At 71.8% G+C, this 115,343-nt stretch carries 93 protein-coding genes, 3 pseudogenes and 1 riboswitch (1 of these 97 running past the window's edge); of the genes and pseudogenes, 70 read left to right on the top strand and 26 right to left on the bottom strand.

What is annotated here, in order from left to right; all coding sequences use genetic code 11:
* Window positions 1-96 carry the end of a thiamine-phosphate kinase gene (locus tag ACP4J0_RS21000; protein WP_426522072.1) on the top strand. 873 nt of this gene lie to the left of the window's left edge, so 96 of the gene's 969 nt are visible here — the last part of the coding sequence; its start codon lies off the left edge, out of view; the stop codon is at window positions 94-96.
* On the top strand, window positions 93-896 hold the full coding sequence (gene thiD, locus ACP4J0_RS20995) for a bifunctional hydroxymethylpyrimidine kinase/phosphomethylpyrimidine kinase (RefSeq protein WP_426600199.1): 804 nt from the start codon (window positions 93-95) through the stop codon (window positions 894-896). The genes ACP4J0_RS21000 and thiD overlap by 4 nt, the downstream gene beginning before the upstream one ends.
* Window positions 897-1,106: 210 nt before the next feature.
* On the opposite strand, the gene rpmB is transcribed toward thiD, so the two are convergent.
* Window positions 1,107-1,292, bottom strand: coding sequence for a 50S ribosomal protein L28 (gene rpmB / locus ACP4J0_RS20990; RefSeq protein ID WP_013000438.1), 186 nt, complete (start codon window positions 1,290-1,292; stop codon window positions 1,107-1,109).
* Window positions 1,293-1,562: 270 nt separating this feature from the next.
* Between rpmB and ACP4J0_RS20985 the strand changes: the two genes are divergently transcribed.
* From ACP4J0_RS20985 to mutM, 9 genes are all read left to right on the top strand, one after another.
* Complete coding sequence (locus tag ACP4J0_RS20985; RefSeq protein ID WP_426600198.1) at window positions 1,563-3,254, top strand: DAK2 domain-containing protein; 1,692 nt, start codon at window positions 1,563-1,565, stop codon at window positions 3,252-3,254.
* 146 nt (window positions 3,255-3,400) lie between these two features.
* A complete protein-coding gene (recG, locus tag ACP4J0_RS20980) occupies window positions 3,401-5,632 on the top strand; it encodes an ATP-dependent DNA helicase RecG (RefSeq protein ID WP_426600197.1) in 2,232 nt (743 codons plus the stop codon).
* 63 nt (window positions 5,633-5,695) lie between these two features.
* Complete coding sequence (gene rsmD / locus ACP4J0_RS20975) at window positions 5,696-6,283, top strand: 16S rRNA (guanine(966)-N(2))-methyltransferase RsmD (protein WP_426600196.1); 588 nt, start codon at window positions 5,696-5,698, stop codon at window positions 6,281-6,283.
* Window positions 6,284-6,309: 26 nt separating this feature from the next.
* Window positions 6,310-6,789: a pantetheine-phosphate adenylyltransferase gene (coaD, locus tag ACP4J0_RS20970; protein ID WP_426600217.1), complete on the top strand. Its 480-nt coding sequence runs from the start codon at window positions 6,310-6,312 to the stop codon at window positions 6,787-6,789.
* Between the two features lie 143 nt (window positions 6,790-6,932).
* Window positions 6,933-8,033 carry a cell division initiation protein gene (locus tag ACP4J0_RS20965; RefSeq protein WP_426600195.1) on the top strand — a complete coding sequence of 367 codons (1,101 nt, stop codon included), beginning with the start codon at window positions 6,933-6,935 and terminating at the stop codon, window positions 8,031-8,033.
* Window positions 8,034-8,177: 144 nt separating this feature from the next.
* Window positions 8,178-8,822, top strand: coding sequence for a YceD family protein (locus tag ACP4J0_RS20960; protein WP_426600194.1), 645 nt, complete (start codon window positions 8,178-8,180; stop codon window positions 8,820-8,822).
* A gap of 2 nt (window positions 8,823-8,824) precedes the next feature.
* Window positions 8,825-8,998 (top strand): 50S ribosomal protein L32, encoded by a 174-nt coding sequence (gene rpmF / locus ACP4J0_RS20955; RefSeq protein ID WP_003951102.1) that lies wholly within the window; start codon window positions 8,825-8,827, stop codon window positions 8,996-8,998.
* Between the two features lie 7 nt (window positions 8,999-9,005).
* On the top strand, window positions 9,006-9,848 hold the full coding sequence (gene rnc / locus ACP4J0_RS20950) for a ribonuclease III (protein ID WP_426600193.1): 843 nt from the start codon (window positions 9,006-9,008) through the stop codon (window positions 9,846-9,848).
* A gap of 88 nt (window positions 9,849-9,936) precedes the next feature.
* Entirely contained in the window at window positions 9,937-10,797 is an 861-nt protein-coding gene (gene mutM / locus ACP4J0_RS20945) for a bifunctional DNA-formamidopyrimidine glycosylase/DNA-(apurinic or apyrimidinic site) lyase (protein ID WP_426600192.1), read from the top strand.
* On the opposite strand, the gene ACP4J0_RS20940 is transcribed toward mutM, so the two are convergent.
* Both ACP4J0_RS20940 and ACP4J0_RS20935 read right to left on the bottom strand, forming a co-directional pair.
* Entirely contained in the window at window positions 10,787-11,191 is a 405-nt protein-coding gene (locus ACP4J0_RS20940) for a winged helix-turn-helix transcriptional regulator (RefSeq protein WP_426600191.1), read from the bottom strand. The genes mutM and ACP4J0_RS20940 overlap by 11 nt on opposite strands.
* 95 nt (window positions 11,192-11,286) lie before the next feature.
* Window positions 11,287-12,480 carry a CAP domain-containing protein gene (locus ACP4J0_RS20935; protein ID WP_426600190.1) on the bottom strand — a complete coding sequence of 398 codons (1,194 nt, stop codon included), beginning with the start codon at window positions 12,478-12,480 and terminating at the stop codon, window positions 11,287-11,289.
* Between the two features lie 195 nt (window positions 12,481-12,675).
* Between ACP4J0_RS20935 and ACP4J0_RS20930 the strand changes: the two genes are divergently transcribed.
* The 4 genes from ACP4J0_RS20930 (at window position 12,676) to ACP4J0_RS20915 (ending at window position 18,979) form a co-directional block, all read left to right on the top strand.
* A complete protein-coding gene (locus ACP4J0_RS20930) occupies window positions 12,676-12,957 on the top strand; it encodes an acylphosphatase (protein ID WP_426522060.1) in 282 nt (93 codons plus the stop codon).
* A 378-nt stretch (window positions 12,958-13,335) separates the two neighbouring features.
* Window positions 13,336-13,548, top strand: coding sequence for a hypothetical protein (locus tag ACP4J0_RS20925; protein ID WP_003973418.1), 213 nt, complete (start codon window positions 13,336-13,338; stop codon window positions 13,546-13,548).
* A gap of 264 nt (window positions 13,549-13,812) precedes the next feature.
* Entirely contained in the window at window positions 13,813-17,367 is a 3,555-nt protein-coding gene (smc, locus tag ACP4J0_RS20920) for a chromosome segregation protein SMC (protein ID WP_426600189.1), read from the top strand.
* A gap of 193 nt (window positions 17,368-17,560) precedes the next feature.
* Window positions 17,561-18,979 (top strand): sugar porter family MFS transporter, encoded by a 1,419-nt coding sequence (locus ACP4J0_RS20915; RefSeq protein WP_426600188.1) that lies wholly within the window; start codon window positions 17,561-17,563, stop codon window positions 18,977-18,979.
* Between the two features lie 135 nt (window positions 18,980-19,114).
* On the opposite strand, the gene ACP4J0_RS20910 is transcribed toward ACP4J0_RS20915, so the two are convergent.
* Window positions 19,115-19,501: a hypothetical protein gene (locus ACP4J0_RS20910; protein ID WP_426600187.1), complete on the bottom strand. Its 387-nt coding sequence runs from the start codon at window positions 19,499-19,501 to the stop codon at window positions 19,115-19,117.
* Window positions 19,502-19,688: 187 nt separating this feature from the next.
* Window positions 19,689-21,143 carry a cytosine permease gene (locus tag ACP4J0_RS20905; protein ID WP_426600186.1) on the bottom strand — a complete coding sequence of 485 codons (1,455 nt, stop codon included), beginning with the start codon at window positions 21,141-21,143 and terminating at the stop codon, window positions 19,689-19,691.
* A 176-nt stretch (window positions 21,144-21,319) separates the two neighbouring features.
* Between ACP4J0_RS20905 and ftsY the strand changes: the two genes are divergently transcribed.
* Window positions 21,320-22,534: a signal recognition particle-docking protein FtsY gene (gene ftsY, locus ACP4J0_RS20900; protein ID WP_426600185.1), complete on the top strand. Its 1,215-nt coding sequence runs from the start codon at window positions 21,320-21,322 to the stop codon at window positions 22,532-22,534.
* 484 nt (window positions 22,535-23,018) lie between these two features.
* Here ftsY and ACP4J0_RS20895 read toward each other — a convergent pair whose 3' ends face one another.
* Window positions 23,019-23,690 carry a bifunctional DNA primase/polymerase gene (locus ACP4J0_RS20895; protein WP_426600184.1) on the bottom strand — a complete coding sequence of 224 codons (672 nt, stop codon included), beginning with the start codon at window positions 23,688-23,690 and terminating at the stop codon, window positions 23,019-23,021.
* A gap of 443 nt (window positions 23,691-24,133) precedes the next feature.
* On the opposite strand from ACP4J0_RS20895, the gene ACP4J0_RS20890 reads away from it, so the two are divergent.
* The 6 genes from ACP4J0_RS20890 to ftsH all read left to right on the top strand — a co-directional run bounded on the left by ACP4J0_RS20890 (window position 24,134) and on the right by ftsH (window position 34,021).
* Window positions 24,134-25,627: a hypothetical protein gene (locus tag ACP4J0_RS20890; RefSeq protein ID WP_426600183.1), complete on the top strand. Its 1,494-nt coding sequence runs from the start codon at window positions 24,134-24,136 to the stop codon at window positions 25,625-25,627.
* 400 nt (window positions 25,628-26,027) lie between these two features.
* A complete protein-coding gene (locus ACP4J0_RS20885) occupies window positions 26,028-27,374 on the top strand; it encodes an ammonium transporter (RefSeq protein WP_426600182.1) in 1,347 nt (448 codons plus the stop codon).
* Window positions 27,371-27,709 carry a P-II family nitrogen regulator gene (locus tag ACP4J0_RS20880; protein ID WP_142192909.1) on the top strand — a complete coding sequence of 113 codons (339 nt, stop codon included), beginning with the start codon at window positions 27,371-27,373 and terminating at the stop codon, window positions 27,707-27,709. Before ACP4J0_RS20885 ends, ACP4J0_RS20880 begins: the two co-directional genes overlap by 4 nt.
* A gap of 26 nt (window positions 27,710-27,735) precedes the next feature.
* Complete coding sequence (locus ACP4J0_RS20875) at window positions 27,736-30,237, top strand: [protein-PII] uridylyltransferase (protein ID WP_426600181.1); 2,502 nt, start codon at window positions 27,736-27,738, stop codon at window positions 30,235-30,237.
* A 171-nt stretch (window positions 30,238-30,408) separates the two neighbouring features.
* On the top strand, window positions 30,409-31,959 hold the full coding sequence (gene ffh / locus ACP4J0_RS20870; RefSeq protein WP_426600180.1) for a signal recognition particle protein: 1,551 nt from the start codon (window positions 30,409-30,411) through the stop codon (window positions 31,957-31,959).
* Window positions 31,960-32,074: 115 nt separating this feature from the next.
* Entirely contained in the window at window positions 32,075-34,021 is a 1,947-nt protein-coding gene (gene ftsH / locus ACP4J0_RS20865; protein ID WP_426600179.1) for an ATP-dependent zinc metalloprotease FtsH, read from the top strand.
* An 88-nt stretch (window positions 34,022-34,109) separates the two neighbouring features.
* On the opposite strand, the gene ACP4J0_RS20860 is transcribed toward ftsH, so the two are convergent.
* Together ACP4J0_RS20860 and ACP4J0_RS20855 are read right to left on the bottom strand one after the other, a co-directional pair.
* Window positions 34,110-34,706: a hypothetical protein gene (locus tag ACP4J0_RS20860; protein ID WP_426600178.1), complete on the bottom strand. Its 597-nt coding sequence runs from the start codon at window positions 34,704-34,706 to the stop codon at window positions 34,110-34,112.
* Between the two features lie 210 nt (window positions 34,707-34,916).
* Window positions 34,917-35,786, bottom strand: coding sequence for an SAM-dependent methyltransferase (locus tag ACP4J0_RS20855; RefSeq protein ID WP_426600177.1), 870 nt, complete (start codon window positions 35,784-35,786; stop codon window positions 34,917-34,919).
* Between the two features lie 671 nt (window positions 35,787-36,457).
* On the opposite strand from ACP4J0_RS20855, the gene ACP4J0_RS20850 reads away from it, so the two are divergent.
* The 17 genes and pseudogenes from ACP4J0_RS20850 (at window position 36,458) to ACP4J0_RS20770 (ending at window position 50,402) form a co-directional block, all read left to right on the top strand.
* A complete protein-coding gene (locus ACP4J0_RS20850) occupies window positions 36,458-37,054 on the top strand; it encodes a hypothetical protein (protein ID WP_279561947.1) in 597 nt (198 codons plus the stop codon).
* A 211-nt stretch (window positions 37,055-37,265) separates the two neighbouring features.
* Window positions 37,266-37,685: a 30S ribosomal protein S16 gene (gene rpsP, locus ACP4J0_RS20845; RefSeq protein WP_426522046.1), complete on the top strand. Its 420-nt coding sequence runs from the start codon at window positions 37,266-37,268 to the stop codon at window positions 37,683-37,685.
* A 2-nt stretch (window positions 37,686-37,687) separates the two neighbouring features.
* On the top strand, window positions 37,688-37,927 hold the full coding sequence (locus tag ACP4J0_RS20840; RefSeq protein WP_426600176.1) for an RNA-binding protein: 240 nt from the start codon (window positions 37,688-37,690) through the stop codon (window positions 37,925-37,927).
* A gap of 200 nt (window positions 37,928-38,127) precedes the next feature.
* Entirely contained in the window at window positions 38,128-38,718 is a 591-nt protein-coding gene (gene rimM, locus ACP4J0_RS20835; protein WP_426600175.1) for a ribosome maturation factor RimM, read from the top strand.
* Complete coding sequence (gene trmD / locus ACP4J0_RS20830) at window positions 38,718-39,551, top strand: tRNA (guanosine(37)-N1)-methyltransferase TrmD (protein WP_426600174.1); 834 nt, start codon at window positions 38,718-38,720, stop codon at window positions 39,549-39,551. Before rimM ends, trmD begins: the two co-directional genes overlap by 1 nt.
* A gap of 136 nt (window positions 39,552-39,687) precedes the next feature.
* Window positions 39,688-40,038 carry a 50S ribosomal protein L19 gene (gene rplS / locus ACP4J0_RS20825; RefSeq protein WP_003973398.1) on the top strand — a complete coding sequence of 117 codons (351 nt, stop codon included), beginning with the start codon at window positions 39,688-39,690 and terminating at the stop codon, window positions 40,036-40,038.
* Window positions 40,039-40,083: 45 nt separating this feature from the next.
* Window positions 40,084-40,800: pseudogene (gene lepB / locus ACP4J0_RS20820) on the top strand (signal peptidase I); the annotation flags it as partial.
* 127 nt (window positions 40,801-40,927) lie between these two features.
* Window positions 40,928-42,010 (top strand): annotated as a pseudogene (gene lepB / locus ACP4J0_RS20815) (signal peptidase I); the annotation flags it as partial.
* Window positions 41,901-42,902: a signal peptidase I gene (gene lepB / locus ACP4J0_RS20810; RefSeq protein ID WP_426600173.1), complete on the top strand. Its 1,002-nt coding sequence runs from the start codon at window positions 41,901-41,903 to the stop codon at window positions 42,900-42,902. The pseudogene lepB (ACP4J0_RS20815) and the gene lepB (ACP4J0_RS20810), both read left to right, overlap by 110 nt.
* Window positions 42,903-43,146: 244 nt before the next feature.
* The gene (lepB, locus tag ACP4J0_RS20805) at window positions 43,147-43,923 is read left to right on the top strand and encodes a signal peptidase I (protein WP_426600172.1); all 777 of its coding nucleotides are present in this window, start codon (window positions 43,147-43,149) and stop codon (window positions 43,921-43,923) included.
* Entirely contained in the window at window positions 43,913-44,437 is a 525-nt protein-coding gene (locus ACP4J0_RS20800) for an NUDIX hydrolase (protein ID WP_426522040.1), read from the top strand. The genes lepB (ACP4J0_RS20805) and ACP4J0_RS20800 overlap by 11 nt, the downstream gene beginning before the upstream one ends.
* 56 nt (window positions 44,438-44,493) lie before the next feature.
* Window positions 44,494-44,802 (top strand): DUF2469 domain-containing protein, encoded by a 309-nt coding sequence (locus tag ACP4J0_RS20795; RefSeq protein ID WP_003965949.1) that lies wholly within the window; start codon window positions 44,494-44,496, stop codon window positions 44,800-44,802.
* A gap of 127 nt (window positions 44,803-44,929) precedes the next feature.
* Window positions 44,930-45,292, top strand: a complete 363-nt coding sequence (locus ACP4J0_RS20790) for a YraN family protein (RefSeq protein ID WP_426600171.1) — start codon at window positions 44,930-44,932, stop codon at window positions 45,290-45,292.
* On the top strand, window positions 45,292-46,917 hold the full coding sequence (locus ACP4J0_RS20785) for a YifB family Mg chelatase-like AAA ATPase (protein ID WP_426600170.1): 1,626 nt from the start codon (window positions 45,292-45,294) through the stop codon (window positions 46,915-46,917). Before ACP4J0_RS20790 ends, ACP4J0_RS20785 begins: the two co-directional genes overlap by 1 nt.
* Before the next feature lie 420 nt (window positions 46,918-47,337).
* Window positions 47,338-48,612: a DNA-processing protein DprA gene (dprA, locus tag ACP4J0_RS20780; protein WP_426600169.1), complete on the top strand. Its 1,275-nt coding sequence runs from the start codon at window positions 47,338-47,340 to the stop codon at window positions 48,610-48,612.
* Window positions 48,613-48,873: 261 nt separating this feature from the next.
* Window positions 48,874-49,716 (top strand): RNA polymerase sigma factor WhiG, encoded by an 843-nt coding sequence (gene whiG, locus ACP4J0_RS20775; protein ID WP_426522037.1) that lies wholly within the window; start codon window positions 48,874-48,876, stop codon window positions 49,714-49,716.
* A 128-nt stretch (window positions 49,717-49,844) separates the two neighbouring features.
* Entirely contained in the window at window positions 49,845-50,402 is a 558-nt protein-coding gene (locus ACP4J0_RS20770) for a TetR/AcrR family transcriptional regulator (RefSeq protein ID WP_426600216.1), read from the top strand.
* A gap of 158 nt (window positions 50,403-50,560) precedes the next feature.
* Here ACP4J0_RS20770 and ACP4J0_RS20765 read toward each other — a convergent pair whose 3' ends face one another.
* Complete coding sequence (locus ACP4J0_RS20765; protein WP_426600168.1) at window positions 50,561-51,109, bottom strand: murein hydrolase activator EnvC family protein; 549 nt, start codon at window positions 51,107-51,109, stop codon at window positions 50,561-50,563.
* A gap of 459 nt (window positions 51,110-51,568) precedes the next feature.
* On the opposite strand from ACP4J0_RS20765, the gene rpsB reads away from it, so the two are divergent.
* From rpsB to ACP4J0_RS20715, 10 genes are all read left to right on the top strand, one after another.
* Window positions 51,569-52,495 carry a 30S ribosomal protein S2 gene (rpsB, locus tag ACP4J0_RS20760; protein WP_426600167.1) on the top strand — a complete coding sequence of 309 codons (927 nt, stop codon included), beginning with the start codon at window positions 51,569-51,571 and terminating at the stop codon, window positions 52,493-52,495.
* A 156-nt stretch (window positions 52,496-52,651) separates the two neighbouring features.
* On the top strand, window positions 52,652-53,488 hold the full coding sequence (tsf, locus tag ACP4J0_RS20755; RefSeq protein WP_426600166.1) for a translation elongation factor Ts: 837 nt from the start codon (window positions 52,652-52,654) through the stop codon (window positions 53,486-53,488).
* Window positions 53,489-53,694: 206 nt separating this feature from the next.
* Complete coding sequence (gene pyrH, locus ACP4J0_RS20750) at window positions 53,695-54,453, top strand: UMP kinase (RefSeq protein WP_398133148.1); 759 nt, start codon at window positions 53,695-53,697, stop codon at window positions 54,451-54,453.
* Between the two features lie 181 nt (window positions 54,454-54,634).
* Complete coding sequence (frr, locus tag ACP4J0_RS20745) at window positions 54,635-55,192, top strand: ribosome recycling factor (protein WP_345588792.1); 558 nt, start codon at window positions 54,635-54,637, stop codon at window positions 55,190-55,192.
* Entirely contained in the window at window positions 55,192-56,355 is a 1,164-nt protein-coding gene (locus tag ACP4J0_RS20740; protein WP_426600165.1) for a phosphatidate cytidylyltransferase, read from the top strand. Before frr ends, ACP4J0_RS20740 begins: the two co-directional genes overlap by 1 nt.
* A gap of 166 nt (window positions 56,356-56,521) precedes the next feature.
* Window positions 56,522-57,634: a 23S rRNA (adenine(2503)-C(2))-methyltransferase RlmN gene (rlmN, locus tag ACP4J0_RS20735; RefSeq protein WP_426522031.1), complete on the top strand. Its 1,113-nt coding sequence runs from the start codon at window positions 56,522-56,524 to the stop codon at window positions 57,632-57,634.
* A 77-nt stretch (window positions 57,635-57,711) separates the two neighbouring features.
* Window positions 57,712-57,817, top strand: a riboswitch (TPP riboswitch).
* Window positions 57,818-57,896: 79 nt separating this feature from the next.
* Complete coding sequence (locus tag ACP4J0_RS20730; protein ID WP_426600164.1) at window positions 57,897-58,985, top strand: thiamine ABC transporter substrate-binding protein; 1,089 nt, start codon at window positions 57,897-57,899, stop codon at window positions 58,983-58,985.
* Window positions 58,986-59,029: 44 nt separating this feature from the next.
* Window positions 59,030-60,631: an ABC transporter permease gene (locus tag ACP4J0_RS20725; protein ID WP_426600163.1), complete on the top strand. Its 1,602-nt coding sequence runs from the start codon at window positions 59,030-59,032 to the stop codon at window positions 60,629-60,631.
* A gap of 19 nt (window positions 60,632-60,650) precedes the next feature.
* On the top strand, window positions 60,651-61,667 hold the full coding sequence (locus ACP4J0_RS20720) for an ABC transporter ATP-binding protein (RefSeq protein ID WP_426600162.1): 1,017 nt from the start codon (window positions 60,651-60,653) through the stop codon (window positions 61,665-61,667).
* A gap of 28 nt (window positions 61,668-61,695) precedes the next feature.
* Complete coding sequence (locus ACP4J0_RS20715) at window positions 61,696-62,496, top strand: maleylpyruvate isomerase family mycothiol-dependent enzyme (RefSeq protein WP_426600161.1); 801 nt, start codon at window positions 61,696-61,698, stop codon at window positions 62,494-62,496.
* Window positions 62,497-62,561: 65 nt separating this feature from the next.
* Here the strand turns inward: ACP4J0_RS20715 and ACP4J0_RS20710 are convergent, their stop codons facing one another.
* The 6 genes from ACP4J0_RS20710 to ACP4J0_RS20685 all read right to left on the bottom strand — a co-directional run bounded on the left by ACP4J0_RS20710 (window position 62,562) and on the right by ACP4J0_RS20685 (window position 68,665).
* Window positions 62,562-63,272: an LAETG motif-containing sortase-dependent surface protein gene (locus tag ACP4J0_RS20710; protein WP_426600160.1), complete on the bottom strand. Its 711-nt coding sequence runs from the start codon at window positions 63,270-63,272 to the stop codon at window positions 62,562-62,564.
* A gap of 238 nt (window positions 63,273-63,510) precedes the next feature.
* Window positions 63,511-63,918, bottom strand: coding sequence for a VOC family protein (locus tag ACP4J0_RS20705; RefSeq protein ID WP_426522026.1), 408 nt, complete (start codon window positions 63,916-63,918; stop codon window positions 63,511-63,513).
* Window positions 63,919-64,100: 182 nt separating this feature from the next.
* On the bottom strand, window positions 64,101-65,609 hold the full coding sequence (locus tag ACP4J0_RS20700) for a hypothetical protein (RefSeq protein ID WP_426600159.1): 1,509 nt from the start codon (window positions 65,607-65,609) through the stop codon (window positions 64,101-64,103).
* Window positions 65,591-66,367 (bottom strand): ABC transporter ATP-binding protein, encoded by a 777-nt coding sequence (locus tag ACP4J0_RS20695; protein ID WP_426600158.1) that lies wholly within the window; start codon window positions 66,365-66,367, stop codon window positions 65,591-65,593. Before ACP4J0_RS20695 ends, ACP4J0_RS20700 begins: the two co-directional genes overlap by 19 nt.
* Before the next feature lie 406 nt (window positions 66,368-66,773).
* A complete protein-coding gene (locus tag ACP4J0_RS20690; protein ID WP_426600157.1) occupies window positions 66,774-68,147 on the bottom strand; it encodes an aspartate aminotransferase family protein in 1,374 nt (457 codons plus the stop codon).
* 2 nt (window positions 68,148-68,149) lie between these two features.
* Complete coding sequence (locus ACP4J0_RS20685) at window positions 68,150-68,665, bottom strand: Lrp/AsnC family transcriptional regulator (protein ID WP_351398245.1); 516 nt, start codon at window positions 68,663-68,665, stop codon at window positions 68,150-68,152.
* A gap of 210 nt (window positions 68,666-68,875) precedes the next feature.
* On the opposite strand from ACP4J0_RS20685, the gene ACP4J0_RS20680 reads away from it, so the two are divergent.
* The 3 genes from ACP4J0_RS20680 (at window position 68,876) to ACP4J0_RS20670 (ending at window position 72,270) form a co-directional block, all read left to right on the top strand.
* Window positions 68,876-70,315, top strand: coding sequence for a gamma-aminobutyraldehyde dehydrogenase (locus ACP4J0_RS20680; protein ID WP_426600156.1), 1,440 nt, complete (start codon window positions 68,876-68,878; stop codon window positions 70,313-70,315).
* Between the two features lie 193 nt (window positions 70,316-70,508).
* The gene (locus ACP4J0_RS20675) at window positions 70,509-71,699 is read left to right on the top strand and encodes an ABC transporter substrate-binding protein (protein ID WP_426600155.1); all 1,191 of its coding nucleotides are present in this window, start codon (window positions 70,509-70,511) and stop codon (window positions 71,697-71,699) included.
* Between the two features lie 16 nt (window positions 71,700-71,715).
* The gene (locus ACP4J0_RS20670; protein ID WP_426600215.1) at window positions 71,716-72,270 is read left to right on the top strand and encodes an HXXEE domain-containing protein; all 555 of its coding nucleotides are present in this window, start codon (window positions 71,716-71,718) and stop codon (window positions 72,268-72,270) included.
* On the opposite strand, the gene ACP4J0_RS20665 is transcribed toward ACP4J0_RS20670, so the two are convergent.
* The 3 genes from ACP4J0_RS20665 to ACP4J0_RS20655 form a co-directional block, all read right to left on the bottom strand.
* Window positions 72,248-73,408, bottom strand: coding sequence for a serine hydrolase domain-containing protein (locus ACP4J0_RS20665; RefSeq protein ID WP_426600154.1), 1,161 nt, complete (start codon window positions 73,406-73,408; stop codon window positions 72,248-72,250). The two genes, ACP4J0_RS20670 and ACP4J0_RS20665, sit on opposite strands and share 23 nt — an antisense overlap.
* Before the next feature lie 149 nt (window positions 73,409-73,557).
* Window positions 73,558-74,277, bottom strand: a complete 720-nt coding sequence (locus ACP4J0_RS20660; RefSeq protein WP_426600153.1) for a glycerophosphodiester phosphodiesterase — start codon at window positions 74,275-74,277, stop codon at window positions 73,558-73,560.
* A 14-nt stretch (window positions 74,278-74,291) separates the two neighbouring features.
* Window positions 74,292-75,353, bottom strand: coding sequence for an adenosine deaminase (locus ACP4J0_RS20655; protein ID WP_426600152.1), 1,062 nt, complete (start codon window positions 75,351-75,353; stop codon window positions 74,292-74,294).
* Between the two features lie 157 nt (window positions 75,354-75,510).
* Here ACP4J0_RS20655 and ACP4J0_RS20650 point away from each other — a divergent pair, with 157 nt between their 5' ends.
* The gene (locus ACP4J0_RS20650; protein WP_426600151.1) at window positions 75,511-76,230 is read left to right on the top strand and encodes a DUF4190 domain-containing protein; all 720 of its coding nucleotides are present in this window, start codon (window positions 75,511-75,513) and stop codon (window positions 76,228-76,230) included.
* 253 nt (window positions 76,231-76,483) lie between these two features.
* Here the strand turns inward: ACP4J0_RS20650 and ACP4J0_RS20645 are convergent, their stop codons facing one another.
* Window positions 76,484-77,113: an NADAR family protein gene (locus ACP4J0_RS20645; RefSeq protein WP_426600150.1), complete on the bottom strand. Its 630-nt coding sequence runs from the start codon at window positions 77,111-77,113 to the stop codon at window positions 76,484-76,486.
* Window positions 77,114-77,315: 202 nt separating this feature from the next.
* On the opposite strand from ACP4J0_RS20645, the gene ACP4J0_RS20640 reads away from it, so the two are divergent.
* Genes ACP4J0_RS20640 through ACP4J0_RS20615 form a run of 6 tightly spaced genes read left to right on the top strand, consistent with a single transcriptional unit; the run spans window position 77,316 to window position 84,531 of the window.
* Window positions 77,316-78,851: a gamma-aminobutyraldehyde dehydrogenase gene (locus ACP4J0_RS20640; protein WP_426600149.1), complete on the top strand. Its 1,536-nt coding sequence runs from the start codon at window positions 77,316-77,318 to the stop codon at window positions 78,849-78,851.
* 55 nt (window positions 78,852-78,906) lie between these two features.
* Entirely contained in the window at window positions 78,907-80,154 is a 1,248-nt protein-coding gene (locus tag ACP4J0_RS20635; protein ID WP_426600148.1) for a polyamine ABC transporter substrate-binding protein, read from the top strand.
* Between the two features lie 5 nt (window positions 80,155-80,159).
* A complete protein-coding gene (locus ACP4J0_RS20630) occupies window positions 80,160-81,338 on the top strand; it encodes an ABC transporter ATP-binding protein (RefSeq protein ID WP_426600147.1) in 1,179 nt (392 codons plus the stop codon).
* Entirely contained in the window at window positions 81,338-82,267 is a 930-nt protein-coding gene (locus tag ACP4J0_RS20625) for an ABC transporter permease (RefSeq protein WP_426600146.1), read from the top strand. Before ACP4J0_RS20630 ends, ACP4J0_RS20625 begins: the two co-directional genes overlap by 1 nt.
* The gene (locus ACP4J0_RS20620) at window positions 82,268-83,068 is read left to right on the top strand and encodes an ABC transporter permease (protein ID WP_426600145.1); all 801 of its coding nucleotides are present in this window, start codon (window positions 82,268-82,270) and stop codon (window positions 83,066-83,068) included.
* A gap of 35 nt (window positions 83,069-83,103) precedes the next feature.
* Complete coding sequence (locus ACP4J0_RS20615) at window positions 83,104-84,531, top strand: NAD(P)/FAD-dependent oxidoreductase (protein ID WP_426600144.1); 1,428 nt, start codon at window positions 83,104-83,106, stop codon at window positions 84,529-84,531.
* Window positions 84,532-84,767: 236 nt separating this feature from the next.
* Here the strand turns inward: ACP4J0_RS20615 and ACP4J0_RS20610 are convergent, their stop codons facing one another.
* Both ACP4J0_RS20610 and gabT read right to left on the bottom strand, forming a co-directional pair.
* Window positions 84,768-85,448, bottom strand: coding sequence for a phosphatase PAP2 family protein (locus tag ACP4J0_RS20610; protein ID WP_426600143.1), 681 nt, complete (start codon window positions 85,446-85,448; stop codon window positions 84,768-84,770).
* A 500-nt stretch (window positions 85,449-85,948) separates the two neighbouring features.
* On the bottom strand, window positions 85,949-87,283 hold the full coding sequence (gabT, locus tag ACP4J0_RS20605) for a 4-aminobutyrate--2-oxoglutarate transaminase (protein ID WP_426600142.1): 1,335 nt from the start codon (window positions 87,281-87,283) through the stop codon (window positions 85,949-85,951).
* A 257-nt stretch (window positions 87,284-87,540) separates the two neighbouring features.
* On the opposite strand from gabT, the gene ACP4J0_RS20600 reads away from it, so the two are divergent.
* Window positions 87,541-89,958: an ATP/GTP-binding protein gene (locus tag ACP4J0_RS20600; RefSeq protein ID WP_426600141.1), complete on the top strand. Its 2,418-nt coding sequence runs from the start codon at window positions 87,541-87,543 to the stop codon at window positions 89,956-89,958.
* 173 nt (window positions 89,959-90,131) lie between these two features.
* Entirely contained in the window at window positions 90,132-91,805 is a 1,674-nt protein-coding gene (locus tag ACP4J0_RS20595; protein ID WP_426600140.1) for a PucR family transcriptional regulator, read from the top strand.
* Window positions 91,806-91,994: 189 nt separating this feature from the next.
* Here the strand turns inward: ACP4J0_RS20595 and ACP4J0_RS20590 are convergent, their stop codons facing one another.
* Window positions 91,995-93,773 (bottom strand): SpoIIE family protein phosphatase, encoded by a 1,779-nt coding sequence (locus ACP4J0_RS20590; protein WP_426600139.1) that lies wholly within the window; start codon window positions 93,771-93,773, stop codon window positions 91,995-91,997.
* 238 nt (window positions 93,774-94,011) lie between these two features.
* On the opposite strand from ACP4J0_RS20590, the gene ACP4J0_RS20585 reads away from it, so the two are divergent.
* A complete protein-coding gene (locus ACP4J0_RS20585) occupies window positions 94,012-95,457 on the top strand; it encodes an aldehyde dehydrogenase family protein (protein ID WP_426600138.1) in 1,446 nt (481 codons plus the stop codon).
* Between the two features lie 460 nt (window positions 95,458-95,917).
* Here ACP4J0_RS20585 and ACP4J0_RS20580 read toward each other — a convergent pair whose 3' ends face one another.
* Window positions 95,918-98,794, bottom strand: a complete 2,877-nt coding sequence (locus tag ACP4J0_RS20580; protein WP_426600137.1) for a glycoside hydrolase family 3 C-terminal domain-containing protein — start codon at window positions 98,792-98,794, stop codon at window positions 95,918-95,920.
* Window positions 98,795-99,185: 391 nt separating this feature from the next.
* Between ACP4J0_RS20580 and ACP4J0_RS20575 the strand changes: the two genes are divergently transcribed.
* From ACP4J0_RS20575 to ACP4J0_RS20545, 7 genes are all read left to right on the top strand, one after another.
* Window positions 99,186-100,874 carry an extracellular solute-binding protein gene (locus ACP4J0_RS20575; protein ID WP_426600136.1) on the top strand — a complete coding sequence of 563 codons (1,689 nt, stop codon included), beginning with the start codon at window positions 99,186-99,188 and terminating at the stop codon, window positions 100,872-100,874.
* Window positions 100,875-100,900: 26 nt separating this feature from the next.
* The gene (locus ACP4J0_RS20570) at window positions 100,901-101,938 is read left to right on the top strand and encodes an ABC transporter permease (RefSeq protein ID WP_426600135.1); all 1,038 of its coding nucleotides are present in this window, start codon (window positions 100,901-100,903) and stop codon (window positions 101,936-101,938) included.
* A 14-nt stretch (window positions 101,939-101,952) separates the two neighbouring features.
* The gene (locus ACP4J0_RS20565; protein WP_426600214.1) at window positions 101,953-102,888 is read left to right on the top strand and encodes a carbohydrate ABC transporter permease; all 936 of its coding nucleotides are present in this window, start codon (window positions 101,953-101,955) and stop codon (window positions 102,886-102,888) included.
* Between the two features lie 164 nt (window positions 102,889-103,052).
* Window positions 103,053-105,287 (top strand): WD40/YVTN/BNR-like repeat-containing protein, encoded by a 2,235-nt coding sequence (locus ACP4J0_RS20560; RefSeq protein WP_426600134.1) that lies wholly within the window; start codon window positions 103,053-103,055, stop codon window positions 105,285-105,287.
* Entirely contained in the window at window positions 105,287-107,263 is a 1,977-nt protein-coding gene (locus ACP4J0_RS20555) for a beta-galactosidase (RefSeq protein ID WP_426600133.1), read from the top strand. Before ACP4J0_RS20560 ends, ACP4J0_RS20555 begins: the two co-directional genes overlap by 1 nt.
* Entirely contained in the window at window positions 107,260-109,512 is a 2,253-nt protein-coding gene (locus ACP4J0_RS20550; RefSeq protein ID WP_426600132.1) for a glycosyl hydrolase family 95 catalytic domain-containing protein, read from the top strand. The genes ACP4J0_RS20555 and ACP4J0_RS20550 overlap by 4 nt, the downstream gene beginning before the upstream one ends.
* A gap of 38 nt (window positions 109,513-109,550) precedes the next feature.
* Window positions 109,551-110,258 carry a glycoside hydrolase family 12 protein gene (locus ACP4J0_RS20545; RefSeq protein WP_426600130.1) on the top strand — a complete coding sequence of 236 codons (708 nt, stop codon included), beginning with the start codon at window positions 109,551-109,553 and terminating at the stop codon, window positions 110,256-110,258.
* 37 nt (window positions 110,259-110,295) lie between these two features.
* On the opposite strand, the gene ACP4J0_RS20540 is transcribed toward ACP4J0_RS20545, so the two are convergent.
* The 3 genes and pseudogenes from ACP4J0_RS20540 to ACP4J0_RS20530 all read right to left on the bottom strand — a co-directional run bounded on the left by ACP4J0_RS20540 (window position 110,296) and on the right by ACP4J0_RS20530 (window position 112,829).
* Window positions 110,296-111,483 carry a sulfotransferase family protein gene (locus ACP4J0_RS20540; protein ID WP_426600129.1) on the bottom strand — a complete coding sequence of 396 codons (1,188 nt, stop codon included), beginning with the start codon at window positions 111,481-111,483 and terminating at the stop codon, window positions 110,296-110,298.
* A 91-nt stretch (window positions 111,484-111,574) separates the two neighbouring features.
* A pseudogene (locus ACP4J0_RS20535) lies at window positions 111,575-111,727 on the bottom strand (hypothetical protein); the annotation flags it as partial.
* Window positions 111,728-111,815: 88 nt separating this feature from the next.
* Entirely contained in the window at window positions 111,816-112,829 is a 1,014-nt protein-coding gene (locus ACP4J0_RS20530) for a LacI family DNA-binding transcriptional regulator (RefSeq protein WP_426600128.1), read from the bottom strand.
* Between the two features lie 365 nt (window positions 112,830-113,194).
* Between ACP4J0_RS20530 and ACP4J0_RS20525 the strand changes: the two genes are divergently transcribed.
* Complete coding sequence (locus ACP4J0_RS20525; RefSeq protein ID WP_426600127.1) at window positions 113,195-115,150, top strand: acyl-CoA dehydrogenase family protein; 1,956 nt, start codon at window positions 113,195-113,197, stop codon at window positions 115,148-115,150.
* Window positions 115,151-115,343: the final 193 nt, after the last annotated feature.

The raw sequence follows: 115,343 nt of genomic DNA, 5'->3' as shown, positions 1-115,343 counted from the left end.
CTCAACCCCTCCGCACTGCCCCAGGTGACCGTCGACGGGGCGCCCTGGACCAGCAAGGGCGGCTGGGACCACTTCGGTGAGGACGTGGAGTCATGAGCCTGCCCCTGGTCCTCACCGTCGCCGGCTCCGACTCCGGCGGCGGCGCCGGCATCCAGGCCGACCTGAAGACGATGCTCGCTCTCGGCACGCACGGCATGAGCGTGCTCACGGCGGTGACCGCGCAGAACTCGCTCGGCGTCCAGGGCGCCTGGGAGCTGCCCGTGGAGGCGGTACGGGCCCAGTACCGCAGCGTCGTGGACGACATCGGCGTCCAGGCGGTCAAGACCGGGATGCTCTCCTCCGCCGATCTCGTCGAGACGGTCGCCGAGTTGATCGGCGGCACCGACGCCCCGGCCGTCGTCGATCCGGTCGGCGTCTCCAAGCACGGGGACGCGCTGCTCGCCGCCTCCGCCCTGGACTCCGTACGCACCAAACTGCTGCCGGTGGCGACCGTCGCCACCCCGAACCTCGACGAGGTCGCCCAACTCACCGGCGTACGGGTCGAGTCGGACACCGACCTGCGCCGGGCCGCGGCCGCCGTGCTGGAGTACGGTCCCCGCTGGGTGCTGATCAAGGGCGGGCATCTGCGCGGCGACGCCGTGGATCTGCTCACCGACGGCTCTCAAGAGCACTGGCTGCGCGCACCGCGCCTCGACAACCGGCACACGCACGGCACGGGCTGCACCCTCGCGTCGGCCGTCGCGTGCGGGCTGGCGAAGGGGCAGTCGGTGCCGGACGCGGTCGCGGCGGCCAAGGAGTACGTCACCGGGGCGATCGGGGCCGGATTCGCGCTCGGCGCCGGCATCGGGCCGGTGGACCACGGCTGGGCGCTCGGGCGGGGCACCGGCTCGGCGTGATGCCGGGGCCGCCTCCTGAGCGAGCTCACCGGAGTACGGGGCGCAGGCCTGCCGGTGGAAGCGGTCGGCGGCCTGCCGGTGGAAGCAGCCGCGCGCGGGAGGGGACTGCCCGCCGGGAGAGGTTCCGGGCACGGCAGAAAGCCGGCCCACCCGGAGGTGGACCGGCTTTCTGCAGCGGACCAGGCCGTGGCCGCGCGCTCAGCTGACGCGTCAGCGCGAGACCTTGCCGGCCTTGATGCACGAGGTGCAAGCGTTCACGCGCTTCGGCGTCCCGCCGACCACGGTACGCACACGCTGGATGTTCGGGTTCCAGCGACGGGACGTACGGCGGTGCGAGTGCGAGATGTTGTTGCCGAAGCTCGGCCCCTTGCCACAGACGTCGCAGTTGGCAGCCACGGGTCACTCCAAAGACTTCAGATGCACTTACGGTTGACCCCGGCATGCCGGGATCAAGGTTCCGGAGCCGCGAACGGTCCGGGATCTGAGTGGCGGTGCCAGGGGGGAGAGAGCCCGATCGGGATCGGGCAACCGGAGCAGCATACAACGGCTGCTCCCGTACAACGAAACTACCACGGCAGCTCAGAGGCCCGCCCCCGGCCCTCTTCCGGCGGACACCCCTGCAAGGTCTACGCTGCCTGCCACATCCAGCAGCTCAGGGAGGCGCAGGTGGCGCAGGTGCCGCAGAGGTTCTTCGACGCTCTGGCGGTGCGCACCTGGTGCGGTCTGTCGCTGCGCGCCCTGGGGCGGGCGCGCGAGGAGATCGACGCGATCAACGTCTATCCGGTCGCGGACGGGGACACCGGCACGAACCTGTACCTGACCGTCGAGTCGGCCGTCGCCGCCGTGGAGGCCGTGTTCGCGGCGCACGAGGTGGACGCCGGGGAGCCGGACGAGGGCGACGGTCCTTCGCTGGCCGACAGCGTGGGTGCCATGGCGCACGGCGCGCTGATCGGCGCACGCGGCAACTCGGGGACGATCCTCGCGCAGCTGCTGCGCGGCATGGCCCAGGTGCTCACCGCCGGGGGTGAACCCGCTCACATCGACGGTCCGGGCCTGCGGCGGGCCCTGCGCCACGCGGCCGAATCCGCCCGGCAGGCCGTGGCCCACCCGGTCGAGGGCACCGTTCTGACCGTCGCCTCCGCCGCCGCCGACGCCGCCGAAGGGGCGGAGGGCGACTGCGCGGCGGTGGCCCGCGCGGCCTACGCGGGGGCCCGCGAGGCGCTCGCCGCGACCCCGGGGCAGCTGCCCGTCCTGGAGCGCGCCGGTGTGGTCGACGCCGGCGGGCACGGCCTTGTCACGGTGCTCGCGGCCCTGGTGGAGACCTTCACGGGCCGGGCGCCGGGAGTGGAGGCGAGCGTCGTGCCGCACGCGCGCGTGCCGCACGACGGCGCGGACCTCACGGGGGAGTGCGCCGCGGAGGAGGGCGACGGGAACGGCCCCGCCTTCGAGGTGATCTACCTCCTGGAGGCCGGGGACGCCGCCGTGGCACGGCTGCGGCAGCGGCTCGACGCCCTCGGGGACTCGCTCGTCGTGGTCGGCGGCGACGGACTGTGGAACGTCCACGTGCACGTCGACGACGCGGGCGCCGCCGTGGAGGCGGGCGTCGAGGCCGGGCGGCCGTACCGGATCCGCATCACCCACTTCGGGCACGGCGCCGCACACACCACCGGTACCGGGCGCCCGCCCCGGGAACGGGCCCAGCGCGCCGTGGTGGCCGTCGTGCCCGGGGAGGGCCTGGCCGGGCTGTACGCCGAGGCCGGCGCGACCACCGTGCTCGCACGCCCCGGGGAGCCCCCCGCCAGCGGCGAACTCGTCCAGGCCGTACGCCGGGCACACGCGCGCGAGGTCGTGCTGCTGCCCAACGACGCCGAACTGCGCCACACCGCGGCCGCCGCGGCCGAGCAGGCCCGCACCGAAGGCGTCCGCGTCGCCCTCATCCCGACCCGCTCCGCGGTCCAGGGCATCGCCGCGCTCGCCGTGCACGAACCCGAGCGGCGCTTCGACGAGGACGTGGTGGCGATGACCTCGGCGGCCGGCGCCACCCGCCACGCCGAGGTCGCCGTCGCCGAACGACAGTCCTGGACCACGGCCGGCATCTGCCAGGCCGGTGACGTGCTCGGCCTCGTCGACGGAGACGTGGCCGTGATCGGCGGGGACGTCACGGAGGTCGCCGCTACCGTCCTGGACCGCATGCTCGCGGCCGGCGGCGAGCTGGTGACCCTCGTCCTCGGCGACGGGGCCCCCGAGACCGTCGCCGCCCACCTGGAGGCCCGCGTCCGCGAGGCGTACCTCGCCGTCGACACGGTGGTCTACCGGGGCGGGCGGCAGGGTGCGCTGCTGCTGATCGGCGTGGAGTAGCCCGGAGTGCCCGGAGTGCCCGGAGTACCCGGAGTATCGAGAGTGCCGGGAGTACCCGGAAAGCCCCGAGTGCCCCAGGGCGCCCCCGGCGTTTCTCGGGGCTTCCCCCGGGAGGTGCGGGGCCATTGTCAGTGGCGTGGTGTGCAATGGATCTCGTGCCCGCACTGCAAGAACCCCTGAAGAAGGTGCTCGGCCCCGCCACCGCGAAGGTGATGGCCGAGCATCTCGGCCTGCACACCGTCGGCGACCTCCTCCACCACTACCCCCGGAGATACGAGGAGCGCGGTCAGCTCACCCACCTCGCCGACCTGCCCATGGACGAGCACGTCACGGTGGTGGCCCAGGTCGCCGACGCCCGCCTGCACACCTTCGCCTCCTCCAAGGCGCCGCGCGGCAAGGGGCAGCGGCTCGAAGTGACCATCACGGACGGCAGCGGCCGCCTCCAGCTGGTCTTCTTCGGCCACGGCGTCCACAAGCCCCACAAGGAGCTGCTGCCGGGCACCCGCGCGATGTTCGCGGGCAAGGTCTCCGTCTTCAACCGCCGACTGCAACTGGCCCACCCGGCGTACGAGTTGCTGCGCGGCGGGGACGACGACGGGGCCGAGAGCGTCGAGTCCTGGGCGGGCGCCCTCATTCCCCTCTATCCGGCCACCGCCAAGCTGGAGTCCTGGAAGATCGGCAAGGCGATCCAGACCGTGCTGCCCAGCGCGCAGGAGGCCGTCGACCCCCTCCCCGGCTCCCTGCGCGAGGGCCGCGGCCTGGTCTCGCTCCCCGAGGCCCTCCTGAAGATCCACCGCCCGCACACCAAGGCGGACATCGAGGAGGCCCGCGCCCGCCTGAAGTGGGACGAGGCCTTCGTCCTCCAGGTCGCCCTCGCCCGCCGCCGCCACGCCGAGACCCAACTCCCCGCGGTCCCCAGGAAACCGAGCCCGGACGGCCTGCTGACGGCCTTCGACGACCGCCTCCCCTTCACCCTCACCGACGGCCAGCAGAAGGTCTCCCGGGAGATCTTCGACGACCTGGCCACCGACCACCCGATGCACCGGCTGCTCCAGGGAGAGGTCGGATCGGGAAAGACGATGGTGGCCCTGCGCGCCATGCTCGCCGTCGTCGACGCGGGCGGGCAGGCCGTGATGCTGGCGCCCACCGAGGTGCTCGCCCAGCAGCACCACCGGTCGGTCGTCGAGATGATGGGGGAGCTCGCCGAGGGAGGGATGCTCGGCGGCGCCGAACACGCCACCAAGGTGGTGCTGCTCACGGGCTCCATGGGCGCCGCCGCCCGCCGGCACGCCCTGCTCGACCTGGCCACCGGTGAGGCCGGCATCGTCATCGGCACGCACGCGCTGATCGAGGACAAGGTGCAGTTCCACGACCTCGGCCTGGTCGTCGTCGACGAACAGCACCGCTTCGGCGTCGAGCAGCGCGACGCCCTGCGCGGCAAGGGCAAGCAGCCGCCGCACCTGCTCGTCATGACCGCCACGCCGATCCCGCGCACCGTCGCCATGACCGTCTTCGGCGACCTGGAGACCTCCGTGCTGGACCAGCTCCCGGCCGGCCGGTCCCCGATCGCCAGCCATGTCGTCCCGGCCGCCGACAAGCCGCACTTCCTCGCCCGGGCCTGGGAGCGGGTCCGCGAGGAGGTGTCGAACGGCCACCAGGCGTACGTCGTCTGCCCGCGCATCGGCGACGAGGACGACGACCCGAAGAACCCGAAGAACCCGAAGAAGAAGTCCAAGCAGCCCCCCGAGGGCGACGCGGAGAGGCGGCCCCCGCTCGCCGTCCTCGACGTCGCCGAGCAGCTGGCCAAAGGCCCGCTCCAGGGCCTGAAGGTCGAAGTCCTGCACGGCCGTATGCAGCCCGACGACAAGGACGCGGTCATGCGCCGCTTCGCCGCCGGGGAGACCGACGTCCTGGTCGCCACGACCGTCATCGAGGTCGGCGTCAACGTCCCCAACGCCACCGCGATGGTGATCATGGACGCCGACCGCTTCGGCGTCTCCCAGCTCCACCAGCTGCGCGGCCGCGTCGGCCGGGGCTCTGCCCCCGGCCTGTGCCTGCTGGTCACCGAGATGCCCGAGGCGAGCCCGGCCCGGCAGCGCCTGGGCGCCGTCGCCGGCACCCTCGACGGCTTCGAGCTCTCCCGCATCGACCTCGAACAGCGCCGCGAGGGCGACGTCCTCGGCCAGGCCCAGTCCGGCGCCCGCACCTCGCTGCGCGTGCTCGCCGTCATCGAGGACGAGGAGATCATCGCCGAGGCGCGGGAGGAGGCGGCCGCGGTCGTGGCGGCAGACCCGGAGCTGACCGGCCTGCCCGGTCTGCGGACGGCCCTGGACGCCCTCCTGGACGAGGAGAGGGAGCAGTACCTGGAGAAGGGCTGAGAGACTGGGCACGGACACCGTCCGTCCACCCGAGCACGCCGAGTACCGACAAGGACCCCAGAGATGACCCGCGTGATCGCCGGCAAGGCCGGCGGACGCCGCCTCACCGTCCCGCCAGGGACCGGAACCCGCCCCACCTCCGACCGCGCGCGCGAGGGACTCTTCTCCACCTGGCAGTCCCTGCTCGGCGGCCCGCTGGACGGTGAGCGGGTCCTCGACCTGTACGCCGGCTCCGGCGCCGTCGGTCTGGAGGCGCTGTCCCGGGGAGCCGGGCACGTCCTGCTCGTCGAGGCCGACGCCCGCGCCGCCCGTACGGTCCGGGAGAACGTGAAGGCGCTCGGCCTGCCCGGTGCCGAGGTCCGGGCGGGCAGGGCGGAACAGATCATCCGCACTCCTGCCCCGGCCGAGCCGTACGACATCGCCTTCCTGGACCCCCCGTACGCCGTCTCGGACGACGATCTCCGGGAGATCCTGCTCACACTCCGCACGGAGGGGTGGCTCACCGGGGAAGCGCTCGTCACCGTGGAGCGCAGCACCAGGGGCGGCGAGTTCCGCTGGCCGCACGGCTTCGTCGCGATCCGGGCCCGTCGCTACGGCGAGGGAACGTTTTGGTACGGTCACGCCGCCTCTACGTGCGAAGACGCACGATGACCGGACCGGAGAGCGAGGGAACTCAAGTGCGCCGCGCCGTCTGTCCCGGGTCGTTCGACCCGATCACCAACGGACATCTCGACATCATCGCCCGGGCCTCCAGCCTCTACGACGAGGTGTACGTCGCCGTGATGATCAACCAGGCCAAGAAGGGCCTGTTCGAGATCGAGGAGCGGATCGACCTCATCCGCCAGGTCACCGCCGAGTACGGGAACGTGCGCGTGGAGTCCTTCCACGGCCTCCTCGTCGACTTCTGCAAGCAGCGCGAGATCCCGGCCATCGTCAAGGGTCTGCGCGCGGTGAGCGACTTCGACTACGAGCTCCAGATGGCCCAGATGAACAACGGCCTCTCGGGTGTCGAGACCCTGTTCATCCCCACCAACCCCACCTACAGCTTCCTGTCGTCCTCCCTGGTCAAAGAGGTCGCGGCCTGGGGCGGCGACGTCTCCCACCTCGTACCCCCGCTGGTCCTGGAAACCCTCTCCGAGCGCCTGAAGCAGGACTGAGCCCGCCCCGCCCCCGCCCCCGCGCACGCCCCGCGCAGCTCACGGAGGCTGACAAACCGTCACCCGGTGTCCCCCGGACACCCCGGGGTCGTACAGTCGTCCCGTCCGTCTCCAACACAGCTGTAGAGAGTGGCGAGCACACGGTGGACGTGCAGAAGAAGCTCGACGAGATCACCGCGATGGTCTCCGGCGCCCGCGCCATGCCCATGTCGGCCTCGTGCGTGGTCAACCGCGCCGAGCTGCTCTCGATGCTCGAGGAGCTGCGCGCCGAGCTGCCCGGTTCCCTCGCCCAGGCCCAGGAGCTGATCGGCGACCGGGAGCAGCTGGTCGCGCAGGCCCGCGAGGAGGCCGACCGCATCATCGAGGGCGCGCGCGCCGAGCGCGGCTCCCTGATCTCCGACACCGAGGTCGCCCGCCGCTCCCAGGCCGAGGCCGACCGGATCCTCGCCGAGGCACGCCAGGAGGCCGAGGAGGTCCGCGCCGAGGCCGACGACTACGTCGACTCCAAGCTCGCCAACTTCGAGGTCGTCCTCACCAAGACCCTCGGCTCCGTGGGCCGGGGCCGCGAGAAACTCCTCGGTACCGGACCCGGCCTCGACGAGAACGGCTACGAGGACGAGGACGCCCCCGAACGCAGCCACGACCCGGAGACCCTGCGCCGCGACGCCGACACCTACGTCGACGCGAAGCTCGGCGCCTTCGAGGCCGTACTGGCGAAGACCCTGGACGCGGTCGGCCGGGGCCGGCAGAAGCTGCACGGCCGCATCGCCACCGACGACCTCGGCGCCCTCGCGGACGACATGACCACCGTCCAGCACTCCAGCGACGCGGACTACCTCGCCGGCCTCGCGGCCCTCTCCGACGCCCCCGCCGAGCAGCCCCGGCAGCGGGAGTACGGCGAACAGCCGGCGGCGGCACAGGTACCGGCACAGGCCGTTCCGGAGATGCCGTCGCAGCAGCCGGCGTACGGCTACGCCCAGCAGCAGCCCGACCCCTACGCCGGCTACCAGCAGACCTACGGCGGCCAACAGGACCCGTACGGCTACCAGCAGCAGCCGGCGGATCCGTACACCTACCAGTACGACCCCCAGCAGCACGCGTACGACGACGGAGGCCAGGGCTACGCCCAGCAGCCCCAGCAGCCCTCCCAGCCCCCGCAGGCCCTCGACGAGACCAGCCTCTTCGACACCAGCATGATCAGCGCCGAGCAGCTGAGGGCCTACGAACAGGGGCGCGGCCTCTAGCCCGCAGACCGGCCTCACGACCGGATTGGGCCGTGAGCGAATGGTCCAGTATCCTGGCTCTTCGGTCGCGTGTACGTCCGCGATCGGCGCTGCCCGGGAACACCGATGGGCAGTCCCCCCAAGCTACGAAGACCGAAAGCAGGAATGGTTCTGAACGCGCGCCTCGACCACCGCAACCCCCTCGTGTTCGACACACACGAGCTGGGACGGCGGCCCGGTGCGCTGCAGCGCCTGACCCGCACGGTCGACGCTCCCCGGGACTTCGGTATCCAGGGAGTCATCGGAGTGCCGGAAGGCGCCCCGGTGGAACTCGATCTCCGGCTCGAGTCGGTCATGGAAGGGGTGCTCGTCACAGGCACCGCCCGTGCCAAGGCCGAGGGGGAGTGCGTAAGGTGTCTGGAGCCGCTCGAGCAGCAGCTCGCTGCGGACTTCCAGGAGATGTTCTCGTACCCTGACGCCGACGACCGGGGCCGCCCTGCGGCGGAACCGGGCGACGACGCCGAGGACGACGAGGACAGGCTCTTCGTCGAGGACGGACTGATCGGCCTCGAACCCGTGCTGCGCGACGCGGTGGTGCTCGCACTGCCGATGCAGCCGGTGTGCCAGGAAGACTGCCCGGGTCTGTGCTCCGAGTGTGGAGCACGCCTGGCGGACGACCCGGACCACCATCACGACGCCGTCGACATTCGTTGGGCGGCTTTGCAGGGACTCGCCGGTTCACTCGGAGACGGCGAGAAGGACGAGATGAGCGGCGCCGAACCTGGCGTCGACGAGAAGCAGGAGAAGTAGCCGTGGCTGTTCCGAAGCGGAAGATGTCGCGCAGCAACACGCGCCACCGCCGGTCGCAGTGGAAGGCTGCGGTCCCCACCCTGGTTGCGTGCGAGCGCTGCCACGAGCCCAAGCAGCAGCACATCGCGTGCCCGTCTTGCGGCACTTACAACAAGCGCCAGGTCCTCGAGGTCTGAGCGGCTGGTGAGAGGCACTGTGTCAGTCCCCAAGAAGGCGGAAGACGCCAAGGCGGACCCACCCGCCAAGAAGAAGGCGGACACCCAGGCCTCGTCCCACACGCTTCTGGAAGGGCGGCTCGGCTATCAGCTCGAGTCCGCCCTTCTGGTGCGTGCACTGACCCACCGTTCCTACGCGTACGAGAACGGCGGTCTGCCGACGAACGAGCGGCTGGAGTTCCTCGGTGACTCCGTCCTCGGCCTCGTCGTCACGGACACGCTGTACCGCACCCACCCCGACCTGCCCGAAGGCCAGCTGGCCAAGTTGCGGGCCGCGGTGGTCAACTCGCGTGCGCTGGCGGAGGTGGGCCGTGGGCTCGACCTCGGCTCCTTCATCCGGCTCGGCCGCGGTGAAGAGGGCACGGGGGGCCGGGACAAGGCATCCATCCTCGCCGACACCCTCGAAGCGGTGATCGGCGCGGTCTATCTCGACCAGGGCCTCGACGCGGCCTCCGAACTGGTGCACCGCCTGTTCGACCCGCTGATCGAGAAGTCCTCGAACCTCGGCGCCGGCCTGGACTGGAAGACCAGCCTCCAGGAACTCACCGCGACCGAAGGGCTCGGTGTCCCCGAGTACCTGGTCACGGAGACCGGCCCGGACCACGAGAAGACCTTCACTGCTGCCGCCCGCGTCGGAGGCGTCTCGTACGGCACCGGCACCGGCCGCAGCAAGAAGGAGGCGGAGCAGCAGGCCGCGGAATCCGCGTGGCGGTCGATCAAGACCGCGGCGGACGAGCGCGCCAAGGCGACGGCGGACCAGCCGTCCACCGAAGTCGACGAGGCCGCCGACACCTCGTCGGCCTCCGCCTGACGCACCCGTTCCTCCGCACGTCCCGAACGCCCGCCCCACTCCCGGGGCGGGCGTTCGGTTCGTCCACCGGCCCACCCGAGGGGATGCCATGCCCGAGTTGCCCGAGGTCGAGGTCGTCCGGCGCGGCCTGGAGCGCTGGGTCGCCCACCGCACCGTCGCCGACGCCGAGGTGCTGCACCCGCGCGCGGTACGCCGGCACATCGCCGGCCCCGACGACTTCGCCCACCGCCTGAAGGACCACCGCATCGGCACGCCCAGCCGCCGCGGCAAGTACCTGTGGCTGCCGCTGGAGGACACCGGTCAGGCGGTCCTCGCGCACCTCGGTATGAGCGGCCAGCTGCTGGTCCAGCCGCACGAGGCACCGGCCGAGAAGCACCTGCGCGTCCGCGTCCGCTTCACCGACGCCCTCGGCACCGAACTCCGCTTCGTCGACCAGCGCACCTTCGGCGGCCTCTCCCTGCACGACACCACCCCCGACGGCCTGCCCGACGTCATCGCGCACATCGCCCGCGACCCCCTCGACCCGCTCTTCGACGACGAGGCCTTCCACCTCGCCCTGCGCCGCAAGCGCACCACGATCAAACGGGCCCTGCTCGACCAGTCACTGATCAGCGGCGTCGGCAACATCTACGCCGACGAGGCCCTGTGGCGCTCCCGCCTCCACTACGAACGCCCCACCGCGACCTTCACCCGCCCCCGCACCGCCGAACTCCTCGGCCACGTCCGCGATGTGATGAACGCCGCCCTCGCCGTCGGCGGCACCAGCTTCGACAGCCTCTACGTCAACGTCAACGGCGAGTCCGGCTACTTCGACCGCTCGCTCGACGCGTACGGCCGTGAGGGCCTGCCCTGCCGCCGCTGCGCCACGCCGATGCGCCGCCGGCCGTGGATGAACCGCTCCAGCTACTTCTGCCCGAAGTGCCAGCGGCCGCCGAGGATCACGCCGTAGGCGTCCGCTGCGCGTCGTACCGCTCACGCGACGCCAGCACCTCGTCCATCCGTCCCTCCAGGCACTGGATGAGCGCGATCAGCCGCCCGGCCACCTCGCGCCCCAGTGCCGTGAGTTCGTAGTCCACGCGGGGCGGGTTGACGGGCTGGGCCTCGCGGTGCACCAGGCCGTCGCGCTCCAGCGCGTGCAGGGTCTGGGCCAGCATCTTCTCGCTGACACCGTCGACACGGCGCCGGAGTTCGTTGAACCGGAAAGAGCCCTCGTACAGCGCGCCGAGCGTCAGCGCACCCCAGCGCCCCGTGACGTGCTCCAGGGTGCCGCGCGAGGGACAGGCCTTGGAGAACACGTCGTACGGGAGGTCCTGCTCCTCCGTGCGCTCCTGCGTGGTCGACATACGTCCAGCGTACGTGAGCTCAGCGCGGTGCCACAGACGGCGCTGAGCCGCTGACAGCGCTCCCGGGGCTTCGGCCGCCGCCGGCCGCGGCTGTCTCAGTAGCCGAAGTTCTGGGTCCACCACGGGCCGCCGGAGCCGAAGTGGACGCCGACGCCCAGGGTCTGGAACTCGCAGTTCAGGATGTTGGCCTTGTGGCCGGGGCTGTCCATCCAGGCGTCCATCACGGCCTGGGCGTCGGCCTGTCCGCGGGCTATGTTCTCGCCCCCGAGATTGCTTATGCCGGCCGCCGCGGCCCGGTCCCAGGGTGTCGCGCCGCTGGGGTCGGTGTGGTCGAAGAAGCCCTGCTGGGCCATGGCCTCGCTGAAGTCCTCGGCCAGTTCACGCAGCGCGCTGTTCGCGGCCACCGGGCTGCAGCCCACCTTGGCCCGCTCGTCGTTGACGAGCTTGAGTACCTGAGCCTGGGCGACGGCCTGCTCCGACGCGGCGGCGGGGGCGCCGGGCCGGTCGGGCTCCTCGGTGGCCGGGCGCGAGGGTGCGGGCTTCGGCTTCGAGCCGGGAGTCCTCTCGGGCTGCCGCGTCTTCGACGGAGCCTCGGCGGGGGCGCCGGGCTTCGACGCCGGTGCCGAAGGGGAGGACGAGGGCGACGAGGGGGAGGAGGGCTCGGGCGAGGAGTCCTTCGAGGAGCCGGAGGACTCCGAGGAGCCGGAGGGCGAGGAGGACCGGTCGGTGCCGGGGCTCGTGGAGGTGTCGCCGTCGCGGCCGGTCTCGGCGCTGCCGGAGGTGCCGCCCTGCTGGGACGGAGTGTTCGTCGGGGCGTCCTGGGACCGCACCCGGTCGCCCCCGCCGCTGCCGCCGCCGATCCGGTAGTTGTCGAGGCCGGGCACCGCGCCCGTGGCCACCGCCACCGTGCCGATGGCGACCGCCGCGGAGACACCGAGCAGACCGGTGCGGACCGGAGTGGCAGCCTTCTTCCGGCGGCGGCGCCTGCCGGCGGGAGGCGGACCGTCGTCGGGGGTGAACCCGTCGCTGGGGAAGGCGACCGTACGGCCGGCCTGCGGGTGGGCTTCGCCGTCCGGACCGTCCGGCGCGAACAGGTAGGCGTCGCTCTTCGCACGGACCTCGGCGTACGCCTCGGGGTTCAGGTAGGGCGCGATGCCCATCGTGGGGCGGCCGTCCGCGTCCCGGGCCTGCGGGTCACGGTCCCGTCCCGTCGTGCCGTCCGTCTGATGGTCCCCCGCGGCGCGGCCCGTGGCGGCGCGGCCGGCGGCGGAGCGTCGGTGGCGTCCCATGTCCTGGCCTTCCTCGTCCTCGCGCTGGACGTGTCCTTGCGGTCGACGTGTCCTCGCGGTCGACGTGTCCTCATGATCAACACGGAACTCACACGTTCGGGTGAGTTTCAGGTGCGTTTCATTGGGTGGGGACGGTACCGCATGGCGCAAGGGGGTGAAGTGTCCGGCGAGACATTGACTGGTTAGGTTGCAGTCATGAGTGAGGATGTACGGCTGGTCGCGTGGGTGCGCGGACAGGTCCAGGGCGTGGGTTTCCGCTGGTTCACGCGGGCCAGGGCGCTGGAGCTCGGCGACATGAGTGGTTTTGCTCTCAATCTGGCCGACGGGCGCGTCCAGGTGGTCGCGGAGGGGCCGCGCGAGCGCTGCGAGGGGCTGCTCGACTGGCTGCGCGGTGACGACACGCCCGGACGCGTAGACGGCGTGACCGAGATCTGGGACACACCCCGTGGCGGCTACGAGGGCTTCGCCATCCGCTGACGCGAGGCCGCGCGGAGACCTCCGTTCCGGGTGTCACCGTCTCCGGGGAGGTGTCCGCGGCGGAAAACGAGCAGGTGGTTGCCAAGGGCGGCCTGTCATGGCAGGCTCCGCACGCAGGATGATCGCCACGCCCCGAGGGGCCCGCAGGAGTCGCCGCGTCGCCGTTCCGAGGCCGCGTGCCCCCGGGTACCCGCCGATACGGGGCGTGATCGTGTTGACCGTCAAACTTTTTGGTGAGACGCTGAAAGCCCCGCGCACCTTAGCTGTTTGGCATGGTTGAACGGCAGAGAAAACTCCAAAGTGCCAAGCACCGCGGGTGCGATTCCCTCACGACCCACACCGCTTCGGTCGGTCACTCATTGTGGAGGACCATCCATCATGGCAAAGGCGCTTCTCGGTTACGTCGGCGGCTCCGACCCTCGACTCCTCGCCGAGATGCGACGGCTCCAGCAGCGCGTCCAGGATCTGGAATCCGAGCTCGGACGGATCCAGGCGGAGAACGACGCGTTGGCGGCTGCCGCTTCTCACGACAGGATCATGGAGAGCATGGAGAGCGTTGACGCACACCAGGCGGAGCCTGCGCTCACCTGATCACTGCATCACTCCACTACGGCACAGCAGTGGTTCGGCTTGCCCGTAAAACCGCTCAGGTGTCAGAGTCTGCAAGGGACGCTTCGGCGTCCCTTCTTTCTTGCCCCCGCCTTCGCCCGCCTCCGCCGTCCGGCCGTCTTTTTCTCCCCCGCGCATCCTTTCACCCTCTTCAACGTCTGATGTGCCCTGGACGTTCACTGGTGAAACCGCGGCGGTTCACCCGTTCATGGAGTGAGACACCCGTGAAAGGTAGAGTCCGACGGCGTGCACCTGAAGGCCCTGACCCTCCGCGGGTTCAAGTCGTTCGCCTCGGCGACCACGCTCCGGTTCGAGCCGGGCATCACCTGCGTCGTCGGTCCGAACGGCTCGGGCAAGTCCAACGTCGTCGACGCGCTCAGCTGGGTCATGGGCGAACAGGGCGCCAAGTCACTGCGCGGCGGCAAGATGGAGGACGTCATCTTCGCCGGCACCACCGGCCGCCCGCCGCTCGGCCGGGCCGAGGTGTCGCTGACCATCGACAACTCCGACGGGGCGCTGCCCATCGAGTACGCCGAGGTCACCATCACGCGGATCATGTTCCGCAACGGCGGCAGCGAGTACCAGCTCAACGGCGACACCTGCCGCCTCCTCGACATCCAGGAACTGCTCTCCGACTCCGGCATCGGCCGTGAGATGCACGTCATCGTCGGTCAGGGCCAGCTCGACTCCGTCCTGCACGCCGACCCGATGGGGCGCCGCGCCTTCATCGAGGAGGCATCGGGCGTCCTCAAACACCGCAAGCGCAAGGAGAAGGCGCTCAGGAAACTGGACGCGATGCAGGCGAATCTCGCGCGCGTGCAGGACCTCACCGGCGAGCTGCGGCGCCAGCTCAAGCCGCTCGGCCGGCAGGCGGCGGTGGCGCGACGGGCCGCCGTCATCCAGGCCGACCTCCGGGACGCGCGGCTCAGGCTCCTCGCCGACGACCTCGTACGGCTGCGCGAGGCGCTCCAGGCCGAGATCGCCGACGAGGCCGCGCTCAAGGAACGCAAGGACGCCGCCGAGCAGGAGCTGGGCAGGGCGCTGCGCCGCGAGGCGGACTTGGAGGACGAGGTGCGCAGGCTCACTCCGCGCCTCCAGCGCGCCCAGCAGACCTGGTACGAGCTGTCCCAGCTCGCCGAACGGGTGCGCGGCACCATCTCGCTGGCCGACGCACGCGTGAAGAGCGCCACCTCCGTTCCCCCCGAGGAGCGGCGCGGGCGCGATCCGGAGGAACTGGAGCGCGAGGCCGCCCGCGTCCGCGAGCAGGAGGCCGAACTCGAAGCGGCCCTGGAGGCGGCCGAGCACGCGCTGGAGGACACGGTCGCCCACCGCGCCGACCTCGAACGCGCACTGGCCCTGGAGGAACGCCGCCTCAAGGACGTCGCCCGATCCATCGCCGACCGCCGCGAGGGGCTGGCCCGGCTCAGCGGCCAGGTCGGCACCGCCCGCTCCCGCGCCGCCTCGGCCCAGGCCGAGATCGAGCGGCTGGCCGAAGCACGGGACGAGTCCCGGGAGAGGGCCGCCGCCGCCCAGGAGGAGTACGAGGCGCTCCAGGCCGAGGTCGACGGGCTCGACGCCGGTGACCAGGAACTCGCCGAGCGGCACGAGGCCGCCAAGCGTGGGCTGGCCGAGGCGGAGGCAGCCCTGAGCGCCGCCCGCGAGGCGGCCACCGCGGCGGAACGCGAGCGCGCGGCGACGCACGCCCGCCGTGAGGCTCTCGCCCTCGGACTGCGCCGCAAGGACGGTACCGGCGCGCTGCTCGCCGCCAAGGACCGGCTCACCGGCCTGCTCGGCCCGGCCGCCGGGCTCCTCACCGTGACGCCCGGCCACGAGGTCGCCCTGGCCACCGCCTTCGGCGCCGCCGCCGACGCCCTCACGGTGACCTCCCCGGCAGCCGCCGCCGACGCCATCCGCCTGCTGCGCAAGCAGGACGCCGGCCGGGCCGCCCTGCTGCTCGCCGGCGCCCCCGACGACATGGCGCGGGAGCCGTGTGGCGAGGGACCGCCGTACGCCGCCGACCTGGTCCGCGGACCGGCCGACCTGATGCCCGCCGTACGCCGGCTGCTGCGCGGGATGGTCGTCGTCGCCACCCTGGAGGACGCCGAGGACCTCGTCTACGCGCATCCGGAGCTGACCGCCGTCACCGCCGAGGGCGACCTGCTGGGCGCCCACTTCGCGCAGGGCGGGTCCGCCGGGGCGCCCAGCCTGCTGGAGGTGCAGGCCTCCGTGGACCAGGCCGCCGCCGAGCTGGAGGAACTGGGCGTGCGGTGCGAGCGGCTCGCCGAGGCGCAGGCCGCCGCCGGCGAGCGGCGCCGGGAGTGCGCCGCGCTCGTCGAGGAACTGGGGGAACGGCGCCGGGCCGCCGACCGGGAGAAGTCCGCCGTGGCCCAGCAGCTGGGCCGGCTCGCGGGGCAGGCGCGGGGCGCCGCCGGGGAGGCCGAGCGGTCCGCCGCCGCGGCGGCCCGGGCGCAGGAGGCGCTGGACAAGGCGCTGATGGACGTCGAGGAGCTGGCGGAGCGGCTCGCCGTGGCGGAGGAGATGCCGGTCGAGGAGGAGCCCGACACCTCCGCACGCGACCGGCTCGCCGCCGACGGCGCCAACGCCCGCCAGACCGAGATGGAGGCCCGCCTCCAGGTCCGTACCCACGAGGAGCGGGTCAAGGGCCTCGCCGGGAGGGCCGACTCCCTGGACCGTGCCGCCCGCGCGGAACGCGAGGCACGCGCGCGTGCCGAGCAGCGGCGGGCCCGGTTGCGGCACGAGGCGGCCGTCGCCGAGGCGGTCGCCGCCGGCGCCCGGCAGCTGCTCGCGCACGTGGAGGTCTCCCTGACCCGCGCCGACGAGGAGCGCACCGCCGCCGAGGCCGCCAAGACCCGGCGCGAACAGGAGCTGACCGCCGCGCGCACCGCCGGGCGCGACCTCAAGGCGGAGCTCGACAAGTTGACGGATTCAGTTCACCGGGGCGAGGTACTCGGCGCCGAGAAGCGGCTGCGCATCGAGCAGCTGGAGACCAAGGCGCTGGAGGAACTCGGTGTGGAACCGGCGGGGCTCACGGCCGAGTACGGCCCCCATCAGATGGTGCCGCCCTCGCCCCCCGCCGACGGCGAGGTGCTCCCCGAGGACCCCGACCACCCGCGCAACCGTCCGCGGCCCTTCGTCCGCGCCGAGCAGGAGAAGCGCCTGAAGGCCGCCGAACGCGCCTACCAGCAGCTCGGCAAGGTCAATCCGCTGGCCCTGGAGGAGTTCGCGGCGCTGGAGGAACGGCACCAGTTCCTCAGTGAGCAGCTCGAGGACCTGAAGAAGACCCGTGCCGACCTGCTCCAGGTCGTCAAGGAGGTCGACGAACGCGTCGAGCAGGTCTTCACCGAGGCCTTCCGGGACACGGCCCGGGAGTTCGAGGGCGTCTTCGGCAGGCTGTTCCCGGGCGGCGAGGGGCGGCTGATCCTGACCGACCCCGACAACATGCTCACCACGGGCGTGGACGTCGAGGCCCGGCCGCCGGGCAAGAAGGTCAAGCGGCTCTCGCTGCTCTCGGGCGGGGAGCGCTCGCTGACCGCCGTGGCGATGCTCGTTTCGATCTTCAAGGCGCGGCCCAGCCCGTTCTACGTCATGGACGAGGTCGAGGCGGCGCTCGACGACACCAATCTCCAGCGGCTGATCAGGATCATGCAGGAGCTGCAGGAGGCGTCGCAGCTGATCGTCATCACGCACCAGAAGCGCACGATGGAAGTCGCCGACGCGCTGTATGGCGTGTCCATGCAGGGCGACGGTGTGTCGAAGGTCATCAGCCAGCGGTTGCGCTAGCTCCGAGCACGTTAGCTTCAACTCTTGAACACGTAACCCCTCCCTGCATCGCCAAACTCACAGCTCTCTTCCTATTGACTTCGATACTTGAAGGCATAGTCTCTGCAACGTTGCTTTTACCTTCAGGTTCCTTTTATCGGTATCTCGAAGGCGAACCACCCCGGCAGCGTTGCCGGTAGCCCGAGGAGTACACGTGGCCAGCACATCGCAGGCACCCAAATCAGGAGCCAGGACGGCTCACCCCGATCATCTCGGGCACGTCATCTTCATCGCGGCGGCCGCCGCGATGGGCGGTTTCCTGTTCGGTTACGACAGTTCCGTGATCAACGGTGCCGTCGAGGCCATCCGGGACCGCTACGACGTCGGCTCCGCGCTACTGGCCCAGGTCATCGCCATCGCGCTGATCGGCTGTGCCATCGGTGCCGCGACCGCCGGCCGCATCGCCGACCGCATCGGACGTATCCGCTGCATGCAGATCGCGGCGGTCCTCTTCACCGTCAGCGCCATCGGCTCCGCACTGCCCTTCGCGCTGTGGGACCTCGCCATGTGGCGCGTCGTCGGCGGCTTCGCCATCGGCATGGCCTCGGTGATCGGCCCCGCATACATCGCGGAGGTCTCCCCGCCTGCCTACCGAGGCCGGCTCGGTTCCTTCCAGCAGGCCGCGATCGTCGTCGGTATCGCGGTGTCGCAGCTGGTCAACTGGGGTCTGCTGAACGCCGCCGGCGGTGACCAGCGCGGTGAGCTGATGGGCCTGGAGGCCTGGCAGGTCATGCTCGGCGTCATGGTCATCCCGGCCGTCCTCTACGGCCTGCTCTCCTTCGCCATCCCCGAGTCGCCGCGCTTCCTGATCTCCGTCGGCAAGCACGAGCGCGCCAGGCAGATCCTCGAAGAGGTCGAGGGCAAGGAAGTGAACCTCGACGCCCGCGTCGCCGAGATCGAGCACGCCATGCACCGCGAGGAGAAGTCCTCCTTCAAGGATCTGCTCGGCGGCAGCTTCTTCTTCAAGCCGATCGTCTGGATCGGTATCGGCCTGTCGGTCTTCCAGCAGTTCGTCGGCATCAACGTCGCGTTCTACTACTCCTCGACGCTGTGGCAGTCGGTCGGCGTCGACCCGACGCAGTCCTTCTTCTACTCCTTCACGACGTCGATCATCAACATCGTCGGCACCGTGATCGCGATGATCTTCGTGGACCGCATCGGCCGCAAGCCGCTCGCCCTCATCGGCTCGGTCGGCATGGTGATCGGCCTGGCACTGGAGGCCTGGGCGTTCTCCTTCGACCTGGTCGACGGCAAGCTCCCGGCCACCCAGGGCTGGGTCGCCCTGATCGCCGCCCACCTGTTCGTCCTCTTCTTCGCCCTGTCCTGGGGCGTGGTCGTCTGGGTCTTCCTCGGCGAGATGTTCCCGAACCGGCTCCGCGCCGCCGCGCTGGGCGTGGCCGCTTCCGCGCAGTGGATCGCCAACTGGGCCATCACCGCGAGCTTCCCGTCGCTGGCCGAGTGGAACCTCTCCGGCACCTACGTGATCTACACGATCTTCGCCGCGCTCTCCATCCCCTTCGTCCTGAAGCTCGTGAACGAGACGAAGGGCAAGGCCCTGGAGGAGATGGGCTGACCGCCCCACCCCCGCACTCGGGGAGAAGGGCCAAGTCCCCGCTGCCCCTCTCCTCGTACCGTCCGCCGCCCCCGGTCCCGGCTCACCGCCCGGACCGGGGGCGGCGGTGTCGTACGTGCGCGTCCGGCGGCCGGCTCACCAGATGATGACTCCGCCGCCGATCTCCAGGGCCTGCCGGGCGGACTCGTCGATGATGCGCAGCCGGTCCTCGATCTGACCGCGGTGTTCCCGCACCGACCGAGGGTGGTCGGTGCCGGCCGCTATCCGGTCGAGATGGGACCGCAGCAGGGCGACCTCGCGCAACAGGTCCGGTACCTGCCTGTGCTCCACGTCCAGATCCCGTTCGGCCAGGACCGGCAGGAGGCGGGCGCCCAGCGAGCGAACCAGGTCCGACCCCCACACCGTGGTGCGCCAGGACTCGAAGCCGCCGGAGTTGTAGGCGTCCTCGTCAGGGAAACGCCTGGAACCGTCCGGTTGCCGACGAAGACCTTCACCAGCAGGCTCATGGACGCGGGTGACCACCCCGGGACGGGGCGGGTAACGGGTTATCGCCGTCGAGGGCGGCGGGCCACGGGCCACGGGCGGCGGGCCACGGGCGGCGGGGCCACGGGCGGCGGGGGTACGGAGCGCGACGCCCCTCGCCCCACCCGGTGCCGCTCGAGAAGCAGTCCTCGGTGCCGGGTGGAGAAGGGGGCGTCGGCCGTGTACGTCAGACGGTCGCTGCCTCGGGCCGCTCGGTCCGGTCCGAGGCAGCCGACGCGGGGACGACCACGGCGGGCTTCGGCAGCACCGCGTACAGCAGGCCGGAGATCAGCACCGTGGCCACCCAGCCGAGGCCGTACTCGCCGATGACGTTGTTCGCGGCGAGGGGACCGGTGAACCAGTCGGACGTCGTGAACATCAGGCCCGCGACCAGCCCCACCGCCCAGGCGGCGACGGCGGCGGGGGAGAAGCCTCCGCGGTACCAGTAGGCGCTGGTGCGGCCGGTGTCGGCGAGGGCCTCGCCGTCGTACTCCCTGCGGCGCAGCATGTCCACGCCGAAGACGCCGACCCAGGCGGAGAAGGCGACCGCGAGCAGCGACAGGAAGGCGATGAAGGAGCCCATGAAGCTGGTCGCCACCAGCATCAGCACCCCGCCGAAGACCAGCGAGATCACGGCGTTGACCGAGACCGCCCAGTGCCGGGGGACCTTGATGCCCAGCGTCTGCGCGGTGAAGCCGGCCGAGTACATCGACATCGAGTTGATCAGCAGCATGCCGATCAGCGCGATGAGCAGGTAGGGCACCGCGATCCAGGTCGGCAGGATCTCGCCGAGGAAGGAGACCGGGTCGGCGGCCGAGGCCAGGTCGGGCGTGGAGACGGCCATGACCATGCCCATCAGGACCATGGGCAGTACGACGATGCCGGCGCCGCCGATGGTCACGCCCACGATCCCCTTCGAGGAGGCCGTGCGCGGCAGGTACCGGGTGAAGTCCGGGGCGGACGGGATCCAGCTGACGCCGCCGGCCGCGATCAGGCCGACGCCGGTGATCATCGCGGCGACCGAACCGGCGGACCGGTCGAAGACCGCGGACCAGTCGGTGTCGACGACCAGGTAGGCGAGGACCAGCACCGAGAAGGCGCCGAAGAGGTACGCCGCGTACTTGTTGCACTTCTGCACGGCGTTGATGCCCAGCCCGGAGATCGCGAACGTGGCCACGACGAAGGCGAGCAGCGTCACCATGTCGAGCACGCCGTTGGCGCGGATGCCGAACACGATGTCCAGCACGGTGAGCAGCGCGTAGGCGCCGGTCACCGCGTTGATCGTCTCCCATCCCCAGCGGGCGATCCAGATCAGCGAACCCGGGAGCAGATTGCCCCGCTGCCCGAAGACGGCCCGGGACAGCGCCATGCCGGGAGCGCCCCCGCGCTTGCCCGCGATGCCGATCAGTCCGACGAGTCCGTACGACACGACCGGTGCGGCGCCCGCGACGACGAGGGCCTGCCAGAAGTTGAGCCGGTATGCCACGACCAGGCTCGCGCCCATCGTGAGCAGCAGCACGCTGATGTTGGCGCCGACCCAGGTCGGGAAAAGCTCACGGGTCCGGGCGGTGCGCTCGTGATCGGGCACCTGCTCGATGCCACGGGTTTCCAGGGCGCCTTCGGTCTCGGCGGTCTTGCTCATGTGGGGGGTCCGTGCCTCGATCGTGGGAGAAGAGGGGGCGGTCGGGACTCTACGCGCGTTGACGTGGCCTCCTCCATCGTACTTTGATCCGACTCCTTCCTTCCAGTGGCCTTTGTCCTTTGGAGGAAGTCACAAGGGGCGGTCTCCGGGGACCCATGACTGATACTGGACGGGTTATGGAAATCGTCATCCTTGCTGTAGTCATCGCCGTCGTCGTGATCGGCGCGCTCGGCGGGCTGATCGTGGGCAGCCGCCGCAAGAAGCAGCTGCCTCCGCCGCCCCCCGCCGCGCCCGACATCACCGCCCCTCCGGCCGAACCCCACGTCGGCGAAGAGGCCGAGACGCCGCGCGACGAAACGCGCCGGACGATAGAGGAGGTCGACCTCCCGGACGGCGGCACCGCTCCCGCCACCGTCGAGGAGCCGCCCGTCGTCGAAGAGCTCGAGATCCCGCAGATCGAGGTTCCCGAGCCCACCGCCGGCCGTCTGGTCCGGCTCCGTGCCCGCCTCTCCCGCTCGCAGAACGCCCTCGGCAAGGGCCTGCTCACCCTGCTCTCCCGGGAGCATCTCGACGAGGACACCTGGGAGGAGATCGAGGACACGCTGCTCACCGCCGACGTCGGCGTGCAGCCCACCCAGGAGCTGGTCGAGCGGTTGCGTGAGCGTGTGAAGGTGCTCGGCACCCGCACGCCCGAGGAACTGCGCGGCCTCCTGCGCGAAGAGCTGATCACCCTCCTCGGGCCCGAGATGGACCGCGAGGTCAAGACGGAGCCCGCGTCGAGCAAGCCCGGCATCGTGATGGTCGTCGGGGTCAACGGCACCGGCAAGACCACCACCACGGGCAAGCTCGCCCGCGTGCTGGTCGCCGACGGCCGCAGCGTCGTCCTCGGCGCCGCCGACACCTTCCGTGCCGCCGCCGCCGACCAGCTGCAGACCTGGGGCGAACGGGTCGGCGCGCACACCGTGCGCGGCCCGGAGGGCGGCGACCCCGCCTCCGTCGCCTTCGACGCGGTCAAGGAGGGCAAGGAGATGGGCTCGGACGTCGTGCTCATCGACACCGCCGGCCGCCTGCACACCAAGACCGGTCTCATGGACGAGCTCGGCAAGGTCAAGCGCGTCGTGGAGAAGCACGCGCCGCTGGACGAGGTGTTGCTCGTCCTCGATGCCACCACCGGCCAGAACGGCCTGATCCAGGCGCGGGTCTTCGCCGAGGTCGTCGACATCAGCGGCATCGTGCTCACCAAGCTGGACGGCACGGCCAAGGGCGGCATCGTGGTCGCCGTGCAGCGTGAGCTGGGCGTGCCGGTCAAGCTGATCGGGCTCGGCGAGGGCGCGGACGACCTGGCGCCGTTCGAGCCCGGGGCGTTCGTGGATGCCCTTATCGGCGACTGACTCCTCCCTCCCTGAAGCCTCCCTGGAGGGAGGGATGGGATTCCTGGCTCGGGCGGCCTCCTGGAGCGTGTCCCAGGAGGCCGCGCGCCCTTGGCGCCGTCCGGGCCGGGCCCGGCCCGGACGGGCACGACGCCTGCGGGACCCGTGTCCCGAGGGTGCACCCGGCACCGGGTGTTTCGAGGGCGGAGCGTTCGGCGGCGGATCGTGCCGCCTGCCGGGCCGCGGTGCGCCCCGCCCCCAGCCAGAGCACCTCACCGTCAGAGCACCTCACCGTCAGAGCGTGCCGCCGTCAGAGCGTGCCGCGCACGCGCGCGGGAAGCGCCCGCCCGTTTGCTGCCGGGCGGCCCGCCCTTCGACGTGCGGATGGTGGTGCCGGTGGTGCCGATGACGGGCGATGCCGGCGGTGCCGATGACGGCGATGCCGAGGATGCCGGTGGCGCCGATGACGACGATGCCGGCGGTGCCCGCGACCGCGGCCGGAGGCCTACGCCCGCGACCGATGGGCCACGTACGCCAGTGTTCCCAGCAGCAGCCGTGCCGCCGGCGGCCTGGTCGCCGAGTCGAGGGCCGGCGGACGCAGCCAGCGCACCGGTCCCAGGCCGCCGCGGTCGGAGGGCGGGGCCGTGATGTACGTACCGGGGCCGAGGCCTCGCAGGTCCAGGGCGGAAGGGTCGTCCCAGCCCATGCGGTAGAGCAGCCGGGGCAGTTCGGCGGCGGCGCCGGGAGCGACGAAGAAGTGGGAGCGGCCCTGCGGGGTCACCGTGACCGGGCCGAGCGGCAGGCCCATGCGCTCCAGCCTGGCCAGTGCCCGCAGCCCGGCCGGCTCGGCCACCTCGATGACGTCGAAGAACCGTCCGACCGGCAGCATCACCGCGGCCCCGGGGAACTGGCCCCAGGCCTCGCCGGCCTCGTCCAGCGTCGCACCGGCGGGCACCTCCGGCGCGAAGCCCAGCGGATGCGCGCCGGGCTCCGGGCAGTCGCGCCGACCGCACGAGCAGACGCCCGCGGCGGCCCGGGCGCCCGGCACCACGGACCAGCCCCACAGTCCGGTGAACTCGGCCACGACGGTGCACTCCGACGCGCGGCCTCGGCGACGTGCGCCGGACCGGATGTCCCGCATACCCCGACTGCCGCCGATGCCGATCGTGAAGCCCATGCCCCCTCCAACGGGTCGACGCAACGGCGGTTACGCAGCGGACGTGAAACGTGACTCTCTGCTTCCAACTCCCCAGTCCGGCGCGGTTCACGCAGCGTTCGGAGGCACTCCGGGTGGTGTGCCCGACCGTGCGCGCCCCGGCGTGCACCGTTGCACCGACTCCCGGTTGGCCTGTGTCAAGTGAATCGTGCGCAGACCACTGGGAGTTCATCCGAAGGGGTGGCGAATGGTGGCGATTCCGCAATCGCCATGGCTGGACCGTGATCACCGGATTACTTTGTGTGCATGGAGCCTTGGGGCACATGCCCTTGTGGGTATGCCGGAGGCAATGCGGCTTTCCGTTCGGAGGGTGGCATCCGCCGGACGGACGACCGTAACCACCGGCATTCTGATAGGGCTTGGCGCACTCAGCGACAGGTGGTCTCAGAGATGGGGGCGTTCCAGTGAGCGGCAACGGCGGAAGCGGTACGAGCGCGGCAAGCGCGTCGCCTGCTGACAAGCGCCCCAACGAGCTGCTCACCTCCTGGTTCGCCCGCAGCGGCTGGTCCAAGGGTGAACTGGCCCGCCAGGTCAACCGCCGGGCACGCCAGTTGGGCGCCGGTCACATCTCCACGGACACCTCACGCGTGCGCCGATGGCTCGACGGCGAGAATCCGCGCGAGCCGATCCCGCGGATCCTGTCCGAGCTGTTCTCCGAGCGCTTCGGCGTCGTCGTCTCCGTCGAGGACCTGGGCCTGCGCTCCACCCGCCCGACGCCCTCCGCGACCGGCGTCGACCTGCCCTGGACGGGCCCGCAGACCGTGGCCCTGCTCAGCGAGTTCTCGCGCAGCGACCTCATGCTCGCCCGGCGCGGCTTCCTCGGCAGCTCGCTCGCCCTCTCCGCGGGCCCGTCCCTCATCGAGCCCATGCAGCGCTGGCTCGTCCCCGCGCCGCCGGCCACCGCTTCCGGACACGAGCCCGCGCCTGCCACGCGCGCGCGTGGCCGCCTGTCCAGGCCGGAGCTGGACCTGCTGGAGTCCACCGCCGTGATGTTCCGCCGCTGGGACGCCCAGTGCGGTGGCGGCCTGCGCCGCAAGGCCGTGGTCGGCCAGCTGCACGAGGTGACCGACCTCCTGCAGGAACCCCAGACGGACGCCACCCGGTCCAGACTGTTCAAGGTCGCCGCCGAACTCGCCGAGCTGGCCGGCTGGATGTCGTACGACGTGGGACTGCAGCCCACCGCGCAGAAGTACTTCGTCCTCGCCCTGCACGCCGCCAAGGAGGCCGGTGACCGGCCGCTCGGCTCGTACATCCTCTCCAGCATGAGCCGTCAGATGATCCACCTCGGCCGGCCCGACGACGCCCTGGAACTGATCCACCTCGCGCAGTACGGCAGCCGGGACTGCGCCAGCCCCCGCACCCAGTCGATGCTGTACGCGATGGAGGCCCGCGCCTACGCCAACATGGGACAGCCCGGCCGCTGCAAACGGGCCGTGCGCATGGCCGAGGACACCTACACCGAGGCCGACGAGTGGGACGAGCCGGACCCCGACTGGATCCGCTTCTTCTCCGAGGCCGAGCTGCACGGGGAGAACAGCCACTCCTTCCGCGATCTCGCCTACGTCGCCGGCCGCAGCCCCGCCTACGCGTCCCTGGCCGAGCCGCTGATGCGCCGCGCGGTGGAGCTGTTCGCCAAGGACGACGAGCACCAGCGCTCGTACGCGCTGAACCTGATCGGCATGGCCACCGTGCACCTGCTGCGCCGCGAGCCCGAGGAGAGCACCGTCCTGGCCGTCGAAGCGATGAGAATCGCCAAGAAGGTCCGCTCCGAACGCGTCAACACCCGCATCCGCAAGACCGTCGACACGGCTGTACGCGATTTCGGCGACCTCGGCGAGGTCGTCGACCTCACCGAACGGCTCGCCGTCGAGCTGCCCGAGACCGCCGAAGCGGTCTGACCTCCCCCACCAGCCCCGGCCGCGGCCGGCCCTCCCGAACTGCCCGACTCGGCTCCCCCATGCCAGGTCACTCGGAGGCCCGCCGCGGCCGGGCCCCTTTGCGCGCCTGAGCCGGCGCCGCTCTCGCGGAGGTGGTCGCTCGCCGTGGGGGCTGCTCAAGTGGGGGTTGCGGCTGCCGTCGGGAAGGGCGGGTGACGGTAGCGGTGACGCGGTTCGCGAACCGGCTGTTCATCCACGCGTAACACGCACAGCGCCTTCGTCACGGCGGCGAAACAGCGAGGGGCGCCCACCGAAACCGCGCTGCGCCAATCTCATGGCGCATAACCGGCCCACCCCTCACAGCCCGCCGCCCGCTCAGGCTTCGCCCGCACGGGGCCGTACCAACGACGAGGAGACGCCGATGGCTCCAGCCATCACGCTCGCCGCAGAGACGGAGCTCTCTGCCGCCAACACGGGCTTCATGCTCATCTGCTCCGCCCTGGTGATGCTCATGACCCCGGCCCTGGCCTTCTTCTACGGAGGCATGGTCCGCGTCAAGAGCACCCTGAACATGCTGATGATGAGCTTCATCAGCCTCGGCATCGTCACCGTCCTGTGGGTGCTGTACGGCTTCTCCATGGCGTTCGGCACCGACACCGGCAGCCTCGTCGGCTGGAACTCCGACTGGGTCGGCCTCAGCAACATCGGCCTGACCGAGCTCTGGGACGGCTACACCATCCCCGTCTTCGTCTTCCTGGTCTTCCAGCTGATGTTCGCCGTCCTCACGCCCGCCCTGATCAGCGGCGCCCTCGCGGACCGCGTGAAGTTCACGGCCTGGGCGCTGTTCATCGCCCTGTGGGCCACGATCGTCTACTTCCCGGTCGCCCACTGGGTGTGGGGCGCCGGCGGCTGGGCCTTCGAACTCGGCGTGATCGACTTCGCCGGCGGCACGGCCGTGCACATCAACGCCGGCGCCGCCGCGCTCGGCGTGATCCTCGTCATCGGCAAGCGGGTCGGCTTCAAGAAGGACCCGATGCGCCCGCACAGCCTGCCCCTGGTCATGCTCGGCGCCGGCCTGCTCTGGTTCGGCTGGTTCGGCTTCAACGCCGGCTCCTGGCTCGGCAACGACGACGGCGTCGGCGCTCTGATGTTCGTCAACACCCAGGTCGCCACCGGCGCCGCCGTCCTCGGCTGGCTCGCCTACGAGAAGATCCGGCACGGCGCCTTCACCACGCTGGGCGCCGCCTCCGGCGCCGTCTCCGGCCTGGTCGCCATCACCCCGGCGGGCGGCGCCGTCTCCCCGCTCGGCGCCATCGCCGTCGGCCTGATCGCGGGTGTGCTGTGCGCCATGGCGGTCGGCCTGAAGTACAAGTTCGGCTACGACGACTCCCTCGACGTCGTCGGCGTCCACCTCGTCGGCGGCATCCTCGGCTCCCTCCTCGTCGGCCTCTTCGCCACCGGCAAGGGCCAGTCCGAGGCCCAGGGCCTCTTCTACGGCGGCGGCCTGGACCAGTTCTGGAAGCAGTGCGCCGGCGTCTTCGGCGTGTTCGCCTACTCCCTGGTCGTCTCCGCCCTCCTCGCCCTCGTCCTGCACAGGACGATCGGCATGCGGGTGCCGGAGGACGACGAGGTGGCCGGCATCGACCAGGCCGAGCACGCCGAGACCGCATACGACTTCAGCGGCGCCGGCGGCGGTGCCGCCCGGACGACCGCCCCGCCGGCCGCCTCCGCGGCCGCGTCGGCCCAGAGCAAGAAGGTGGACGCATGAAGCTCATCACCGCCGTCGTCAAGCCGCACCGGCTCGACGAGATCAAGGAGGCCCTGCAGGCCTTCGGGGTCCACGGCCTGACCGTCACCGAGGCCAGCGGCTACGGCCGCCAGCGCGGCCACACCGAGGTCTACCGGGGCGCCGAGTACACCGTCGACCTGGTACCCAAGATCCGCATCGAGGTGCTGGTCGAGGACGACGACGCCGAGCAGCTGATCGACGTCGTGGTCAAGGCGGCCCGCACCGGCAAGATCGGCGACGGCAAGGTCTGGTCGGTCCCGGTCGACACTGCCGTACGGGTCCGGACCGGCGAGCGCGGCCCCGACGCGCTCTGACACGACGGACGAACAGGAGTCGCCGGGTGACGAGCACGGACGTGACGGAAGAAGCAGAGGACTCGGGACCCAGCGGCTACGCGGCGGCCCGGCTGCGCCTCCTCACCGAGGGGACGCGGTCCGGGCCGCCGCGCCGTACGGCCCTCGCCGAACTGACGGACGGCTGGCTGTCGGGCCTCTTCGGCGCGGCGGGCGGCCCGCCCAGGGGCGTCTGCCTGATCGCCGTCGGCGGCTACGGCCGCGGCGAGCTGTCCCCGCGCAGCGACCTGGACCTGCTCCTGCTGCACGACGGCGGCGACGACAAGGCGGTCGCCGCACTCGCCGACCGCCTCTGGTACCCCGTCTGGGACCTCGGCCTCGCCCTCGACCACTCCGTACGCACACCGGCCGAAGCCCGGAAGACGGCCGGCGAGGACCTCAAGGTCCAGCTCGGCCTCCTGGACGCCCGCCACCTCGCCGGAGACCAGGGACTGACCACCTCACTGCGCACCACCGTCCTCGCCGACTGGCGCAACCAGGCACCCAGACGCCTCCCCGAGCTCCAGGAACTCTGCGCCGAGCGCGCCGAACGCCAGGGCGAGCTGCAGTTCCTGCTCGAACCCGACCTCAAGGAGGCCAGGGGCGGCCTCCGCGACGCCACCGCCCTGCGCGCCGTCGCCGCCTCCTGGCTGGCCGACGCCCCGCGCGAGGGCCTCGCCGACGCCCGGCGCCGACTGCTCGACGTACGGGACGCGCTCCACCTGGCGACGGGCCGGGCGACCGACCGGCTGGCGTTGCAGGAGCAGGACCAGGTGGCGGCGGAACTCGGTCTGCTGGACGCCGACACGCTGCTGCGGCAGGTGTACGAGGCGGCGCGCGTCATCTCGTACGCCGGGGACGTCACCTGGCGCGAGGTGGGGCGCGTACTGCGCTCGCGCTCCGTGCGGCCGAGACTGCGCAGAATGGCAAGGGAGCGGAGCGACTTCCTCAGAAGGGCGGTGGCGGGCGACGGGAGGGCGCTGGGCGGCGGCAGACCGGTCGCCGAGCGCTCCCCGCTCGCCGAGGGCGTCGTCGAGCAGGACGGCGAGGTGGTGCTCGCCCGCACCGCGCGCCCCGAGCGCGACCCCGTGCTCCCGCTGCGGGCCGCGGCCGCCGCCGCGCAGGCCGGGCTTCCGCTCTCCCTGCACGCCGTACGGCGTCTGGCGGCCACCGTGCGCCCGCTGCCCACGCCCTGGCCCGCCGAAGCGCGGGAGCAGCTGGTGACGCTGCTGGGTTCGGGCCGGCCCACGGTACAGGTCTGGGAGGCGCTGGAGGCCGAGGGGCTGATCACCCGGCTGCTGCCAGACTGGGAGCGGGTGCGCTGCCGCCCGCAGCGCAACGCCGTGCACGTGTGGACCGTCGACCGGCACCTGATCGAGACCGCGGTCCACGCCGCCGGGTTCGCCCGCCGGGTCCACCGGCCCGACCTGCTCCTGGTCGCCGCGCTGCTGCACGACATCGGCAAGGGCTGGCCCGGTGACCACTCCGTGGCCGGGGAGACCATCACCCGGGACGTGGCCGCCCGGATCGGCTTCGACCGCGCGGACGCGGCCGTCCTCGCCACCCTCGTACGCCACCACCTGCTGCTCGTCGAGACGGCCACCCGGCGCGACCTCGACGACCCGGCCACCGTGCGGGCGGTCGCCGAGGCGGTCGGCACAGAGGGCACCCTGGAGCTGCTGCACGCCCTGACCGAGGCCGACGCGCTGGCCACCGGACCGGCAGCCTGGTCGTCCTGGCGCGGCTCCCTCGTCGCGGACCTGGTCAAACGCGTCTCGGCGGTCCTGGCCGGGCATCCGCCCGCGGAGCCCGAGGCCGACGCGCCCACCGCCGAGCAGGAACGGCTCGCCGTCGAGGCCTTCCGCACGGGCGGGCCGGTGCTCGCCCTGCGCGCCCAGACCGAGCCGCCGGCCGGTCCGGAGCCGAGCGCCGACCCGGAGCCGCTCGGTGTGGAGCTGCTGATCGCCGTACCCGACCAGCCGGGCGTGCTCCCCGCGGTCGCCGGGGTCCTGGCCATGCACCGGCTGACCGTCCGCACCGCGGAGCTGCGGTCCCTTCCGCTGCCGGACGGCGTGGACGGCTCCGTGCTGCTGCTGGACTGGCGGGTCGCCGCCGAGTACGGCTCCCTGCCCCAGGCCACCCGGCTCCGTGCCGACCTGGTCAGGGCGCTGGACGGCACCCTGGACATCGCCGGCCGGCTCGCCGAGCGGGACGCCGCCTACCCACGGCGCAGGGGCGTGGAGCCGCCGCCGCCCCGCGTGACGGTCGCGCCGGCCGCGTCCCGGCTGGCCACGGTGATCGAGGTCCGCGCCCAGGACGCCCCCGGGCTGCTCTTCCGCATCGGGCGGGCGCTGGAGGGGGCGGGGGTACGGGTGCGGAGCGCGCATGTGTCGACCTTGGGGGCGAACGCGGTGGACGCGTTCTATGTGACGCGGGGCGGGGGCGCGCCGTTGCCGGGGGAGGAGGCGGCGTCCGTGGCCCGGGAGCTGGAGGAGTCGCTGGAGGCGTGACCACATGGTCGCGTCGTGACGGTCGCGTCGTGCCTCGACCGGATGTGCTCCCCGCACACGCGGGGAGCCAGTCCTGTCCGCTCTCCGCAGCGGGCAGGGACGATTTGCTTGCCGGGCCGGATACCCTGGAGGGCGACCCACACCAACGCCGACGCGAGGACCTACGCCGCCGTGTTCGATACTCTCTCCGACCGCCTGTCAGCCACCTTCAAATCCCTCCGGGGTAAAGGACGGCTGTCCGAGGCGGACATCGACGCCACGGCCCGCGAGATCCGCATCGCGCTCCTCGAGGCCGACGTGGCCCTGCCCGTCGTGCGTGCCTTCATCAAGAAGGTCAAGGAGCGCTCTCTGGGTGCCGAGGTCTCCAAGGCCCTCAATCCCGCCCAGCAGGTCCTCAAGATCGTCAACGAGGAGCTGGTCGGCATCCTCGGCGGCGAGACCCGCCGCCTGCGCTTCGCCAAGCAGCCGCCGACCGTGATCATGCTGGCCGGTCTGCAGGGCGCCGGTAAGACCACCCTCGCGGGCAAGCTCGGCCACTGGCTCAAGGAGCAGGGCCACTCGCCGCTGCTCGTGGCCTGTGACCTCCAGCGCCCCAACGCCGTCAACCAGCTCAGCGTCGTCGCCGAGCGCGCCGGTGTCGCGGTCTACGCCCCCGAGCCGGGCAACGGCGTCGGTGACCCGGTCAAGGTCGCCAAGGACTCCATCGAGTTCGCCAAGACCAAGGTCCACGACCTGGTCATCGTCGACACGGCCGGCCGCCTGGGTATCGACCAGGAGCTGATGCAGCAGGCCGCGGACATCCGCGACGCGGTTCACCCCGATGAGATTCTTTTCGTCGTCGACGCCATGATCGGGCAGGACGCGGTCAACACCGCCGAGGCGTTCCGCGACGGTGTCGGCTTCGACGGCGTGGTGCTGTCCAAGCTCGACGGTGACGCCCGTGGTGGTGCGGCCCTGTCGATCGCCTCGGTGACCGGCAAGCCGATCATGTTCGCGTCCAACGGCGAGAAGCTCACGGACTTCGACGCCTTCCACCCTGACCGGATGGCCTCCCGCATCCTCGACATGGGTGACCTGCTCACCCTGATCGAGCAGGCGGAGAAGACGTTCAGCCAGGAAGAGGCCGAGAAGATGGCCTCCAAGCTGGCGTCCAAGAAGGGCCAGGACTTCACCCTGGACGACTTCCTGGCCCAGATGGAGCAGGTCCGCAAGATGGGCAGCATCAGCAAGCTGCTCGGCATGCTGCCCGGCATGGGCCAGATGAAGGACCAGATCAACAACCTCGACGAGCGCGACGTCGACCGCACGGCCGCCATCATCAAGTCGATGACCCCGGCCGAGCGCCAGGAGCCGACGATCATCAACGGCTCGCGCCGCGCCCGTATCGCCAAGGGCTCCGGGGTCGACGTCAGTGCGGTCAAGTCGCTCGTGGAGCGGTTCTTCGAGGCCCGCAAGATGATGTCCCGCATGGCCCAGGGCGGCGGCATGCCCGGAATGCCGGGGATGCCGGGCATGGGCGGCGGTCCCGGCCGGCAGAAGAAGCAGCAGAAGAAGGCCAAGGGTAAGCAGCGCTCCGGAAACCCGATGAAGCGCAAGCAGCAGGAGCAGGAGGAGGCCGCCCGCCGCGCCGCGGCCGCGCAGAACGGCGGCGCCTTCGGGCTGCCGCAGCAGGGCGGCCAGGACTTCGAGCTGCCGGACGAGTTCAAGAAGTTCATGGGCTGACGGCTCGTTCGGTCCGCGTATTCCGTACGGCGCTGGGGGCGCCCCTCACCGGAGGGGCGCCCCCAGCGCCGTACACCCACATGCCCGGACGGCTTTCCTGTCGTAACGTCCGGATATGACCAACCCGTCCCCGCCGCGCAAGGCCCCCGAGCCGCCCTGGCGCACCGAGGGCACGCCCGACGAGCCGCCCAAGCCGCCGTCCGGCGGAAGGAGGATGCGTGGCGGCCGGTGGAACCTGGTCCTGGCAGCGCTGATCGTCTTCCTCGTCGCCAACCTCGTGCTCTCCTTCTTCAACGAGGGCGACGAGCCGACCATCTCCTACACGGAGTTCAGCAAGCAGGTCGAGGCGGGCAACGTCAGCAAGATCTACGCCAAGGGCGACGCGATCCAGGGCCAGCTGAAGAAGGCCCGGGACAATCCCGAGGGCGACGGGACCTACACCAAGTTCATGACCGAGCGGCCGACCTTCGCGGACGACCGGCTCTGGAACGAGCTGACCGAGCACGACGTCACCGTCACGGCCGAACCGGTCGTCCAGCAGCGCAGTCTCCTGGTCAATCTGCTGATCTCGCTGGCCCCGATGCTGCTCCTGGTGGTGCTGTGGGTCGTCATCGCACGACGCATGAGGGGCGCCCTGGGCGGCGGGGCGGGCGGCATGCTCGGCCGCAAGGCGCCGCCCAAGCCGGTCGAGCTGGAGGCCGGCGAGCCGCGCACCACCTTCGCCGACGTGGCCGGTATCGACGAGGTGGAGGGCGAGCTCAGCGACGTCGTGGACTTCCTGAAGAACCCCGACGCCTACCGCCGCATGGGCGCCAAGATGCCCCGCGGCGTCCTCCTGTCCGGCCCGCCCGGCACCGGAAAGACCCTCCTCGCGCGCGCGGTCGCCGGCGAGGCGGGCGTGCCGTTCTTCTCGGCGTCCGCGTCCGAGTTCATCGAGATGATCGTGGGCGTGGGCGCCTCCCGGGTGCGGGAGCTTTTCGCCGAGGCCCGGAAGGTGGCGCCGTCGATCATCTTCATCGACGAGATCGACACCATCGGCCGGGCCCGCGGCGGCGGCTCCGGCATGGGCGGCCACGACGAGCGCGAGCAGACCCTGAACCAGATCCTCACCGAGATGGACGGCTTCTCGGGCGCCGAGGGCGTGATCGTCATCGCCGCCACCAACCGCGCCGACATCCTGGACCCGGCCCTGACCCGCCCCGGCCGCTTCGACCGGGTGGTCAGCGTCTCGCCGCCGGACCGGGGCGGCCGGAAGGCGATCCTGGAGATCCACACCCGCGAGATCCCGCTCGCCCCCGACGTCGACCTCGCCCAGGTCGCCCGCACGACCCCGGGCATGACCGGCGCCGAACTCGCCAACCTCGCCAACGAGGCCGCGCTGCTCGCGGTCAAACGCAAGCAGGACCGGGTGACGCAGGCGAACCTCTCCGAGGCACTGGAGAAGGTCCAGCTGGGAGCCGAACGCCCGCTGGTGATGCCCGAGGAGGAGCGCCGGCGCACCGCCTACCACGAGAGCGGGCACGCCCTGCTGGGCATGCTGCAGCCGGGCGCCGACCCCGTTCGCAAGATCACGATCGTCCCGCGCGGACGGGCACTCGGGGTGACACTGTCGACGCCGGACGCGGACAAGTACGCGTACACGGAGGAGTACCTGCGCGGGCGGATCATCGGTGCGCTGGGTGGCATGGCGGCCGAGCAGGTGGTGTACGACGTGATCACGACCGGTTCGGAGAGCGACCTCGAACAGGTCACCCGCATCGCGCGCGGCATGGTCGGCCGCTGGGGCATGAGTGAACAGGTCGGCCGGCTCTCCGCCCTGCCCGGCGACGCCCAGCAGGCCTACGGGCTCGCCGCCGCGCCGGGGACCCTCGACGCCATCGACGGGGAGATGCGACGGGTCGTCGACGAGTGCTACGCGGAGGCCGTCCGCAAGCTGCGCGACCACCGCGGGCAGCTCGACGCGCTGGCCGAGGCGCTGCTGGCGAACGAGACGCTGGACGAGGCGGACGCGTACCGCATCGCCGGGATCACCCGCCCGGCGAAGGGCGACGCGGAGGCGTGACCGCGCCCTCCGAGGGCCCCTTGCCCCTCGCCCCTTGTCCCTTGCCCCTTGTCCCTTGTCCCTCGTCGTGCGTTCCCGTTCCCTGGCGTCAGGACCGCGGGAACTTCCAGACGTAGGGCACGCCGTCCTCCTCCTCCCAGTGCACCTCCACGCTCGTGGCGTCCGCGGGAACCAGGTACGTAGCGCAGAAGACGTGGCTCTCGCCCTGCTCCCAGCTCTCCACGCCGTACGGGTCCTCGCAGCCCGGGGCGTCGTCGGAGGCGCCGACGAGGACGCCGCCGCGTTGCCCGTCGGCGAAGACCGTGGTGCGGTCGTGCACGCCGGAGCCCCCGGTGAGGGCCGGGCCGCTCCTGTGCGTGTACCTGACGTGCGCGACGGCCAGCACCTTGCCCTTGGCGTCCGCCGCGTCCGCCACCGCCTTCGCGGCCTCCGCCTCGGTGCCGACGTCGACCTTCCGCGCCACGACGTCGTAGGTGACCTCGCCGGGGTCCTCCGTGACCTTCCCCGTCGCGCTCTCGTCCGTCGCCATGTCGCCGCCCGAGGCCGTCGGGGAGGGAGAGGCCGACGCGTCGGGGCTCTCCGGACTCTTGGCGTCGGTGTCGTCACCGCCCCCGCAGGCGGTGAGGGCCAGGGCGAGGACGGCGACGGGCGCGGCGAGACGCAGCGCGGTCTTGTGGTGCGGCACTACAGGCTCCTGTACGCAGACGTGTCTGTCCCCCCGAACGGTGGATCAGATTAGGCCCGTGATCCACCGGGGGACACGACGGAATCCTCGCCCGGCTTCTTCACGCCATTCACACCCGTATCAGGAGACGCCCCGCCGGGGAAGTTCCTCAGAGGCCGCGCAGGAGGCCGTGTCTCCTCGGAGGCCGCGCGGATGCGACCGGAACGGGTGTCAGGGAAGCCGGGCGATCAGATACCGGAACACGTTCGGCATCCACACGGTCCCGTCCGGCCGCCGGTACGGATGCAGGGCCTCCGACAACTCCTTGTCGACCTGTTCCTGGTCGGTCGCCGCGATCGCCGCGTCGAACAGCCCGGTCGACAGCAGCCCCCGCACCGCGCTGCCCGCGTCGGCGTATCCGAAGGGGCACGCCACCCGACCGGAGCCGTCCGGCCTGAGCCCGGCCCGCTGGGCGACCTCCTCCAGGTCGTCACGCAGGGCGGGGCGCCAGCTGCCCGCGTTGCGCAGCGGGTCCGCGAGTTTGGTGGCCACCCGCAGCACCGACGTCGTGGCGCACCGCTCCGGCGGGCCCCACCCGGCCAGCACCACGGCCGCGCCGTGCCCGGCGAGTGGTGTCGCCTGGGCGAGCAGCTCACCCAGTCCCTCCGCGTCGCCCGCCAGGCATCCGATGGGCTCGAAGGCGGTCACCAGGGTGAACGCCGGGGCCGACGGGTCCTTCGCGTCCCGGGGCGTGCCGTCGACGACGCGTGCCACGCGCGCACGCGCGCGTGTGTCTCGCGCGCCGGCCACCTCGGGAAGCAGCCGCTGCCGTGCCAGGGCCAGGCGTTCCGGGGACCGGGAGTCGACACCGGTCACCGCGGCGCCGCGCGCGGCGGCCATCAGCAGGGCCAGCCCGGAACCACAGCCCAGCCCCAGCATTCTGGTGTCGCCGCCCACGTCCAGTCGCTCGTAGACGGCCTCGTAGAGCGGTACGAGCATCCGCTCCTGGATCTCGGACCAGTCACGCGCGCGTGCACCGGGGTCCACACGAGGCGTCACCCCCGCGTGGGACGAGTGCTGCCGCACGAGCGTAGGTGTCATAGGAAAGCGCCCCAATCGCCGAGTGTTGCCGCTGTGCCCGATTCCGTGGCCCCCGTGCAGTGCGCTCGCACTTCCCCCGTATGCCAGGAAACTCCGGGCTCGCCGCGGCGTCCAGTGGTAGCGGGGGCCGGTTTGCCCGGACCCGGCCTCAGTGGCGAGATTTCACTTCCCGGCAACATGGGCCTGGCCGCGCGGTACTCCCGGTAGCTCCCTCCCGACTCCTTCGTCGGATGGCCTGATCGTGCCGCTCGGTGATGACAGCGGGTGGCGGTGGTGCCGACGAGGCGGTTCCGGCCAAGGTCGACGGGCCCGGCGGCCGCCTCGCGGGTGCGGGAACCGACAGGGGGCGGGGCGGTGCCGCACGCCGACGGCGCACCCGGTAACGTCGCGCCCGTCGATGTGCCCAATCGGGTGGTGTGCTTCCGGCGCGACGGCGGCCGAAACGCCCCTTGCGCACCCCCGAGCCCCACGCCCCCCGGCGCATGGACGGGGTCTACGCGCCGGCGCGTACGACGGACTACGCACCAGCTTGGTATGAGCTGCGAGGCTTCTCCGCAGATCAGCGCACCCGCCCTCGTCGGGACGCATCAGCGGCAACTGACGGGTACGTGCAAATTATTTGGGATGCCCCGGAATAGGAACACAGCGGCACTCCGGCTCGTTGCCATTACGTGAGCACGACACCACCTGTTCTCGCCGCAGAGCTGGCGCAGGCGTGGGCCGACATTCAGCGGCACCACACCGAGCTGCCCGATCTTGCCGCGCCCGAGTCCCTGATCGGAGAGTCGTCGTCCGCCTGCGGGCACGAGCTCTCCTTCGAGCGACTGCTCCATGAGGCAGTCCACGGCATCGCCGCCGCGCGTGGAGTACGCGACACCTCCCGCGCGGGGCGCTACCACAACCGACGATTCCTTGCGATCGCCGAGGAACTGGGCCTCGACCACCCCGAAGAGCCGCATCCCAGCAGCGGCTTCTCGCTGGTCACGCTCACCCCCGAGGCGAAGCGCCGCTACCGCCCGACGATGGAGCGCCTCCAGCGCGCACTGAAGGCCCACACCGCCGCGACGGCGACCGACTCGGTCCGCAGTTTCCGCGGTCCGGCCGCCCGGCACGGCTCTTCCGGGGGTGGGGTGCGCGTGAAGGCGGTCTGCGACTGCGGGCGCAACGTACGGGTCGTCCCGTCCGTCCTGGCACAGGCTCCGATCATGTGCGGCGGCTGCGGCAAGCCGTTCCGGATCCCGGAGGTGGTCGGCGCGGCGGCGAGCTGACGGCCCGGCTGCCCGTGGCAGCCGGATGCGGGTGCAGTGCCCTCGGTCCGGCGGGTCTGCCCGCGTGTGGCACAATGGCTAGCTGTACTCGACAGTCGCACAGGACCCCTCTCTCCTCCGGCTGACGCGTCCATCGGGCACTCGGGTACCGCAACCCCACGCGGCTCTCCCGCCGTGCCCAATCACGTCAAATCCAGGAGAACTCACTCCAGTGGCAGTCAAGATCAAGCTGAAGCGTCTGGGCAAGATCCGTTCGCCTCACTACCGCATCGTCGTCGCCGACTCCCGTACCCGCCGTGACGGCCGGGCCATCGAGGAGATCGGCAAGTACCACCCGACGTACAACCCGTCGGTGATGGAGGTCGACGCCGAGCGTGTCGCCTACTGGCTGCGCGTCGGCGCCCAGCCGACCGAGCCCGTGCTCGCCATCCTGAAGAAGACCGGCGACTGGCAGAAGTTCAAGGGCGAGCCCGCCCCGGCGCCGCTGCTGCAGCCGGCCGAGAAGGCGGCCCGTCCGTCCTTCGAGGCGATCGGTGGCGACGACGAGGGCAAGGGTGAGGCGATCACCCAGAAGAAGAAGGCCGACAAGAAGGACGAGGCTGCCGCTGCGTCCGAGTCGACCGAGGCCTGAGCATGCTCGAGGAGGCTCTCGAGCACCTCGTGAAGGGCATCGTCGACAATCCTGACGATGTGCAGGTCGCCTCGCGCAACCTGCGTCGCGGGAGTGTGATCGAGGTCCGGGTCCACCCCGACGACCTCGGCAAGGTGATCGGCCGCAACGGCCGCACCGCACGCGCCCTGCGCACCGTCGTGGGCGCCATCGGCGGCCGCGGTGTCCGCGTCGACCTCGTCGACGTGGACCACGTCCGCTGACGCCAAACGCAGCACCGGCTCGGGCCGGGGAGGGCCACTGGGCCGTCCCCGGCCCGTAGTCGTACGGCCGTGACCGTAGTCGTATACGCCGCGACCGGCGTAGCCGCACCACGCCGCGACCGGAGTGGTCGTGTGCGCCGTGACCGGCGTCGTACGAGCCGTGACCGGCTCGTCGCAGTACCGACAGGAGATCAAGCACAGTGCAGCTGGTAGTCGCGCGCATCGGCCGCGCCCACGGAATCAAGGGCGAGGTGACCGTCGAGGTCCGCACCGACGAGCCGGAGCTGCGGCTCGGACCCGGTGCCGTACTGACCACCGACCCCGCATCCGTCGGGCCCCTCACCATCGAGACCGGCCGGGTCCACAGCGGCCGCCTCCTGCTCCGCTTCGCCGGCGTCCACGACCGCACCGGAGCCGAGGCGCTGCGCAACACCCTCCTGATCGCCGACGTCGACCCGGACGAGCGCCCCGAGGACGAGGACGAGTACTACGACCACCAGCTGATCGACCTCGACGTGGTGACCAAGGACGGCGAGGAGGTGGGCCGGATCACCGAGATCTCCCACCTGCCCACGCAGGACCTGTTCGTGGTGGAGCGCCCCGACGGCAACGAGGTCTACGTGCCGTTCGTCTCGGAGATCGTCACCGAGATCGACCTGGACGAGCAGCGAGCGGTCATCGACCCGCCCCCCGGCCTGATCGACGACCGCGCCGAGATCGCGTCCGCGCGGGACGCCTCGGCGGACGCCCCCGCGGATTCCCCGGCGGATTCCCCGGAGGAAGAGGCGTAATGCGGCTCGACGTCGTCACGATCTTCCCCGAGTACCTGGAACCGCTGAACGTCTCCCTGGTCGGCAAGGCACGCGCGCGTGGACAACTCGACGTCCACGTGCACGACCTGCGCTCCTGGACCTACGACCGGCACAACACCGTCGACGACACGCCCTACGGCGGCGGCCCCGGCATGGTCATGAAGACCGAGCCGTGGGGCGACGCGCTGGACTCCGTCCTGGCCGACGGCTACGAGGCGGGCTCCGGCGCGCCCGCCCTCATCGTGCCCACGCCCAGCGGCCGGCCCTTCACCCAGGAACTCGCCGTCCACCTCTCCGAGCGGCCCTGGCTGATCTTCACGCCCGCCCGCTACGAGGGCATCGACCGCCGCGTCATCGACGAGTACGCCACCCGGATGCCCGTGTACGAGGTGTCCATCGGCGACTACGTCCTGGCGGGCGGCGAGGCGGCCGTACTCGTCGTCACCGAGGCCGTGGCGCGGCTGCTGCCCGGCGTCCTCGGCAACGCCGAGTCCCACCGGGACGACTCCTTCGCCCCCGGCGCCATGGCCAACCTGCTGGAGGGCCCCGTCCACACCAAGCCGCCGCAGTGGCGCGGCCGCGGCATCCCCGACGTGCTGCTCAGCGGCCACCACGGGAAGATCGCCCGCTGGCGCCGCGACGAGGCCCTGCGGCGCACGACGGCCAACCGGCCCGACCTGATCGAACGGTGCGCCCCCGAGGCCTTCGACAAGAAGGACCGCGAGATGCTCTCCATCCTGGGCTGGGAGCCCGATCCGGGCGGGGAACCGTACGGCCGATTTTGGCGCAGGACGCCGGGCGTGGAAGAATAGGGCGCTGTTGTGCGTCCGTCCGGAGCGCGCCCCTGCCACAGGGGGACACGACGCCCGTCCCGACCCGCACGGCCCAGATTCCGAAACACCTAGTTTCCGTTGATGACCTGTGGCATCAGCGAAGAAAGCAGACGAAATGTCTCACCTGCTCGACTCCGTCGACGCCGCGTCGCTGCGCAGCGACGTCCCGGCCTTCCGCCCCGGCGACACCGTCAACGTCCACGTCCGCGTCATCGAGGGCAACCGCTCCCGTGTGCAGCAGTTCAAGGGCGTAGTCATCCGCCGCCAGGGTGCCGGCGTGCGCGAGACCTTCACGGTCCGCAAGGTCTCCTTCTCCGTCGGCGTCGAGCGCACCTTCCCGGTGCACACCCCGATCGTGGAGAAGATCGAGCTCGTCACCCGCGGTGACGTGCGCCGCGCCAAGCTGTACTACCTGCGCGAGCTGCGCGGCAAGGCCGCGAAGATCAAGGAGAAGCGCGACAGCTGAGCGCCTTCCGGGGTCCACACCGGGGCCGGATAACATCTGGCCCCGATGGACACCGAAGCACAGCCCACGGAGCGCGACCGCTCCTCCCGCCCCTCCGAATCCGAGCAAGCCTCGGACCCGGAGGGCCCGGAGGAACGGTCGCGTTCCGCGTTCGCGGGGCGGATCACGGACTGGGTGCCGGGCGGCCGGTTCACCGTCACCCTCCTGACGCTGCTGCTGTCCCTGCTGCTGCTCACCACCTTCGTGCTGCAGCCGTTCCAGATCCCCAGCGGATCCATGGAGCGCGGATTGAGGATCGGTGACCGGGTTCTCGTGAACAAGTTGGCGTACCGTTTCGATGGCCGTCCGCAGCGGGGCGACGTCGTCGTCTTCGACGGCACCGGGCTCTTCGGGCACGGCGACTACATCAAACGCGTTGTCGGTGTGGGCGGGGACCACGTGGTGTGCTGCGACAGGGAGGGGATGGTCCAGGTGAACGGCCAGTCGGTCGACGAGTCGGCGTTCCTGTACCCCGGCGACCGCCCGTCCACGGTGCCCTTCGACATCGTCGTCCCCGACGGCACCCTCTTCGTCCTCGGCGACCACCGCGCCGACTCCAGCGACTCCCGCGACCATCTGGGCTCGCCGGGCGGCGGCATGGTCCCGGTGGACGCGGTGATAGGCCGCGCCGACTGGATCGTCTGGCCCTTCGGCCACGCCACCCACCTCGACCGTCCCGACGCCTACGCGCGCGTGCCGGACGCCGGTGCGGGTGCGGGGTCGGGTTCGGGTTCGGGTGAGGAGGGGGGCCAGGTCACCGCGGACCAGTCGGTCATCGGGGAGGAGACGCCGACCGCGGCCGGCGGGCCGGTCACTGACCCACGTCTGCCCGAGCACGCCAAGGGCGCCGATGGGTAGCCGGGGCAAACCGCGCGGGTCACCCAGCAGCCCCACGGAGAACCTGTTGCCCACCGGCTCCCGGCGCGCCGGCGCGCCGTCCGGCGGCCGGTCCCGCGCCGAGCGGCGCAAGCTGCAGCGCAAGGTCAAACGGCGCCGCAGACGCGGCGCGGTGAAGGAGGTACCCCTTCTCGTCGGCGTCGCCATCCTCATAGCGCTGGTACTGAAGACCTTCCTCGTCCAGGCCTTCGTGATCCCGTCGGGCTCTATGGAGCAGACCATCCAGATCGGTGACCGGGTCCTGGTGGACAAGCTCACCCCGTGGTTCGGCTCCAAGCCGAAGCGCGGGGACGTCGTCGTCTTCCGTGACCCCGGCGGCTGGCTCCAGGGCGAGCAGACCACCAAGAAGGACGACCCCGTCGTCGTCAAGCAGGTCAAGGAAGGCCTCGCGTTCATCGGTCTGCTGCCGTCCGACGACGAGAAGGACCTCATCAAGCGGGTCGTCGGAGTGGGCGGGGACCGGGTCAAGTGCTGTGACACCCAGGGCCGGGTCACCGTCAACGGCGTTCCCCTGAACGAGGACTACCTGTATCCCGGCGACAAGCCGTCCGAGACTCCGTTCGACGTCACGGTCCCCGAGGGACGGCTGTGGGTGATGGGTGATCACCGGTCCAACTCCGCCGACTCCCGCTTCCACCAGGGGACGGACTTCGGCACGGTCTCCGAGGACGAGGTGGTCGGGCGGGCCATGGTGATCGCCTGGCCGTTCGGCCACTGGACCACCCTGGACGAACCGAAAACGTATGCGTCCGTGTCCGACTCGGCCTCCGGCTCGACCGCCGCTCCCCGGCTGTCGCATAGGGTTGCCCCCTACGATCCGAACACGATGATTCAACTCCCGACCCCTGCGGAACTCCCGCTCGTTATGGGAGTGGTGGGCCTGCTCCGTGTACAGGGCGGGCGGCGTCAGAAAGTAAGGAGTTGGCGTGGGGGATGTGGCGGTTGGCGCACGGTCCGGACACGACGGCGAGGAGAACCACGGACGCCCCGTGGAGACAGCCGGCCCGGCCGCGGACGGCGCCCCGGCCTCCGGGCGCGACTCCGGGACCGAGGGGACCGAGGACGGCAGGGTGACGGACGAACAGAGCGGGACCCAGGACGAGGGAGTGGGCGGGACGCCCCCGGCGACGGCCTCCGCAGCCAAGAAACCGCGCTCCTTCTGGAAGGAACTGCCGATCCTGATCGGTATCGCGCTGGTGCTCGCGCTGCTGATCAAGACGTTCCTGGTCCAGGCGTTCTCGATCCCGTCCGCCTCGATGCAGAACACGCTCACGATCGGTGACCGGGTCCTGGTCGACAAGCTGACCCCCTGGTTCGGCTCTGAGCCCGAGCGGGGCGAGGTCGTCGTCTTCCACGACCCGGACGACTGGCTGGCGGGCGAGCCGACGCCCGACCCGAACGCGCTGCAGACGGTCCTCAGCTGGATCGGCCTGATGCCGTCCGCGGACGAGAAGGACCTGATCAAGCGCGTCATCGGGGTCGGCGGCGACACCGTCGAGTGCAGCAAGACCGGCCCGCTCAAGGTCAACGGCGTGGCGCTGGACGAGCCGTACGTCTACCCGAACAACACGCCGTGCAGCGTCGACGAACAGGGCGGCCAGTTCAAGGTCGAGGTCCCCGAGGGCTCCATCTGGGTCATGGGCGACCACCGGCAGAACTCCCGGGACTCCCGTTACAACCAGTCGGACGAGCACGGCGGCATGGTCCCGGTGAAGGAGGTGGTCGGCCGCGCCATCGTGATCGCCTGGCCGATGAACCGCTGGGACACCCTGCCGGTCCCCGACACCTTCGACCAGGAAGGCCTGCAGGCCCGGTCGTCGGCCGCCGCCGCGCTGTCGGTCGCTCCCCAGGGACTGGCCCTCGCCGGAGTCGTCCCGGTCGTCTGGTGGCGCCGCAGGCGCATCGCGTCCGCCGCCGAGTCCCGCTGAGCGCCTCGGGGCGCACGCCCGCCGCTCGAGGGCGGCATGTGGCGAGGCAGCCTGCCGGTCCCTGATGGTCCTTCCGGCCCCTCCCGGCCCCTCCCGGACTCTCGGGAGGGGCCGCCTCGTTCGGCCCACCCGGGAGCGGCCGGGGGCTGGCCCGTGCGGCCTCTCTTGGGGCCGGCGGCTGGTCCGTCAGGCCTCCCCGGGAGGGGCTGCCCCGTTCGGGTACCGCCGGGTAAGGTGCGGATCCATGGGTGGCGAGAGCACGACACGTACGTCCCCGCCTGGCGGCGGCGCGAACAAGCGCCCGGCGGGCAGCCGGACCGGGCAGCGGCTGTCCAACCTTGCCGTGGCGCTGGGCCTGGTGCTGTTCCTCGGAGGCTTCGCCTGGGCAGCGGTGGTCTACCGGCCCTACACCGTGCCGACCAACTCGATGACACCGTCGATCGACGCGGGTGACCGGGTGCTGGCGCAGCGCATCGACGGCGGTGACGTCCGCCGCGGCGACGTCGTCGTCTTCAAGGACAAGGCCTGGGCCAACGCCCCGATGGTCAAGCGCGTGGTCGCGGTCGGCGGGGACACCGTCTCCTGCTGCCAGGAAGGCAGGCTGAAGGTCAACGGCAAGGCCGTCGACGAGCCGTACCTGCCCGCCGGTATGCCGGCCGAAAACAGCGGCTTCCCGACGGTGACCGTTCCCGAGGGCCGCCTGTTCCTCCTCGGTGACGAGCGCGACACCTCCGTGGACTCCACCGCCCACCTCACCGACGCCGCCGGCGGCACCGTCTCGCGCGATGCCGTGGACGCCCGCGTCGATGCCGTGGTCTGGCCCGTGAACGGCATGCTGGAGCGGCCGACCGGCTTCGAGACGCTGGGGGACCTCTCCTCACCGGGCCCGCTGCGGACGGTCGTCGCGCTGGTGATCGCCGGGGCCGTGCTGATCCTCGGCGGCGCGGCCTACGGCCCCGTCGCCGCACGGGCCGCCGCCTCGCGCGCCCGAACCGGAACGGGGACCACCGGTGCCCGCTGAACCGACGCGAGCGGGGCAGGACTCCTACGCGGGCGGGTTGCGCAGGGTCGCCAGGGTGGTCCTGCTCGACCCCGACGACCGCATCCTGCTGCTGCACGGGCACGAACCGGACGATCCGGCCGACGACTGGTGGTTCACCCCGGGCGGCGGTGTGGAGGGCGACGAGACCCGTGAGGAGGCCGCGCGGCGGGAACTCGTCGAGGAGACCGGCATCACCGACATCGAGCTCGGCCCGGTGCTGTGGCGGCGCCGGTGCTCCTTCCCCTTCGCCGGCCGTCGCTGGGACCAGGACGAGTGGTACTACCTGGCCCGCACGACCCAGACCGCGACCAGGGCCGTGGGCCTCACCGAGCTGGAGCGGCGCAGTGTCGCCGGAGCACGCTGGTGGACCTGTCGGGAACTGACCCGGGCACATGAGACGGTGTACCCGACCAGACTCGCCGAGCTGCTGCGCACGCTGCTCGACGAAGGCCCCCCGGCCGGACCGGTGACCCTGGACACCGAAATCGTCTAGGGGCGCACGGGACTGGCGCACAATGGTGGGACCGCACGGCTGAAGGGGAACATGCCATGAGCGCCGAGGACCTCGAGAAGTACGAGACCGAGATGGAGCTCAAGCTCTACCGGGAGTACCGGGACGTCGTCGGCCTGTTCAAATACGTGATCGAGACCGAGCGGCGCTTCTACCTCACCAACGACTACGAGATGCAGGTGCACTCGGTCCAGGGTGAGGTGTTTTTCGAGGTGTCGATGGCCGATGCCTGGGTGTGGGACATGTACCGGCCGGCCCGGTTCGTGAAGCAGGTGCGCGTGTTGACGTTCAAGGACGTGAACATCGAGGAGCTGAACAAGAGCGACCTGGAGCTTCCCGGCGGCTGACTCCGCTCCGTGACCGGCAGGCCGCACTCGTGTGGGTGACGAGGTTGTCCACAGCCGTCTGACCGTCCACCAAGATCCAAAAGCTCGCTGAGCTGCCCTCATCGTTGGCGCCGGAGGTGGTGCCGACATGAACGCACGAGGTGCGATGGGCAAGTACGGTGAGACACTCGCGGCCCGCCGGCTGGCCGACGCAGGGATGGCGGTCCTGGAGCGCAACTGGCGCTGCGGCAGGACCGGTGAGGTCGACATCGTCGCCCGGGACGGGGAAGTCCTGGTCGTCTGCGAGGTCAAGACCCGCAGGGGTGGCTCCTTCGAGCACCCGATGGCCGCGGTGACCCCGGAAAAGGCGGAGCGGCTGCGACGGCTCGCCGAGCGCTGGATCCAGACCCACGGAGGAGCCCCGCCCGGCGGCGTCCGCATCGACCTGGTCGGTGTACTCCTGCCGCAGCGCGGCGCCCCCGTGGTCGAGCATGCGCGGGGGGTGGCGTGATGGGGTTCGCGCGTACGTGCTCCGTGGCGCTCGTCGGCGTCGAGGGCGTGGTGGTCGAGGTCCAGGCCGACCTCGAACCGGGCGTGGCGGCGTTCACTCTGGTCGGGCTGCCGGACAAGAGCCTGACCGAGAGCCGGGACCGGGTGCGGGCCGCAGTGGTCAACTCGGGCGCCGAGTGGCCGCAGAAGAAGCTGACGGTGGGGCTCAGTCCGGCCTCGGTGCCGAAGAGCGGCAGCGGATTCGACCTGGCGGTCGCCGCGGCCGTCCTCGGCGCCGCCGAGCGCGTCGATCCCCGTGTGCTCGCCGACATCGTGATGATCGGGGAGCTGGGCCTGGACGGACGGGTGCGGCCGGTGCGCGGCATCCTGCCGGCGGTACTGGCCGCGGCGGAGGCCGGCTACGAACAGGTGGTCGTCCCCGAGTGCGCCGCTGCCGAGGCGTCCCTGGTGCCCGGCGTGTCGGTGCTCGGCGTGCGCAGCCTGCGCCAGCTGATCGCCCTCCTCGCGGACGAGCCCGTGCCGGAGGAGGAACCGGACCAGCGGGGCCGGCCCGACCCGCTCCTCGCCGGCCTGCGGATGCCCGGCACGGGCGCCGCCACCGGAATGCACGCCACGGGAGCGGCGCAGCACGACCACGGGCACGACCTCGCCGACGTCGTGGGCCAGGAATCGGCGCGCACGGCGGTGGAGGTCGCCGCGGCCGGCGGCCACCACCTGTTCCTGGAAGGGCCGCCCGGCGCCGGTAAGACGATGCTCGCCGAACGACTGCCCGCCATCCTGCCCCGGCTGTGCCGGGCGGAATCACTCGAGGTCACCGCGGTGCACTCGGTCGCGGGCCTGCTGCCACCGGGCAAGCCACTGATCGACGTGGCCCCCTACTGCGCGCCGCACCACTCCGCCACGATGCAGGCCCTCGTCGGGGGCGGACCCGGCATCGGACGGCCGGGAGCCGTGTCGCTGGCGCACCGAGGAGTCCTTTTCCTGGACGAAACACCGGAATTCAGCAGCCATGCGCTGGATGCTCTGCGCCAGCCGCTGGAGTCCGGGCACGTCGTCATCGCGCGCAGCGCGGGCGTGGTGCGGTTCCCGGCACGGTTCCTGATGGTGCTGGCCGCAAATCCCTGCCCGTGCGGGCGGTACTCGCAGAAGGACGAGTTCTGCGAATGCCCGCCCTCGGCGATCCGCCGCTACCAGGCCAGGCTGTCCGGCCCGCTGCTCGACCGGGTCGACCTCCGGGTCGAGGTGGACCGGGTCACGCGCAGTCAGCTGGCGGGGGACGGCCCCCGGGGTGACGCCACCGCGACGGTCGCCGACCGGGTGCGTGCGGCCCGGGACCGGGCGGCCGTACGTCTCGAGGGCACCCCGTGGCGTTCCAACAGCGAGGTTCCCGGAAGGGAGCTGCGCAGCCGCTGGTACCCGGCGCCCGGCGCACTGGAGGACGCGGAACGCTGCCTGGAGCGGGGTGTGCTCACCGCCCGTGGCCTCGACCGGGTCCTCCGCGTCGCCTGGACCGTCGCGGACCTCGTCGGCCACGACCGCCCCGACGCGCAGGACGTCGCTCTGGCGCTGCAACTGCGCACGGGGGTGCCGAGGGGAGTCCCCATGGCCCTTGGGGCGCTGGCGTGACCGGGGAAAGCGCTGTGGCTGGAGAGGGTGCCGTGACAGAGCTGGAGAGGGTGCCGTGACAGAGGAGAGGGCCGTGGAGGGGAGGGTGCTGTGACCGATGAGGGCGCTGTGACTGGAGGGAGTGCCGTGGCTGGGAACGGTGTCGGGGCTGGGGCTGGGGCTGGGGCTGGGGCTGGGCGCGGTGCTGGGGCCTGGGACCGGGCTGTTGCCCAGGACGGTGCTCGAGCGGCGGATGACGCGATGATCGGGGGTGTCGCCGCGTCGAGGGGCGAGGTCATGAACAGGGAGAACACCGTACGGCGGGATGACTGCGCTGTTCGGGGAGGCTCCGGACGAAGTGGTGACGCCGCTGTTCGGGGCGGCTCCGGGCGAAGCGGTGACGCCGTGGCCCAGGGTGGCACTCCGGCCAGAGGCGACGCATTGGGCTCGTGCGACGACCGGGTCCGCGGCGAAGGCCCGGTCCGGGGTGGCGGCTCGGCCCGTGACGACGGCCCGCATGCCGTCCAAGCGGCCGGGGAGGGCAGGGACGACGACGCCGCGTGCGGCACCCAGGCCGGTGATGAGCTGCTCGGCCGGGTCTTCCTGACCCGGGTCATCGAGCCCGGAGACGAGACCGCCGGTCGGTGGGTGCGGGAGCGCGGTGTCGCGGACGTGGTGCGGCGGCTGCGCGAGGGCGGGCGTGCCCTGCCGGGGGTGAGCGCGAAACGGTGGGCCGGGCTGTGTGCCCGAGCAGGCCGGGCCGAGCCGCGCCGGGACCTCACCGCCGCCCGGGCGGCAGGGGTGAGGTTCGTTGCCCCCGGGACGGCCGAGTGGCCGCGTCAGCTGGACGACCTCGGGGACGCCAGGCCTCTTGGACTGTGGGTGCGCGGCGGGCCCAGCCTGCGTATGTGGGCGCTCAGGTCGGTGGCCGTCGTCGGCGCCCGCGCCTGCACCGAGTACGGCGCCCACATGGCGGCCACCCTCGCCGCCGGGCTCGCCGAACGCGGCTGGGTCGTGGTGTCCGGCGGCGCCTACGGGGTCGACGGAGCCGCCCACCGGGGTGCTCTCGGCGCGGGCGGCGCCACCGCCGCCGTCCTCGCCTGCGGCGTCGACCGCCCTTACCCGCCCGGGCACACCGGGCTGATCACCAGGATCGCGGAACAGGGACTGGTCATCGGTGAGCTGCCGCCGGGCGATCATCCGACGCCGAGCAGGTTCGTCCTGCGCAATCGTGTGATCGCCGCACTCACCAGGGGCACCGTGGTCGTCGAGGCCGCCTACCGCAGCGGGTCGCTGGTCACGGCACGGGCGGCCCAGCGCCTGGGCCGGCACACGATGGGTGTGCCGGGGCCGGCCACCAGCGCGCTCTCGGCGGGTGTGCACGAACTGCTGCGTGGCGACGCGGTGCTCGTCAGCGACGCCGCCGAGGTCGTCGAACTGGTGGGTGACATGGGCGAGCTGCCCCCGGACCGGCGTGGGCCGGTACTCCCCACCGACCTGCTGGAACCTCGCACCCGCCAGGTGCTGGCCGGGCTCCCCGCGCGTGGAACGGCGGCAGCGGCCGACGTGGCGCGCCGCGCCCAGACCACACAGGACGACGCGATCGCGAGACTGTACGAGCTTCGAGCACTTGGTTACGTCGAACGACACGGCGACGGCTGGATGTTGACACGCCAGATGATGATCTCGGTCCGTGAAGGCCGCGATCCGTACTGACCCAGGGTGTTCGGCCGTCCGGGGGAACCCCGACGCCCTTGTGAACAGTGGCAGTTGAGGTATTCGAGTGATCACGCGCAACGATCGCCGTCCCCCCTGTAGAGCGTTCAGCGGAACGTATCTGCGTACGACCCCACCCTGCTCTTCGCGCACCGCGACAGTCCAGTCACGCTACGCTCACGAGGACCCCCATGTAGACAGCAGACCGGCGGCCTCACCCAGGCACACACCACATCACGGCAGAACGGCACAAGGCGACGAATGCCCCAGCACACCTCCGGGTCCGACCGGGCGGCGATCCCCCCAGCCGCCCGCGACGGTGGCAGCGTGCGACCGCCCGCCCCCTCGACGCTCGACGAGCTGTGGCGGTCGTACAAGGCGACGGGTGACGAGCGGCTGCGGGAACAGCTGATCCTGCACTACTCGCCCCTGGTGAAATATGTGGCGGGCAGGGTGAGCGTGGGACTGCCACCCAATGTCGAGCAGGCGGACTTCGTCTCCTCGGGTGTGTTCGGGCTGATCGACGCGATCGAGAAGTTCGACGTCGACCGGGAGATCAAATTCGAGACGTACGCGATCACCCGGATCCGGGGCGCGATGATCGACGAGCTGCGGGCACTGGACTGGATCCCGCGGTCGGTCCGGCAGAAGGCGCGGAACGTGGAACGCGCGTACGCGACGCTGGAGGCACGGCTGCGCCGCACCCCGTCGGAGAGCGAGGTGGCCGGCGAGATGGGGATCGCGGTGGAGGACCTCCACGCGGTGTTCAGCCAGTTGTCGCTGGCCAACGTGGTGGCGCTGGAGGAGTTGCTGCATGCCGGCGGCGAGGGCGGGGACCGGCTGAGCCTCATGGACACGCTGGAGGACACCGCCGCCGACAATCCGGTGGAGGTCGCCGAGGACCGGGAGCTGCGGCGGTTCCTGGCACGTGCGATCAACACGCTGCCCGAGCGGGAGAAGACCGTCGTCACGCTGTACTACTACGAGGGGCTCACGCTCGCCGAGATCGGGAACGTGCTGGGCGTGACGGAGAGCCGGGTCAGCCAGATTCACACCAAGTCGGTGTTGCAACTGCGGGCGAAGCTGGCGGGGTTCGGTCGCTGACCTGGTCTTATGGCACGCGACCGGCTCCGCCTGTGACACTGTCGGCGGTCGCGCGTCCGGGTGGCTGACTCCCGTACGGCGTGGCACGTCCGTAAAGTGGTGACGTGCCAAGGATTCGAGCGGCCTCCGTGGCCGAGCACCGGTCGATGCAGCGTGCCTCCCTGCTGGACGCGGCACGCTCCCTGCTGTCCGACGGCGGAACGGAGGCGCTGACCTTCCCCGCCCTCGCCGAACGGACGGGTCTCGCCCGGTCGTCCGTCTACGAGTACTTCCGGTCGCGGGCGGCGGTCGTCGAGGAGCTGTGTGCCGTCGACTTCCCGGTCTGGGCCGCGGAGGTCGAGGCGGCGATGGAGCGCGAGGAGACCCCCGAGGCCAAGGTCGAGGCGTATGTGCGCAAGCAGCTCGACCTGGTCGGGGACCGACGGCACCGGGCCGTCGTGGCCATCTCCGCGAGCGAGCTCGACGCCGGCGCGCGGGAGAAGATCCGGGCGGCGCACGGCGGGTTGATCGCGATGATCGTCGAGGCGCTGGGGGAGATGGGGCACGGGCAGCCGCGGCTGGCGGCGATGTTGCTCCAAGGCGTCGTGGACTCGGCGGTGCGGCGGATCGAGCTGGGGGCGGCGGAGGAGCCGACGGCGATTACGGAGGCGGCGGTTTCCATGGCGTTGCGGGGTGTGCGGGGCTGACCGCCCGGGGCCGAGCTGACCGGCCGGGGCCGAGCTGACCGGCCGGGTGGAGCTGATCGGCTGGGAGTGGGGCTGACCGGCAGGACTGACCGAGGATCCTCGGCGTTCCCTGGGCCCGGGCCGGCGCCCTGGCTGCGAGCCGGTTGCGCGGCCCGACGCTACGGGGTGTCTGCCTGGGAGCGGACCCCGGCGCCCACCCGCGGCCGCGTGGGCAGGGGAACTCCCAGAACCGGCAGCAGTCTCGACGGACCCCGCGCGAGCAGCCACGGAGGGAGCACCGACAGCGGGTTCAGATAGACGTCGCCCCGCAGCAGGCCCCAGTGCAGACAGGCCGCGCAGTGGGAGCCCGTCGGCTCCACCGTGCCGAGCACCTCACCCGCCGCGACCTCGTCGCCCTTCTGCACCGTCGCCTCGACCGGCTCGTACGTCGTCCGCAGGGGCGGGGCGCCCGTCCCCGTCAGTTCCAGTGAGACGACGCCTCTTCCCGCCACCCGCCCCGCGAACGACACCTTGCCCGCCGCCACCGCCCGAACCGGGGCCGCGTCCACCGCGGCGAGGTCCACGCCGCGGTGGCCCGGGCCGTACGGGGTGGCCGGGGGCTCCCAGCCCCGTAGAACCGCGGGCCGGAAACCGACCGGCCAGTGGCGGGCCACCGCCGGTACCGTCGGATCCGGACCCGCCCCGGCGTCCGCGGCGGTCACCGTCATCGCCCACCCCGTTGCCGACACCGGCGACACTGCTGCCGCCGGCGACACCGGCGACACCGGCGACACCGGCGACACCGGCGACACCGGCGACACCGACGACACCGCCGGCGCCGGTCGCGGCGGTCCCGGGACCATGACGGCCAGCAGCACCACCCACATACACGCACTCGCACATCGTCTCGCTCGCATGCGAGAACCGTCCCGCACCAGGGCCGATCGCCGTCCGGCCCTGTGGACCGTTGCCGCTTGTGGACAGCCGCGTCACCCGGTACCCCGCGGGTCCCGTACACTTCTGATGGCGATCCGGGTCACCGGGTCGACTTCGCACGCCCCGACACGAGGCCCGTCAAGGCTCGTGTCAGCGCCCCTCGGTCCCTTGCGGCAGGCGCGTCACGGGCGTCAGGCGCGGGAGCCGTCCGGCTTCCGCGGCACAACCGAGAAACTCGAGGAGATACGGCCATGGCCGTCGTCACGATGCGGGAGCTGCTGGAAAGCGGCGTCCACTTCGGTCACCAGACCCGTCGTTGGAACCCGAAGATGAAGCGCTTCATCTTCACGGAGCGTAACGGCATCTACATCATCGACCTGCTCCAGTCGCTGTCGTACATCGACCGCGCCTACGAGTTCGTCAAGGAGACCGTCGCCCACGGCGGCACGGTCATGTTCGTCGGCACGAAGAAGCAGGCGCAGGAGGCCATCGCCGAGCAGGCCACCCGCGTCGGCATGCCCTACGTCAACCAGCGCTGGCTGGGCGGCATGCTCACCAACTTCTCGACCGTCTACAAGCGCCTGCAGCGCCTGAAGGAGCTCGAGCAGATCGACTTCGAGGACGTGGCCGCCTCCGGCCTCACCAAGAAGGAGCTGCTGGTCCTCTCCCGCGAGAAGGCCAAGCTGGAGAAGACCCTCGGCGGTATCCGCGAGATGTCCAAGGTGCCCAGCGCCGTCTGGATCGTGGACACCAAGAAGGAGCACATCGCGGTCGGCGAGGCCCGGAAGCTCAACATCCCGGTCGTCGCCATCCTCGACACCAACTGCGACCCCGACGAGGTCGACTACAAGATCCCGGGCAACGACGACGCGATCCGCTCCGTCACCCTGCTCACCCGCGTGATCGCCGACGCCGTCGCCGAGGGCCTCATCGCCCGCTCCGGCGCCGCTGCCGCCGACAAGGGTGACAAGGCCGCCGGCGAGCCGCTCGCCGCGTGGGAGCGCGACCTGCTCGAGGGCGAGAAGGCCGAGAAGAAGGCCGACGACGAGTCCGCCGAGAAGCCCGCCGAGGCTCCGGCCGCCGAGGCCGCCCCCGCCGCCGAGGCGCCGGCTGCCGAGGCCCCCGCCGCCGAGGCGCCCGCCACCGAGGCTCCGGCCGCCGAGGGCGAGCAGGCCTGACCGTCCCGTCGGCGTCGACGGCGGGAGCGGTGACATCGAAACCGCTCCCGCCGTTCACCCGTAGGTCGGTGGAAGGTCATGGGCCTGCAGCTCCATGTAGGTCCGTGATCCCGCAGATCTTCGATCTTCCAGACTTCCAGAAAGATTCACAGACTCATGGCGAACTACACCGCCGCCGACGTCAAGAAGCTTCGTGAGCTCACCGGCGCCGGCATGATGGACTGCAAGAAGGCGCTGGACGAGGCCGAGGGCAACGTCGAGAAGGCCGTCGAGGCGCTCCGCATCAAGGGTCAGAAGGGCGTCGCCAAGCGCGAGGGCCGCTCTGCCGAGAACGGCGCCGTCGTCTCGATCATCGCCGACGACAACACCTCGGGCGTCCTCGTCGAGCTGAAGTGCGAGACGGACTTCGTCGCCAAGGGCGACAAGTTCCAGAACGTCGCCAAGGCCATCGCCGAGCACGTCGCCAAGGCCGCCCCGGCCGACCTCGAGGCGCTGCTCGCCTCCGAGATCGAGCCCGGCAAGACCGTGCAGGCCTTCGTGGACGAGGCCAACGCCAACCTCGGCGAGAAGATCGTCCTGGACCGCTTCGCGCAGTTCTCCGGCGGCTTCGTGACCGCGTACATGCACCGCACGATGCCCGACCTGCCGCCGCAGATCGGTGTCCTCGTCGAGCTGGACAAGCCGAACGCCGAGCTGGCGAAGGGCGTCGCCCAGCACATCGCCGCCTTCGCGCCGAAGTACCTCTCCAAGGAGGACGTCCCGGCCGAGGTCGTCGAGACCGAGCGCCGCGTCGCCGAGGAGACCACCCGCGCCGAGGGCAAGCCCGAGGCCGCCCTGCCGAAGATCGTCGAGGGTCGCCTCAACGGCTTCTTCAAGGACGCCACGCTGCTGGGCCAGCCCTACGCGCTCGACAACAAGAAGTCCGTCCAGAAGGTTCTGGACGAGGCCGGCGTCACCCTGAAGCGCTTCTCGCGCATCAAGGTCGGCATCTGAGTCCGTACCGCGACGGACGCGCGACCCCGGTAGGGTCGACAGCAGTCGCCGACGCCGTTCGCCTACGCCGTTGCGTACGCGCGCGTGGCGGCGGGCGACAGCAGATCTGACGAGGAGGCCATTGCCGCGTATGGGATGCGAAACACGCCCCCACCGGCAGTGGCCTTCTTCGTGTGTGTGACCCACGTAAAAGAGGCGAGATCTCCATGACCACCAAGGCCGAGAAGAGCGACGACGGCAAAGTACGCGGCCGCTTCATGCTGAAGCTGTCCGGAGAGGCCTTCTCCGGCGGTGGGGGCCTGGGCGTCGACCCCGACGTGGTGCACGCCATCGCCCGCGAGATCGCGGCCGTCGTACGGGACGGCGCGCAGGTCGCGATCGTCATCGGCGGGGGCAACTTCTTCCGTGGCGCCGAGCTGCAGGTGCGCGGCATGGACCGCGCCCGCTCCGACTACATGGGCATGCTCGGCACCGTGATGAACTGCCTGGCCCTCCAGGACTTCCTGGAGAAGGAGGGCGTCGACTGCCGCGTGCAGACCGCCATCACCATGGGCCAGGTCGCCGAGCCGTACATCCCGCTGCGCGCCGTGCGCCACCTGGAGAAGGGCCGCGTGGTCATCTTCGGCGCCGGTATGGGCATGCCCTACTTCTCCACCGACACCACCGCCGCCCAGCGCGCCCTCGAGATCGACGCCGAGGCCCTGCTCATGGGCAAGAACGGTGTGGACGGGGTCTACGACTCCGACCCGAAGACCAACCCCGACGCCGTCAAGTTCGACGCGCTGGGTTACGGCGAGGTCATCACCCGGGACCTGAAGGTCGCCGACGCGACGGCCGTCACGCTCTGCCGCGACAACAGCCTCCCGATCGTGGTCTTCGAGCTTCTGAAGGAGGGCAATATCGCCCGCGCCGTCAAGGGTGAGAAGATCGGCACGCTTGTGGGTGACCAAGGCAGCCGGGACTGACCGGAGTACCACCCCCTGTCCGCGGACGCCACCTGTCCGGGGGACGGACGGGACGGGGCCGGGCCGGGGGATGGACAATGTCCCGCCGGTCGGGAACCGTGCAGGAAGAACGCGACGCAGCCGGCCGCACCCCCGACAGGGAACCGCAGCCGGGCCTACTCAAGACACGCAGGAGCAAGTGGTGATCGAAGAGACCCTCCTCGAGGCCGAGGAGAAGATGGAGAAGGCCGTCGTGGTCGCCAAGGAGGACTTCGCCGCGATCCGCACCGGCCGTGCGCACCCGGCGATGTTCAACAAGATCGTGGCCGACTACTACGGCGCGCTGACGCCGATCAACCAGCTGGCCTCGTTCTCCGTGCCGGAGCCGCGCATGGCCGTGGTGACCCCCTTCGACAAGAGCGCCCTGCGCAACATCGAACAGGCGATCCGCGACTCCGACCTGGGCGTCAACCCCAGCAACGACGGCAACATCATCCGGGTGGTGTTCCCCGAGCTCACCGAGGAGCGCCGCCGCGACTACATCAAGGTCGCCAAGAGCAAGGCCGAGGACGCCAAGGTCTCCATCCGCTCCGTGCGCCGCAAGGCCAAGGACACCATCGACAAGATGGTCAAGGACGGCGAGGTCGGCGAGGACGAGGGCCGCCGTGCGGAGAAGGAGCTCGACGACACCACCGCCAAGTACGTCGCCCAGGTGGACGAGCTCCTCAAGCACAAGGAAGCCGAGCTGCTCGAGGTCTGATGAACGACTCTTCCTGGGGAGCGCCGCCACAAGCCGGGTACTGGGGGCCGTCCGACCAGGGACCTGTCCAGGGCGCTGCCCCGGCGGGTCCCGCGTACGATGCGCACTACGCGCAGCAGACTCGCCCCATGCCCATCGTGCCCGACGTACCCGAACACGGCGGAGACCAGGATGACGAACAAGGGGCCGCTCGGCTGAGCGGCCCCTTGTTCCGAGACGAGCCGTTCCGCGACGATCCGTATCGCGGCGAGAATCCGTCGGCGCAGCCGTATGCGGCGGTGCCGCAGAATCCGGAGCCCATGCCCGACGCCCCCCAGCCGGCGCAGCACCGGCCCCAGCCGCAGAAGAAGAGCGCGGGGCGCGACCTGGGTGCCGCGATAGGGGTCGGCCTCGGGCTCGGCGCGGTGATCGTCGCCTCGCTGTTCGTCGTCAAGGCCGTCTTCGTCGGCGTGGTCGCGGTCGCCGTCGTGGTGGGCCTGTGGGAGCTGACCAAGCGGCTCCAGGAGCGCAAGGGCATCAAGGCGCCCCTCGTGCCGCTCGCGGTCGGTGGCGCGGCGATGGTGGTCGCCGGGTATGTGCGGGGCGCCGAAGGCGCGTGGGTCGCCATGGCGCTCACCGCCCTCGCGGTCCTCGTGTGGCGGATGACCGAGCCGCCGGAGGGGTACCTCAAGGACGTCACCGCGGGCCTCTTCGCGGCGTTCTACGTGCCCTTCCTGGCGACGTTCGTCACGATGATGCTCATGGCCGACGACGGCGCGCGGCGCGTGCTGGTCTTCCTGGTGCTGACGGTCGTCAGCGACACCGGCGCCTATGCCGTCGGCTGGCGCTTCGGCAGGACCAAGCTCGCCCCGCGCATCAGCCCCGGCAAGACCCGGGAGGGCCTGCTCGGAGCGGTGGCGTTCGCGATGGCGGCCGGCGCGCTGTGCATGCAGTTCGTGATCGACGGCGGCACCTGGTGGCAGGGTCTGCTGCTCGGCCTCGCGGTCGCCGTCAGCGCCACGCTGGGCGACCTCGGCGAGTCCATGATCAAGCGGGACCTCGGCATCAAGGACATGGGCACGCTGCTCCCGGGCCACGGCGGCATCATGGACCGCCTGGACTCGCTGCTGCCCACGGCGCCGGTGGTGTGGCTGCTGCTGGTGATCTTCGTCGGATCGGGTTGACACGCTTCAGGTAGTCTGGAAGGGCCCGCGCTGCTGCGGGCCCTTTCGTGTGTCCCCGCCGACGCGGGGACAGTCCGGTGAGGTCTCCTGGCTTCGGCATGGCTGCCGTCGTCCCCGCGTGAGCGGGGATTCGCCGAGGCCTGTCGTTTTGAGGAGTTGTCCGACCGTGGCCCGTCCAGCCCCAGGTGAGCTCACCTTCGCCGCACCCCGCGGAGCGAAGCGGCCACCGCGGCACCTCGCCGACCTCACGCCCGCCGAGCGCAAGGAGGCCGTCGCCGCGATCGGCGAGAAGCCGTTCCGCGCCAAGCAGCTCTCGCAGCACTACTTCGCGCGGTACGCGCACGACCCCGAGCAGTGGACCGACATCCCGGCCGGCTCGCGCCAGGGGCTCCAGGAGGCCCTGCTGCCCGAGCTGATGACGGTCGTGCGGCATCTGTCGACCGACCAGGGCACCACGCGCAAGACGCTGTGGAAGCTGTTCGACGGGACGCTCGTCGAGTCCGTCCTCATGCGCTACCCGGACCGGGTGACCATGTGCATCAGTTCCCAGGCGGGCTGCGGCATGAACTGCCCGTTCTGCGCCACGGGGCAGGCGGGCCTGGACCGGAACCTGTCCACCGCCGAGATCGTGCACCAGATCGTGGACGGCATGCGGGCGCTGCGGGACGGCGAGGTCCCGGGGGGACCGGCCCGGCTCAGCAACATCGTGTTCATGGGCATGGGCGAGCCCCTCGCCAACTACAACCGCGTCGTCGGTTCCATCCGCCGCCTCACCGACCCCGAGCCCGACGGACTGGGCCTCTCCCAGCGCGGCATCACCGTCTCCACGGTCGGTCTCGTCCCGGCCATCCACCGCTTCACCGGCGAGGGCTTCAAGTGCCGCCTCGCCATCTCGCTGCACGCGCCCGACGACGAGCTGCGGGACACCCTCGTCCCCGTCAACACGCGCTGGAAGGTGCGTGAGGTGCTGGACGCCGGGTTCGAGTACGCGGCCACGTCCGGGCGCCGGCTGTCGATCGAGTACGCGCTGATCCGGGACATCAACGACCAGGCGTGGCGCGGCGACCGGCTCGGGCGGCTGCTCAAGGGCAGGCCCGTGCACGTCAACCTCATCCCGCTCAACCCGACGCCCGGCTCGAAGTGGACCGCGTCGCGGCCCGAGGACGAGAAGGCGTTCGTGGAGGCGATCGCGGCGCACGGTGTGCCGGTGACGATCCGGGACACCCGTGGTCAGGAGATCGACGGGGCGTGTGGTCAGCTCGCCGCGAGCGAGCGGTAACCTGACCGGCGTCGTACATCGTCGTACGACGTTTCATGCAGAAGTCCGTACAGAAGTTCAAACGGAAGTACATCTTCATATTCCGACAGGGGAGCGCCACAGCGCTGAGAGTGCGGCACCGGCCGCAGACCCTCCGAACCTGGCCCAGGTCATTCTGGGTAGGGAGATCGGTCACCACTCGAGCTGTTGCGCCCTGCCCGGGACCCTCGCCAGGGGTTCCGGGCGGGGCCGCGTCTTCTCCTGGTCACCCAGGAGGAATTCAGTGAGCATCACCAGGAAGGCCACCGCCCTGGCCCTCGGGCTCGGCATGGCCGGCGGTCTGGCCGCCTGCGGATCGTCGGCCGACGACGACGGCCGGGGATCCGGCGACTCCAGGACCGTGACCCTCGTCAGCCACGACTCGTGGGCCGCGTCGAAGGACGTCATCGCCGCCTTCGAGAAGAGCTCGGGCTACAAGGTCCGGGTCCTGGAGGACGGGGACGCCGGGCAGGCCGTCAACAAGGCCATCCTCACCAAGGACAACCCGCAGGGCGACGTCTTCTTCGGCGTCGACAACACGCTGCTGTCCCGGGCGCTCGACAACGGGCTGTTCCAGCCGTACGAGGCGAAGGGGTCCGACCTCGTCCTCCCCGAGTACCGGACCGACCAGGACAAGCACCGGGTCACGCCCGTCGACACCGGGGACGTCTGCGTCAACTTCGACAAGGCGTACTTCAGCGAGCACGGGCTGACGCCGCCGGACTCCTTCGACGACCTGATCAAGCCCGAGTACAAGGACCTGCTCGTCACCGAGAACGCGGGCAGTTCCTCGCCCGGGCTCGGCTTCCTCCTCGGCACCGCCGCGAAGTACGGCGACGAGGGATGGCAGGACTACTGGAAGAAGCTGAAGGCGAACGGCGTCAAGGTCGTCGACAGCTGGGAGCAGGCGTACAACGAGGAGTTCTCCGGTTCGTCCGGCGGCAAGAAGGCCAAGGGCGACCGTCCGCTCGTCGTCTCCTACGCCTCGTCCCCGCCCGCCGAGGTCATCTACGCCGACCCGCAGCCGGCCACCGCGCCGACGGGCGTCGCCACCGGCACCTGCTTCCGCCAGGTCGAGTACGCGGGTCTGCTGAGCAACGCCGGGAACCCCGAGGGCGGCAAGGCACTCCTCGACTTCCTGATCGGCAAGGAGTTCCAGGACGACATGCCGCTGAACATGTTCGTCTACCCGGTGCGGGAGGGGACGCAGATCCCCGAGGCGTTCCGGAAGTTCGGGCCGCAGGCCGAGGACCCGCAGACCATGGAACCGGCGAAGATCGCCGCCAACCGCGACCAGTGGGTCAAGTCGTGGACCTCACTCGTACTCAAGTAGCCGAGCGCCGGCGTCGCACGGGGAACGCGGCGCGGCTGGCCTTGATGGCCGGGCCCGTCGCGTTCTTCGCGGTGTTCTTCGCCTACCCCGTCGTCGCGATCGTCGCGCGCGGGCTGGAGACCGACGGATCCTGGCGGTTCGGGCGGATCGCGGATGTGCTCGCGCAGTCCGACGTCCGGCACGTGTTGTGGTTCACCACCTGGCAGGCGCTGGCCTCCACCGCGCTCACGCTGCTGATCGCCCTGCCCGGCGCGTATGTCTTCGCCCGCTTCGACTTCCCCGGCAAGCAGGTGCTGCGGGCCGTGGTCACCGTGCCGTTCGTACTGCCCACGGTCGTCGTCGGTACGGCGTTCCTGGCGCTGGTCGGGCGCGGCGGGCTGCTCGACGAGCTGTGGGGTCTGCGGCTGGACACCACCGTGTGGGCGATCCTCCTCGCGCACGTCTTCTTCAACTACGCCGTCGTCGTACGCACCGTCGGCGGTCTGTGGGCGCAGCTCGACCCGCGGCAGGAGGAGGCCGCGCGGATGCTCGGTGCGTCGCGGCCGAAAGCCTGGCGGCAGGTGACGCTGCCCGCGCTCGCGCCCGCCGTGGCCGCCGCCGCGCTGATGGTGTTCCTGTTCACCTTCACCTCCTTCGGCGTCGTCCAGATCCTCGGCGGCCCCGCCTTCTCCACCCTGGAGGTGGAGATCTACCGGCAGACCTCCCAGATCTTCGACCTGTCCACGGCCGCCGTCCTGACCTTGGTCCAGTTCGCCGCGGTGGCCGCCGTCCTCGCCGTACACGCCTGGACGGTACGGCGGCGGGAGACGGCCCTGCGGCTGGTCGACGCGGGCACGACCGCGCGCCGGCCGCGCGGGGCCGGGCAGTGGGCGCTGCTGGCCGGGGTCCTGGTCACCGTCGCCGTGCTGCTGGTGCTCCCGCTCGCCGTGCTGGTCCAGCGGTCCCTGGGCGCACCCGGCTTCGGCTACTACCGCGCGTTGACCCACGAGGACGGCGGCGCCTTCCTCGTCCCGCCGATCGAGGCGATCGGCAACTCCCTCCAGTACGCCGTCGCCGCCACCGCCATCGCCGTGGTGATCGGCGCGCTGGCCGCCGCCGCGCTCACCCGCCGCGACGCGGGCCGTTTCGTACGCGGCTTCGACGCGCTGCTGATGCTGCCGCTCGGGGTGTCCGCCGTGACGGTCGGCTTCGGGTTCCTGATCGCCCTGGACGAACCCCCGCTGGACCTGCGGTCGTCGTGGATCCTCGTGCCGCTCGCCCAGGCGCTGGTCGGCGTCCCGTTCGTCGTACGGACCATGCTGCCGGTGCTGCGGGCGGTGGACGTACGGCTGCGGGAGGCGGCGGCGGTGCTCGGGGCGTCGCCGTGGCGGGTGTGGCGGGAGGTCGACCTGCCGATGGTGCGGCGGGCGCTGCTGGTCGCGGCCGGGTTCGCCTTCGCGGTGTCGCTCGGGGAGTTCGGGGCGACCGTGTTCATCGCGCGTCCCGACAACCCGACGCTGCCGGTGGCCGTGGCACGGCTGCTGGGGCGGCCCGGGGACATGAACTACGGCCAGGCGATGGCCCTGTCGACGATTCTGATGCTGGTGTGCGCGGTGGCCCTGGTGGTGCTGGAGCGGCTGCGGACCGACCGGAGCGGGGAGTTCTAGGAATGCGGGGGTTCTCGGGATGCTGCTGAGCCTTGAGGGCGCGACGGTCCGTTTCGGCGGCCGGGCCGTGCTCGACGCCGTCGACCTGGAGGTCGCCGAGCACGAGGTGGTGTGCGTGCTCGGGCCCAGCGGCAGCGGCAAGTCGACGCTGCTGCGGGCGGTCGCCGGGCTCCAGCCGCTGGACGCGGGGCGGGTGACGCTCGACGGGCGGGACCAGTCCGGGGTGCCCGCGCACAAGCGTGGGGTCGGGCTGATGTTCCAGGACCACCAGCTGTTCCCGCAGCGGGACGTGGCCGGGAACGTCGCCTTCGGACCGCGGATGCGGGGCGCCTCCCGCACCGGACAGCGGGAGCGGGTGGCGGAGTTGCTGGAACTGGTCGGGCTGCCGGATGCCGCTCGCCGGTCCGTCGCCGCGCTCTCCGGCGGTGAGCAGCAGCGGGTGGCGCTGGCCCGCGCCCTCGCGCCACGGCCCCGCCTGCTGATGCTGGACGAGCCGCTCGGCCAGCTCGACCGCTCGCTGCGGGAGCGGCTCGTGGTGGAACTGCGCGAGCTGTTCGGCCGGCTGGGCACCACCGTGCTCGCCGTGACCCACGACCAGGGCGAGGCCTTCGCGCTCGCCGACCGGGTCGTCGTGATGCGGGACGGGCGGATCGCCCAGTCGGGGACGCCCCTCGAGGTGTGGCAGCGGCCGGCCGACGCGTTCGTGGCCCGCTTCCTCGGTTTCGACAACGTGGTGGAGGCGACCGTGGCCGGGCAGGTCGCCGGCACCCCGTGGGGCAAGGTGCCGGTCTCCGAGGACGCCTCGCAGGGAACGCGCACCCTGCTCGTGCGGCCCGCCGGGGTCCGCCTGGTGTCCGCCGACGCGGGCCTGCGCTGCACGGTCACCGCCCGCACCTTCCGCGGTACCCACGTCGCCGTCCACCTCCAGCCCGAGGACGCGCCGCGCCTGGAGGCGGCGTGCGCGCTGCGGGCGGCACCGGAGGTCGGGGAGGCGGTGGGGGTGGAGTTCGACGTGGCGGAAATCGTCGTGCTCTGATGATCGCCCACCTCGTAGGGTGACGGGCATGACGCGTCTCGCACACGACCGCTACTGCGATGAAGTCGCCCATCAGGCGGGCCGGTTCGGGTCCGTGCTGTCCTCCGGCGCCGACCTGTCCGCCACTGTTCCGACCTGCCCGGACTGGACGCTGGAGGACCTGGTGCGGCACGTCGGCCGCGCCCTGCGCTGGACGGAGCTGATCGTCCGCACCCGCGCGGAGGAGGACGTCGCGATCGACCGGGCGCCCGGGGCCGCGGGGCCCGACGTCCGCGGGGACGCGGCGGCCCTGGAGTCCTGGCTGGCCGAGTCCGCCGCGACGGTCGTCCACGCGCTGCGGGAGGCCGGGCCGGAGGGGCGGGCGTGGTCGTGGTCGGGGGACCACACCGCGGGCTTCTGGGCCCGCCGGATGACGCACGAACTCGTCGTCCACGGGGCGGACGCGGCACTCGCGGCGGGCCGCTCGTTCGAGCCCGTCGCGGCCGACGTGGCGGCGGACGCGATCGACGAGTGGCTGGACATCGTGCGGTTCGTACAGCGGGTTCTGCCGGACGGTCCGGCGAGGGCGTTGCGGGCCCCGGGCCGGAGCATCCACCTGCACGCCACCGACACCGGTGCCGACCTCGACGCCGAATGGTTCATCGAGCTTCCCGCGGACGGCGTCACCTGGCGCCGTGGTCACGAGAAGGCCACCGTGGCGCTGCGGGGGCCCCTCACGGACGTGCTGCTGGCCTTCTACCGCCGGCTCCCGGTGGACGCCCCCGGACTCCAGGTGCTCGGCGACCGCGAGCTGCTGGAACTCTGGCTGGAGAAGGCGAGGTTCGCCTGATGTGACGCGACGGTGGCCCGCCCCCGGCCGGGGACGGCCACCGTCGCGTACCGGTGCGCGGGGCGTCAGCGGTTGCTGTTCGCCCCACGGCGGCGCAGGCCGAAGAAGACCGCGCCGCCACCGACGGCGACCAGGGCCGCCGCGATGCCGACGATCACGCCGGTGTTGGAGTTGGCGCCGGTCTCGGCGAGGTTGGACTCCCCGGCCGCCGGGGACGGGGCGTTGCTCGGCACGGCCGCCGGTGCGGTGCTCTCGCTCTTCGCCGGTTCCGGGGCCGACGTGGACGGTGCCGGGGCCGGCGTCTCCGTCTCCTCGGCCGGGGTGGAGGAGCTCTCCGACGGGGTCGGGGACGGTGTGTCCTCCGTCTTGCAGGGGGTCGACGGGGTCACGAGGTTCGGCTTGATGTCCTCGTCGACGTACTGTTCGGCCCTGACGTGGATGCGGTACTCGGCGTTCGGCTTCCAGTCCGCGGCGAACGTGATGGTGCTGCCTTCGCGCGAACCCCTGACCACCTGCTCACCGATCTTCTCGGCGTCTGAGCCCTTGTTCTGCAGGTAGACGGTGACGGTGGCCGGGATGCCGGCGGGGTCCACGTCGGTGACGGTGATGACACCCTTGTCGCCCTCGCACTTGGCGGCGGCGGAGAACTCGCTGATGTCGCAGGCGAGGGCGTTGCCGGCGGCGCCGACCGCCAGGGCCACCGAGGCGGAGGCGACGCCGAGGGCGCGAACGCTACGGCGTGAGGCCGTGCGACTGATGAGGGACAGGACTGCCACGTTTGTCCTTACGGGAGCGCTGATGCGGGGGGTGAAGTGGGTGCTGACGCGTGATGACGCGGCGTCGGCACACCCACGAGCCTCACTGGTTTATAAGTGGTTCATAAGCAGTGTCAACGCATAGGCCCGTCAAGGGTGTTGGCTTTGCCGTCTCATTAACCGCCGAGACGTTTCGGTGCCCTGGAAGCCTTCCCGGTCCGCCACCGGTGGCCCACCCGCAGGCAGGCCCGCGGGTGGATCAGCCCTGGACCGCCGCCGGGTCCATCCACACGACCTCGAAGGTGTGGCCGTCCAGGTCGTCGAAGGCGCGGCCGTACATGAAACCGAGGTCCTGGGTCTCGCCGGAGACCGAGCCGCCGGCCGCGACCGCCTTCTCCACCAGCTCGTCGACCTTCTCGCGGCTCTCGGCGCTCAGTGCGATCAGCACCTCGCTGGACTTCGTCGAGTCCACGATCTCCTTCTTCGTGAACTCGCGGTACTTCTGCGGAGTGTGCACCATCACGACGATGGTCTCGCTGAGCGGGATCGAAGCGGTGGTGTCGTCGCTGAACTGGGCGTTGATCTCGTAACCGAGCTCGGTGAAGAACTTCCTCGAGGCGTCGAGGTCGTTGGTGGCCAGGTTCACGAAGATCATCTGCTGGTACATGGGGGCCTCTCCCGTCGGTGTACTGCTGTGGTCATGCCGTTCGAAGGGTTAGACGCCAAGGGCACCCGGAACTCATCGCCGGTTCGCGGATTTCCTGGAACTTTCTCCGGGGTCCGTACGGGAGTCCGTACCGGGGTGCGTGCGGGGGCCGGTACAGCGCCGGTACAGGGCCGGTACGGGGGTCAGCGGGCCAGCGGCAGCGACGCCAGCTCCGCGACGATCAGGGTCAGCGGGCCGAAAAGGGCGAACAGGGCGGCGGCGCGTACGGCGGCGGCGGCGCGCAGCGTCGCCGGGGGCGCGCCCAGCCGCAGCAGGGCGTCCGTGGTCTCGGCGCGGGCGTGTTTGGCCTCGACGGCCGCGGTGAGGAGGGTGGCCACCGTGCAGCCGGCCACGAGGAGGGCGCCGAAGACGCTCAGCGGGCCGAGGACCGGCCCGCCGGTGTCGTACAGCGTGGCGGCGACGTAGACGGCGGAGGCCACGGCGCAGACGACGCCGAGGGGGCGGCCGATGCGGTTCGACTCGTCCATGAGGACACGGCCGGCCAGGAGGCGCAGGGCGCCGGGCCGGGCCGCCTGCAGCAGGCGGCCGCACAGGTGGGTGAGGCCGGGGCCGGCCAGGGCGAGGCCCAGCGCGGTGACGGCCCAGCCGATGAGGACGCCGGCGGAGGGGGCGGTGTCGGGGGTGGTGGCTGTGCCGCCGGCGTAGGTCTCGACGGCGAGGCCGAGGGTGAGCACGGCGATGCCCCAGGGGAGGGCGGTGGTGTTCTGGAGGCCGGTCGCGGTCGCGGGGCCGGGCGCGGTGTCGGTCGCGGCGGTGGGTGCGGTGTCGGGGGAGGCGTCGGTCGTGGAGCCGGGGCCGGTGTCGGTCGTGGGGCCGGGGGCGGTGTCGGTCGTGGGGACGGGTGCGGCGTCCGGCGCCGGCCGGGGTGTGTCTGTCGTGGCTGGGGGGAGGGTGGCACCGGCCCGCGTCGGCAGGAGGCCGCCTCCCGGCGGGACGGGTGCGGCCCCAGCGGGACGACTGTCCGCGGGCCGGACGGGCCGAGCGGGTCCGCCTGCCGCCGGGGCCGCGGCCCAGCGGGCACCGAAGCGGCCGTACGCCCCGAAGGTCTCGCGGGCCGTGCCCCAGCCGTACGCGCCGAAGCGGCCGTAGCCGCGTGAGCCGGCGGGCGGGGCGGAACGGGGATCGCGGGGGCGCAGCGTCACCGCGACCGCCGCCGACGCCGCGGCCGGTGCCAGGGTCAGCAGGGTCAGTGCCGCCGGGCCGGGGAGGCGGTGGCCGACGGCGAGGGAGTCGGCCGTGACGCCGCCGAAGGGCAGGCCGGCCAGGTCGCCGCGCAGATGGAGGAAGACGAGCAGGGCCACCACCGAGCCGAGCGTGCCGGACAGGGCCGTGGTCGTCACCGAGACGGCCATCAGCCGGCCGGGACCCAGACCGATCGCCGACAGCCCCGGGCGGGGCCGGGCACCGGGATCGGTGCGGGCCACGGCGACGGCGAGGTACACCGTGGCGGCGAGGGGCGCCGCGCACCAGGCCAGGCGGAGGGCGGAGGCGCCGGGTGCGTCCGGGTGGGTCATCGCGTGGCCGAGGGCGCACAGCAGCAGGAAGCCCGTGCCCGCCGAGGCCACCGCGACCAGCAGGCGGCGCAGTTGGACGGCGAGGTGGGCGGCGCGGGTCAGGCGGAGAGCGAGCACGCCGCCCGGCCTTCCGTTCCGGAGGCCCCGGTGGCCTCGGTGGCCACCGCGGTCTCGGCGACCGGGGGGAGGTGCAGGGTCCGCACCCGCCGTCCGTCCAGCAGCGCCACCGTGCGGTCCGCGAGGGCGGCGGTCCGCGCGTCGTGCGTGGCGAGGAGGACGGTGATGCCGTGCGAGCGGGCCGCGGTGGTGAGGGTCCGCAGGACGCGGGCGCGGTCGGCCCGGTGCAGGGGGGCCGTCGGCTCGTCGGCGAAGAGGACCGCGGGGGCGGCGGCGAGCGCGCGGGCGATGCAGACGTGCTGCCGCTCGGCCTGCTGGAGTTCGGCCGGGCGCAGGCGGGCCTTGTCGCCGACGTCGAGGCGTTCCAGCCATTCCAGGGCGGCGGTCTTGGCCCGGCGCCGGCCGGTGCCGCACAGCATGAGGGGGAGGGCGGCGTTCTCCCAGGCGTTGAGTTCCGGGACGAGCACGGGGGCAGGGTCGATCCAGCAGAAGCGGTCGCGGCGCAGTCGCTCGCGGCGGAGCGGGCCCATGGTGTGCACCGGCACGCCGTCGAACCACACCTCGCCGTCCTGCGGCCGGGCCAGCCCGGCCAGACACCGCAGCAGCGTGGTCTTGCCGCTGCCGCGCGGGCCGCTCACGGCGACGATCTCGCCCTCGCGGACACCGAGCGACACGCCTTGCAGCGCGGGGGAGCCGTCGTGGTGCTGGAAGTGCAGGGCGCGGGCGCAGAGCACGTCGTGGTCCGGCGGGGCCTCCATGGGCGTACACCTCGGTTCTGATCAGAAGTACCGTGCTGATTGCCTCGTACGGGGGAACGAAGGTGAGGACCGGAGAGCACGGGCCTGGTCGCGCGGAGAGTCCGCTGTGGACAGCGCGTCGCGAGAACCGAGCACGTGCTACCACCTCCCTGGCGGTTGTGCCGACCCGGGCTGGCCTCGACCCGGCTGGTGCTGATCGCCTGGGACTCGGCCGTTCGCCGGGCGACGGGGCGGTGTGAGCCGGAGATCCCTGTCGTCCAGCGAGGGGGAGGAGTCCAAGGGCACGCTAGGCAGTCCCCGCGGGGAGGCCGGACAGCACGCGGCCCCGGGCCGCCGTGTCTCACTCGAACGGGCGGTACCGGGGCCGGTGATGATCAGCCAGAAGGATGATCGGAGCGGGCCTGGATCAGAGCTTCGTCCACGCCTCCGTCAGCGTGGCGCGCAGGATCTGCTCGATCTCGTCGAAGGTCTCCTGGTTGGAGATCAGCGGCGGGGCGAGCTGGATGACCGGGTCGCCGCGGTCGTCGGCACGGCAGTACAGGCCGTTCTCGAAGAGCTTCTTGGAGAGGAAGCCGTACAGGACGCGCTCGGTCTCCTCGTCGTTGAAGGACTCCTTGGTGGCCTTGTCCTTGACCAGCTCGATGCCGTAGAAGAAGCCGTTGCCGCGGACGTCGCCGACGATCGGCAGGTCGTGCAGCTTCTCCAGGGTCGCGCGGAACGCGCCCTCGTTGTCGAGTACGTGCTGGTTGAGGCCCTCGCGCTCGAACAGGTCGAGGTTGGCGAGGCCGACCGCGGCGGAGACCGGGTGACCGCCGAAGGTGTAGCCGTGCAGGAAGGTGTTGTCGCCCTTGTAGAACGGCTCGGCCAGGCGGTCGGAGATGACGCACGCGCCGATCGGGGAGTAGCCCGAGGTCATGCCCTTGGCGCAGGTGATCATGTCCGGGACGTAGCCGAACTTGTCGCAGGCGAACGTCGTGCCCAGGCGGCCGAAGGCGCAGATGACCTCGTCCGACACGAGCAGCACGTCGTACTGGTCGCAGATCTCGCGCACCCGCTGGAAGTAGCCGGGCGGGGGCGGGAAGCAGCCGCCGGCGTTCTGCACGGGCTCCAGGAAGACGGCCGCGACCGTGTCCGGGCCCTCGAACAGGATCTGCTGCTCGATCTGGTCGGCGGCCCAGCGGCCGAAGGCCTCCGGGTCGTCGCCGAAGAGCGGGGCGCGGTAGATGTTGGTGTTCGGCACCTTGTGCGCGCCCGGCACGAGCGGCTCGAACGGCGCCTTCAGGGCGGGCAGGCCGGTGATGGACAGGGCGCCCTGCGGGGTGCCGTGGTAGGCGACCGCGCGCGATATGACCTTGTACTTGGTCGGCTTGCCGGTCAGCTTGAAGTACTGCTTGGCGAGCTTCCAGGCGGTCTCGACCGCCTCTCCGCCACCGGTGGTGAAGAAGACCTTGTTGAGGTCCCCGGGGGCCTCGTTCGCCAGGCGCTCGGCCAGCTCGACGGCCTTGGGGTGGGCGTAGGACCACACCGGGAAGAAGGCGAGCTCCTGCGCCTGCTTGGCCGCGGCCTCCGCCAGCTCCGTGCGGCCGTGTCCGGCCTGGACCACGAACAGGCCGGCGAGACCGTCGAGGTAGCGCTTGCCCTTGTCGTCGTAGATGTGGGTGCCCTCACCGCGGACGATGGTGGGGACGGGGGCGTTCTCGTACGACGACATGCGGGTGAAGTGCATCCACAGGTGGTCGTAGGCGGTCCTGCTGAGGTCCTTGGGGCTGTCGGTGCTCACGATTATCGGGTTCCCCACATATAGGTCTGCTTCTTGAGCTTGAGGTAGACGAAGCTCTCGGTGGAGCGCACTCCGGGGACGGCCCGGATGCGTTTGTTGATGACGTCCAGAAGGTGGTCGTCGTCCTCGCAGACGACCTCCACCATCAGGTCGAAGGAGCCCGCGGTCATCACCACGTACTCGCACTCGGACATGGCCGTCACCGCGTCGGCGACGGACTCCACGTCGCCCTCGACACGGACGCCGACCATCGCCTGCCGGCGGAAGCCCACGGTGAGCGGGTCCGTGACGGCGACGATCTGCATCACGCCCTGGTCGAGCAGTTTCTGGACGCGCTGGCGCACGGCCGCCTCCGACAGGCCCACGGCCTTGCCGATGGCGGCGTACGGCCGGCGGCCGTCCTCCTGGAGCTGCTCGATGATGGCGAGTGAGACGGCGTCCAACTGGGGACCGCCGTTCCTGGACTCGCGGGAGTCCTTCTGGTCTGCGCTTCGACTGGCCACGGCTTCACTGTGCACGACGTATCGACAGTTTCGCAAGGTCGGATCGATGAAATTCGTTGTCTGGGTCGCAAACTGCTGCGGATTTCGCAACCCAGCGGCGACCGGGGGTGTTGAAAACGTGGGGTCTGCGTCTAGGGTGGGTGTCTCAGTGTTTGGACACGAGCGACGTCAGCGAGGTCCGAACCCGAGAGACCCGAAGTAGACACCGAACTTGGAGGGCCGGCAGTGAGCACCGAGCTGCGTCGTCTGCGCAACTACATCGACGGTGAGTTCCGGGACGCCGCCGACGGACGGACCACGGAGGTGGTCAACCCCGCCACGGGCGAGGCCTATGCGACGGCCCCCCTGTCCGGGCAGGCGGACGTGGACGCCGCCATGGCCGCCGCCGCCGCGGCCTTCCCGGCCTGGCGCGACAGCACCCCGGCCGAGCGGCAGAAGGCCCTGCTGAAGATCGCGGACGCGTTCGAGGAGCGCGCCGAGGAGCTCATCGCGGCCGAGGTGGAGAACACGGGCAAGCCCATCGGGCTGACCCGCTCCGAGGAGATCCCGCCGATGGTCGACCAGATCCGCTTCTTCGCGGGCGCGGCGCGGATGCTGGAGGGGCGGGCCGCCGGTGAGTACATGGAGGGCCTGACCTCCATGATCCGCCGCGAGCCGATCGGGGTCTGCGCGCAGGTCGCGCCGTGGAACTACCCGATGATGATGGCCGTGTGGAAGTTCGCCCCGGCGCTCGCCGCGGGCAACACGGTCGTCCTGAAGCCCTCGGACACCACCCCCGCGTCCACGGCCCTGATGGCCGACATCATCGGCTCGATCGTGCCCAAGGGCGTCTTCAACGTCGTCTGCGGCGACCGTGACACCGGCCGCCTGATGGTCGAGCACGAGACCCCGGCGATGGCCTCCATCACCGGCTCGGTGCGGGCCGGCATGTCGGTCGCCGAGTCGGCGTCGAAGGACCTCAAGCGGGTCCACCTGGAGCTGGGCGGCAAGGCCCCGGTCGTCGTCTTCGAGGACACCGACATCCCCAAGGCCGTCGCGGGCATCTCGGAGGCGGGTTACTTCAACGCCGGCCAGGACTGCACCGCGGCCACCCGCGTGCTGGTCCACGAGTCGGTCCACGACGAGTTCGTGAGCGCGCTCGCGAAGGCCGCGTCCGAGATCAAGACCGGTCAGCCGGACGACGAGGACGTCATGTACGGCCCGCTCAACAACCCGAACCAGCTCAAGCAGGTCACCGGGTTCATCGAGCGGCTCCCCGCCCACGCCAAGGTCGAGGCGGGCGGCCACCAGGTCGGCGACAAGGGCTACTTCTACGCCCCGACCGTCGTCTCCGGCCTCAAGCAGGACGACGAGATCATCCAGAACGAGGTCTTCGGCCCCGTCATCACCGTCCAGTCCTTCCGCGACGAGGACCAGGCGGTCGAGTGGGCCAACGGCGTCGATTACGCGCTGGCCTCCTCGGTGTGGACCAAGGACCACGGCCGCGCCATGCGGATGTCCAAGCGGCTGGACTTCGGCTGCGTGTGGATCAACACCCACATCCCGCTGGTCGCCGAGATGCCGCACGGCGGCTTCAAGAAGTCCGGCTACGGCAAGGACCTGTCGGGTTACGGCTTCGAGGACTACACCCGGATCAAGCACGTGATGACGTCGCTGGACGGCTGACGCCCCGGCTCGTGCGCGGCCCCGGACGGGAACCCCTGTCCGGGGCCGCACCGTGTGGACCGGGAACCCCTGTCCGGGGCCGCACCGCGTGGACCGGGAACCCGTGCCGGTCGACAGGGTGTCGGGCCTGGACGGACCCGCTCGACGCGGCGTCGGTTGTCCGGGCGAACGCGGGCGCGGGATCCTTCGTGCCATGCCCCTGCCCCCGAAGACGCCCTCGCTCTCCCGCCGTACCCTGCTGCGCGGCCTGGGCGGCTCCGCCGCGCTCGGCGCACTGGCCGGCTGCGGCGTACCGGCCGCCTACGTCGCACCGGACGACCGCGCAGCCACCGACCGGTCCGCCACCGAGAGGCGGCTGACCTGGGCGAACTGGCCGCTGTACATCGACACCGACGACGAGCGTCCGGGCCGGCGGCCCACGCTGGAGGCGTTCGAGAACGAGACGGGCATCTCCGTCGAGTACATCGAGGAGATCAACGACAACGACGAGTTCTTCGGCAAGATCAGCCCGTCCCTGATGAACCACCAGCCCACCGACCGCGACCTGATCGTCATCAGCGACTGGATGTGCGGGCGGTTCGTCCGGCTCGGCTGGGTCCAGGAGATGGACCGCTCCCGCCGGCCGAACGTCACCGAGTACCTGGACCCGCTGCTGCGTTCGCCCGCCTTCGACCCGGGCCGGAGGTTCACCGTGCCCTGGCAGTCCGGCATCACCGGCATCGCGTACAACCGCCGCAGGCTCGGCCGGGAGATCCGGCACGTGTCCGACCTGTGGGCGGACGACCTCAAGGGCCGGGTGACCCTGCTCTCCGGCATGGACGAGGCGTTCGCGCTGCTGATGCAGGGCGACGGCGTCGACATCACCGACTGGACGGCGGACGACTTCCACACGATGTGCGACCGGGTGGAGGAGCAGGTGGGCAAGGGCCAGATCCGCCGCTTCACCGGCAACGACTACATCAAGGACCTCGCCGGCGGCGACGTGCTGGCCTGCCAGGCCTACTCCGGTGACGTGATCCAGCTCCAGGCGGACGACCCGGACATCGAGTTCGTCGTACCCGAGGAGGGTGCCGAGCTGTGGTCGGAGTCCCTGATGATCCCCAACCTGGCCCGCCACAAGGCCAACGCCGAGCGGCTGATCGACTACTACTACCAGCCGGAGGTCGCCGCCGAGCTGGCCGCGTGGGTCAACTACGTCTGCCCCGTCCCCGCCGCCCAGGACGTGCTCGCCTCCTCCGACGACGAGGAGACCGCCGCCCTGGCCGAGGCCCCGCTGATCTTCCCGGACTCGGCGATGCGCGAGCGGCTGGCGATCGCGCGGGACATCGGGGCGGGGGAGCGGTCGGAGTTCGCGAAGCGGTGGAACGGGATCGTCGGTGCGTAGCAGACTGACCGGTGTGATGAATTCACCGGGTGATGAAGAGGTCGGCGCGGCGGTCACGATCGGGCTGCTGGCCGCCTGGGCGCTGCACGACGCCGAGGAACTGGCGACCGTGCCGGGCTGGTGGCGGCGTGAGCTGCCCGCCCTGCGCGAGCGGTTCCCCACCGTGCCGGAGGCCGTGTGGCGGCGGGCCGGGTCGGTCGACGGGCGGGAGTTCGCACTGGCGGTCGGGGCGATGGCCGCGGTCGTGGCCGCCGCGTCCGCCGCGGGCCGGCTCACCGGCGGCCGGTCGGCCGCGTACCAGGCGGCGCTGAACGCCTTCGGTCTGCACGGCCTGGTCCACCTGGCCCAGGCGGCACTGGTGCGCGGCTACACGCCCGGGTCCGCGACCTCGCCCCTCGTCGTCGTGCCGTTCACGCTCTGGGCCCGCCACCGGCTGCGCCGCGCCGGTGTCCTGCGCGCCACGCGCCCGCGCGACCTCGCCGTGGGGCTCGGCTTCGCGGGCGCGGCGACGGTCGGGGCGCACGCGGTGGCGCGGCGGCTGACGGGGGCTACTTCAGCGCGGCCGAGGTGATCGTGTCGAGGACCGGGTTCCGTTCCGCGCTCTTGGCGTCCGTGGCGTTGACCGAGTAGACGAGGGTGCGGCTCAGGTCGCGGGTGCCGCCGATGGCCGCGCTGTATCCGTAGCGGGACCCCGACTTGCCCCAGAAGACCTCGCCGTCGACCTCCTGGTACTCCAGCCCCGCGCTGCGCTGCGCGCCCGGAACGCCCGCCGGGGGCGTGAACATCTCCTCCAGCTCCGGCTGCGGCACGATCTTCCCCCGGAACAGCTTGGTGAGCAGCTTCTCCAGGTCGGCGGTGGTGGAGATCATGTCGCCGGCCGCCCAGCGGTCCGCCTGGTTCCACTCGGTCACGTCGAGGAGCTTCGTCGTGCCGTCCGGCTGGGCCACCGCCTGGTAGCCCCGGTTGTGCGGGCCCCGGATCCGGGGGTCCGTGCCCGGGAAGTACGTGTGGTGCATGCCGGCCGGGCGCAGGACCAGGCGCGTGGCCGCGGAGGCGTACGAGTGTCCCGTGACCTTCTCGATCAGCAGGCCGAGGATCGTGTAGTTGATGTTCAGGTACTGCTGCCGCGTCCCCGGGGTGAAGTCCTCCGGTCCCTTGGCGATCGCCGACGCCGCGACCCGCCGCGGGGTGAGGGCTTCAAAGCGGTGTGCGTACGCCTCCGCGAAGTCGTCGCCGAGACCGTCGCCCGGCTTGATGCCGCTGGTGTGGTTCAGCAGTTGGCGTACGCTGATCGGCTGCTCGAACTCGGGTGTGAACAGGTCGGGAAGGTAGCCCTGCACCGGCGCGTCCAGGTCGATCTCGTCCTGCGCCGCGAGCCGCAGGACGGTGGCGGCGGTGACGACCTTGGTGATCGAACCGGCCCGGAAGCGGGCGTCGGGGCGGGCCGGCCGGTCACCGGCCAGGTCGCGCACGCCCGCGCTGCCCTGCCAGTCGCCGTCGCGGGTGCCGACCCGCACGAGGGCGGCGGTGGCGTGCTGGTTCGGGAGCCCGGCGAGGGCGGCGCGTAGCGCTGCCTCGTTCGGCCCGTCCTGGACGGCGGATCTGGATGCCGTGGCGGGCGGCGCGGCGAACGCCGGGGCCGCCAACGGGCCGGCGGCCAGGGCGAGGACCACGGAGGCGGCGAGGACGGAGTGGGTGCGGGCACGCATCGACTGCTCCAGGGGTGAGGGCGGTTGCGGCGGAAGGATCGTTGATCATCCTTGTGCGCCGCGCCCCCTGGCGGATCGTCGGTGAGCAGGGTGCCCGACCCGTAGCCGGACTCGGGGAACTCCCCTACGAGAAACGGCAGTTGTTCGGGTCATCCCTTACGGGGCCGGGCGGCTCCGCTGCCGTCGCGCAGCGCGCACAGTGTGTCGATGCGGTTGGTGGTGATCGAGTCGACGCCCAGCGCGATCAGCCGGCGCATGGAGCGCCGGGTGTCCGGGGTCCACACCGACAGCAGGCAGCCGTGGCCGTGGACCCGCTCGGCCAAGGCCTGGTTCACCAGCCCGAACCGGTAGTTGAGCCACTTCGGCCGCACCGCCGCCAGCAGCGCGGGCCGGGGCGGTGCCCCCGTCGTCCAGGTCATCGCGATCTCGGCGGCGGGATCGGCGGCGCGCACGGCGAGCATGGCCGCGGCGCCGGCCGTGTAGTACACGCGGTCCTGGGCCCCGCACTCGCGGACCACGTCCACGATGCGCCGGACCGCCCGCTCGCCCGGCCCGCCCGGCAGGTCGAGCATCAGCCGGCTGCCGTCGGTCGCGGCCAGCGCCTCCGCGAGCGTCGGCACCCGGCCGTCCGTCAGCCCGCGCACCTCCTCCGCCGACAGGGAGCGCAGCGGCCGGTCGTGCTGCCACAGGCGTTTCAGCGTCTCGTCGTGCAGCAGCACGGGCACACCGTCGCGGGTGAGGCGTACGTCGGTCTCGACCGCGTCCGCGCCGCGGCCGAGGGCGGAGCGCAGCGACTCGATCGTGTTCTCGCGGTACCGGTACGGGTCGCCGCGGTGGGCCACGGCGGTCACGTCGCGTGAGGCGTCCATGATGGCGTCCCGTCTCAGGAGGAGAGCCAGGCGGCGGTGTACGTGTCGATCTCGTCCCTGATCCTCGCCTTGCCGGGCACGTCGAGGAAGGACGCCTCGACCGCGTTCTTCGCCAGGTCGGCGAGTCCCCGCTCGTCGAGGTCGAGGAGCCGGGCGGCGACCGCGTACTCGTTGTTGAGGTCGGTGCCGAACATCGGCGGGTCGTCGGAGTTGACGGTCACCAGGACGCCGGCGCGCGTGAACTCCTTGATGGGGTGCTCGTCCAGGGTGCGCACCGCGCGGGTGGCGATGTTCGAGGTCGGGCACACCTCCAGCGGGATGCGCCGCTCGGCGAGGTGCGCCAGCAGCTTCGGGTCCTGGGCGGAGCTGGTGCCGTGCCCGACGCGTTCGGCGCGCAGGTCGGTGAGGGCGTCCCACACCGTCTGCGGGCCGGTGGTCTCGCCGGCGTGCGGCACCGAGTGCAGTCCGGCGGCGATCGCCCGGTCGAAGTACGGCTTGAACTGGGGCCGCGGCACCCCGATCTCGGGGCCGCCGAGCCCGAAGGAGACCAGGCCCTCGGGGCGCAGCCGGTCGTCGGTGGCGAGCCGCGTCGTCTCCTCGGCGGACTCCAGGCCGGCTTCGCCGGGGATGTCGAAGCACCAGCGCAGTACGGTCCCGAACTCGGCCTCGGCCGCCTTGCGGGCGTCCTCGATCGCGTCCATGAAGGCGCCTTCGTCGATGCCGCGCCGGGTGGAGGAGAACGGGGTGATGGTCAGCTCGGCGTAGCGCACCTGCTGCCGGGCCATGTCCCGGGCCACCTCGTACGTCAGCAGCCGTACGTCCTCCGGGGTGCGGATCAGGTCGACGACGGACAGGTACACGTCGATGAAGTGCGCGAAGTCCGTGAACTGGAAGTAGTCGACCAGGGCCTCGGGGTCGGTGGGGACCTTGGAGTCGGGGTGGCGCGCGGCCAGTTCCGAGACGATGCGCGGGGAGGCGGAGCCGACGTGGTGGACGTGCAGTTCGGCCTTGGGCAGACCGGCGATGAAGGCGTGCAGATCGCGCGGGACGTCGGGGTCGACGAGGTGCTCGGTCATGGGTTCCTCCCCGGAACGGGCGCCCCGGGCCGGCGCGGGCCGGCGGGACGCGGGTGATCGGCTGATCGGTGGGTCGGGGATCATCGTAGGCCGGTCTCACGCCGGACGGCCCGGGACCGTAGCATGACGGGCACGATCGACCCAGGGGGACAACAGCATGTCGGACGCAGCGCAGCCGGGTGAGGGTTCCGCCGGTGCTCACAATCCATGGGCGGCCCCCGAGGACAGGCCGTCGCCGGCCAAGGGCCACGCCGTCCCGGGGCAGCCGCAGGAGCCGGTCCGGCCACCCGCCGGAGCCGGGCCGTTCGGGCAGCCGCAACCGCCGTCCGTGCACGACCAGGCGACGGTCACGGGGATGCCGACCGGCGGCATGGCGATGCCTGCCGCCGGGTTCGCCGCTCCCGCGGACAGGGTGCCGCCTCCGCCGATCGCGCCCGGCGGTCCGGGTGTCCCGGGCGCCCCGGGCGGGTACGGCTATCCCGGTTACCCCCAGGGGTACGGCTGGCCCGGTGCTCCGATGCCTCCGCAGAACGGCATGGGCACCGCGGCGATGGTGCTGGGCATCCTCGCCTGCACCCTGTTCTGCCTGTACGGCGTGGTCTCCCTGGTGCTCGGTGTCCTCGCCGTGGTCTTCGGGGTCAAGGGACGCCGGAGGGCCGAGCGCGGCGAGGCCAACAACCACGGTCAGGCGCAGGCCGGTTTCGTCATGGGCATCGTCGGGATCGTCCTCGGGATCGTCGTGATCGCTCTGATCGCCGTCGGGATCACCGCCGCGATCAACGACGAGTCGGAGTACGACGACCCCTACTACGGCGCCGGCCGCCCGGCGGCGACAGCTGCGCCGGCGCACGATTCGGCCGCGCTGTGGCAACTGTGACGCCGCTGCCGCTGCCGCTGCCGCTGCCGCTGCCGTCGGCCGGTTCGCCGGACTCCGCGAGCGTCGTCAGCGTCGGCTGACCTTCGCGGGCTCCGTGCGCCCTCCGCCCTTCGAGGGCTTCGAGCGCTGCCCGACCTTCGGAAGGCTCCGAGCGCCCTGTGAACGTCGAGGCCCCATGAGCGCCCGCCGAGCTGGCAAGGGTCAGCGGGCCCGTGAGCCGTTGGAGGTCAGCGAGCCGCTGAGCCGACGAGGGTCAGCGGGCCGGAGCGCCGGACGAAGGGGGCGGCCCCGGGGACGCCCTCGGGTCGCTCTCCCGCAGCAGCCCCCGTGCCGCCATCAGCGCGAACCCCAGCAGATTCGGCCCCCGCCACCGCTCCGGGTCCGTCGCCGCCTCGTCGTCGGCGGCCAGGCCGATGCCCCACACCCGGTCCACGGGACTCGCCTCCACCAGCACCCTCTCGCCCGTGTTCAGCAGGAACGCGCGCAGCGCCGGGTCCGAGGCGAACTTGTGGACGCTGCCCTCGACGACGATCCGGAACCGCTCCCGCTCCCACACCGCCTCGTCGAAGCCGCGCACCAGCCGCCCCGCCTTCTTGGCCACGGCGGGATGATCAGCCGCCAGCACCCGCCGCTCGGCCTCCGCGTCCTCGAAGAGCCGGGCCTTGGCCGCCATCATCCAGTGCTCCGCCGTCGCGTACCCCACCCCGGACACGGTGAACGGCGACGGCCACCACTGGCTCAGACAGCTCGGCCCGATCCGGCCGTCCGGAAGCGGCCGGTGCCCCCAGAAGCACAGGTACGTGATCCTGGCGCCCGCACGGACCCGCTCGCGCAGCGCTTCCCTGCTGCCGATCGGCTCCGGCGCCCCCGTGATCCTCTCCATGCACGCGAGTCTGGCACGCGCCACTGACACTCCGTCCGTCCTTTTCCGTGGCGACTCGACACCTGGTCGACAGATTCCGTCGCGTAACCAAATGGCAACAACGGAATCACTTGTTGGAGGTCTGGTGCTCTGTCAGGATCGGCACTCACATCGAGCCTGAGCCACGCCGGCCCCCGTCACGGGGAGACCGAGGAGAGCCGACATGCACAGCCCGGACCACGCCACCGCGGACCGATTCCCGGCCCAGGACCGCTTCTCGGAGGGGGCCCAGTACATCGCGGGCCGTCTGACGAAGGGTACTTCCGGACGCGCGCACACGGTCGTCGACCCGGCGACCGGCGAGGACGTCCTCACCTACGAGCTCGCCGGTCCCGACGACGTCGACGCGGCCGTCGCCGCCGCGCGCGAGGCGTTCCCCGGCTGGGCCGGCGCCACCCCGGGGGAGCGTTCCGACGCCCTGCACCGGTTCGCCGCCGTCCTCGCCGACCGCGCCGAGGACTTCGCCCGTGCGGAGTCCCTGCAGTGCGGGAAGCCGCTGAAGCTGACCCGTGAGTTCGACGTGCCGGGCACGGTCGACAACGCGTCCTTCTTCGCGGGTGCCGCCCGGCAGTTGCAGGGCCAGTCGGCGGGGGAGTACTCCGGCGACCACACCTCGTACGTGCGCCGCGAGCCGATCGGCGTCGTCGGGTCGATCGCGCCCTGGAACTACCCCCTCCAGATGGCCGCCTGGAAGATCCTGCCGGCGATCGCCGCGGGCAACACCATCGTGCTGAAGCCCGCCGAGATCACGCCGTTGACCTCCCTGATGTTCGCCCAGGCGGCGACCGCGGCCGGCATCCCCGACGGCGTGATCAACATCGTCAGCGGGACCGGACGGGAGGCCGGCGAGCACCTCGTCGGCCACCCGGACGTCGCCATGACCTCCTTCACCGGCTCCACCGCCGTCGGCAAGCGCGTCGCCGAGGTCGCCACGGCCACCGTCAAGCGCCTCCACCTGGAACTCGGCGGCAAGGCGCCCTTCCTCGTCTTCGACGACGCCGACCTCGACGCCGCCGTCAACGGAGCCGTCGCGGGCGCCCTCATCAACACCGGCCAGGACTGCACGGCCGCCACGCGCGCGTACGTACAGCGGCCCCTCTACGAGGCGTTCGTCGAGAGGACCGCCGCCCTCATGGACACCGTCCGCGTCGGCGACCCCTTCGCCCCCGGCACCGACCTCGGACCACTGGTCAGCCACGTCCAGCGGGACCGCGTCGCCGGCTTCGTCGACCGGGCCCGCTCCTACGCGCGCGTGGTGTGCGGCGGCGAGGCACCGCAGGGCGATCTGAAGGACGGCGCCTACTACCGGCCCACCCTCATCGCCGACGCCGCGCAGGACAGCGAGGCCGTCCAGTCCGAGATCTTCGGGCCGGTCCTGGTCGTCCTGCCCTTCGACACCGACGACGAGGGCATCCGGCTGGCCAACGACACGCCGTACGGGCTCGCCGCCTCCGCCTGGAGCCGGGACGTGTACCGGGCGAACCGCGCCACCCGCGAGATCAAGGCGGGCTGCGTGTGGATCAACGACCACATTCCGATCATCAGCGAGATGCCGCACGGCGGATACCAGGCGTCCGGCTTCGGCAAGGACATGTCCGCCTACTCCTTCGAGGAGTACACGCAGGTCAAGCACGTCATGTTCGACAACACCGCGGTGGCGGCCAAGGACTGGCACCGCACCGTCTTCGGGGACCGATAGTCACGACGAGAGGCCGCCGACCACGGCCGACCCACCCGAAAGGGCAACCACGCGCATGGAGCAGTACGAGCCCGACCGCCTGTCCCCGGCCCGAGTGGCCGCCATGCGGCGCAGTTTCACCAGCGGCAGGGCCGCCCTCACCCGCCGCTCACTGCTGCGCGCCTCCGCGGGCGGCGCGCTCGCGGTCGGCGGACTCGGCACGCTGAGCGCCTGCGGCATCCCGCCGGCCGGCAAGACCGAGGGCGGGGTGTCGTCCGACGACCGGTCCAAGGAGGAGAAGGCAGTCGACTTCTCCAACTGGACCGAGTACATGGACGTCGACGAGAGCGGCCGGCGCCACCCCACGCTGGAGGCGTTCACGAAGCGCACCGGCGTCAAGGTCAAGTACACCGAGGACATCAACGACAACGGCGAGTTCTTCGGCAAGATCCAGCCGCAGCTCTCCGCCGGACAGGAGACCGGGCGCGACATCATCGTGCTCACCGACTGGCTCGCCGCCCGGCTGATCCGCCTCGGCTGGGTCCAGAAACTGGACCCGGCCAACTTGCCGCACGCCTTCGCCAACCTGTCGCCGCAGTTCCGCACCCCCGACTGGGACCCGGGCCGCGCCTACTCGTACCCCTGGCAGGGCATCTCGACCGTCATCGCCTACAACAAGAAGGCGCTGGACGGCGTCGAGGTGAGGACGGTCTCCGACCTGCTCGACAACCCCAAGCTCAAGGGCCGCGTCGGCTTCCTCACCGAGATGCGCGACACCGTCGGCATGGTGCTGCTGGACATGGGCAAGGACCCGGCCCGCTTCTCCGACGACGACTACGACGCGGCGATCGCCCGGCTCCAGAAGGGCGTCGACAGCGGCCAGATACGCCGCTTCACCGGCAACGACTACACCGCCGACATCAGCAAGGGCGACTTCGCGGCCTGTCTGGCCTGGGCCGGGGACGTCGTCCAGCTCAAGGCGGACAACCCGGACGTCGACTTCGTCATCCCGGACAGCGGATACATCACGTCCAGCGACAACATGCTGGTCCCCAACAAGGCCCGGCACAAGACGAACGCCGAGCGGCTCATCGACTACTACTACGAGCCGGGCCCGGCCGCGCAGCTCGCCGCCTACATCAACTTCGTCTGTCCCGTCGACGGTGTGAAGGACGAGCTTGCGAAGATCGACGAGGACGCGGCGAACAACCCGCTGATCATTCCCGACAAGGCCATGCAGGCCCTCTCCCGTGCCTTCCGCTCGCTGAGTCCGAAGGAAGAGACGGCCTACGAAGAGAAGTTCGCGAAGCTCACTGGGGCGTGACGACGATGACGACGACGAATACGACGAAGACCCAGCCGGACGCGACGGACCGCGGCGGCGACGTCCGCCTCGCCGGCATCAGCAAGACCTACGGCTCCTTCACCGCCGTGCACCCGCTCGACCTGACCGTGCCCCAGGGTTCCTTCTTCGCCCTGCTCGGCGCCTCCGGCTGCGGCAAGACCACCACCCTGCGCATGATCGCCGGACTGGAGGAGCCCAGCGGCGGCACCGTCCACCTCGGCGACCAGGACGTGACCGCGCTCCCGCCGTACAAACGGCCGGTCAACACGGTCTTCCAGTCCTACGCCCTCTTCCCGCACCTCGACATCTTCGAGAACGTCGCCTTCGGCCTTCGCCGGCGCGGCATCAAGAGCGTGAAGAAGCAGGTCGGGGAGATGCTCGACCTCGTCCAGCTCGGCGAGCAGGCCCGCAAGAAGCCGCACCAGCTCTCCGGCGGCCAGCAGCAGCGCGTCGCCGTCGCCCGCGCCCTGATCAACCACCCCAAGGTGCTCCTCCTCGACGAACCGCTCGGCGCCCTCGACCTCAAGCTGCGCCGCCAGATGCAGCTGGAGCTCAAGCGCATCCAGACCGAGGTCGGCATCACCTTCGTGCACGTCACGCACGACCAGGAGGAGGCCATGACGATGGCCGACCAGGTCGCCGTGATGAACGCCGGCCGGGTCGAGCAGCTGGGCGCCCCCGCCGACCTGTACGAGAACCCGCGGACCACCTTCGTCGCCAACTTCCTCGGCACCTCCAACCTCATCGAGGCAGAGGTCGACACCCGCAGCGGCGACGACGTCGTGGTGAAGGCGGCCGGCGACAAGCTGGTCCTGCCCGGCGCCCGGTGTTCCGCGCCGGCCCGGGCGGGCGGCAGGGTACTGGTGGGCGTACGCCCGGAGAAGATCGGCATCACCCACGCGGACGACGCCGGCTCCGTCCCCGAGGGCCGCAACCGCATCACCGGCCGGATCAGCAGCACCAGTTTCATCGGCGTCTCCACGCAGTACGTGGTCGACTGCGCGGCCTGCCCCGAGTTCGAGGTCTACGCCCAGAACATCGACCGCGACGCCCGGCTCGCCCCCGGCGCCGACGTCGTCCTGCACTGGAACCCGGCGCACACCTTCGGTCTGGACGCCACCCAGGACATCGACGCGGGCGTCGCCGAGGGCGAGGCCGCCTGATGTCCACCCTCACCGAGGCGCCACCACCGCTCTCCCCGCCCGCGCCGGAGCAGAAGCCCCCGCGCAAGAGGGGCCGCTGGACGCCGTACTGGCTGCTGCTGCCCGGCATCCTGTGGCTGGTCGTCTTCTTCGCCGCGCCGATGATCTACCAGGCCTCCACGTCCGTGCAGACGGGCTCGCTGGAGGAGGGCTACGAGGTCACCTGGCACTTCGTCACCTACTGGGACGCGGTGTCCGAGTACTGGCCGCAGTTCCTGCGCTCGGTCGCCTACGCGGCCTCCGCGACCGTGCTGTGCCTGCTGCTCGGCTATCCGCTCGCCTACCTGATCGCGTTCCGCGCGGGCCGCTGGCGCAACCTGATCATGATCCTGGTGATCGCGCCGTTCTTCACCAGCTTCCTGATCCGCACCCTGGCCTGGAAGACGATCCTCGCGGACGGCGGGCCGCTGGTCGGCGTCCTGAACACGCTGCACGTTCTGGACGTCACCAGCTGGCTCGGCTGGACGGCCGGCGACCGCGTACTGGCCACACCGCTCGCGGTGGTCTGCGGTCTGACGTACAACTTCCTCCCCTTCATGATCCTTCCGCTGTACACGTCACTGGAGCGCATCGACGGCCGGCTGCACGAGGCGGCCGGCGACCTGTACGCCAAGCCGTCCACGGTCTTCCGCAGGGTCACCTTCCCGCTGTCGATGCCGGGCGTCGTCTCCGGGACGCTGCTGACCTTCATCCCGGCCACCGGCGACTACGTCAACGCCTCCCTGCTGGGCTCTGCCGACACCGGCATGATCGGCAACGTCATCCAGTCCCAGTTCCTGCGGGTGCTGGACTATCCGACGGCGGCGGCCCTCTCCTTCGTCCTGATGGCCGCGATTCTCGCCATGGTCACCTTCTACATCCGCAAGTCCGGCACGGAGGATCTGGTTTAAATGGCCTTCGTCAACTGGTTCAAGCGCAATCTGGTCGTCATCGCCGGACTGCTGACGCTCGCCTATCTCCTGCTGCCCAACATCGTCGTCACGGTGTTCTCGTTCAACAAACCGAACGGGCGCTTCAACTACGAATGGCAGCGGTTCTCCACGGACGCCTGGAAGGACCCGTGCGGCGTCGCCGGACTGTGCGGCTCCCTGTCGCTCAGCCTCCAGATCGCCTTCTGGGCGACGCTCGGCGCCACCGCGCTCGGCACGGCGATCGCCTTCGCACTGGTCCGCTACCGCTTCCGCGCCCGCGGCGCGATCAACTCGCTGATCTTCCTGCCGATGGCGATGCCCGAGGTCGTGATGGCCGCCTCGCTGCTCACCCTGTTCCTCAACATGGGTGCCCGGCTCGGCTTCTGGACGGTCCTGATCGCCCACATCATGTTCTGCCTCAGCTTCGTGGTGACCGCCGTGAAGGCACGCGTGATGTCGATGGACCCGAGGCTGGAGCAGGCCGCGCAGGACCTGTACGCCGGCCCCTTCCAGACCTTCGTCCGCGTCACGCTGCCCATCGCGGCCCCCGGGATCGCCGCCGGCGCGCTGCTCGCCTTCGCGCTCTCCTTCGACGATTTCATCATCACCAATTTCAACGCGGGTTCCACCGTCACCTTCCCCATGTTCGTCTGGGGATCGGCCCAGCGCGGCACGCCCGTCCAGATCAACGTCGTCGGCACGGCCATGTTCGTGATCGCCGTGCTGTTCGTTCTGGCCTCCATGGCCATCGGCAACCGCCGAAACCGCCGCAAGGCGTAGTGCGTTCCGTACCGCATTCGTAGGGAGTTGAAATCATGGCCCCGAGCGCCATGAGTCGCAGCAACGACTGGACGAAATCCCTCTCCGACGCCCAGCCGGTCCCGTACTGGCTGGACGACCCCGGCCGCCCCCGCCCGCAGCCCGCCCTCACCGGACCCGAGACCTGTGACCTGCTGGTCGTCGGCGGCGGCTACAGCGGACTGTGGACCGCGCTGATCGCCAAGGAGCGCGACCCCGGCCGGGACGTGGTGCTGCTGGAGGGCCGGGAGGTGGGCTGGGCCGCCTCCGGCCGCAACGGCGGCTTCTGCGCCGCCTCCCTCACCCACGGCCTGTCCAACGGCCTCACCCGCTGGCCCGACGAGATCCACCGGCTGGAGGAACTGGGCGCCCGCAACCTCGACGCGATCGAGACGGCGGTCGCCCGCCACCGCCTCGACTGCGACTTCGAGCGCACCGGCGAGATCGACGTCGCGACGGAGGAGTACCAGGCCCGCGAGCTCAAGGGCTGGTACGAGCAGATCCGCGCCAAGGGCCTCGCCGACGGCGTCGAGTACCTGGACGCCGATGCGGTACGGGAACAGGTCGACTCCCCGACCTTCCGCGCGGGCCTGTACGACCGCCGGGGCGTGGCCATGGTCAACCCCGCCAAGCTCGCCTGGGGCCTCCGGCGAGCCTGCCTCGACCTCGGCGTCCGCGTGTACGAGCACACGCCGGCGCTCACCCTGCGGCCGTACGGCGCCGGCATGGCCGTACGCACCCCGTACGGCGGGGTCCGCGCCCGAGCGGTCGCGCTCGGCACCAACATCTTCCCGAACCTGGTCCGCAGGGTGCGCTCCTACACCGTCCCGGTCTACGACTACGCCCTGATGACCGAACCGCTCACCGACGCGCGACTGGCCTCGGTCGGCTGGAAGAACCGCCAGGGCCTAGGGGACAGCGCCAACCAGTTCCACTACTTCCGGCTCTCCGCCGACAACCGCGTCCTGTGGGGCGGCTACGACGCGATCTACCCGTACGGCGGCCGGGTGCGGGCCGAGTACGACGACCGCCCGCAGACCTACGCCAAGCTCGCCGGACACTTCTTCACCTGCTTCCCGCAGCTGGAGGGCGTCCGCTTCACCCACGCCTGGGGCGGCGCGATCGACACCTGCTCCCGCTTCTCGGCGTTCTTCGGCACCGCGCACCAGGGGAAGGTCGCCTACGCGGCCGGTTACACCGGACTCGGCGTGGGCGCGACCCGGTTCGGCGCCGAGGTGATGCTCGACCTGCTGTCGGGCGAGCGCACCGAGCGCACCGAACTGGAGATGGTCCGCAGGAAGCCGCTGCCGTTCCCGCCGGAACCCTTCGCCTGGACCGGCATCGCGCTCACCAAGTGGTCGCTGGCCCGCGCGGACGCGCACGGCGGCCGGCGCAACCTGTGGCTGCGGACGATGGACAGGCTGGGGCTCGGCTTCGACAGCTGAGCCGCGTCCGGGGGCGCGGGCGTGCCTGCGTGGTCACGGCACCGGGCGTGCCTGCGTGGTCATGGCACCGGGCTCGTCTGCGTGGTCATGGCACCGGGCTCGTCTGCGTGGTCATGGCACCGGGCCCGCCCGTGTGGTCACGGCACCCGGCCCGCCCGCGTGGTCACGGCACCCGGCCCGCCTGCGAGGCGTGATGGCGCGGTCGCTCCACGAGGACCGGTCCGGGAACGGGGAGTTCACGGACCGGTGCGCGGCGTTCCAGGAGGCCTTCGGCGCGTACTCCGGCCGACCGGCGGTGAGTTCCGGCGGGCGACCGGTGCGACGCCGGCCAGCAGCACCGCCCCCAGGCACCAACTGGCCACCACGTCCAGCGGCCAGTGGTAACCCCGGCGCACCAGCCCGTAGGAGGCACCGAGGACCAGGACCACGCAGAGCACGACGAGCACACGGCGGACGGCCGGCGAGCGCAGCGGACCCAGGAGCAGCAGCGCCGCCGCGCCGTACGCGACGACCGCGGTGGCGGTGTGGCCGGAGGGGTAGTAGCCGACGGCCGGAGGCACGGCAGGGGTGCCGGGGCGGTCGGTCCACGCCTTCAGCGGGGCGACCAGCGCCGGCACCAGGACCATCGCCAGGGCCCCGGCGAGGGGCGGCAGCCACCAGCGGTCCGCACCATGGGCGCGCCCGTGCCATGCGACGTAAACCAGGGCGAGGGCGAGGACGGGCACCGCCACCTGCACGTTGCCGAGGTCGGCCAGCAGTTCGGAGAACCGGTCCGGGTGGACGAGCGCCCTGCTCAGCCGCTCGTCCACTCCGGTCAGCGGGCCGTCGGCGACGACCTGCCAGGTGATCAGCGCGAAGAGGAGGACGGGCAGCCCGACCAGGGCGGACCGTGTGCGAGGGCGGGGGGAGACCGGCATGGCGCCCAGCTTCGCAGGCCCGCCGGCGCGAAACACCGAAGGGCCGGCACGAGGGGGGAGTGCGCCGACCCTTCGGTGAACCACCGTCCCGGGTGCCGAAACGGCCGTCCTGACCGGAACGCCGCGCGCCCCGGGGGGTGTGGGGCGGGCGACCGTCCGATCGGTGAGGAGACCCGGAGCCCTCGGGTTCCGGTTGTGTGCGCGAGGCACGACCAGGTCGAAGCTGGGGAGGCCTCGGCCTGAGATGCCGCCCACAGTCCCCTGTGGGCGGGGTGTATCTCTCATCTGCGTAGAACCTACGGCAGGGGGTGCGCTCAGGACAGGGCCACCGGTGTCCTGCCATCCACCTCGCACACGTTCTTCACACGCTCTGCGGTTCGCCGCGCCAGGCGTGCGAAACGCAGCTCAGATGCGCGTTCGGGCGCTCGCGCACGTGCTCGGCCGGGTGCCTCTTCACGTGCTCGGGCGGGTAGTCCCGAGTACCTCTGCCACGTGCTCGGTCAGATGCGGGCGAAGCCCTGCTCGATGATGTCGAGGCCCTCGTTCAGCAGGTCCTCGCCGATCACCAGCGGCGGCAGGAAGCGCAGCACGTTGCCGTAGGTGCCACAGGTCAGGACCAGCAGGCCCTCGGCGTGGCAGGCCTTGGCCAGCGCGGCGGTCGCCTCGGGGTTCGGCTCCTTGGTGCCGCGGTCCTTGACCAGCTCGATCGCGATCATCGCGCCGCGGCCCCGGACGTCGCCGATGACGTCGAACTTCTCGGCCATGGCGGTGAGGCGGGACTTCATGATCGCCTCGATGTTCTTCGCCCTGGCGTTGAGGTCCAGCTCCTTCATCGTCTCGATGGCGCCGAGCGCACCGGCGCAGGCCACCGGGTTGCCGCCGTAGGTGCCGCCGAGGCCGCCGGCGTGCGCGGCGTCCATGATCTCGGCGCGGCCGGTGACCGCGGCGAGCGGCAGACCGCCCGCGATGCCCTTCGCCGTGGTGATCAGGTCCGGGACGATGCCCTCGTCCTCGCAGGCGAACCACTGGCCGGTGCGGCAGAAGCCGGACTGGATCTCGTCGGCGACGAAGACGATGCCGTTGGCCTTCGCGAACTCGCTGATCGCGGGCAGGAAGCCCTTGGCCGGCTCGATGAAGCCGCCCTCGCCGAGCACCGGCTCGATGATGATCGCGGCCACGTTCTCCGCGCCGACCTGCTTGGTGATCTGGTCGATCGCCTGCGCGGCGGCCTCCGGGCCGGCGTTCTCGGCACCGGTCGGCCAGCGGTAGCCGTAGGCGACCGGGACGCGGTACACCTCGGGCGCGAAGGGACCGAAGCCGTGCTTGTACGGCATGTTCTTCGCGGTCAGCGCCATCGTGAGGTTGGTCCGCCCGTGGTAGCCGTGGTCGAAGACGACGACCGCCTGCCGCTTGGTGTACGCGCGGGCGATCTTCACGGCGTTCTCGACCGCCTCGGCGCCGCTGTTGAACAGCGCCGACTTCTTGGCGTGGTCGCCCGGGGTCAGCTCGGCCAGCGCCTCGGCGACGGCGACGTAGCCCTCGTACGGCGTCACCATGAAACAGGTGTGGGTGAAGTCGGCCAGCTGCGCGGACGCCCTGCGTACGACGGCCTCGGCGGAGGCGCCGACGGAGGTCACCGCGATGCCGGAACCGAAGTCGATCAGGCGGTTGCCGTCGACGTCCTCGATGACGCCGCCGGCGGCGCGCGTGACGAAGACCGGCAGCGTGGAGCCCACACCCTGCGCGACCACGGCCGTGCGGCGGGCCTGCAGCTCCTGCGACTTCGGGCCGGGGATGGCGGTGACGACGCGGCGCTCCTGCGGAAGGGCGGTCATGGGGGCTCCTGGGGTCTTGCGGATCTTACGGACGCTTGCCTTCTCTTCTCGCAGGCTAGGACCGGGACCGGGGAGCGGGCATGCTCCATGTGGGCGTTGTCCGCGGAGTCCGTTGTCCGCGATGGACAGGTGGTGGACGGGGCGACATGTGGACACGTCGACGCGGACCCGGCCGCGTAAGCGGTGAACTCCCCCTGGGAGGGCGTTAGATTGGCTCGCTGATGGTGGATGGAACGGCTGGTCAGGGGGCAAGGGCGATGGACAGCGACGGGAACCGGGACGCGCGGGGTACGCATGCGAATCCTGTACCGCGTCCGGCGGGGCCGCCACAGGTGCCCGCCGTGCCGCCGCGGCCCAGCCGGGCACCGGGCGCGCCACCGGTGCCGGGACAGCCACCCCGCTCCCCGTCGACCGTCGCCGCCTGGCTCGACGAGGCGCGGCCGGCCGCCCGGACCGGGATCTGGCGGTACGGCTACCGCCCGCCCAAGGAGACCGCGGAGAAGATCGCCCCGGTGACGGTCGCCGGCATGCTGGTCCCGCTCGCCCTGGCGATCGTGGTGTGGTCGCTGTGGCAGCGCGGCGTCACGTCGTACCAGTACTTCCTCCTGCGGCTGTTCACACCGGACGACTGGTGGTGGGGCGGCACCCTGATGTCGCCCAAGGTGTTCGAGGGGCGGGAGGTGGCGGCCCCGGGGGCGGAGGCGCTGGTGGTCTACGAGGGCCTCGCCTTCGTTCTGCTCGTACTCGCCGTGGCCGTGCTCGGCAGCTGGCGTGCCGTCGTCCGCCACTACGTGGCCCGCAGGCCTCAGCCCGCCCGCGCCCTGATCGCGGCCCTCCTCGCCCTCCTCGTCCTCAGCTTCGTCTTTCCCGACGCCTTCCCGGTCGTCGGATGGGACGCGGTACCGGTCGTCGATCCGCTGCTCTCGCTGACCGTGCTGACCTTCGACGGCTACGGTCTGATGGCGTCCCGCCTCTACACGGACACCCTGTACGCGGTCGTCACGCTGCTCGTGGTGTGGCCGTTCGCCCGCCTCGGCGGCTGGCTGCCGTACGCGCGCAAGCTGCTGGCCGCCCGCCGTGCGGACGTCCCCACCGGCGTCCCGGCACCCGTACGTCCCCGCTCCCAATGGCCCGCCCTGCGCGACATGGGCCGGCACGACGCCGCCGAACTGCTCACCGCCGAGGTCGCCGGCGGCCGCATGAACGACGTCGACTGCGCCCGCGTCGAGCACGCCCTCGCCGCCGCTCGGCGCGGCGCCACACTGGACGCCTTCCACGACACCGTCCTGCGCCAGGGCGGTGCGGCCTGGACCCACCCCTCCGGCGCCCGCGACCTGCCGCGCCGGGCCGCTCTCCACGACCTGCTCGCCGGGCAGGTACGCATCGGCCGCTGGGCGGCGGCCGAACACGCCCCGCTGCCCTACCACGACGCCGGGGCGGCCCTCGGCCCGGACGTGCTCGGCACCTCGCTGCTCGCCGTCGGCCCCTCCGGGTCCGGCAAGACCCGCACCCTCGTCGAGCCGGTGACCGAGGCACTCGCGCTCCAGGCGCTCGCCGGGAGCTGTGCCGTGGTCGCCGTGTCCGCCCCGGGAAGCCGGATCGGCGCGGACGGCGCCTTCGACGTGATCGTACGGATCGGGGACCCGTCCTCGGTGCACGACCTCGACCCGTACGCCGAGACCGACGATCCGGACCAGGCGGCCGCGATCCTCGCCGAGGCCCTGGTGGGCGACCTCGACACGGTCGGCGCGCAGCGCGCCGCCACCGCCCTGGCGCAGCTGCTCGGCCCGTTCCGGACGGTGCACGGCCGCTTCCCTTCCCTGCCGGAGCTGTACGCGCTGCTGGAGGACGAGGAGGGGGCGCTGACCCGGCTGGGGGAGGAGCTCGCCGCGAGTGGGAACGACGTCATGCGCCGCGAAGTCGATGCGCGTATCCGCCAGACGGGCACGCCGGGCGACGCGGGCCGGGCTCTGGCCGACCGTCTGGCACTGCTGAACCGGCCGGTGTTCGCCGGATTCCTCGGTGGCGGCGGTCCGGGCCGGTCGTTCTCTCTGCGTGCGGTCGCCCACCACCCCCTGCGGGTGCGGATCGATCTTCCGGAGCACGGTCACGACGAGGCCTGCCGACTGATCACCCGGCTGGTCCTCGCGCAGTTCCACGCCATCGTCCGGGAGGGCCGGCGCGAGCACTTCGCCTGCCTGGTCCTGGACGACGCGACGGGCGCGGTCACCCCGGAATCGGTGCGCCGCATCCAGCGACTGCGTTCGCAGAACGCGGGCGTGCTGCTCGCCCTGCGCACCATCGGGGACGTCCCCGAGGCGCTGCACGGCCCGCTCTACGGGGCGGTGGGCTGCCGCATGGCCTTCTGCGGCGTCTCCACCTGGGACGGCAGCCGGTTCGCGCAGACCTGGGGCACCGAGTGGGTGGAGACGACGGAGGTCGCCAAGCACACGGTCTTCGCCGACCAGCCGATGACCCGGTTCTTCCACGCCCTGCGCAAGCTGGTGACGGGCAAGGCGGTGACGACGGACGCGGTGACCGTGCGGCAGGTCGAACGCGAGCGCTGGTCGGCGTCCGAGCTGGCGCACGCCGTGCCCGCCGGACACGCGGTGCTGTCGCTGACGACCGTCGAGGGGGAGCACGCGCCGCCGCTGCTGGTGGACCTGCGCGGGTGACCTGTCCGGGGCGAGTGCCCGGGGACCGTACAGTGAGGCAGAATCGACACAGGTCGTTCATACGCCGCGGCCAAATGATCACCGATGCCGCACCCCTCCGACCCGATGCCTCCACCTCCGACCTCAGACCTCGTACCTCGCGCCGCTGACGCAGATCCGAAGGCCCAGGCCCCATGCCCCCCACGCTCGCCTCCCTCGTCCACCACTCCGCGCTCAAGCTGACCGTGCGCGCGGGCGAGGACGGCCTCGACGTGCCGGTGCGCTGGGCGCACGTCAGTGAGCTCGCCGACCCCGTGCCCTACATGGAGGGCGGGGAACTGCTGCTGATCACCGCCCTCAAGCTGGACGCCGAGGACCCCGAGGCGATGCGGCGGTACGTGAAGCGGCTGGCGGGCGCCGGCGTGGTGGGGCTCGGGTTCGCCGTCGGGGTCAATTACGACGACATCCCCGAGGCGCTGGTCGAAGCCGCGCGGCAGGAAGGACTGCCGCTGCTGGAGGTGCCGCGCCGCACCCCCTTCCTCGCCATCAGCAAGGCCGTGTCCGCCGCGATCGCCGCCGACCAGTACCGCGCGGTCACCGCGGGGTTCGCCGCCCAGCGCGAGCTGACCAGGCAGGCGCTGACCGACGGCCCGGAGGGCTTGCTGGCCGCGCTGGCCTCGCAGGTCGACGGCTGGGCGGCGCTGTACGACGCCTCGGGCGCCGTCGTCGCCGCCGCACCGGAGTGGGCGGGCCGCAGGGCCGCGCGGCTCACGGCGGACGTACAGCGGCTGCGTGAACGCCCCGCACCGGCCTCCTCCGTCGTCGGCGGAGCCGCGGAACACCCCGAGAGCGCCGACCGCGTCGAACTCCACTCCCTCGGCACCTCCCGCAGGCCCCGCTCCGCACTCGCCGTCGGCACGGCCGCCGCCCTCGGTACCGCCGAGCGGTACGCCGTGCACTCCGCCATCGCCCTGCTGACACTCACCACGGAACGCTCGCGTTCCCTGCACGAGGCCGAGCAGCGCATAGACGCGGCGGTCCTGCGCATGCTGCTGGCCGGCGAACCCGACCACGCGCGCACGGTCGCCGGAGACCTGTACGGCGGCCTGCTGGACGCGCCCTTCCGGATGGTCGTCGCCGAGGCGGCGTCGGCGTCCGCCGCGCGCACGCACGCCGGCCCGCACGCGCGCGGGCCCGCCACCCGGACCAGGCCCTCCGCCGCCGCGCTGGCCGCCGCCGACACCGACGGCGACCCGCTCGGCGCACTCGCCGAGGTCGTGGAGTCGGCCGCCGCCCGTTCCGGGGAGTCGGTGCTGGTCGTACCGGAGGGAGAGCGACTGGTGGTGCTGGCCACGGACGGCGGCGCGGCCGTCGCCGCCTGCGTCGAGTACGCCTCGGCGCTGGAGACCGCCCACCCGGAGCCGATGCCGGGCGGCGACGAGGAGGGCCTGGTCGTCGGCCTGTCGGCGCCGTCCGGGCCCATCGCCGCGTCCGCCGCCTACAAGCAGGCCGAACAGGCCCTGTCGGTGGCCCGCCGCCGCGGACGCGTCTGCGTGGAGCACGAGCACCTGGCGGCCGGATCGGTCCTTCCGCTCCTCGCCGACGACGCGGTGCGCGCCTTCGCCGACGGCCTGCTGCGGGCACTGCGCGACCACGACGCCACCGGCCGGGGCGACCTGGTGGCCTCCCTGCGCGCCTGGCTCTCCCGCCACGGCCAGTGGGACGCGGCAGCGGCCGACCTCGGCGTCCACCGGCACACGCTGCGCTACCGGATGCGGCGGGTGGAGGAGATCCTGGGCCGTTCACTGGACGACCCGGACGTACGGATGGAGCTGTGGCTGGCGCTCAAGGCGACCTCTGCCGAATAGCCCGCCCGTCCGCCTCCTCCACCGCCGCCGGTCCGCCGGCGGTGGAGGAGTGTGGCCGAGGACTGGCCGAGAGGCCTGGGGGCGAGGCCGCAGTGCCTGCCTCGACCGGTGCACCCGGGCCGGGCCGAGCGTCTTTCCCCGGCCGGCCGCAGCGCAGACGCCCGCCCCCCGGCCGGCCGCGCGGTCCGGTCATCCTCGGCGCCTTGGCCGGGGCGTGCGCAACCGGGTGGCCAGGAGGGTGATGTCGTCCTCGGCCTGGCCGTGCAGCAGCCGGGCGAGGAGGGCGTCGAGGACGCTCTCCAAGGGGCCGCCGACGTCCAGGTGCAGACTGGTCAGTCGCCGCACGCAGGCGTCGATGTCCGTCCCGCGCTGTTCGATCAGTCCGTCCGTGTACATCAGCAGCACGGCTCCGGGCGGCAGGGGCGTGGTCATGGCCTCGTACGAGCCGAGGTCGGTCCCCAGCGGCGGTCCCGTGGGGGCGGTCAGAAGCTCGGTGCGGGCGTCGGGGTACAGCACCGCTGGGGGAGGGTGCCCCGCGCCGGCCAGTGTGCAGGTGCGCCGGCCGGGGTCGATGAGGGCGAGCAGGCACGTGGCGACCCGGTCGAGGCCGAGGCCGGCCAGCCGGTGGTCGGCCTCCTGCAGGATCCGCTCGACGGGGACGCCGGAGGCGGCGACGCTGCGTACGAGGCAGCGGTACTGGCACATGGCGACGGCCGCCGTGAAACCGTGGCCCATGACGTCGCCCATCACCTGCAGGGTGCAGCCCGACGGCAGGGCGATCGAGTCGAACCAGTCACCGCCCACCAGCGCGCGGCGTCCCGCGGGAAGATAGCGGGAGGCCGTCTCGATGTCCGGATGCGGGACGCCGGGCTCGGACAGCAGGGCGTGCTGCAGCTCCAGCGCCATGGTGTGTTCGAGGGTGTACTGGTGAGCGTTGTCGATGGCGACGGCGGCCCGGGAGGCCAGCTCCTGGACCACCACGGAGTCTTCGTCGGTGAAGGGGGCGGAATCGCCGGCCCGGCACAGGTAGACGATGCCGACGGGGTGGTCCCGGGTCGGCAGGGGGACCACCAGAACGGAGTGGATCCCGGATTCGCGGAACACCGCCAGGTTGAGCGGGGTGCGCGTCATCTTCTGCAGCACCTCGTCCGTGGCGAGGTTGCCCACCCAGGGCCGGACCGTGTCCAGGCACCGTCGGACCGGTGACTCGCGCGTGACGTCGAAGAAGTACCCGGCCTCCGCGACCAGCCCTATGCGGCCGACGACGTCCGGGCCGCCGGCCGAGGCCCTGATGCGCAGTCGCAGGATGCCGGGGGCCGGTGGTGCCACGTCCGTGCTCTCGTCGCTGTCCAGCGTCCACACCGACGCCCGGTCGGCCAGACTGGGGACGACGAACTCGGCCAGCTCGGCGCAGGTCTTCTCCACGCTGAGCGTGGTGCCGATCCGGGCGGCCGCGGTATCCAGCAGGGCGAGGCGCTGGTGAGCCTTCTCCAGGTCGTCCACGTACTGCCGCAGTCCGCTGACCTCCACCGCGATGCCGCACAGACCCAGCACCCGGCCGTCCTCCTCCAGGCGGTGGTAGACCGCGCTCCACTGCCGGTTCCGGAACGGCGAACGCGTTCGGGTCGTACCCGTGACCGACAGGGCCCGGGGCCGGCCGTCGACCAGGACCATCCGCAGGGTCTCCTCCGAGCGGTGGACGTCCGGCAGGACTTCGGCCATGGTCCGGCCGTGGAACGTCGCGGACGGCACGCCGCTCATCCAGGCCATGGCCGGGTTGACGTAGCGGAAGCGCAGGTCCTCGTCGAGGACGGCCACCGCGGCCGACGTCCCGTCCAGGATGCCCCGCAGGATGCGGTACTCGTGGGCCTGCTTCACCGCCTCCGTGGGGGCGTCGGCCATCGCGGACAACAGCGAGTCCTCGGCGCCGGAGAAGAGCGCCCCCAGGGGAAGCCGCTCGAAGCCCACGCGGATCCTCCTCATCCGCACACGGATCTGACCGGACCAGGTTCCAGTCTGGCGCCCCCGGCACCGCATCGCACCCGGACACCTCTCGGCATCCCGGCCCGCCTCCCGCACATGGCCAAAACGTCGAAGCGCCCGCCCTCACCACTACGACCAGGACAGCCACCGTCCGTCGCCTCTCGCCCTACCGTGGACCCGCACCCCCGTACACACCCCAACGCGGAAGGGCCGGGACTCGACAATGACTTCCACCCACGCCTTCTGGCTCGCCGGCCGCCAGGCCACCGGCGAGGCCACCTTCGACGTCACGTCCCCCTGGGACGGCAGCCTGGCCGGCACGGTGAGCGTGCCGACCGACGCCCAGGTCGAGGAGGCCGTGGCCGCCGCGTACGCCGTACGGGACGAGTTCGCCGCCACCCCCGCCCACGTCCGCGCCGCCGCGCTGGACCACGTCAGCCGGCGCCTGGCCGAGCGCACCGAGGAGATCGCCCGCCTGATCTCGGCCGAGAACGGCAAGCCGGTCAAGTGGGCCCGCGGTGAGGTCGGCCGCGCGGTGTCCGTCTTCCGCTTCGCGGCCGAGGAGGCCCGCCGCTTCAACGGCGGCGAGGCCCAGCGCCTCGACACCGACGCCGGCGGCCAGGGCCGCCTCGCCCTCACGCGCCGCTTCCCGAAGGGCGTCGTCCTCGGCATCGCACCGTTCAACTTCCCGCTGAACCTGTGCGCCCACAAGATCGCCCCCGCGATCGCCGCGGGCGCGCCCATCATCCTCAAGCCCGCGCCCGCCACCCCCCTCTCCGGCCTGGTCCTCGGCGAGCTGCTCGCCGAGACCGACCTGCCCGCCGGCGCGTGGAGCATCCTGCCGGTCCCGAACGACCGTATGCCCGCCCTCGTCCAGGACGAGCGCCTGCCGGTCATCTCCTTCACCGGCTCCGAGACGGTCGGCTACGCGATCATGGACTCGGTCCCGCGCAAGCACTGCACCCTGGAGCTGGGCGGCAACGGCGCGGCCGTCGTCCTCGGTGACTGGGCGAGCGACGAGGACCTGGACCGGGCCGCGACCCGCATCGCGACCTTCTCCAACTACCAGGGCGGCCAGTCCTGCATCTCCGTGCAGCGCGTGATCGCCGACGCCGCCGTCTACGACCGTCTGCTGCCCCGTATCGTCGCCGCCGTCGAGGCCCAGGTCACCGGCGACCCCAACGACGACGCGACGGACGTCGGCCCGCTGGTCAGCGAGGCCGCCGCGGAGCGCGTCGAGGCCTGGGTGCGGGAGGCCGTGGAGGCCGGCGCCACCCTCCACACCGGCGGCAAGCGCGACGGCGCCTCGTACGCGCCGACCGTCCTCACCGACCTCCCGGACGGCACCACCCTCGCCCGCGAGGAGGTCTTCGGCCCCGTCCTCAGCGTGCAGAAGGTGAACGGCGAGACCGAGGCGTTCGCCGCCGTCAACGACTCCAAGTACGGCCTCCAGGCGGGCGTGTTCACCCACGACCTCCAGGCCGCCTTCCGCGCCCACCGCGCCCTGGAGGTCGGCGGCGTCGTCATCGGCGACGTCCCCTCCTACCGCGCCGACCAGATGCCGTACGGCGGCGCCAAGCAGTCCGGCGTGGGCCGCGAGGGCGTGAGGTTCGCGATGGACGACTACACGTACGAGCGGGTGCTGGTCCTGACGGGCCTCGCGCTCTGAGACACCCGAGAAGGCCGACGGCCCGAGCCCACTGTGCGGGGGCTCGGGCCGTCGGCGCCACTTCCCTCGGCCAGGTCGACACGGCCGCACAGGGCCGTGCCCGCCACACGCTCACGGACCATCTGCGCGGCTACGGGGCGGCTGACGGCACGGTCCGGCTGCGCAGCACGTCCTGGCTGGTCACGGCGGACCGCCCGGTGGGCCCGGAAGCAGCGGGCTCGTAGGAGCGGCAGTGGCCGAGGGCGGCCGGTCCCGTGCGGCGACGGACGCGCCTCCTCCGAGAGCGGGGACGCCCGGGCAGCGGACTCGCGGCGGGGGAGGTGGTGGCGGTGAGGGCGAGCGGGAGCGCGGCGACGTTCCGGTAGAGGCCGTAGAGGTAGTAGGGGGCGGCGAGTCGGGGGCCCGGCGCCGGTGGGTACCGGTGCCGGGCCCCTTCATCGTGCCGGCTTCCTCCGGACCCTCAGCCGGAGAAGCCGACGTGCGCGAGCCGCAGAGTGCCGCGCAGTCCGATGCGGAGATCGTGGACGCCCTCGGCGGTCAGCCGGGCACCCAGCTCCACGTAGTCGTACGGTCCTGAGGTGTGCGTCGTCGAAGACAGCACCGCCGATGCCGGGCCGCCGTCGAGGGCGATCTCCACGGTGCCCTCGCCGCCCGCCACCGTCACGGTCACGCCGGTGACGCCGGAACCGAAGTCGCAGTCGCGGAACAGCAGTTCGCCCGTCCGGCCCGCCACCGGCGTCACCGCTTCGCCCGCCGCCTTCGTCCGGTCGACGATCTCCGTACCGCTCTGCTCGTCGAAGCCGGCCGCGTCGAGGCCGCGTTCGCGGACCGGGCGCGGCGCGGCGGGTTCGCCCTCCAGGGACACGGTCTCCGACAGGCGTACGTCCTCGCTGGACGCGCCCACCAGCAGGGCGTACGGGCCCGGCTCGAGCCGCCACCGGTCCTGCGCGACGTCCCAGAACGCGAACGCGGACAGCGGGACGTCGAAGGAGATTTCCGCCGTGGCGCCCGGGGCGAGGGTGAGCCGGCGGTGGGCCAGCAGTTCGCGGCGCGGACGCGGGACCGACGGGTCCTCGGCGCGGACGTAGAGCTGGGCCACCTCGTCGGCGGTGACGGCCCCCGTGTTGGTGACCGTGAAGGACACGGAGACCTTCCCGTCCTGGACCCGCGTCGTCAGGTCCGCGTACGAGAAGGACGCGTACGACAGGCCGTGCCCGAAGGGGAACAGCGGCGTCCCCTCGAAGTACAGGTAGGTCTGGCGGCCGCCGATCACGTCGTAGTCGAGCAGATCGGGCAGGTCGGAGTCGTCGGCGTACCAGGTCTGCGGGAGCCGCCCGGCGGGGGAGACGTCACCGGCGAGGACCCGGGCCAGCGCGGTGCCGCCCGCCTGGCCGCCGTGCGCGGTCCACAGCACCGCCGGGAGCACCTCCGCGTCGACGGCGTACGGGTACGCGGACACCAGCGTCAGCACGGTGCTCGGGTTCGCGGCGCGGGCCGCGCGCAGCAGGCGTTCCTGGTGGGCGGGCAGCCGCAGCGTCGTACGGTCCTCGGTCTCCCGGCCGTTGATGTGCGGGTCGTTACCCGCGACCACCACGACCACGTCCGCCTCGGCCGCCACCCGCGTCACCGCGTCCTCGCCGCGCTCGGCGACGACCAGCTCGAAGACCTCCGGGGCCTCGCCACTCGGGGAGGCGTCCGGGGCGGCAACCTTCACACCGCCGGCGGCGACCTGGACGTGACGACCCGTCCCCAGGTGCCGGAGGAGGTGCCCGTTCCCGTGCGGTTCCAGGCGGAACGTCTCCTGCACGACCCAGCCGCCGGGCTGGTCGGCGGAGGCGCGGAGGTAGCCGTCCTCGGCGACCGAGAGGTAGCGGCCGTCCGGCGCGCGCAGGGTGAGGACGCCCTCACCCCAGTCGACGAGCGCGAGTTCGCTGCCGGCCGCGTCGGTGGTGAGGGGCGGCAGGTCGGTGCGGCCGGCCAGCAGGGCCGGGTCGAGGGCGCCCTCGGTGCCGCGCGCCTTGCCGGGGGAGTCGTCGGACGGGGGCACGTACAGGAACGTACCGGCGGCCGTCTTCAGCCGGACCCGGTCCACGCCCTCCGCGAAGCTCACGCGGTCGGCGCCGAACCGCTCGTACAGGCCCTCCAGCGGAGTGGCACGGTGGATGAGCGTGCCGCTGTACCAGTCGAGCTTGCACTCGTCGGCGAGCAGACCGACGACGGCGACCCGGGTGCCGTCGGCCAGCGGCAGTACGCCGTCGTTCTTGAGCAGGACGACCGCCTGCTCGGCCGCCTCCAGCGCCAGCGCGCGGTGCTCCGGTGTGTCGAAGTCGGCGGCGGCGGTGTCCGCGGTGACGGCGTGCGGGTCGTGCTCCGGGTCGAACTCGCCGAGCCGGAAGCGGACCGACAGCTGCCGGCGCACGGCCGCGTCCACCTCGGCCTCGGTCAGCAGGCCCTGGTCGAGGGCGCCCCGGACCCGGGCGACGATCTTCGAGGAGTCCGTGCCGTGGTCGGTGAAGCTGTCCACCCCGGCCCGCAGCGCGGCGGCGGTCGCCTCCTCGTGGGTGTCGAAGTAGTGCTCGGAGTCGACCAGGTTGGAGGGGGCGCCCGCGTCCGAGCAGACCAGGAGGTCGTCCTGGGTCCAGGTGCGCAGATGGCTCCGCAGGTACGGGGAGACGTGGTTGGGGCGGCCGTTGACCAGGTTGTACGCCGGCATCACCCCGGCCACCGCGCCCGCCTCGACCGTCTCGCGGAAGGCACGCAGGTCGTACTCGTTCAGGACGCGCGGGCGGACGGACGACGAGCAGGTGTCCCGGTCGGTCTCGTTGTTGTGCGCGAGCCAGTGCTTGAGGACGGGCGCGGTGCGCCAGTACGTCGGATGTTCGCCGCGCAGGCCTCGGGTGTAGGCGGTGGCGATGGCCGAGGTGAGCCTCGGGTCCTCGGAGTAGCCCTCCTCGTTGCGTCCCCACAGAGGGTGGCGCAGCAGGTTCACGGTCGGGGACCAGACGTTGAGGCCGACGCGGTCGTCCCGGGCGCGCATCGCGCGGGCCTCCCTGGACACCGCGTCGCCGACCCGGCGCACCAGGTCGTCGTTCCAGGTGGCGCCGAGGCCGACGGCCTGCGGGAACACGGTCGCCGGGCCCATCCAGGCCACGCCGTGCAGGGCCTCCTGGCCGGTGCGGAAGGCGGCGATGCCGAGCCGTTCGACGGCCGGCGCGAACTGGTGCAGGAACGCGGTCTTCTCGTCGAGCGTGAGCCGCGACATCAGGTCGTCGACGCGCTTCGCGAACGGCAGGTGCGGATCACGGAAAGGCGGCGTGGGCGGCGTGGGTGCGGTCACGTGGAGTTCCCCTTGCGATGGAGCGGCGAGACGCTTTCGAAGCGCTTCGATGCTCATTGGCCCCAGGGGTGGGTGTCAAGACACTTCCGCACATCCCCTCCGACTTGTCATCGCAATCCAAGGGTCACATGACCCGGTTCGGCCACCCTCGCCCCACCGATACCTCGGAGGAATTCTGCAATCGACTCTTGTGCACCCCCAGGCGTTCACTTAACCTCGCAGCAACATCGAAGCGCTTCGACTAAGAGGCTCTGGCTCGGAAGTGCACCTGGGGGTGCGACGGAAGCCGGGCGTTCCTCCGACGACCGCTTCAGCTCAGCCAGTTCCACTCAAGACACCGCAGCCGACGGCCACCGCCGGGTGTCCTGGTGCGCCACGAAGGGTTGACGCAATGACGCCGAACGCCGCCTCCGGTCCCAGCCGGAGAAAGTTCCTCGCCTCCACGGCGGTAGCCACCGCAGCGGTGGCGGGAGGGATGCCGCTGCTCTCCGCGTGCGGCGGTGGGTCGGACGGAGGTTCGCGGGACGGCACCACGTCGGGCAAGGAAGCCAAGAAGCTGCTGCCGGCCTACGTGGCCAGCAACGTGGTCACCCCCGACATCCCCAGCAAGAACGGTTCCGCGGTCGGCTTCACCAGCAAGCTCGACCTCGCGAGCCTGAAGACCTCGGTGCCGGAGAAGCTCGGCAAGGGCGGCAAGGTCACCGTCATGTCGCCGTTCTGGGGGTCCCCGCCGAAGGAGGACAACGCCTACTACAAGGCGATGAACGACCTCATCGGCGTCGACGTGGTCTGGCAGAACCAGGACGGCAACACCTACGACCAGAAGCTCGGCGCGGTCCTCGCCTCCAGCGAGGTGCCCGACGTGGTGGTCGTGCCCGGCTGGAACATGACCGGCAAGATACCCAGCGCCATCATCGGCAAGTTCGCCGACCTCGGCCCCTACCTCTCCGGCGACGCGGTCAAGGACTTCCCCAACCTCGCGGCGATCCCCACCGACGCCTGGCAGCGCTCCATCTTCGGCGGCAAGCTGCGCGGCCTGCCGATGCCGTCCTCGTACGTGTCCGGCGTCGTGCCCCTGTACCGCCTGGACATCTTCGAGAAGGAGGGCTACGAAGTCCCCCGGTCCTGCGACGACTTCATGGCACTGGCCAAGGAGGCCACCAACGCGAAGGCCAAGCGCTGGGCCTGCCTGGACATGAAGTGGACCGCCTTCAACGCCTTCGGCGTGCTCTCCGGCAACGAGAAGTCGCTCGGCTGGAACCAGGTCGACGGCAAGCTGGTCTACCGCATCGAGACCGACGAGTACCTGGAAGCCCTGGAGTGGACGCGCAAGCTGTTCGCCGCCGGCGTCGTGCACCCCGACGCCAAGCTGGGCAAGAGCAACGCCGCCGACCCCGGGCCCAAGTTCGCCGCCGGGGAGTTCCTCATCTACAACCAGGACATCTCCCAGTGGTGGAGCCGCACCGCCGAACAGGCCACCCAGAACCCCGGGTTCAAGGTCTGGGGCATGGACTTCTTCGGGCACGACGGCGGTGAGCCCACGCTGTGGGCGCAGAACCCGGCGAGCATCTTCGCCTTCGTCAACAAGAAGGCGTCCGAGTCCGTGATCCGCGACGTGCTGGCCGTCGCCAACGTCACCGCCGCGCCGTACGGCACCAAGGAGTACATGGCCACCAACTACGGCGTGGAGGGCACCCACTACACCGTCAAGGACGGCGTGCCCACCAAGACCGACCAGGGCAACATCGACGTGATGAACGCCTACGTGATGGTGGCGAGCCCCGCCGCGACCATCGCCCACCCCGACTTCCCCGAGGTCGCCAAGGGACAGGTCGAGTGGCAGCAGCGGATGGGGGCCTTCACCAAGAAGCCCACGTTCTACGGCATGCAGATCACCGAGCCCGCCCGCTACACCAACCTCTCCAACGACTTCGAGCAGCTGGAGGACGACGTCATCCGCGGCCGCAAGTCGATCAGCGACGTGCAGCAGGCCGTCTCCGACTGGAAGAGCAAGGGCGGCGACGAGCTGCGCGACTGGTACAAGAAGCTGCTCGACGAGAACGGCACGGCGGCGAGCTGACCGGTACCGAGGCAAGGAGAACGGCCGTGTCCCACAACACGGTGCCCCGGACCAGAGCCGAGGCCGATGCGACGAAGAAGACCCCGGTGGCGTCCGACGACGCCGCCGGCTCCCGCGAGGCGAAGCCGCACACGGGGAAACTGAGCCTCAGGCTGAGGTTCCGGCGTGACCGCGTGCTGGTGCTGATGACACTGCCGGCCGTGCTGCTGGTGCTGCTCTTCAACTACGTGCCGATCCTCGGCAACGTCGTCGCCTTCCAGGAGTACGACCCCTACATCAGCGACAACGGGATCGTCTCCATCCTGCACAGCCCGTGGGTGGGCCTGGAGAACTTCCAGCGGATCTTCGAGGACTCGGCCTTCTGGAACTCGGTGCAGAACACCCTGCTGCTGTTCGTCCTCCAGCTGGTGCTGTACTTCCCGATCCCGATCCTGCTCGCGCTGCTCATCAACAGTGTGGTCCGGCCCCGGGTGCGGGCGATCTCGCAGGCCATCCTCTACCTGCCGCACTTCTTCTCGTGGGTGCTGGTCATCGCCGTCTTCCAGCAGCTGTTCGGCGGTGCCGGGCTGCTGTCCCAGCTGCTGCGCGACCACGGGTACGACGGGCTCAGCCTCATGACCGACCCGGACACCTTCAAGTTCCTGGTCACCGCGCAGAGCGTGTGGAAGGACGCCGGCTGGGGGATCATCGTCTTCCTCGCCGCGCTCGCCTCGGTCAGCCCCGACCTGTACGAGGCCGCCGCGATGGACGGCGCCAACCGCTGGCGCCGCATGTGGCACGTCACGCTGCCCGCGCTGCGCCCGGTCATCGCCCTGCTGCTGGTGCTGCGCGTCGGCGACGCCCTGACGGTCGGCTTCGAACAGATCCTGTTGCAACGCGACGCCGTCGGACCAGGCGCCGCGGAGGTCCTCGACACCTTCGTGTGGTGGAACGGCGTCCGCAACCAGGACTTCGGCTACGCGGCCGCCGCCGGTCTCGTCAAGGGCGTCATCAGCCTCGGACTGGTCCTGATAGCGAACAAGGTGGCCCACCTCATGGGCGAGCAGGGGGTGTACAAGAAGTGACCGCCGTTCAGGAAGTGACCGCCGCGATCGACAAGCCCGCGCGGAAGCCCAGCCGGTGGGCGGCCCCGCCCCGTCCGGTGTGGGAGGAGAAACCCAGCCGGGCCGGCCTCGCCGGCAAGGGGCTGGTCCTGCTGCTGGCCTGCCTGGCCATCCTGTTCCCGCTGTGGATCGTCGTCGTCACCAGCCTCTCCTCGCGCAAGGCCATCGACGAGGCCGGCGGGCTGGTGATGATCCCGACGGACATCACCTTCGTCGCCTACCAGGAACTGCTCAGCGGCGGCCAGGTCACCCGCGCCGCGCTCGTCAGTATCGGCATCACCCTCGTCGGCACCCTGTTCTCGATGGCGGTGTCGGTGCTGTGCGCCTACGGGCTGTCCCGCAGCGGCTCACTCGGCCACCGCTGGATCCTCATGGTGCTGCTGGCCACGATGTTCTTCAGCGCCGGTCTCATCCCCACCTACCTGCTGGTGCAGTCCCTGGGGCTGACGGACAGCTATCTCGCGCTGATCCTGCCCAGCGCGATCAGCGTCTTCAACATCCTGGTGCTGCGCGGCTTCTTCATGGGCATCTCCCAGGAGCTGATCGACAGCGCCCGCATCGACGGCGCCGGTGACCTGCGCATCCTGTGGCAGATCGTCCTGCCGCTCTCCCGCGCGGTCGTCGCGGTGATCACGCTGTTCTACGCAGTCGGCTACTGGAGCGCCTGGTTCAACGCCTCCCTGTACCTGAACGACCAGGACATGCTGCCCCTGCAGAACGTGATGATCCAGCTCGTGCAGAAGCAGGAGGCGCCGGTCGGCCTCGGCCAGGCGATCAAGACCGGTGAGCTCTCCGGTCTCGCCGTGCAGATGGCGGTGATGGTCATGGCCCTGCTGCCGGTGGCCGTGCTGTCGCCGTTCGTCCAGCGTCACTTCAAGAAGGGGATGCTGACCGGCGCCGTGAAGGGCTGACGCCCCTCGTGCCCGGTCCCGGCCCCGCCGTGGCCGTTCCCAGCCCCGTCGTGCCTGTTCCCAGCCCCGTCGTGGCCGGCCGCTCCTGTCCAGCGGCCGGCCACGACGGCCCCGGTCCGCCCTGCCCACCTCCGCCCCCGAGCCGCACAGAACCGAGGTATGTCATGCATGCGTCCGCGTCACGCAGCCCGAGCCGGCGCTCCGTACTCGCCGGGACCGCGGCCGTCGCCGCGCTCACCGCGGTCCCCCTCGCACCCGGACGCGCGCACGCCGCCGAGGGCACGGCGGACGCCCCCGCCGCCCCCGCCTACCGGTGGCGCAACGTCGTCATCGGCGGTACCGGGTTCATCACCGGCGTCCTGTTCCACCCCCGCGTCCGCGGGCTCGCCTACGCCCGCACCGACATCGGCGGCGCCTACCGCTGGGACGACCGCACCGACCGCTGGATCCCGCTCCTGGACCACCTCGGCTGGGACGACTGGAACCTCCTCGGCGTCGAGGCGATGGCCGTCGACCCCGCCCACCCGGACCGGCTCTACCTGGCCTGCGGCACCTACTCCCAGGCCTGGTCGGCCAACGGCGCGGTCCTGCGCTCCGAGAACCGGGGCAGGACCTGGCGGCGCACCGACCTCACCGTGAAGCTCGGTGCCAACGAGGACGGCCGGGGCACCGGCGAGCGGCTCCTGGTCGACCCGCGCGACAGCGACACCCTGTGGCTGGGCACCCGGCACGACGGCCTCTGGAAGTCGACGGACCGGGGCGCCACCTGGGCCCCCGCCACCGGCTTCCCGGCCGCCCCGGGCGCCACCGGCCAGGGCGTCACCCTCCTCGTGGCCGCGGGCCGCACCGTCTACGCCGGCTGGGGCGACGCCGGCGGCACCGCGCCGAACCTCTTCCGCACGTCCGACGGCACCACCTGGGAGCCCGTTCCCGGGCAGCCCTCCGGTACCGCGGCCAAGGTCCCGGTCCGTGCCGCGTACGACCGGCACACCCGCGAGCTGTACGTGACGTACGCCGACGCACCGGGCCCCAACGGCCAGTCCACCGGCAGTGTGCACAAGCTCCGCACGGTCAACGGCCGTTGGACCGAGGTCACGCCCGTCCGGCCCGGCGGCACCACCGACGACGGCTCCGCCGACAGCTTCGGCTACGGCGGCGTCGCCGTCGACGCCCGCCGCCCCGGCACCGCCGTCGTCTCCACCAACAACCGCTGGGCGGCGGTCGACACCCTGTTCCGTACCACCGACGGCGGCCGGACCTGGACGTCCCTGAAGGACTCCGCCGTCCTCGACGTCTCCGAGACCCCGTACCTCGAGTGGGGCGAGGGGAAGCCCAAGTTCGGCTGGTGGATCCAGGCCGTCGCCCTCGACCCGTTCGACTCGAAGCACCTCGTGTACGGCACCGGCGCCACCCTCTACGGCACCCGCGACCTCAGACGCTGGGCCCCGCAGATCCGCGGCCTGGAGGAGACGTCCGTGACCCAGCTGATCTCGCCCCCGACCGGGCGGGCGCACCTGCTCAGCGGGTCCCGGGACATCGGCGTCATGTACCACGAACGGCTCACGGCGTCCCCGGCGGACGGCATGGCGACGAACCCGGTGTCCGGGTCGGCGACCGGACTCGCACAGGCGGCACGCAGACCGGCGTACGTCGTCCGGACGGGCTGGGGCGATCACGGCAACGGCGCGTACTCCCACGACGGCGGGCGGACCTGGGCGCCCTTCGCGGCCCAGCCCGGCCTCGCCCCGAGTGCACCGGGACCGATCGCCACCAACGCCGACGGCAGCGTGCTGCTGTGGTCCTTCGTGCACTGGGACGGCACGAAGTACCCCGCCCACCGTTCGGCGGACAACGGCACGACCTGGTCCGAGATCCCCTCCTTCCCGAAGGGCGCCACGCCGGTCGCCGACCCGGCCGACCCGGCGCTCTTCTACGCGTACGACACCGACACGGGAACGCTGCTCGCCAGCACCGACGGCGGCCGTTCCTTCACCGCCCGTGCGACCGGGCTGCCCGCCGGCGACAGCCAGTACAAGGTGGTCGCGGCGCCCGGCCGCACCGGCGACCTGTGGCTGAGCACCAAGGACAACGGCCTGCACCGCTCCACCGACGGCGGCCGCACCTTCACCAAGGTGGAGAGCTGCCGGTCCTCCCACACCCTCGGCTTCGGCAAGGCCGCCCACGGCGCCGGCTACCCGGCGATCTACCAGGTCGGCTCCATCGGGGCCGTCACCGCCGTCCACCGCTCCGACGACGAGGCGAAGAGCTGGACGCGGATCAACGACGACCAGCACCAGTGGGGGTGGACCGGCGAGACGATCACCGGCGATCCCCGCGTATACGGCCGCGTCTACCTCGCCACCAACGGACGCGGCATCCAGTACGGGGAGCCACGCTGATGCCCAACCTGTCGGACACCACCCGCCACCGCATCCTCTACGGCGGCGACTACAACCCCGAGCAGTGGCCCGAGGAGACCTGGCACGAGGACGTCCGCCTGATGAAGGACGCCGGCGTCAACTCCGTCACCCTCGGCGTCTTCTCCTGGGCGAAGCTCGAACCGCGCCCCGGCGTGCACGACTTCGGCTGGCTGGACCGCCTGATGGACCTGATGCACGCGCACGGCATCGGCGTCGTCCTCGCCACCCCCACCGCCTCGCCCCCGCCCTGGCTGGGGCACCTCCACCCGGACACCCTGCCCCGCGACGAGGACGGCCGCACCGAGTGGTGGGGCGGCCGCCAGCACTTCTCGCACTCCAGCACCACCTACCGCCGTCACGCCGCCGCCATCACCGAGGCCCTGGCCGCCCGCTACGCCGGCCACCCCGCCCTCACCATGTGGCACATCAACAACGAGTACTGCACCTACGACCACGGCGACGAGGCCGCCACCCGCTTCCGCCGCTGGCTCCAGGACCGGTACGGCAGCCTCGACGCCCTCAACACCGCCTGGGGCACCGCCTTCTGGAGCCAGGGCTACGGCGACTGGGCCGAGATCCTGCCGGCCCGCCGCACCCACTACCTCAAGAACCCCACCCAGGTCCTCGACTTCCGGCGCTTCACCTCCGACATGCTCCTGGAGTGCTACGCCGCCGAACGCGACATCGTCCGCCGCCACACCCCGCACATCCCGGTGACCACCAACTTCATGCCGCTGTGGTCCGGTCAGGACGCCTGGCGCTGGGCCGGGGAGGAGGACGTCGTCTCCGTCGACCTCTACCCCGACCCGCGCGACCCGTTCGGCGCGCAGGAGGGTGCCCTGGTCCAGGACATGACCCGCTCCCAGGCGCGCGGCCCCTGGATGCTCATGGAGCAGGCGGCCGGACCCGTCAACTGGCGCGGCGCGAACCACCCCAAGCCGCGCGGCCTCAACCGCCTGTGGTCGCTGCAGGCCGTGGCCCGCGGCGCGGACGCCCTCTGCTACTTCCAGTGGCGCCAGTCGAGGCAGGGCGCCGAGAAGTTCCACTCCGCGATGGTCTCCCACGCGGGGGCGCGGGGACGTACGTACCAGGAGGTCAAACAGCTCGGCACCGACCTCGCCACGCTCGGCCCGCACGCGGCGGACGCCACGATCACCGCCGACGTCGCCGTCCTGCACGACTGGCACTCCTGGTGGGCCGGCGCCCAGGACGGCCGCCCCTCCACCGCCTTCGACTACACCGACGTCCTGCGCGCCTGGCACCGCGCACTGTGGGAGGCCCACCTCACCACCGACTTCGCCCACCCGGAGCACGACCTGACCCCGTACAGGGCGGTCTTCGTACCCCAGCTGTACGCGCTCACGGACGCGGCGATCGACAACCTCCTCGCCTACGTCCGCGGCGGCGGCACCCTCGTCTGCGGCTTCCAGACCGGCGTCGCCGACGAGGACGACCGGGTCAGGGCCGGCGGCATGGACGCCCGGCTGCGCGAGCTGTTCGGCATCCGCGTCCTGCACGAGTGGTGGCCCCTGGAGGCGGACGGGACCACCGCCTGCGACGGCTTCCGCGGCACCCTCTGGTCGGAGGAGATCGAGCCCGACGGCACCGCCACGGAGACCGTCCTCTACAAGGGGGGCGAGCTGGACGGACTTCCGGCCGTCCTGCGCAAGGACCGGGCCTGGTACCTCTCCACCCTCCCCGAGCCGGACGCGCTGCGCGACCTGCTCGCCCGCGCCGCCGCCGACGCGGGTGCCCGCCCCGTGCTCGACGGGCTCCCGGCCGACGTCGAGGCCGTACGCCGCGGTGACCTGCTCTTCCTCCTCCACCACGGCCGCGAGCCGGTCACCGTCGACGTCCCGGGCACCCACCGCGACCTGCTGACCGACGCGACCGTCACCGACCGGGTCACCCTCGGCCGCTACGGCGTGGCGGTCCTCACGGAGCCGGCCCGATGACCGGCTCTCCCGTCACGGGGGCGCCGTCGGCCGGCGCCCCCACGCCCGGCGGGCCCGTGCACGGCACCTGGGAGCGCGAGCCCGCCGCCCGCTGGGAGGACGCCTTCCTGAGCGGCAACGGCCACCACGGCGCCCTCGTGTTCGGCGATCCGAACGCCGACCGGGTCGTCGTCACCCACCACACCCTCGTCCGCCCGAACGGCGACGAGCACCGCCGCCCACCCCGGCTCGCCGCCGAACTCCCCGCCCTCCAGGACCGCCTGCTGGCCGGCGACACGACAGCCGCCGAGGGCTTCACCGACGGCCGCCCGCTGCAATGGGTGCGCCCCTTCCACCCGGCCTTCCAGGTCCGCCTGAACAGGCCGCCCGGCGACACCCACGCCGCCTACCACCGCTCCGTCGACTTCACCACCGGCGAGACGACCGCCACCTGCTCCACCTGGACCAGCCGCGTCTTCGTCTCCCGCGCCGACGACGTGATCGTCCAGCGCGTCACCGCGCCGCACCTCACCCTCGACCTGTCCCTCGACCCCCGCCTCCCCGGCGCCCCGGCCGGACTCGGCGTCGGCCACGGCGCCGTCCTCACCCCCGAGGGCGCCCTGCTCAGCCTGCGCGCCCGCTACCCCGGCAGCGACCTGGCGTACACCGGCGTCACCCTGGTCGCCGTCACCGGCGGCACCACGAAGCTGGTCCCGCCCGGCGTACTCGTCGAGGGCGCCACGGAGGTACTGCTCCTCACCCGGGTGCACCGGCACACCGGCGAGCTGGACGTGGTCTCCGAGGGCCGCGCCCTGCGCGACCTGCCGGACGGGGCGTCGTACGACCGCCTCCTCGGCCGGCACCTCGCCCTGCACCGCACCGCCTACGACCGCGTCACCCTCGACCTCGCCGCCGACCCCGCCGAACGCGCCCTGCCGGGCTCCGCGCTGCTCGACCGCTCCCGCGGCGCGGCCCGCGCGGCCCTCCTGGAGCGCCTCTTCGCCGCCGGCCGCTACCACCTGCTGTCGGCCAGCGGAATGCTCCCGCCCCGCCTGACCGGCCTGTGGACCGGCGACTGGGACACGGCCTGGTCGGGGGCGTTCACCACCAACGCCAACCTCAACCTCCAGACCGCCTCCGCGGCCGCCGCCGACCTCCCCGAGGTCACCGAGGCGCACGCCGCCCTCGTCCACCGGCAGCTCCCGGACTGGCGGGACAACGCCCGCGCGATCTTCGGCACCCGCGGCGTCGTCGCCCCCTCGCACACCGACGGCGAGTCCGGGCACACGTACCACTTCAGCCGCGAGTACCCCCTGCACCTGTGGACGGCGGGCGCCGACTGGCTGCTGAAGCCCCTCGTCGACCACGACGAGACGTACGGCACCCGCGACCCCCGCACCACCGCCGCGCTCGCCGAAGCCGCCCTGTTCTACGAGGACTTCCTCACCCGCACCGACGAGAACGGCCACGTGGTCGTCGTCCCCTCCTACTCGCCGGAGAACCGCCCCGCGAACGCGAGTTGGGGCACCGTCGACGCGGCCATGGACCTCTCCGCAGCCCGGCACGCCCTGCTGACCGCCGCCGACCGCCACCCCGAGCACGCCGACCGCTGGCGCGCGCTCGCCGACCGGCTCCCGCCCCACCGGGTCAACGCCGACGGCGCGCTCGCCGAATGGGCCCGGCCGGGCCTTACGGACACCTACGACCACCGCCACCTCAGCCACCTCTACGGCGTCTGGCCGCTCGACGAGATCAACCCGTACGACACCCCCGAACTCGCCGGAGCCGCCCACCGCGCCCTCGAACTGCGCGGCGCCGAGAACGACTCCGCCCACGGCCACCTCCACCACGCCCTGATCGCGGCCCGGCTGCGGGACGGCGACCGGGTCGCCCACGCCGTCGGCCAGGTCCTCGACGGCGACTTCTTCCACACGTCCCTGATGAGCGCGCACTATCCCCACCGCGACGTCTACAACGCGGACGCCGCGCACGCCCTCCCGGCCGTGCTCATCGAGATGCTGGTGCAGTCCACCCCCGGCCGGCTGGTGCTGCTGCCCGCCCTCCCGGAGTTCTGCCCGAAGGGCGAGATCAGGGGCGTACGCACCCGGTTCGGGGCGGCCCTCGACCTCGCCTGGACGCCCGGCGGCGAGGCGACGGCCGTCCTCCGCCCCCGCCGCACGCACCGCATCGAACTCAGGACTCCCTCCGGCACCGAACCGCTCGACCTCGTCGCCGGAGAGGACCGCGTCATCAGCGTGAAGACGCGGTAGCCCCCGCGCACCTCCCCCCACCCATGGAAGGAAACGCCATGGCACCACGCACCCGCACCCTGACCGCTCTCCTCGCCCCGGCCCTCGCGCTCGGCGTCACCGTCGGCCTCGCCGCCGCCCCCGCCCAGGCCGCCGTCTGGAACTCCTGCGACCAGTGGGGCAACACGCAGCTGAACGGCTACACCCTTTACAACAACATCTGGGGCTCCGGCGCCGGCAGCCAGTGCGTCTGGGCCAACTCCGGCACCGACTGGGGAGTCCGGGCCGACCACCCGGGCACCGGCGGCATCAAGTCCTACCCGAACGCCAAGAAGGTGATCAACAAGCCGATCTCCTCCCTCGGCTCGCTCAGCAGCACGTACGACGTCACGGTCCCGTCGTCCGGCGCGTACAACACGTCGTACGACATCTGGGACACGGACCACGACTACGAGATCATGCTCTGGGTCAACCACCACGGAGCCGTCGGCCCGCTCGGCAGCCCGCAGGGGACGGTCGCCCTCGGCGGCCACACCTGGAACGTCTACAAGGGCGACAACGGCGCCAACGAGGTCTTCTCGTTCCTGCGCACCTCGGACTCGAACTCGGGGAGCGTCCAGATCCTGCCGATCCTGAAGTGGATCAAGGACACCAAGGGCTGGATGGGCGACGAGACCATCGGCGACGTGCAGTTCGGCTACGAGATCACCTCGTCGCCGGGCGGCCTGGACTTCCGTACCCACAGCATGTCCGTCAGCAGCGGCTGACACAGCTCCCGGGCCGGGGCCGGGGCCGGCCGTGCCGTCAGGCGCGGTCGACCTCGGCCCGCAACGCGTTGTACTCAGCGAAGGCGGATTCGACGTCGGCCCGGGTCAGGCCGTACCGGGACAGCTCGTACCGGTGCGGGCGGGTGCCCTTGGGGCGGGCGGCGACCCCGGCGAGCCGGGCGGCCTCCGCGCCGGTCCAGCGGGCGCCGACGGCGGCGTAGAGCTTGGGGGCGCCGGCGGCCGGATCGGTCCCCAGCCAGGAGTACGGGACGTCCACCAGCGTCTCCCGGGGCAGGGCGGCACGGGCCGCGACACCGCGCGCCGCGGAGCGGCTCAGCAGCTCCAGCCAGGTGGCGCCGATGCCGCGCGGGTCGACGGGGCGGGTGCTGACGGCCATGCCGTGCTCGACCAGGCTGCAGAACGACGCCACGACGGTGACCGGGTCGCGGTGGGTCCACACGATGGTCGCGTCCGGGAAGACGGTGTGCAGCGCGTCGAGGTTCTCCAGGTGCATGGGGGACTTGAGGATCCAGCGGCGGCGCGGACGGCCGTACTGGAGCACCTGGTAGACCTGCTTGAGGTGGCGGTAGTCGGGGACGAAGTCCCGCTCGTAGTGCCAGGCCTGGTACTCGGGTATGCGTGCCGAGGAGAGCGGCATCAGCGCGTGCGGCAGCGCGAAGGTGCACTCCTCGGGGCCTTCGGCGGCCATCGGGTGGATGTCGCGGAAGCGCGGCGTGAGCAGGTTGATGCCGTCGACCATCCGGCGGGCGGGCGCCGTCGCCTTGCGTCGCTCCGAGGGAGGTACCTCCAGGCCGGGGGTGAGCAGCTCCCACAGCAGGGGGCAGCGGTGCTCGTCCGACAGGGACAGCACGCCGTGCGTGAGCGTCGTCGCGGTGCGCGGCAGGCCCACCACGAACACCGGCTTCTCGACGGGCTGCCGCTCGATGTCGGGGTGCTCCGCGATCAGCCGCCGGATCCGGGCCCGGTTGGCGAGGTGTCTGCGGACGTGGGACTGCGCGGACTGCCAGCCGACCGGGGTGAGGTTCTCGGCCCCGGCCCACCAGCGCAGCAGGGAGCGGAAGTCGTCGGCGAACCGCTCGTCGCCCTCCGCCCGTCCCGCCCGTGCGAGGAGCCGGTCGAAGGTCCGGTCGGGCGTGTGCCGGGATCGGAACGCCGGCCGCAGCACCAGGTCGGCGAGCCGGAGGGCGAGGGGAGTCGAGGGCACGTCTTGCCTTTCGATGGCGGTCAACCGTACGGCACTGCTAGTAAGTTGACCCGATGTCCCACCCGGCAACCCTCTCCCTCCGGCGGAACCGTTACTCCTGGGCCACCGGCAGCTCGGCGCCGTCCCGCGGGAACAGCGGGATGCGGTCCAGCGGCGCGTCCACCGTCACGGACGCCCCGCCCTCGTACGTCTCGCCCGTCCACGCGTCCGTCCAGCGCGCACCCGCCGGAAGGCAGGCGGTGCGGACCGGTGACGCGGTGCGTGGCAGGGCGGGCGGTGACGCGGTGCGCGGGAGGGCGGCCGGGCGGCCTCCGGTGGGCCGGTCGCGTGAGCTACGGCCGGACGGGTGCCGGCCCCGAGCTGGCCCGGACCGTCAGCTCCGGCGCGAGCAGCACGACCTCGTCGCTCCCGCGCCCGTCCAGCTTGGCGACCAGCTGCTCCACGGCATGCCGGCCCATCTCCTGCGCCGGCACGGCGACCGACGTGAGCCGGACCGAGGCCTGGGTGGCGACCTGCTCGGGGCAGACCGCGACCACCGACACGTCCTCGGGCACCGCCCGGCCCTGCTGGCGCAGCAGGGCGAGCAGCGGCTCGACCGCCGATTCGTTCTGGACGACGAAGCCCGTGGTGTCCGGGCGTTCGTCGAAGACGCGGGCGAGGGTCGCGGCCATCGCGTCGTACCCGCCCTCGCAGGGGCGGTGCAGCAGCCGCAGCTCCAGCTCCCGCGCCCGGGTGCGCAGCCCGTCGAGGGTGCGCTCGGCGAAGCCGGTGTGCCGTTCGTAGACCCCGGGAGCCTCGCCGATGACCGCGATGTCGCGGTGCCCCAGCTTCGCCAGATGCTCCACGCACAGTGCGCCGGTCGCCCGGAAGTCGAGGTCGACGCAGGTCAGCCCGGTGGTGTCGGCGGGCAGACCGATCAGCACGGACGGCTGGTCCGTGCCCCGCAGCAGGGGCAGCCGCTCGTCGTCGAGCTCGACGTCCATCAGGATCATCGCGTCGGCGAGCCCGCTGCCGGTGACGCGGCGCACCGCGTCGGGGCCCTCCTCACCCGTGAGCAGCAGGATGTCGTACCCGTGACTGCGCGCGCTGGTCGCGACCGCGATGGCGATCTCCATCATCACCGGCACGTACATGTCCGTGCGCAGCGGGATCATCAGCGCGATGATGTTCGACCTGCTGCTGGCCAGGGCGCGGGCGCCGGCGTTCGGGTGGTAGCCGAGCGTGCGGATGCTCTCTTCGACCCGCTGCCGGGTGGTGGTGGAGATGGACCGCTTGCCGCTGAGGACATAGCTCACCGTGCTTGCCGAGACTCCGGCGTGCTGGGCGACCTCGGCGAGGGTGACCATCCAGCTCTCCAAGCTTTGTGAAGCGCTTCGACAGCGCGCGGGGTGGACAACAGCGGGTGAGGGTGGTTCGACAGTAGCCTCAGCCGGGGTGGGTGTCCATAGGTTGTCGAAGCGCTTCGACACCTTTCTTTCTTGCTCTGGCCGCCCCCCGTCCGCCCCCCGTCCGCCTCCCGTCCTCCCTGCGGTCATCGGCCGAACGGCGGCACGAAGGGTGGTGGGAGCGCCCGGGATCGGGTACATACGATCGGGTAGCACCGACTAGTAACGTACGTCCGCAAGTTCGCGTATGACGAATCCCGGCGATCATCCCGGCGATCTTCGTGGACGTACCTCCCCCGATGCCGATTCGCGGCGAGGTGAGCCTCATGTCCGCACCACCCACCCCCTCCTCCCGACCCACCGTCACCGAACGTGAGGCCCGCCAGGTCGCGGAGGCGGCCCGCGAACAGGACTGGCGCAAGCCGAGCTTCGCCAAGGAACTCTTCCTCGGCCGCTTCCGCCTCGACCTCATCCACCCCCACCCGCTCCCCGCCGACGAGGACGTCCAGCGCGGCGAGGAGTTCCTCGCCAAGCTGCGCGACTTCTGCGAGACGAAGATCGACGGGGCCGTGATCGAGCGCGACGCACGGATCCCGGACGACGTGATCACCGGGCTGAAGGAGCTGGGCGCCTTCGGCATGAAGATCGACACCAAGTACGGCGGCCTCGGCCTCACCCAGGTCTACTACAACAAGGCCCTCGCCCTGGTCGGATCCGCGAACCCCGCGATCGGCGCGCTGCTCTCCGCCCACCAGTCGATCGGCGTGCCGCAGCCGCTGAAGATGTTCGGCACCCAGGAGCAGAAGGACACGTTCCTGCCGCGCTGCGCCCGCACCGACATCTCGGCGTTCCTGCTGACCGAGCCGGACGTCGGCTCCGACCCGGCCCGCCTGGCCACCACGGCCGTCCGGGACGGCGACGACTACGTCCTCGACGGCGTGAAGCTGTGGACCACCAACGGCGTCGTCGCCGACCTGCTGGTCGTCATGGCCCGCGTCCCGAAGTCCGAGGACGGGACGGGCGGCAGGGGAGGCATCACCGCCTTCGTCGTGGAGGCCGCCTCCGAGGGCGTCACCGTCGAGAACCGCAACGCCTTCATGGGCCTGCGCGGCCTGGAGAACGGCGTCACCCGCTTCCACCGGGTGCGCGTGCCGGCCGCGCACCGCATCGGCCCCGAGGGCGCCGGTCTCAAGATCGCCCTGACCACCCTGAACACCGGCCGCCTCTCCCTGCCCGCCATGTGCGTCGGCGCCGGCAAGTGGTGCCTGAAGATCGCCCGCGAGTGGTCGGCGGTGCGCGAGCAGTGGGGCAAGCCGGTCGCGCTGCACGAGGCGGTCGGCTCGAAGATCTCCTTCATCGCGGCGACCACCTTCGCCCTCGAAGCCGTCCTCGACCTCTCCTCCCAGATGGCCGACGAGGACCGCAACGACATCCGCATCGAGGCCGCCCTAGCCAAGCTCTACGGCTCCGAGATGGCCTGGCTGATGGCCGACGAGCTGGTCCAGATCCGCGGCGGCCGGGGCTTCGAGACCGCGGCCTCCCTGGAAGCCCGCGGCGAACGCGCGGTCCCCGCCGAACAGCTCCTGCGCGACCTGCGCATCAACCGCATCTTCGAGGGCTCCACCGAGATCATGCACCTGCTGATCGCGCGCGAGGCCGTCGACGCCCACCTCTCGGTGGCCGGCGACCTGATCGACCCCGACAAGACCCTGTCCGACAAGGCGCGGGCGGGCGCGCAGGCGGGCGTCTTCTACGCCAAGTGGCTGCCGAAACTGGTCGCGGGACCGGGACAGCTCCCGCGCTCGTACGCCGACTTCCACCCGTCCGGCCACCAGGACCTGTCCGGGCACCTGCGCTACGTCGAACGCACCGCCCGCAAGCTCGCCCGCTCCACCTTCTACGCCATGTCCCGCTGGCAGGGCCGGATGGAGACCAAGCAGGGCTTCCTCGGCCGGATCGTCGACATCGGCGCGGAGCTGTTCGCGATGAGCGCCGCCTGCGTCCGCGCCGAGCACCTGTGCGCCGAGGGCGACCACGGCCGCGAGGCCTACCAGCTCGCCGACGCCTTCTGCCGCCAGGCCCGCATCCGCGTCGAGGAACTCTTCGGCCGCCTGTGGACCAACACCGACGACGTCGACCGCAAGGTCGTCAAGGGCGTACTAGGCGGCGCGTACGAGTGGCTGGAGCGGGGCGTCGTCGACCCGTCCGGCGACGGCCCGTGGATCGCGGACGCGACACCGGGCCCGTCCCAGCGGGAGAACGTCCACCGCCCCATCAGGTAGGACGGGCATACGTCAGGTTCCCGCCGGGACTGCCCGGCCTTCCCGGGCAGGGTGCCTCCCCGGCTCACCCGGGGAGGCACCCGCAGCGGCCCGGGCCGGGCCGGTCCGGGCCGCGCGGCCGACCTGGCCTGGGCGGCCCCGACCGGCCAGGGTGGCCCCGCCCCGCCCCGCCCCGGCCCTGGCGGCCCGCCGC

This window comes from Streptomyces sp. WG7, from assembly GCF_049975785.1.
GTDB lineage: Bacteria > Actinomycetota > Actinomycetes > Streptomycetales > Streptomycetaceae > Streptomyces.
The sequence above is the reverse complement of the archived record's forward strand: the minus strand, read 5'-3'. Positions and strand labels throughout refer to the sequence as shown.

What these genes read in the sequence shown, in the direction of transcription:
- thiD (WP_426600199.1), top strand. Translation starts at nt 93, where the DNA reads ATGAGCCTGCCCCTGGTCCTCACCGTCGCCGGCTCCGACTCCGGCGGC.
- recG (WP_426600197.1), top strand. Translation starts at nt 3,401, where the DNA reads ATGGATCTCGTGCCCGCACTGCAAGAACCCCTGAAGAAGGTGCTCGGC.
- rsmD (WP_426600196.1), top strand. Translation starts at nt 5,696, where the DNA reads ATGACCCGCGTGATCGCCGGCAAGGCCGGCGGACGCCGCCTCACCGTC.
- ACP4J0_RS20960 (WP_426600194.1), top strand. Translation starts at nt 8,178, where the DNA reads ATGGTTCTGAACGCGCGCCTCGACCACCGCAACCCCCTCGTGTTCGAC.
- mutM (WP_426600192.1), top strand. Translation starts at nt 9,937, where the DNA reads ATGCCCGAGTTGCCCGAGGTCGAGGTCGTCCGGCGCGGCCTGGAGCGC.
- ACP4J0_RS20940 (WP_426600191.1), bottom strand. Translation starts at nt 11,191, where the DNA reads ATGTCGACCACGCAGGAGCGCACGGAGGAGCAGGACCTCCCGTACGAC.
- ACP4J0_RS20935 (WP_426600190.1), bottom strand. Translation starts at nt 12,480, where the DNA reads ATGGGACGCCACCGACGCTCCGCCGCCGGCCGCGCCGCCACGGGCCGC.
- ACP4J0_RS20930 (WP_426522060.1), top strand. Translation starts at nt 12,676, where the DNA reads ATGAGTGAGGATGTACGGCTGGTCGCGTGGGTGCGCGGACAGGTCCAG.
- ACP4J0_RS20925 (WP_003973418.1), top strand. Translation starts at nt 13,336, where the DNA reads ATGGCAAAGGCGCTTCTCGGTTACGTCGGCGGCTCCGACCCTCGACTC.
- ACP4J0_RS20905 (WP_426600186.1), bottom strand. Translation starts at nt 21,143, where the DNA reads ATGAGCAAGACCGCCGAGACCGAAGGCGCCCTGGAAACCCGTGGCATC.
- ftsY (WP_426600185.1), top strand. Translation starts at nt 21,320, where the DNA reads ATGGAAATCGTCATCCTTGCTGTAGTCATCGCCGTCGTCGTGATCGGC.
- ACP4J0_RS20895 (WP_426600184.1), bottom strand. Translation starts at nt 23,690, where the DNA reads ATGGGCTTCACGATCGGCATCGGCGGCAGTCGGGGTATGCGGGACATC.
- ACP4J0_RS20885 (WP_426600182.1), top strand. Translation starts at nt 26,028, where the DNA reads ATGGCTCCAGCCATCACGCTCGCCGCAGAGACGGAGCTCTCTGCCGCC.
- ACP4J0_RS20880 (WP_142192909.1), top strand. Translation starts at nt 27,371, where the DNA reads ATGAAGCTCATCACCGCCGTCGTCAAGCCGCACCGGCTCGACGAGATC.
- ftsH (WP_426600179.1), top strand. Translation starts at nt 32,075, where the DNA reads ATGACCAACCCGTCCCCGCCGCGCAAGGCCCCCGAGCCGCCCTGGCGC.
- ACP4J0_RS20855 (WP_426600177.1), bottom strand. Translation starts at nt 35,786, where the DNA reads ATGACACCTACGCTCGTGCGGCAGCACTCGTCCCACGCGGGGGTGACG.
- ACP4J0_RS20840 (WP_426600176.1), top strand. Translation starts at nt 37,688, where the DNA reads ATGCTCGAGGAGGCTCTCGAGCACCTCGTGAAGGGCATCGTCGACAAT.
- trmD (WP_426600174.1), top strand. Translation starts at nt 38,718, where the DNA reads ATGCGGCTCGACGTCGTCACGATCTTCCCCGAGTACCTGGAACCGCTG.
- rplS (WP_003973398.1), top strand. Translation starts at nt 39,688, where the DNA reads ATGTCTCACCTGCTCGACTCCGTCGACGCCGCGTCGCTGCGCAGCGAC.
- lepB (WP_426600172.1), top strand. Translation starts at nt 43,147, where the DNA reads ATGGGTGGCGAGAGCACGACACGTACGTCCCCGCCTGGCGGCGGCGCG.
- ACP4J0_RS20795 (WP_003965949.1), top strand. Translation starts at nt 44,494, where the DNA reads ATGAGCGCCGAGGACCTCGAGAAGTACGAGACCGAGATGGAGCTCAAG.
- ACP4J0_RS20790 (WP_426600171.1), top strand. Translation starts at nt 44,930, where the DNA reads ATGAACGCACGAGGTGCGATGGGCAAGTACGGTGAGACACTCGCGGCC.
- ACP4J0_RS20785 (WP_426600170.1), top strand. Translation starts at nt 45,292, where the DNA reads ATGGGGTTCGCGCGTACGTGCTCCGTGGCGCTCGTCGGCGTCGAGGGC.
- whiG (WP_426522037.1), top strand. Translation starts at nt 48,874, where the DNA reads ATGCCCCAGCACACCTCCGGGTCCGACCGGGCGGCGATCCCCCCAGCC.
- ACP4J0_RS20765 (WP_426600168.1), bottom strand. Translation starts at nt 51,109, where the DNA reads ATGACGGTGACCGCCGCGGACGCCGGGGCGGGTCCGGATCCGACGGTA.
- rpsB (WP_426600167.1), top strand. Translation starts at nt 51,569, where the DNA reads ATGGCCGTCGTCACGATGCGGGAGCTGCTGGAAAGCGGCGTCCACTTC.
- tsf (WP_426600166.1), top strand. Translation starts at nt 52,652, where the DNA reads ATGGCGAACTACACCGCCGCCGACGTCAAGAAGCTTCGTGAGCTCACC.
- pyrH (WP_398133148.1), top strand. Translation starts at nt 53,695, where the DNA reads ATGACCACCAAGGCCGAGAAGAGCGACGACGGCAAAGTACGCGGCCGC.
- ACP4J0_RS20740 (WP_426600165.1), top strand. Translation starts at nt 55,192, where the DNA reads ATGAACGACTCTTCCTGGGGAGCGCCGCCACAAGCCGGGTACTGGGGG.
- ACP4J0_RS20725 (WP_426600163.1), top strand. Translation starts at nt 59,030, where the DNA reads ATGGCCGGGCCCGTCGCGTTCTTCGCGGTGTTCTTCGCCTACCCCGTC.
- ACP4J0_RS20720 (WP_426600162.1), top strand. Translation starts at nt 60,651, where the DNA reads ATGCTGCTGAGCCTTGAGGGCGCGACGGTCCGTTTCGGCGGCCGGGCC.
- ACP4J0_RS20715 (WP_426600161.1), top strand. Translation starts at nt 61,696, where the DNA reads ATGACGCGTCTCGCACACGACCGCTACTGCGATGAAGTCGCCCATCAG.
- ACP4J0_RS20705 (WP_426522026.1), bottom strand. Translation starts at nt 63,918, where the DNA reads ATGTACCAGCAGATGATCTTCGTGAACCTGGCCACCAACGACCTCGAC.
- ACP4J0_RS20695 (WP_426600158.1), bottom strand. Translation starts at nt 66,367, where the DNA reads ATGGAGGCCCCGCCGGACCACGACGTGCTCTGCGCCCGCGCCCTGCAC.
- ACP4J0_RS20675 (WP_426600155.1), top strand. Translation starts at nt 70,509, where the DNA reads ATGCCCCTGCCCCCGAAGACGCCCTCGCTCTCCCGCCGTACCCTGCTG.
- ACP4J0_RS20670 (WP_426600215.1), top strand. Translation starts at nt 71,716, where the DNA reads ATGAATTCACCGGGTGATGAAGAGGTCGGCGCGGCGGTCACGATCGGG.
- ACP4J0_RS20665 (WP_426600154.1), bottom strand. Translation starts at nt 73,408, where the DNA reads ATGCGTGCCCGCACCCACTCCGTCCTCGCCGCCTCCGTGGTCCTCGCC.
- ACP4J0_RS20660 (WP_426600153.1), bottom strand. Translation starts at nt 74,277, where the DNA reads ATGGACGCCTCACGCGACGTGACCGCCGTGGCCCACCGCGGCGACCCG.
- ACP4J0_RS20655 (WP_426600152.1), bottom strand. Translation starts at nt 75,353, where the DNA reads ATGACCGAGCACCTCGTCGACCCCGACGTCCCGCGCGATCTGCACGCC.
- ACP4J0_RS20650 (WP_426600151.1), top strand. Translation starts at nt 75,511, where the DNA reads ATGTCGGACGCAGCGCAGCCGGGTGAGGGTTCCGCCGGTGCTCACAAT.
- ACP4J0_RS20645 (WP_426600150.1), bottom strand. Translation starts at nt 77,113, where the DNA reads ATGGAGAGGATCACGGGGGCGCCGGAGCCGATCGGCAGCAGGGAAGCG.
- ACP4J0_RS20640 (WP_426600149.1), top strand. Translation starts at nt 77,316, where the DNA reads ATGCACAGCCCGGACCACGCCACCGCGGACCGATTCCCGGCCCAGGAC.
- ACP4J0_RS20635 (WP_426600148.1), top strand. Translation starts at nt 78,907, where the DNA reads ATGGAGCAGTACGAGCCCGACCGCCTGTCCCCGGCCCGAGTGGCCGCC.
- ACP4J0_RS20630 (WP_426600147.1), top strand. Translation starts at nt 80,160, where the DNA reads ATGACGACGACGAATACGACGAAGACCCAGCCGGACGCGACGGACCGC.
- ACP4J0_RS20625 (WP_426600146.1), top strand. Translation starts at nt 81,338, where the DNA reads ATGTCCACCCTCACCGAGGCGCCACCACCGCTCTCCCCGCCCGCGCCG.
- ACP4J0_RS20620 (WP_426600145.1), top strand. Translation starts at nt 82,268, where the DNA reads ATGGCCTTCGTCAACTGGTTCAAGCGCAATCTGGTCGTCATCGCCGGA.
- ACP4J0_RS20615 (WP_426600144.1), top strand. Translation starts at nt 83,104, where the DNA reads ATGGCCCCGAGCGCCATGAGTCGCAGCAACGACTGGACGAAATCCCTC.
- ACP4J0_RS20610 (WP_426600143.1), bottom strand. Translation starts at nt 85,448, where the DNA reads ATGCCGGTCTCCCCCCGCCCTCGCACACGGTCCGCCCTGGTCGGGCTG.
- gabT (WP_426600142.1), bottom strand. Translation starts at nt 87,283, where the DNA reads ATGACCGCCCTTCCGCAGGAGCGCCGCGTCGTCACCGCCATCCCCGGC.
- ACP4J0_RS20600 (WP_426600141.1), top strand. Translation starts at nt 87,541, where the DNA reads ATGGACAGCGACGGGAACCGGGACGCGCGGGGTACGCATGCGAATCCT.
- ACP4J0_RS20595 (WP_426600140.1), top strand. Translation starts at nt 90,132, where the DNA reads ATGCCCCCCACGCTCGCCTCCCTCGTCCACCACTCCGCGCTCAAGCTG.
- ACP4J0_RS20585 (WP_426600138.1), top strand. Translation starts at nt 94,012, where the DNA reads ATGACTTCCACCCACGCCTTCTGGCTCGCCGGCCGCCAGGCCACCGGC.
- ACP4J0_RS20575 (WP_426600136.1), top strand. Translation starts at nt 99,186, where the DNA reads ATGACGCCGAACGCCGCCTCCGGTCCCAGCCGGAGAAAGTTCCTCGCC.
- ACP4J0_RS20560 (WP_426600134.1), top strand. Translation starts at nt 103,053, where the DNA reads ATGCATGCGTCCGCGTCACGCAGCCCGAGCCGGCGCTCCGTACTCGCC.
- ACP4J0_RS20555 (WP_426600133.1), top strand. Translation starts at nt 105,287, where the DNA reads ATGCCCAACCTGTCGGACACCACCCGCCACCGCATCCTCTACGGCGGC.
- ACP4J0_RS20550 (WP_426600132.1), top strand. Translation starts at nt 107,260, where the DNA reads ATGACCGGCTCTCCCGTCACGGGGGCGCCGTCGGCCGGCGCCCCCACG.
- ACP4J0_RS20545 (WP_426600130.1), top strand. Translation starts at nt 109,551, where the DNA reads ATGGCACCACGCACCCGCACCCTGACCGCTCTCCTCGCCCCGGCCCTC.
- ACP4J0_RS20530 (WP_426600128.1), bottom strand. Translation starts at nt 112,829, where the DNA reads ATGGTCACCCTCGCCGAGGTCGCCCAGCACGCCGGAGTCTCGGCAAGC.
- ACP4J0_RS20525 (WP_426600127.1), top strand. Translation starts at nt 113,195, where the DNA reads ATGTCCGCACCACCCACCCCCTCCTCCCGACCCACCGTCACCGAACGT.